Here is a 113,609-nt window from a genome sequence, read left to right on the forward strand (position 1 = left end):
TCGGACTCTTGATCGGTTTCGCGAATGGGCTCGGCTCCGGAACGATGATGACGCTCGGGGCCGACCTCGCGCCGCCTGGTCGCACCGGCGAGTTTCTCGGTCTCTGGCGACTGATCGGCGACGGCGGGCAAGCGGTCGCTCCGCTGGCTGTCGGCTTCGTCGCCGACGCGGTCGGTATCGCGCTCACGGCTGGACTCTGCTCGGTGCTCGGCGTGCTTTCCGCCGGCATACTGGTCGCCCTCGTGCCGGAAACGCGCCACCTCCGCCACATCGAGCAGCCGAAAGTCGCAGCAGCGACTTCGCCATCACGCCATCGCTAGCCGACTGCCCCGTTCAGCAGCGAGCAGCATGTCTGTGCACAGCGAAAGCCCGGGCGGTGTGCCCGGGCTCCTCCAGGAGCTGGCAGGCGCGGGAGCTGCGATCAGCTCACCGAGCTGGCCAGCGCCTTCGGCTGCTGCACCGGGATCCGCTTGACGCGCGCCTCCGTGGTCTTCGGCAAGGTCAGCGTCAAGATCCCGTGCTCGACCTGCGCCTGGGCAGCCTCCGCATCGACCGGGACCGGCAGCGTCAGCGTCTCGCTGAACTCACCGTACCCGATCTCGCGGCGGTACCAAGTCGCGTGCTTCGCCGTCTCCTCGTCGAGCACGTAGCCGTACCGGCCACGGATCGTCAGCGTGTTCTGTTCGATGCTCACCTCGAGATCCTCCGGCTTCGCACCCGGCACGGCCACCTTGACCACGAGCGCTTCACCGTTGTCGAAGAGGTCGATCGCCGGCCGCAAGGTGAACGCCCGCGCCAAGATCGGTCGCGCCGTGCGACCGAAGGCCTCGCCCATCAGGCGATCCATCTCGTTCCAGAGTCGCTCGAACTCCGCGATCGGGCTCCACCGCTCCATCATGGCTCGCCTCCTTTCGCGTGGCTCCGAGTCACCCTGGTAACCGGTCGCCTCAGCACAATTTCCATGGATATATATAGCCGGTTGCACGATTCGTGTCAAGAGTCACAATCCGTCTTGAGTGAGAGTTCCTGCTCTCGTTCGGTGCAAGTGTCTCACGCCGAGGGGTCGAGCAACACCGGACGCCCCGCGTCACCCTCCTCGACCAGCACGAGGACACGGCCATCAGGAAGGCATGCAACTACCTGTGCAGCGTCGACGAGCGAGCGCACGCGCCCGTTCCACCCGTACCAGGCCACGGTCTGCCCCAGGCGGACGACGACACCGCGTCCCGCGTGCCTCAGGCAGAGTCCTCTCGCCGGTTCTCCCTCAGCCAACACGAGCGGGGAACCTTCGGCGAGGTCGAGCGCCACGACTCGATCCCCCGTGTCAGCGCCTTCGACCCGCAACCGGTAGACGAGTGTGATGCCATCGCTCGCGACCTCGACGGGGACGATGGCACGTTCCGCTCCCCGCACCCGGTGCCGCGCCAGCTCGCGCGCTGCCGCACCGTCTACTCCGAACGACTGCACCAGGAGTTCCACCGGTCCCTCTGAGGCACGCATCACCGGGATCATGACGACGAGCCGAGTCGGACTCACCCAGACGAGTACCGAGCCATCCTGAGCCACAGCGCAATCTCTGGTCTTCCAGCTCGCTCGCCACTCCGGACTCACCCTGTCCACCCGCTCGAACCACAGCTCCACCACACCCCGCGCCCGATCACAGGTCAGCAGAGCCAGCGCGATGCCCGTCGGGGACGGTGCGACGGCCAGATAGCGACGCTCCGGGTCCAGCCCGAAGTCGAGCGGATCGAGGTCGATCCGTCCCAATCGTTCCGGGACACGCCGGCCGAGAACGCCCTCAGGATCGAGATAGAGGACGACACGAGTCGGTCCGTCGGCCGCCTCCCGCACCCTGGTACCCGCCCCCGCCGGAGGGCCGACGGTGATCAGTGCCTCACCGCTGGGAAGCCAGGCCAGTTCGCCCAGCCCCGAGGGAAGCGCGTGCGTGCGCCCCTCTACCAGGTCCCGTACGACGAACGCGTCTTCGGCCGGGTCCCGATGGACGAGTACACCCCCTTGCGGTGCCGGAAGGTACGGCTCGCCGCCTGCTCCGTACTCCCGCAGCACTGACTCCAGCGCACCGACCGGGGGGACTGAACGCGCGACTTCCGAGACGTGGCCGACGAATCGCCATCGTCCGCTCACTGCGAGGAGCGGCTCGAGCCTGCCCTCCGACGAACGGTAGAGCACCGTTGTTTCCGGCAGAGACGGTCCCCACCGGGCATCACCCATCAGCGGTGGACGGAACAGGTCTCTCCCGCGACCGACCAGCAGGAACTCCGGACGTCCCTCAGGCGTCCACTCGATAGCAAGCGGTTCCAGTTCGTGCGGGAGCGTCCACAGGACTCGCACACCGCTGCGCCCGACACGCCAGAGTACCGTCTGACCAGGCGCACGGGTGACGAGCACCGGGGCGTGCACCCGGTCGCAGAACAACTCGATCGCCCCAGTCCCGTGCCACAGCAAGACTTCTTCTTCTTCGAACGCGACGAGCCGGGCCTCTCCGGAGTCCGAATGCCAGAGGATCAGCCACTGACCGTCGTCAAGCATGCAGAGGCCGAGAAGCGTCTCGCCAGGAGTACCAGGGGGCATTGTCTGCGCGGACACCGCACCGTCCTCCGCTCCGCCGATGACCTGCACGGCCCGACCGGTCGGTCCCTCTTCGGTGACCACGATCGTGCCAGGCCACGGCACGAGTACGTGCTGCAGGGCGAAACGCCCGAGCGGGTACATCCCGCTCGTCAGTACGTCCACGGCTTCGATCGTGGCCAGCCATCTATCCCCTTCGCGCTCCTCGGCTGATCCCGGAGATTCAGCCCGAACGAAGAGAAACCGGCGCGCATCGAGCCAGCCGATCGGGTAGTCGATCGCCAGGTCGTCGCGAAAACGCGTCTGCACCTGTACGATCTCCGCCGATCGGAGATCCAGAACCTCGAGTCGCACCAGTGCGGGGGCCAGTCCCGGCCAGTTCCACGCCACACGCGCGAGCCGCTGCCGATCGGGAGAAAGAAACACTTCGGTTTGGGCCAAACCCGTTGCCGGCAACAGCTCGCGCCAACTGCCGGTGGTGACATCCTGTGCGGCGACGCTGCCGTCATCGGCTACCATGAGCACCCAGCTGGAACCCGGCGCTCCCGCGCTCGAAGCTCCTTTCTGCTGACCGTGCTCCGGGAGTCGTCCGACGGTCCCAAGCGCGGGAAGGCAGAGGAGGAACAGGAGCCAGGCAATCCGCCACCGCAGGCGGACTCGCGGGTCCGGGTGGTCGCTGCCGCTCCCGACCGTCTGCGCGATTTCCGCGCGCAGACGTACATCGTCCCGCTGCCAGGCTTCTCGCACACCCCGGCAGGTGGGACACGTGGCGACGTGCGCCTGCCAGCTCGTGTCCGGTTCGTCTCCGGCAAGAGCGACACGACCGATCGTGCACGGTTCGGGAAGGCCACGCACTCGCCGCGCAGCCAGGAGCGTTTCCCACGCAGTCACGGTCTCGACACCGAGGCATCGGGCGATGCCAGCGAGGGGATAGCCGTTGGCCGCCAGTCCGAGCGCGAGTCGCTCCGGAACCGACCCTGGCTGAACCTGTTTTCGTCGCGATGCGATGAGCGTGAGGAGGACGAGCATCCAGCCGAGCGGTGTCAGCGTGGCGAGCCGATGCGCCACACGCCGCACGAGCCAGGTCGGCACGCGTCGCCCGACGGCCCAGCGCACCAGTGCCACAGCGGTGCCGGTGTCCGTTCCAACACGGAACGGAGCGTTCGCCCCTCGCACGATGCCACGCGTATACTCGGCTGGGAGCGCCGGTTCTCCCGAACGTCTCGTCGGAGGATAGCAGGCCGATGGGTCTCCTCGCCACCTCGCTCCGTGGGCACGAACGGCAGGCCAATCTGCGGAACTTCGACTGGGCGCTCCTCGTGACGGCGCTCGTCCTCTGTGGCTTCGGTCTCGTCGCCATCTGGAGTGCTGATGGCGCTGGTCCGATCGGAGCGGGAAGCCCTGTCGTCCGTCAAGCGATCGCTATCTTGCTCGGTCTCGCACTCATGGCCGCACTGAGCTGGGTCGACCCCCGGTACATCAAGGCCCTCGCCTGGGCGATCTACAGCATCGCGTTGGCCGGCCTCGTCGCGGTCGACCTCATCGGCGTGACGATCGGGGGTGCGCGGCGCTGGATCGATCTCGGCCCCATCACCATCCAGCCCTCGGAACCGGCCAAGCTCGCCGTCCTGATCGCGCTCGCCGCGTTCGTCGCCGATCGGGGGCCCGACATGCGCCGCTGGGTGAATTTCGTCATCGCCGGGGTGATCGTTCTGGTACCGATGGCGCTGGTCTACCAGCAGCCCGATCTAGGTACGGCCGGCTGTTTTGCCGCGATCTGGCTTGCAGTCATGCTCGTCAGCCCCGTTCGTCGATTGCACCTGTTGGCCGTCATCGCTGCCAGTCCACTGGTCGCGTTGTTCGCCTGGCACTTCGTGCTGCATGACTACATGCGCGACCGCTTACTCATCTCCTACCAGCCAGAGCGTGACTACTTCGGCGAAGGATTCAACATCATTCAGGCGCAGATCGCGATCGGAACCGGCGGGCTCCTCGGCAACGGACTCGCCGGAAGCCTGCAGAGTCAACTCGGACTCTTGCGCGTCCGGCACACCGACTTCATCTTCGCGCACGCCATGGGTATGGTCGGCTTCGTCGGTGGCGTCGCGCTGATCGCCGCCTACCTGCTCGTGCTCTGGCGCACCAGCCGAGTCGCACTCCTCGTCAACGACCTCTTCGGCCGGTCACTGGCGACGGGCGTCACAGCGCTGCTGTTCTTCCAAGCGTTCGTCAACATGGGAATGAACGTCGGTCTCCTGCCAGTTACGGGAGTTCCGTTACCCTTCATCAGTCTCGGCGGGAGTGCCATCTGGACGCAGTTCGCCGCGCTGGGCCTCGTCCAGGCCCTGTTGACGCACCGGCGACGCACCGCCTTCGGCCGCCACTGACGGTACGGGCCAGTACCTCGCAACCGTGCGTCCCCGTAACGGAGCAGGAACGAGACCTGTTCCAGTGCATGCTATCCTTTCGAGAACGATGATGCAGCGGAAGCCACGATGCTGACGGCTCTATCCGAAACACTGCCCCAGACCTCCGCACCGCAACCACGCGACGCGCCGTGGGGACTGTATATCCACATCCCGTTCTGCCGGCGCATCTGTCCCTACTGCGACTTCAATGTGTACGCGCGCCAGGAGCCGTTGATCCCGGCGTACCTTGCCGCTCTGACGCGCGAGCTGGAGCTGATCGCCGCACGCTGGGGACGTGGGCCCCTGCAGACGATCTACCTCGGCGGGGGCACTCCTTCCCTGCTGGAACCCGGGCAGATCGCCGCCGTGCTCGAGGCGATCGCCCGGACGTTCGACGTCCTCCCCGGAGCGGAAGTCTCTCTGGAAGCCAACCCGGAAACGGTGGACCGGAACAAGCTGGCTGGCTACCGCTCGGCCGGAGTCAACCGGCTGAGTATCGGTGTACAGACACTGGCTCCGCACGGTCTCAAAGTGCTCGGGCGAGCGCACCGGCCCGAGATGCCGGAGCGAGCGTTCCGTGCCGCGCGGGACGCCGGGTTCGAGAACGTCAACCTGGATCTCATCTCTGGCTGGCCTGGCCAGACACGAGCGGACTGGCTGCACGATCTGTCGACGGTTCTCTCCTGGGAGCCGGAGCACCTCTCGCTCTACGCGCTCACGATCGAACCGGGCACACCGTACGAGCGCGGCGTCCAGCGCGGTGTGCTCCGACCGCTCGACGACGATGCGGTGGCCGAGTTGGCCGAACTGGCCATGGATCTGCTCGCCCAGCGTGGGTACGAGCACTATGAGGTCTCCAACTGGGCGCGGGAACGCTCCTTCCGCTCGCGCCACAATCAGATTTACTGGCGGAACGGCTGGTACATCGGCGCCGGAGCCGGTGCGCACGGCTACCTCGGGGGGATCCGCATGGTGAACGAGCGGCTACCGGCCCGGTACATCGAGCGGGTCCGTGCCGGTGACCTCCCGGTTCGGGAGGAAGAACCGATCGATCCGCGAACCGAAGCGATCGAGACCATGATTTTGGGCATCCGCCTCGTGACCGATGGCATTTCGGCTCGCTCCTTCCACGAGCGGCATGGCCGCGACCTCTGGGAACTCTACCGGGCACCGATCGAGGAACTCCAGGACCTAGGCCTGGTCGAATGGGATGGGGAACAGCTCCGCCTGACTCGTCGAGGCATCCTGGTCGCCAACGAGGTCGCAGTCCGCTTCCTCGAGCCGCTGTGGTAGACTCAGGTAATTAACATCGACCGCGCGAGCGGAGGCAGGCGGCGTGGAACGGGTGATCGCGGTCGCGAACCAAAAGGGTGGAGTCGGCAAGACCACGACCGCTGTGCAGCTCGCGGCTTTTCTCGCCCAACGCGGGCATCGGACGCTCTTGATCGACCTGGATCCCCAGGCCAACGCGACAAGCAGTCTTGGTGTCGACCGTGCACGGCTCGCGGTGAGCCTGTACGACGCGCTCCTCGAGCCCGACGAGAGCGAGGGCGCGGTGCTCACCGACGTACGCCCGGGACTGGACCTTTTCCCCTCATCGGGCGCGTTGGCTGGTGCGGAAGTGGAACTCGTTTCCGCACCCGAGCGCGAGTATCGACTGCGCACGGTCGTGGAGCGCCTGGCGTCTCGCTACGGGGTCGTCCTCATCGACTGTCCTCCCTCGCTGGGACTCCTGACCGTCAACGCGCTCGCTGCCGCGCGCTCCGTCCTGGTTCCGATCCAGTGCGAGTATCTTCCGCTCGAGGGGCTGGCCCAGCTGGTGACGACGCTCGACCTCGTCAAACGACGACTCAACCCACGGCTCGACGTCCTCGGCGTCGTCTTGACGATGTTCGACGCCCGGACGCGGCTGGCTGTCCAGGTCGTGCAGGAGATCCGCCGGGCATTCGGCACACGCACCTTCCGGACGATCATCCCGCGCGCCGTCCGGCTGGCCGAGGCACCGAGCCATGGGCAGACGATCTTCGAATACGACCCGACGTCGCGTGCTGCGCACGCCTATGCGGAACTCGGGAAGGAACTCTTGGAGCGGCTCGCTCTACCGGTCGAAGAAACACCGCTCGAAGCGTCGCAGAGCATACGCTGAACGAAACGAAAGGATGCGAGTCCTGGGGGGTGACAGACGATGACCATAACGTCCGATCCGATACCGACCACATCGACCGAGATCCCGACCCTCGAAGAGGTCGTCGCCGAGAAACTCGTCGGCATCGGGCTCACCTTCGACGATGTCCTGCTCGTCCCGGCCGAATCGGCTGTCCTACCGAAGGACGTCGATACGCGGACGCGGCTGACCCGACATATCGAGCTCAACATCCCGATCGTCTCCGCAGCGATGGACACCGTCACCGAAGCGCGCATGGCGATCGCGCTCGCCCGGGAGGGCGGAATCGGGATCATCCACCGCAATTTGTCGATCGAAGAACAGGTCGCGGAAGTCGACAAGGTGAAGCGTTCCGAATCGGGCATGATCGTGGAACCGGTCACCTTGCGCCCGACCGACAAGGTACGCGATGCGCTCGCCGTGATGGAGCGCTACCACATCTCCGGCGTGCCGATCACCGACGAGCAGGGACGACTGGTCGGCATCCTGACCAACCGTGACCTCCGTTTCGAGGACGACCTCGACCAGCCGGTCGCCAACCTGATGACGAAAGAGAACCTGATCACGGCACCGGTCGGGACGACGCTCGACGAGGCACGCGAGATCTTGCACAAGTACAAGATCGAGAAGCTTCCCGTGGTCGACGAGCACGGGATCCTCAAGGGCCTCATCACGGTCAAGGACATTCAGAAGCGAATCCAGTACCCGAACGCGACGAAAGATGCCCAGGGGCGGTTGCGGGTCGGCGCGGCGGTGGGCGTCGGGCCAGACGCGCTGGAGCGGGCCGCCGCGCTGGTCGAGGAGGGCGTGGATGTCCTGGTGGTCGACACCGCGCACGGGCATTCCCGCGCCGTGATCGAGATGGTGCGGGCGATCAAGTCCCGTTGGGACGTCGACGTCGTCGCGGGCAATATCGCGACCGGTGAAGCGGCGCGAGCCCTCATCGAGGCTGGCGCCGATGCCGTGAAAGTCGGTGTCGGCCCCGGCTCGATCTGTACGACGCGGGTCGTCGCAGGCGTTGGGGTACCGCAGATCACGGCGATCATGGACGTCGCGCGCGTCGCGCGTGCCTACGGCGTACCGGTGATCGCCGACGGCGGTATCCAGTACTCCGGCGATATCGCCAAAGCGATCGCTGCCGGTGCCGACTCGGTCATGCTCGGAAGCTTGCTCGCCGGCGTCGACGAAAGTCCGGGCGAAGTCATCCTCTACCAGGGCGAGCGGTTCAAGGAATACCGCGGTATGGGCTCGATCGGCGCCATGAAGGCGCGCTCCTACAGCAAGGATCGCTACTTCCAGCAGGACGTAGACAGCATCGCGAAACTGGTTCCCGAAGGTATCGAGGGCCGCGTCCCTTACAAGGGCCCCCTGGCGAATGTCGTCTACCAGCTCGTCGGTGGACTGCGGGCCGCGATGGGTTACTGCGGTGCCCGCACGATCCGCGAGCTGCAGGAAAAGGCGCGCTTCATCCAGATGACGAACGCCGGGTTGCGCGAATCGCACCCACACGACGTCATCATCACCAAGGAAGCCCCCAACTATCGCCTGACGCACTGAACGCGAAGCCAGCGACAAACATCGGGGAGACCGGCTCGGTGCCGGTCCCCCCGCTCGTTTCGTTCGGATGGCTCAACTGGCGTGGGTCGGGATCTCCGGATGTCGCTGGCCGTCCCAAGTGATTCCCCAGAAGTGCCAGCGGAACTCGCGCTCCAACTCCTTCAACGTCTCGGTGATCGCGACCGTATTCGGCCGCCCTCGCTCGTCGAACCACTGGCGGAGCGGCACCGGACCGGAGAAATTCGTCGCGTGCGTCGGGAACTCCGGGTGGAGTCGGCCATCCCACGACACACCACGCACGTGCCAGTTGAAGCCCTCCACCAGCGTCCGGAGCGTCCGAGCGACGACTTCGGCCTTCATCGTGCCGTCCGGGTTGAACCACGGGCTTTCGGTTGGGTTGGCGGAGATGACGAAACCCCAAGTCGTGGTGAGGCTCCGTCCGGCAGCATCACGCGCAGTCGCCGTGACCCCATAAGTACCTGGGGCGAGCGTGCGGGTTACGAAGACGAGCCAGTGTCGATCGTCATCGCGTGAAATCTCGGCTGGCAACAGCTGTCCGTTGAGCCGCAATTCGACACTCGCGAGCGGCTGGTCGGTGGAGACGACCTCGACCGAAATCATGACGGGATCGGTCGGTGGCAGAGTCGCGAAGTGCATCGGCGAGCGTGTCGCGAAACGCAGCGTGGAGGAGACGTCCGCGTGCGTCGGCATCTCGGGATGGTACGCACCGTCCCACGACATACCGAAGAAGTGCCAGCGGAACGCCTCGCTCAGGGCGCGAAGTGACGCCTCGATCTGCGTTCGACGCGGCGTACCGTCCGCGGCGAACCACCAGCCGTCGTTCGGATTCGCCGAAACGACGAACTGCCACTGGACAGTGAACGACCGGCCGAGTTCGTCGCTGGCTGTGGCACGGACGACGAAGAGACCTGGTTGCAGGGGTTGCTGGGCGCCCACGGTCTTGCGCGTTCGGTCGCCCGTCTCGCTGAGCGCAAGCTCGCGATCGTTCAACCACATCCGCACCGAACGCACCCCGCTCGGCGTCTCCGCAGTGACCGCGATGCGCACGTTCCCGGGCGGGAGCGTACTCCACGGGAGCGGAGTCAGGTCACGGAAGACGGGCCCTTCGGTGACGCCACCGCCTCGCGTCGCGATCACGCCGGTCGCCTCGAAGTTCCAGAACGCCGTCAAGGTGGTGGAACGAAAGAGCAGGGCATCGACCGCCCCGGACCAGCCAGCCCAGCCGGAACCGAGACAGCCGGCACCGATCCCGAGTCCACCCTGGCCGTTCTCGGGCACGGCCAGCCGGGCGCCAGGGAAAGCTCCCAGATAGCTCGCGAGCGGCCCCGGGTTGTCACGCAAGAGACCGCCGAGACCACGCTGCGACCACCACCGGCCGCGTGTCGCTTCCCACTCCTGCCAGACCAGTGGCGTGACCGACCCGTTCCGCTCCGGCTGGTAGATGAGCCGATCGTCAGCGACACCGTCATCGTTCAGGTCGACGTCGAGGAACACGTGTGGCGCGACAGCACCTCCCCGCGACACGAAGGTCCAGTAGCGCAGTTCCTGGAGGTTTTTCAGTGCCACGCCCGCGACCTCCGGCTGCACCAACTGCGACCAGATGCGCCCTTCGTTGACGCTGGCTACCGCGATCTGGAAGCTCCCGGTTCCGTGCGGTGGGACCGCCGGGCCAGCGACGAAGTTCTGCTCGGCGTAACCGCCGTCAGCGCCGCACGATTCGACGTAGCCGCGCCAGCCAGCCGTCTCCGGCTGTGCAGCGACGGGGAGCGACGGTACGACCAGTACCGCCAGCGACAGCAGAAGCCCGACGAAATGCCCGATGCGGCTGCACACGTGTCGCATGGACGCCCTTCCCTTCCCGTGCAGACCGGTGACCAGGCTGCACACCACCCTGACCGAAGAACTCTCCCGCTAGCCTAGCCGACTGCGGGTCCCGTGACAAGCGGCCGCGCGTTGTCGTTATCGCGATATTGTGATATGCTCATGTCGGTTGGCCGAACCGGCACGGAAGTGGAGGTGGGTGCCCATGCGGACGATCGAACGAATCTTGCGAATCCTGCGACAGCGCGAGACACCGGTCACCGACCCGACCTTCGCGACCTACTACAGCATGCTGGTCAGCGAAGTCGGCAGCGGTGCCCCGACAGTCGAGGAGGCCCGGCGCGACTTCGAATCGGTTCGCCGTGTCCTCGACCGCGCATTCATTGCCTGATGCCTTGCCACGGTGCCTCCCCTCGCCGATACTCAGAGCGGCCAGCGCAGAGGGGAGGCCAGCGTGGCGTATCTCGACCGCGAACGACTCGTCGAACTGCTTCTCCGCGATCTCGACCGCGAGGTCGAACGTCACCCCGAACTCCGCTCCTTCGCCGAGCGCGTCGCGGAAACGATCCTGGCAGCGCTCGCTGAGCACGAGCGGCGGCTCCACACGCTCGCGGCGGACTTCGGAGAGGAGGAGCGGGAGCGATGACCGGACACCAGCTTCCACCGCAGCCGATTCGCTTCGGCATCGGTACCGGGAATCGGCGTCCTTTCCAGGAACTCCTTCGCCAATGGCAGTGGATCGAGGAACTCGGCTTCGACACCGCGTGGGTGGTCGATCACTTCATGGCCGCCGACGATGAGGACACACCCTACTTCGAAGCGTGGTCCTTGATCGCTGCACTCGGCGTTCAGACCCGTCGCCTGCGCTTCGGCGTCCTGGTCAGCGGCAATACATACCGAAATCCCGGCCTCCTGGCGAAGATGGCGGTCACGATCGACCACGCGACGAACGGGCGGGTCGAGCTCGGGATCGGCGCTGGCTGGTGGGAACGCGAGCATCGGGCATACTCGTTCCCGTTCCCGAGTACGGCCGATCGCATCGCGATGCTCGAAGAAGCGATTCACGTTATCGACCAGCTCCAACGCGAGCGGCGAGTCACCTTCCACGGGCGCTTCTACCGCTTCGAGGACACGCCGTTCGAGCCGAAGCCGGTGCAAAAGCCACGCATCCCCTTGATCGTCGGTGCATTCAAGCCCCGGATGCTCCGGCTGGCCGCTCGCTACGCCGATATCTGGAACACGCGCGGTGAACCCGAGGAGGTCGGACCGCTCGCCGACTTCGTCCGGCGCGCAGCACGCGAGGCAGGCCGGGACCCGGCCACACTGCGCTGTTCCGTCTTCACCTGGCGCCCACCCTTCGAGAGCGTGGAGCAGTTCCGGCGTACCGCTCTCGCGTACCTGGAACACGGGTTCACCGATCTCGTCTTCCCGATACCACCCGAGTCGCACTGGTCGGTGCTGGAACGCTGTGCACGCGAGGTGATTCCGGAACTCCGGGAACAGGCAGCACGCGGCCGGTTCACGCCGACAGATAGAAATAGCGGGAGGTGAACAGCATGACCCTGGTTGCGGAGCGATGGGAACAGGCGATGACGCCTGAGGAGTACATCGCTTCGATGCAGCAGTACCGAGAGGAATTCGAGGCGAACATCGCGCGGACGCGCGTCATGCCAGGCGATTGGGCGGCCTTCGGCCAGGAGCCGCTCGCCATCCTCGTCATTACCGAGGACTGGTGCCCGGATTCCGTCCAGTTCGTGCCGATGGTCATCGCACTGGCCCAGCGCATCCCGACGATCGAGGTCCGCATCGTCCGCCGGAGCGAGCATCAGGATCTCGCTGGCCGGTACCGGCGCCCGGACGGTTCCCAGGCGATCCCGACCTTCGTCGTGCTCGATGCCGACCTGCAGGAACTCGGGTTTCTCATCGAGCGACCGGAACGCGCCCAGGAGGAATTGCAGGAAGCGCTCGCGCGCTTCGCCCGCGAACATACGGAACTCGAGGGCATCCAGCGCCCTTGGGCCGAAATGCCGCCGGACACGCGACTGGCCGTCAGAAATTTCCTGAAGGACTGGCGAGACCAGCAGTTCGATCGCTGGACACGCTACCTGTTCGAAGATCTCGCCGAGATCGCGAAATCGGCCCGGACGCGCGCATCCTGACGTCGGACGTAGCACGCCGGCGAGATCACGGAAAGGATACGACCGATGCACGAATCCGATCGACCCGGTATCCACCCGACTGTCTACCGGCAACCGGGCGGGAACGTGCCGACCGAAGCGACCGCTGTCCGCGATATGCACGTCGACCGTGTCGAGGGGCAGACGATCGTCGTCGAGGGAAGCCGGATCGCCCAGCTCACCGGGCAACGGGTCAGTCTCGAGCGCTCCACCGCACAGCGCGTCGAGGGAAGGAGCGTGCAAGCTGACCGGAGCGCGATCCGTCATCTCGAGGCCGAGCGAGCTGTTGCCCTCCGGAGCGCTGTGGCGCTGGCGCGTGTGCGGGAACTCCGGGCAGCGCGGGCACGGATCGGCTTGCTCCGCGCCGACCGCGTCGAGGTCGAGCACGGAACGGTTGGGATCGCGCTCGTCCGCGAACTCGCCGGTCCCACGTTCCTGCGCGTTTCACTCGGTTCTCTTCTGGCATTCGCTGGTGGAATCGTCACCGGTATCGCATTCTCATTCGTCGCACGATCGAAGCGGAGATGAGCGATGGCCAAGCTTCGAATCGCCCGCTTCTTGGCGAGCAGTGCACTGGGTATCGCAGCCGGTGCCGCTGTCGCCGCGCTCCTCTCCTCGGAGCGGCGCCGGGCACTGGAAGCTTCCGTGCGTGAGCGCTGGCAGCGTGCCCGCCGCGCAGCCGATGAGGAGTCGACGCGCACCGAACAAGAGCTCTGGGCACGTTTTCGCCAACTCGTCGGTCTTTCGTCGCAGGACGGCGTCCCGACCGACTTCACGCTGCCGCCGTCTCGCTGAGCACCGCGTACGCCCGGACAGGAACCGCTGAGCCGGAGCGGATCGGGATCGGCGCAGCGTGGAAGCGGAAGCGGCGACCGACCAGCCGATCGAGACCGGTCAAGTTCTCGACGATCGGGACACCAGCCCGAAGCAGGATGGTGTGGGCTGGACGTCGCCGGTCGGCGACATCATCGATGTTCCAGCTGTCGATCCCGACCAGCACGGCCCCACGCTCGGCGAGCAACGCCGCAGCCTCTGCGGTGAGGTACGGGTTGGCTGCGAGATATCTGTCGCTTCCCCAGAAACGGTCCCAACCGGTGCAGACCAGTACTGCCGATCCGCTCAGGTCGAGACCGGCGAACCGTTCCGGCCCGATCGCCAGCGCACCACGCGCGACACGCCAGCGCGCGTCGACGACGAGACCGGGAAGATCGGCCACCCGATCGAGCGGCAGCGTAGCGAGGTCGAGACCATCGGCATACCGGTGATACGGAGCGTCCAGGTACGTACCGGCATTGCCGACGAAGCAGTAGCGATGGATGACGAAGGTCGTACCCTCGGCGTACGCACGCGCCATTTCCTCGCGACTCCGGTACTCGACGATTTCCGGAGCTGGCAGACCAGGAAACAGTGGGATGGCCGGATCGAAGGGATGGCTGAGATCGACGATGGCCATGACACGCACCTCCTGCTCGTCTCCCTGTCAGTCGCGACACCGGCTCCTGCAGCCCAGCCGGCCAGTTCGACGCGCTCACTCTCGTCGCTGTCGGACTTCCGTTTCGGCGCCCGCGTGCTCTGCTCCACCCACCGTGGTGAGATAGCTGTGCCAGCACGCTACCCTGCACGCGGGGGACAAACGCCTTCTGTCGCGTCCTACAGGACATTCCTCGGTTCGCGTCAGCCGAGCATAGTCCCGCGGCCTCCTCGTCCTCGCCCTGGCAGCTTCTGTACTCTTCCTGGCTCGCGACATTGTGCTGCCGTTTCTGGCCATCTACTGTGCGTAGATCGTCAGACTCGGCAAGAGGTCCGCAGGAGCGGGCATTGCTCTCTCGTCGGTTCTCGGAGTCATGGCAACGATCGCCCTCGCCGGGACGATCGACCGTCCCGGTACCCGGCGCATCTTGCTGCTCGCGGCGCGTGCACGCGCATCGACGCATGGACCCCTCTGTCTTGGCCGAACGCCTCGCCGCTTCCTCACTGTGATGGCATGCTTCGGAATCGCCGTCAACCTCTACTCGTACGAGCGAGCGTCGGGCGCGGTAGCGACCCCGTTCCTCTCAGTTGCCCGCGTTGGCGACGTCTTCGCGTTACAGCGCGTAGTCAATGCGCTCGATGGGTTGGTCGCGCGTGGCGGCGACACGCCGACGCACCGCGTGGTGTTTGTCGGCAGCACAGGGACATCGTCAAGTCCATCGGCGTGGGAGGCGCTACGTGACTCGCGAGAACGCTGCTCGAAACTGGCGCAACGCTCCTCGCTCTGGGGCGGTACAGTCGTCGCGATGCTCGCGATGAGCCTGCTCGCGTGGCTGATCCTACCCAAGACACCCCCATATGTCGAGTCAGCCACGTTCGCTATCGGGACGGAGTACGCTGATGGCTAACCAGTACTCGAACGCTTCCCAGTGGCAGGGGCTGAGTGACACGGAGGCTGCCGAGCGTCTCCGACGATTCGGACTAAACGAACCGGAGGTGACGCAGCGGCCGCGAGCACTCGTGACTCTCGCACGCCTCTTCCTCGACCCTCTAACTATCGTTCTTTTGATCGCGAGCGGCATCACCGCGGTGCTCGGTGAGTATGTCGATGCCAGCCTGATCGTGACCATCGTCCTGGCCAGTACGACCGTCAACTTCCTCCAGTCGTACCGCTCGCAACAGGCACTCGAGCGCCTCCGCTCGCGCATCGTTCCCACCGCAACGGTCCTCCGCGATGGACGATGGCGGGAGATACCGCGACGCGAGCTCGTCCCTGGCGATATCGTCAAGATCACAGCCGGTGACCTCGTGCCAGCCGATGCTCGCTTGCTCGAGGCCGTCCACTTGATGGTCCAGCAAGCGGCACTCACCGGCGAGTCAGTGCCGGTCGAGAAGCAGGCCGCGCCAACAGCTCCAGTGGTAGCAGATCCGAACGCACCGCATATGGTCTTCCTCGGCTCGTCGGTCGTTTCCGGAGCAGGCATCGCCGAAGTCGTCTCGACCGGCCAGGCGACGTTGTTCGGGAATATTGTCAGCCGCTTGGCGGCGCCACCGCCGGAAACGGCTTTCCAGCGTGGTCTCCGGCAGTTCAGCCTCCTGATCACCCGCACTGTGACCTTCCTCGTGTTGTTCGTGCTCGCGGTCACGCTCGCCTTCGGCCGTCCCCCACTCGACTCGATCCTCTTCGCCGTTGCGCTCGCGGTCGGCCTCACCCCGGAGTTCCTCCCGATGATCGTCACGATCGCACTGGCTCAGGGCGCGCTCCGGATGGCCCGGCGGCGCGTTCTGGTCAAGTCGCTCCCGGCGATCGAGAACCTCGGCAGCGTCGACATCGTGTGTAGCGACAAGACCGGCACGCTCACGCTCGGCAGCATGCAACTCACGTACGCGCTGTCCGCCGACGGCACCGACTCGCCACGTCCGCTCCTGCTGGGGTGGGTCAACGCCCGGACCCAGTCGGGGCTCACCAGTCCGTTCGACCAGGCGCTCCTCGCAGTCGCACCTCCCGGCATACCGGAACTCAGCAAGCTCGACGAACTCCCGTTCGATTTCGAGCGCCGACGCGTCACAGTGGCAGTCCGGCTCGGCGAGGAAGTCCTCGCTGTGACCAAAGGGGCGCCAGAAGCGGTCCTCCCCATTTGCGTGAGCTACGAGGACACGAGCGGGATCCACCCGCTCGACGAGGCCGCACGGCAGCAAGCCCTCGCTCTGTTTCGTCAGCTGAGTGCTCAGGGGTACCGGGTTCTCGCTGTCGCTTGGCGTGCCTGGAGCCCGGAACAGTCGCTCGATCGAACCGCCGAGTGTGACTTCGTCTTCGCTGGGCTCCTCGCCTTCGCTGATCCGCCGCTACCGGAAGCGACCGAGACGATCCGGCAACTCGCTGAGGATGGTGTGCGGGTCAAGATCCTGACTGGCGACAATGAACTCGTCGCCGCCGCGGTCTGCCGCGCAGTCGGACTGCCCGCCCAGCGTATCGTCCTCGGGAGCGAACTCGAGCACCTCGATCCGCTGGCACTCGAGCGGATCGCCGAGGAAGCGGACGTCTTCGCCCGTGTCACGCCGGCACAGAAGCACCGGATCGTGCTGGCACTCAAGGCACGCGGTCACGCTGTCGCATTCCTCGGCGATGGCATCAACGATGCGCCCTCGCTGCACGCTGCCGACGTCGGTATCTCGGTCGCCAACGCAGTCGATATCGCTCGCGAGGCAGCTGACATCGTGCTCCTGGACCGGCGCTTATCGACGCTGCATGAGGGGATCCTGGAGGGCCGACGCGCCTTCGCCAACGTGATGACGTTCTTGCTCATGGAAACGAGTTCGAACTTCGGAAACGTCTTCAGCATGGCGGGTGCAGCTGTCTTGCTCCCCTTCCTGCCGATGCTGCCACACCAGATCCTGCTCAATAACTTTCTCTACGACCTCGCACAAGTTGCGATTCCACGCGACCGGGTCGATCCGGAACTCACCGCGTCGCCCCGGCGCTGGGACATCGGCTTCATCCGCCGCGCGATGCTCGTTCTCGGGCCCGTCAGCTCGCTCTTCGATTTCCTGACCTTCGGCGTGCTGCTCTTCCTCTTCCGGGCAACCGAGGTAGTCTTCCACACCGGTTGGTTCGTCGAGTCACTCGTGACGCAGTGCCTGGTCGTTTTCGTCATCCGAACGGCGCGGGCACCGTGGCGCTGGCTCCCGAGTCGATCGTTCGCACTGAACGTTCTGGCAGTGGTCGTCGTCGGTCTCTTGCTACCCTACAGCCCGCTCGCTCGACTGCTCGGGTTCGTGCCCCTACCACCGGCGTATCTTATCGTTCTCGCTGGCGCAGTCACCACGTACCTCGCGCTGGTCGAGGTCACCAAGCGTTGGCTCTACCGGCGCTACCAGGCGCCGCATCAGCGCGAGACGGTCCGGTGAGGGCGAGCGTAGTCGGTCGCATCGACCCAAGGCTGCCCCTCCGCGAAGCGAGTCAGCCGAAATGGTGAGAGGTCCTGTGCTGGTGTACCGTGCACGATCCACTCGGCCAGTGCTCGTCCGACAGCTGGGGCCGTCTTGAAGGAGGTGCCTGAATCGCCGAGCATGGCGAAGAGACCGGTGTAACCAGGAACTGGCCCGATCAGAGGACGGCCATCCGGACTCTGCATCACGACACCAGCCCAGCCCCCGCGAGCGATACCGTGCGCGAGCTCCGGGTACCGGCGAGCGATCGCTGCTCGTGCCGCCGGCACGAACGCGGCGTCCGCTGTCTCGGCATACTGGTCCGGATCAGCAGGAACGACTCCGGCTTCCAGTCCGACCAGCGTGCTTGTCTCCCCCTCTGGCCGATACCACATGCCAACACTCGTATCGATGCCGCAGCAGTGCCGGGGTGCGAGATCACTCGGCCAGCGGAAGATGGCGACCTGCACCCGCCGGGGCACCAGACCGTAGTTCAGACCGAGCGGCGCGAGTAGCTGATTCGCCCAGGGCCCCACTGCCAGGACAACGGCTCCAGTTGCAATATGCCCCCGTTCCGTTCGGACCCCGATGACCTGCTCCCGTTCGACCTCGATCGCCAGCACCCGCTCGCCGGTACGGATTTTCGCCCCCGCTTGCCGTACCCGGTGCAGCAGACCGAGCGTCGCCGCAACCGGGTCAGCATAACCACTCTCCGGCTCATAGGCGGCCACAGTCAGTCCTGCGACGTCGCGCCAGGGTTCGAGTTCAGCGACCTCCTGCGCGGTCACCAGCTCGACCGGTGCGCCGAGCGCCCGCTGCATCGCCACATTCGCCCGGAGCTTTTGCTCGTCTTCCGGAGCGACGACCTGGAGAAAGCCCGTACAGACGAACGGCGACGGCGTTCCGACCCGCACCTCCCACTCCTGGAAGAATCGAAGACTCTCGAGTGCCAAGCGCGTCTCGTGTGGGTTCGGGTAGTGCAGCCGGACGAGCGCGCCGGACTTCCCCGTCGCGCCACTCGCTGGCACGGCTCGCTCCAACACGAGGACGTCCGACAGACCGAACTGGGTGAGCCAATAGGCAGTACTCGCACCGACGATACCAGCCCCGATGACGATAGCCTCTGCTGACTCACGCATACAGTGCTCCCGTGTCAACGCGGATCGAACCAGAGGGTTACGGGAGCGTCAAGAGTGAGTGCGAACCACGCAGGACAGACGGTCAACCTTACGCCAAAGATTCTCCCATCGCGATGCTAGAATTGAACCGGTACAGCGTCGGATCGGCATTCCGGAGCGGTGGTACCAGTCGGATGGGGTGAGGGAACCGTGCCGAAGCAGCTGGGAATCGATTTGGGAACCGCGAACGTTCTCGTCTACGTGCGGGGTCGGGGTATCGTGATCAACGAGCCCTCGGTCGTCGCAATTTCTGCCAAGGACGGGCGGGTCAAGGCGGTCGGCATCGAAGCGCGCAACATGCTCGGACGCGAGCCGCGGGATACGATCGAAGTCGTTCGCCCGATGCGCAATGGCGTCATCGCCGATTACGTCGTGACCCAGGAGATGCTCCGCTACTTCATCAACAAAGCGGTCGGACGCTTTTCTTTGATCCGCCCGGAAGTGATGATCTCGGTTCCGGCTGGCGTCACGAACGTGGAACGCCGGGCGGTCCGCGACGCAGCGCTCAACGCTGGTGCGCGCCGGGCGTATCTGATCGCCGAGCCGCTCGCGGCGGCGATCGGTGCCCGCATCCCCATCGCTGATCCCAGTGGGAACATGGTGATCGACATCGGCGGTGGGACGACCGAAGTCGCCGTCATTTCGTTGAACGGCATCGTGGTCGCCAAATCGGTCCGGATCGGTGGCAATCACCTCGACGACGCGATCGCTGCCTACGTCAAACGCAAGCACAACCTGCGGATCGGCGAGCGGACGGCCGAGGAGATCAAGATCGCGATCGGGTCAGCCCTGCCGGTCGAAGAGGATCTGGTGATGGAAGTCCGGGGCCGTGACGAGGTAACCGGGCTTCCCCGGACGATCCAGCTGCACGCCAACGAGGTCGTGGAAGCGATCGCCGAACCGCTCGAGGCGATCCTGGCTACCGTGCGCGCTGTCCTCGAGGAGACACCACCGGAGCTGGCGTCCGACATCATCGACAAGGGCATGGTTCTGACCGGTGGGGGCGCACTCCTGCGCAATCTCGATCGCTTGCTCACCGAGGTGACCGGTGTCCCTTGTTTCGTCGCCGATGACCCGTTGAGTTGCGTGGCGATCGGTACGGGACTCGCACTCGAGTACTTCGACGTTCTCCGCGACAGCCTGGAAGAACTCTAAGTCAGGGCGTAGTACTCGGCTTCCTCGCCGCCACAGGCAATCACGGCGTGAATGTGGCGCACCGCCCAGCGCTGGCTGGTCCAGAGGAGACGTGCCACCGCTTCTTCCAGGTCACACCAGGCGAAATCATCGTGAGCCGGCGAGAGACGAACCGCCGCGCGTGACTCGACGAGCGCCGCGAAGGCCGGCGCGAGCACAATCGCGTCACTGGCGTGATCGTAGAACTGCGAGACATAATCGGCCGAGTACAGTCGCTGCGGCACCAGTCCGGTCTGCTCCAGGAGTTCGCGCACCGCGGCATCCACGGCTCGCTCCTCCGGTAAGATCCGGCCGTGGACGGCATGCCAGGTCCCGCCCAGTGGCCCATCGGCTCGACGACGCAAGAGGAGAAACTGGACATCGTACGATGGACGCTGCGGAAGCCGCCGGAACACGTACACATCCACCAGATCGCTCACGATCCGCGGCATTGCTTCCCGCTTCCTTCTCACGCACCCGTCGCCAGCCGGTCGTCCTCCTACGCATACCGCCAGCATAGCACCTGGTGAGATCGGGAGACAGGGCTTTTCGGTTCAGGCCTCGCGTGCAACCCCGAGTACTTGCCGATCCAGCCTGAGCGGCCTCTCCCACAGACTGCCGCGCGAGCCGGAACGCAGCGAGAATGCACCGGACGATTCGAGAACGATCGTGACCGTTCCGGCACAGCGGATGACGCATGGTCCGGTGCACAGCGCACCGGCACTGGCGCACACAGAGAACGCATGCTTCACTTGACCGTCGGTGACGACGGGAGGCATGGGTGGTGCACGAAACGCAGCCTGTCGATCTCCTCGACCGGTTCCTGGGTTGTCTCCTCGGCATGGCGATCGGCGACGCGCTGGGCATGCCGGTTGCCGGGCTCACGCCGGAAGAGATCACCGCTCGCTATGGTTGGCACGACCAGTTCGTCCCGCTTCTGGCGCCGGACGGGTCGGTTGAGGTTCCGGCTGGAACGTTCACCGACGAGACCGAACTCGCCCTCTGCCTCATCGAGAGTGCGATCGGTTCGGGTGGCTATCTCGACGTCGCGGCGACAGGTTACCGTTTCCTCCGGCTTCTCGAGGGGCCGGGAGCACCGTTCCTGGACGAGCCGTCACGCCGGGCGCTCGCCGATGCAGCTGAACACGGTGACTTCCAGCGCGGGGTGGCGGGCCCTGGCATGGCGACTGGGAGTGCCGCCGCCCGTGCCGCGCCGATCGGCCTCCTGCATGCGCTCTGCCGCTTCAATCCCGAACTCTTCGTCCGCGATGTCCTCCGCGCGACCGTGATCACGCATGCCGAACCTGAGGTCGTCAATGGAGCGCTCGCTGTAGCCTATGCAGTGCTCCTGCTCGTACAGGGCATGACACCGCCAGAGGTCCTCGTCGACGAGGTGGTGCGATTCATCGATGAAGATGCCGTCGCGCAGCGGTTGCGCCGGGTTGCCTCCTGTCCCTTGCCAGCGGGTGACCCGGCGGCTGCCGCGACACAGCTGGCGATGCTGGGTTCGTCAGCGGCGGTCGACGAAGTGGTCGCCAGCGCCTTCGCTGCCTTCGTCGCGGCACCGGACGACTTCCGGCAGGCCATCGCGATCGCCGTCAACGCGGGTGGCGCCAGCGATACCCGTGGAGCGATCGCCGGAGCCCTGGCCGGCACGCACCTCGGTGCGCGGGCACTTCCGTCAGCGCTCGTCGAAGCGCTCGATGGGCAACCGTACCTGGTGATGGCCGCGCGCGGACTCTTCCAGGCCGCCCAGCAACGGGCCGGCCGGTTCCTCTGCTTGCTGGTACGGTGAGCGAACGATGGCCGAACGGATCGCCGCCGTCGTCTTCGACCTCGACGGAGTGCTGGTCGATTCCGAGGCGCTCCAGCTCGCAGCCTGGCAATGCTACGTGGAACGGTGGGAGAAGAAGCTCCCGGCCACCCTTCTCCCCAGGTTGTTCGGCCGGCGTCTAGTCGATGCTGCCTCCATCATCGTCGAGGAACTCGGCCTGCCGGTCGCACCGGACGAGGCAGCTCGCGAACGCGATGCGCTGTTCCTAGCGAGCCTGCCCGGCAACGTGCGCCCGATGCCTGGTGCTCACGAGCTGATCACCGGGCTACGGGAGCGCGGCATGCGGCTCGGGCTGGCGACGAGTGGGCACCGCCGGTACGTCCAGCTCGTGCTGGTTGAGCTCGGGCTCGCCGATGCGTTCGCAGCGGTCGTGACCGGCGACGACGTCGCTCGGGGTAAACCGGCACCTGACTGTTACCGCCTCGCAGCTAGCCGACTGGGGGTATCCCCGGCCGCCTGCATCGCGATCGAGGACGCCCCGCTCGGAGTCGCCGCTGCGCGAGCAGCTGGACTCCGCTGTATCGCCGTCCCCAACGCGCACACCGCGCACCTCGACGGGTTCGCGGCAGCCGATACGGTGCTTCCGGGGCTGGACGCCGTGCTGCCCTGGCTGGAATCGAACGGCTGGATCGCCTGAATACGAGTCGTGCGGAACCCGAAGCACCAGCGCCCTCGGTACGGTCCTGAATGCGCACGCCAGCGGCCGAGCGGTAACGCGACGGCCGCACGCATGCTCGAGCTGGATGACGACCACACCAGTGTGTCTCACGGCAGTTGCGTCCCGTCCGATACTCTCACCAGTCCTCGAGTAGTGGGGAAGCCTGAGCGAAAGCCCCCGCGATATCGGCAGCCATCACGACTCGAGTCCAGCGAGGTCCAGGCCGTCAACGGTCCCACGTTCGATATCGAACCAGATAGCCGTACCGCACCACCCTCGATCCGGCTGTGCAGTCATGTCCAACCAGCACGGACAGAGAAGCGTGCAGTTGCAGACCTCGAGCATCTGTCCCGCACGTTGCCACGACATCACCGATACACCGTTCGCGAATCCGAGACGTCAGGAACCCCTCAGGAACGACCATAGCCGGATACGTTCGAACCGAACAGGTCATGGCATCGTCAATATGTGGCCAGAACGACTTCTTATCCGAATCAATCAACAATACCGTTGCGTAATGTACTGCCGCCTTACTTGTACAACCACTTGTAATAGATCTGTCTTTCCGAAGCAAATTTAGAGCATCTTCGACGGTCTCTGCTGATGACCGTCGCGTTTTGGGGAGTATCCGTTCGCGTGGATCGATGCGCTCTGCGTTCACGCTGCGGGATTCACCGGTTCGCCTCCTCGCCCGTATCTCGTATCGAGCATGCCGCAGTCACGCGCTCGACAGCGATGTCATGCGGACTAACGAGAGGCACCCGGCACGAATGGCGTGGAACGAGCGATGGCGCAAAGCAGTTGAGGGGCTCCTCTCCAGCGAGCAAGGACTCCGCCACCTGTTGTGGACACCGCACGGAACGATGTGAGAGGACGAGAGCGCTTCCGATCGCTACGGGTGAGCCCTGCGTCACCACTGATCACGCCGATTGCAGTGTGCACACGGCCAGCAGTCGCGCCCACTCGTGCACGATCCCGGCCGGAGTCCTCGCTCCCGCTCCGATCCGAGAAGCCCTCGGAGCCGGTTTCCCAAAGCACGCTCGACCCGATGAAGAACCCGATCCGGCAGCCGGGTCATCTGGCCATGGTCGCCGACCACACCCGATGCACTCGGAAAACGTTCAGTGCAGTCTCCGCCGTACATGGGGGTAAGGAAAGGGTCCCCGGGAGATCCTCCAGGGACCCCTCCGTCAGCGTGTCGGCAGAGCGTTACAGTGGCGCACCCTTCCCACCGCGGATCACGAGACCTCGGGAACCCGATGAAAGACGAGAAGTCTCAATTCCGTCATATCTTCGATCGCGTAGCGGAGCCCTTCCCGACTCAACCCTGAATCCTTCACACCACCGTACGGCATGTGATCGATGCGGAAAGTCGGAATGTCGTTGATGATAACGCCACCGACCTCGAGCACCTCGAAGGCACGCAAGGCATGCTCGAGGCTGCTCGTGAAGACGCCAGCCTGGAGCCCATAGACCGAGTCGTTGACCTCGGCCAGTGCCTGCTCGAAGTCGTCGAACGGGAAGAGCACGACCAGCGGTGCGAAGACCTCGCGACTGCACACCGGGTGCCACTTCGGTGCATCGACCAGCACGGTCGGCTGGAAGAACCGACCCTCCGCCTTCCCACCGATGAGCACCTTGGCCCCTTCGGCCACCGCCGATTCGACCCAGTCCTGCGTCCGGCGCGCCGCCTTGTCGTCGATCATCGGCCCCAGATCGGTCGTCTCGTCCAGCGGGTCACCCATCTTGATCTTCTTGACCTCGTCGACGAAGCGCTCGACGAACTCGTCCCAACGTGCCCGGTGGACGAAGACGCGCTGCACCGAGATGCAGACTTGTCCAGCGTAGGCGAACGCGCCGACGCGGATACGCGGGATGGCAACGTCCAGGTTCGCGGTTCGATCGACGATGACGCCAGCGTTTCCACCCAGCTCGAGCACTACCTTCTTCTTGCCAGCACGCGCTTTGAGATCCCAGCCGACATCCGGCGAGCCCGTGAAGGTCAGCAGCTTGAAGCGCTCGTCGGTCACGAGCCGATCCCCGACGACCCGGTCCATCGGCATGATGCTGACGGCACCCTTCGGCACTCCGGCTTCTTCGAGCAGTTCCGCGAAAGTCAGCATGGTCAATGGATCGCGGCTCGGTGGCTTCAGCACGATCGTGTTCCCGGAAGCGAGTGCCGGTGCGATCTTGTGCAATGCGAGATTGAGTGGGAAATTGAACGGAGAAATCCCCGCGATCGGGCCGATCGGGAACCGGCGAGTGATCCCGAAACGCCCCTGGCTGTAAGCCATGAGATCGAGCGGGATCACTTCCCCGCCGATCCGCTTGGCTTCCTCCGCCGCCGTCGTCAGCGTGAAGACGCCACGCTGCACCTCGACCCGCGCGTCGCGGATCGGCTTGCCGGCTTCCTGCGCGATCAGGCGAGCGAACTCTTCCTGCCGGCGGCGGAGCCCTTCAGCCAACCGGAGCAGGATCTCGGCCCGCTCGTAGCTCTGCAGCCGGCGCGTCACCTCGAAGGCCTGCTGGGCAGCAGTCACCGCATCCTCGAAGTCCTGCTCGGTCGCGGTAAAGGTGACGCCCACCAGCTCGTCGTTATAGGGATTGCGAATCTCCAGGCGATTCGGCGACGTCCGCCATTCACCACCGCAATAGAACGGATACTCTCGTGCCATGACTCGCTCCTCCCATGTCCCATGCCGCTCCGCTCGCCGCTTGCCGCATACCTGGAGCGGCCAGTGGAAAAGTGCTCACCGCTCATGCTCAGCACTGGTTCGCATCCGGGTCCTGCGGCAACGCCATCTTGACCGGATCCAGAATCTCGTCAGCCTCCTCCGGCGAGAGGACACCCTCCTCGATCACGACGTCACGCACGAACTTGCCGGTTTCCCAGGCCTTCTTGGCGATCTCAGCTGCCCGGAGATATCCGATCCGTGGCGTGAGGATCGTCGCCAGCGCGATGCTGCCATGCGCCAGCTCAGCCAGCCGCGCTTCGTTGGCCCGGATACCTTCGACGCAGCGAGTACGGAACACCTCGAGCGCGTTGGTCAGGATGTCGGTCGCCCAGAGCAGGTTGTAGATGATGAGCGGTGTCCAGACATTGAGGTCGAGCTGGCCGGAAAGCACGCCGAGCGACACGGCATGGTCGTAGCCGACCACCTGGAAGGCGACCATATTGACCATCTCGGCGATCGAGGGGTTGACCTTACCGGGCATGATCGAGGAGCCCGGCTGAACCGGTGGCAGGATGATTTCACCGAGCCCGGCTCGCGGACCCGATCCGAGCAACCGGATATCGCTCGAGATGCGGATCACTTCGAGCGCAGCGTTGCGGATCGCACCGGACAGGTGCGCAAAGTCGGCGTGGCTCTGCGTGATCTCGAACGTGTTCCGTGCCGGACGCAGCGAAAAACCGGTGATGCGGCTCAGTTCTTCCGCAACCTGAGCACGATAGCCTGGGAACGCATTGATGCCGGTACCGAGCGCTGTCGCCCCGAGATTGATCTCGGTCAATGCCAGACGAGCCTCCGCAACCCGATCAGCCGCACGCTTGAGCGCCGATCCATAGCCGGTGAACTCGTCGCCGAGCCGGATCGGCACCGCGTCCTGGAGATGCGTCCGCCCGGTCTTGGTCAGGTTCCCGAACTCCTGCGCCTTCTGACAGAACGCTTCACCCAGCTTGCGCAAGGCCTCGATCAGCTTCGGCGTCGCGCGCAGTAAGGCGATCCGTCCTGCTGTCGGGATGACGTCGTTCGACGACTGGCCGAGATTGACGTGGTCGTTGGGATGTACCGGCTTGTACTCGCCACGCCGCCCACCGAGGATCTCGTTGGCTCGGTTGGCGATCACCTCGTTCGTATTCATGTTGTGTGAGGTACCAGCCCCAGCCTGGTAGGGATCGACGACGAAGTGCTCGTGCCAGAGTCCCTCGATGATCTCCTGGGCTGCCTGCTCGATCGCCCGCGCCTGCTCATCGGTCAGTCGCCCGGCCCGGTGGTTGACCCGAGCTGCTGCCAGCTTCACCTGCGCTGTGGCGACGATGAAGTCCGGATGCGGCCGCAAGCCGCTGATCGGAAAGTTCCGGACGGCGCGAGCCGTCTGCGCGCCGTAGAGCGCATCGACCGGAACCTCGACCTCCCCGAGCGAGTCACGCTCGATCCGCACCGTCTCGACAGCCATCGCTCTCGCCTCCCGTCCCTACCGTTCCGACCCCAGCCCACCGTCTGCCTCCCACCAGCTCGGCCGCTGTGAGCCGATGGCGGCGAGTTCGGTCTTGACGTAGATGAGCCCCTCGCGATCGAGCACCGCTTGCTCGTATTCACCACTCATCGTGATGGCATCGACCGGGCAGACCTGTGCACAGAGACCACAGTACATGCAACGGCCCGCACGCAGGATGAACTCGCCGAGCTCCCGGTCACCCTCCTCGGAGGGCACGACGTGCATCTCCAGGCAGCTCGTCGGACAGATCCGCGCGCAGAGCCCACAGGCGACGCAGAGCGCTTCCCCTGTTTCCGGGTCCGAGCGCAAGGCCGGTAGTCCGCGGAACCGCGGCGCCTGCTCGCGTTTCTCTTCCGGATACTGGATAGTCACCGGACGCTGGAAGAAGTGACGGAGCGTGACCAGAAATCCGCGAATGTCCTGCAGGACCATCATGCGCCTCCTCGGGGCTCCAGGCTCAGGGCACGCGGAAGCGCAGCCGGCCAGCCAGCGGCGGCGCGTCGGGCCGCAGCCAGGCTTCGCTCAGCGCGATACCGCTCCCGAGCCAAACGGCCCAGCCACCACCAGGCACCTTCTGGCCGATGCGCAGGGTCTGCCGGACCGGCCCGGTCGACGGTGCCGCCGGCCAGGCGACCGGACCACGCTCCAGGCGCGGGAACGTCATGCCGCGATAGACCGGCACGGTCTGCACGATATCGTGGAAGACGTGTACGGCATGCCGAGCGTTCCAGTTGTAGCCCAAACGTCGCGCCAGTTCCTGAACGAGCTGCCAGCTCGGTCGTGCCTCCCCAGGCGGATCGACCGCGCGCCGGAGCCGCTGGACAGCCCGGTCAGCATTCGTCATCGTCCCGTCCTGTTCGAGGAACATCGCAGCCGGCAGCACGATGTGCGCGCGCTCGACGAGCGGGCTCGGAAAACTGTCCTCGACCACGAGCACATCGAGCCGCTCCAGCGCTGCAAGGAAGCGCTCGTCGTACGGCGGTGCGAACGCGTGGGAATTGGCGGCGACGTACAGCGCCCGCACCTCACCCCCTTCGATCGCTTCCACCAGTTCCTCGAACGACAGACCGGGAGTTTCGGGGAGCACCGTCGCCCCGACTCCGTTCCCCCCGGTCTCAGCCCAGGACCGAGCGAACTCCTCCCGGGCAGCAGCGTCGGTCACCGGTCGGTAGCCGGGGAGCCAGTCCGGGTGACAACCCATATCGAGTGCGCCTTGGGCATTCGCCGGCCCACGGAAGGCGACGACGCCAGCACCGGGCCGGCCGACGTTGCCAGTGAGGAGCGCGAGAGCGTTCGCCCACAGCGCCGCGGCGTAGACGTCACCGCTCGTCGCGTGGGCCAGCGTGTGCTGGATCTGGCTCGGCGGGTAGGGGGCTTCTCCCTCACCACGCCCACCGGTCGCATAGAGCACCGCTGCCCGCTCAAGCGCACCGAGACTGACTCCAGCTGCCTCGGCAGCCGCGGCTGGGTCGGCCGCGTCGAGCGCCGCCGAGAACGCCGGCAAGCCGTCGGCACCCTCGACCGGCCGGGCGAGCCCACGGTCACGGATGACCCGCGCCATGGCAGCCAGGACAAGCGCCTCGCTGCCGGGACGGATCCGCAGCCACACGTCGGCCCGGTGGAAGAGCGGGAACTCGTCCGGACTGATGACGATCAGCGTTGCCTCCCGATAGAGTTCGGCCCAGGCATGCCAATAACTCGCGACCGGTGCCTTCTCGCCGATGTTGGGGCCGACGACGAGGAGACACTCACCATCGGTGAAGACCTCCTGCACCGAGTTCGTACTCACCGGGAGGCCGAAACTCGCAGCGAGCGCTGCGTCGACCGCACGGTGTGCCGGCGTCGCCAGCCGCTCGACGTGCGGCGACTGCATCACCTGGCGCGCGAACCGCTGCAGGAGATAGAGATCCTCGTTGGTTCGCTCCGGCGAGACGAGCAGGGCGAAGGACGGCCCGCGGAAGACGCGCAACAGCTCCGCTGCCCGGTCGAGCGCTTCCGCGAGCGGGACCGGCACCAGCTCGTCTCCCTCCCGGACGAGTGCTGCCTCCAGGCGTGCCGGGTGCTGCACCTGCTCGTATCCCCACTTGCCGCGGACACAGGTGTACCCGTAGTTCACCCCGCGTTCCCAAAGGTGCGTGATACGCCGCACCAACCCCCGGTTGTGCTCGACGTTGAGCGTGCAACCGACATCGCAGAAGCCGCAGATCGTCTCGGTCGCATCCAGCTCCCAGGGATGGTGAGCGAATCGCCGGTCGGTCAACGCCCCGACCGGACAGACGGCGATGCACATACCGCAGGACGTACAGGTCGTCTGCTGGAGGTCGACATCCCAGGCGCTGCCGATCTCTCCTTCCAGCCCGCGTCGCAACACCTCGATCGCGGTTACGCCGATCAGCTCGTCGCACGCGCGGGTGCAGCGTGCGCAGAGAATGCAGCGCTCCCACTTGTAGTCGATGTACTGACTGAGGTGCTTGTAGGGTCGCGCCAACTTCGGCCGCCGGAAGGGATTGGTGTGGACGTTGTGATAGTACGTGTTGTCCTGCAAGTAGCACTCGCCTGACTTGTCGCACGTCGGGCAATCGAGCGCATGATCGATGAGATAGAGCTGCAGGACGAAGCGCCGCGCCTCTTCACATGCCGGCGATTTGGTCGCGATCTCCATGCCGTCGCGGACCTGAGCCGCGCAGGATTCGACGAGCCCGCCACGGCGGCCGAGGATTTCCACCGTGCAGAGGCGGCAGGAACCCCAGGGCCGGAGGAGCGGTTGATAGCAGAGATTGGGCACCTCGATACCGACCATCCGGCATGCCTCGAGGATCGTCATCCCCTCCGGCACGGTATACTGCTGTCCATCGATCGTGACGGTGACGAGGCGGGTTTCCGTGGTCGCCGTCATGCGACACGTCCCCTCTCGATGTCGGGAAATCGACTCGGATCCGGCCCGGTCACGGACCGAACCTGGCCTCATCTTACCACTCTCAGCCGATAGGACGGGGCATCGGAGACACCCGATCCGATGCTATACTCCCGGCCGGATGCAGGACGGAGGTGCCTGTGGAGCTCGAGACGGTCATCGGCCTGGAAGTGCACGCCCAGCTGTTGACCCGCTCGAAGATGTTCTGCGGTTGCTCAGCTGACTACGCTGGAGCACCACCCAACACGCACGTCTGCCCGGTGTGCCTGGGTCTGCCCGGCTCATTGCCGGTCATCAACCGGCGTGCAGTCGAGATGACCGTCATGACGGGACTGGCACTCGGTTGCCGCATCCCGCCCTTCAGCAAGTTCGACCGAAAGAACTACATGTATCCTGACTTGCCCAAGGGCTATCAGATTTCGCAGTACGACCTCCCGCTCTGCGTCGAGGGCGCGTTGGAGTTCCTGGTCGATGGCGAACGGCGCCGTGTGCGTATCCGACGCGTGCATCTCGAAGAGGACACCGCCCGACTCGTGCACCGTACTGTCGCTGGCGAGAGTTACAGTCTGATCGACATGAACCGCTCCGGAGTGCCGCTGATCGAGATCGTTACTGAACCCGATCTCCGCTCACCGGAGGAAGCGCGGCTCTTCCTGCAGGCACTGCGGCAAGTGCTCCGGTACCTTGGTGTCTCGACCGGCAACATGGAGGAAGGAGCATTCCGCTGCGACGCCAACATTTCCCAGCGCACCCGCGACGGTCAGCAACAGTGGCCGAAGACCGAAATCAAAAATCTGAACAGCTTCCGCTCGGTCGAGCGGGCGCTGGCCTACGAGGAACAGCGACAGCGTGCAGCGATCGAGCGCGGTGAGTCGCTCGTCCAGGAGACCCGCGGCTGGCTCGAGGATCAGGCGATCACGGTCACCCAGCGTGCCAAGGAGTACCCGGACGACTACCGGTACTTTCCTGAACCGGATCTCCCGCCGATCTTCTTGACCGAGGACGACCTCGCGCGTCTCCGTGCAGCGATGCCGGAACTTCCCTTGGCTCGCTGGGAACGCTTCCAGGAGGAATACGGGCTGGGGCCGCATGAGGCGGCGCTCCTCACCGAAGAGCGAGCCGTCGCCGACTACTTCGAGGCGTGCGTGGCTGGAGACCGCAGCCTCGCGCGCGAGGCGGCCAACTGGATCACGGGCGAGCTGTTCGCGCTGATGCGCGAGCGTGGCCGGAGCATCTCCGAGGTCGGAGTGCAACCACGCCAGCTGCGACAGCTCATCGAGCTGGTTCGGCGAGGAACCATCAGTACGCTCACCGCCAAGGAACTCCTCACGGCGGTCAGCGAGACGGGAACCGACCCGGAGGTGCTCGTCGCCGAGCGCGGGCTCGCCCAGGTAAGCGACGAGGCGCAGCTCCGCGAGATCGTCCAGCGCGTACTGGCCGAGAACCCGAAGGCGGTCGCTGACTATCGGAAAGGCAAGACAGCCGCTATCGGTTTTCTGCTCGGCCAGGTCAATCGCGCGCTCGGCGGTCGGGCAAATCCAGCGGTCGCACGCCGGCTCCTGGAGGAAGCACTCCAGCAACCGGTCGAGTGATCCCGCTCGCCCCTACGTGGTCGGCGGTGAGCGAGCTACTGCAAGCACTCGCGATCGGTCGAGTATGGCGAGACGAGTAGTACGACCGTGGGGGCGAAACATGGCGATCGCGGTTCCCGAGCAGAGTCTCTTCGCTATCGCTGTCGAGCAGTTCGACCAGGCGGCTGACCTCATCGGCCTGGAGGACGAGCTGCGGCAGATTTTGCGCACCTGCAAGCGCGAGTTGATCGTTCATTTCCCAGTGGAGATGGATGATGGTTCGATCAAGGTGTTCACCGGGTATCGGGTGCACCATAACGTTGCCGCCGGGCCAGCCAAAGGCGGAATCCGCTATCACCCGAACGTTACCCTGGACGAGGTCAAGGCGCTGGCGATGTGGATGACCTGGAAATGCGCCATCATGGGCTTGCCGTTCGGCGGTGCCAAGGGCGGTGTGTGTGTCGATCCGAAGACGCTCTCCCCAGGCGAACTGCAAAACCTCACCCGGCGTTACGCTACCGAGATCTCGATTCTCCTCGGGCCGGATCAGGATATCCCAGCACCGGACGTCAACACGAATCCGCAGGTGATGGCCTGGATCCTCGATACCTACAGCATGCACCGGAATGCAGGCGTCACCGTTCCAGCAGTCGTGACCGGCAAACCGCTCCTGCTCGGCGGCTCGGCCGGCCGCCTCGAGGCCACGGGGCGCGGCGTCGTCTATGCGATCGAAGAAGCAGCCAAGGCCTACGGCATCGACCTGACCCAAGCCCGGGTGGTCGTTCAGGGGTTCGGAAACGTCGGCTCCATCGCTGCGTCGCTCCTCGCCGAACTGGGCAGCCGCATCGTGGCCGTCTCCGATTCACGAGGCGGGATCTACAACCCGAACGGACTCGACATCCGGACGGTGCTCGATTTCAAGCAGCGAACCGGAACCGTAGTCGGGTTTCCAGAAGCAGAACCGGTCACGAACGAAGAACTTCTCGAGTTACCGTGCGACATCCTGATCCCAGCAGCACTCGAGGAGCAGATCACCGAGGCGAACGCAGGCCGTATCCGAGCGCGCCTGATCGCCGAGGCGGCGAACGGCCCGACGACCCCTGAGGCGGATCGGATTCTGGCGGACCGTGGTGTGATCGTGCTGCCCGACATTTACGCCAACGCCGGTGGCGTGACCGTCTCCTATTTCGAATGGGTGCAGGGGCTTCAGCACTTTTTCTGGAGCGAGGAGGAAGTGAACAATCGGCTCCGCGCGATTATGGTCCGTGCCTTTCAGGCGATCTATGCGACGGCCGAACGGTATCGTGTTCCCCTGCGTCTCGCCGCTCTCGCCCTCGCTGTCCAGCGGGTCGCCGAGATCACGCGTCTCCGCGGCATCTACCCGTGAGAGACTTCGCGCGTCGTCCGGCGAGCGATCCGGATCCCATACCCGGGCCACTCGCTCCGGTCACCGGCTCGTCGTTCGCGGGAGCGCACCGAATCCAGCGATCCGGAAGCGGGGCGATCTCCGGATCGCCCCGCCGTCAGCCGCTCGTCTCGCCATGACGACGCGCGAGCCAGCGCGCAGCCGCATCTTCCCAGCCGCTCACCCTGCCATCCTGAACGACCAGTACCGCCTCGTTGCCAGCGAGTTCCCCAGCCCCTTCCGTGAGGCGTTCTCCTGCGACCGCCGGGAGCACGCGTGGATGCACACGTCGCAAGATCGCAGCCCGTCGCAACGCCCGCTCCACGTCGTACCGATCGACCACGGAGGAGACTTCGATCGCGATCCAAACCTCGCCGAGCTCAGGCATGCTCCGGGGTACTCCGCGCACGAGGAGATCGATCGCGAACGCCTCTTCAGCTTCCCGCTCGGTCAAGAGCTCGACAAGCTGGTCGCTCACGTCTCCCGCTGTACCCGGGCGAACACGCCGGAGAAACCGACCGAAGATCGCACTGGCACGCTGGTGGTAGCGCAGTTCGAGCGTGATCCCAACGTACTCGTCCAGGCGACTCCGTACGAAACGAAGTTCCTGAGTCAGCTCCGCGATCTGGGCCTCCACCCGTTCCATCCGTTGGGTCAAGGCCGCGATCTGGGCCTCCACCCGTTCCATCCGCTGGGTCAAGGCCTCGATCTGGGCCTCCACCCGTTCCATCCGCTGGGTCAAGGCTTCGATCTGCGCCTCCACCCGTTCCATCCGCTGGGTCAAGGCTTCGATCTGCGCCTCCACCCGTTCCATGCGAACCGTCAGGTCATCGACCCGCTGCGTCAGCGCTGCGATCTGCGCCTCGACCCGCTCCATCCGGACAGTCAGGGCTTCGATCTGCGCCTCGACTCGCTCCATGCGCACCGTGAGGTCATCGATCCGTTGCGTCAACGCTTCGATCTGGGCTTCGACCCGTTCCATGCGGACCGTCAAAGCTTCGATCTGGGCTTCCACTCGCTCCATCCGGACGGTGAGTGCTTCGATCTGGGCCTCGACCCGATCCATCCGCTGGGTCAAGGCCTCGATCTGCGCCTCCACGCGGGTCGCCAGCGCGTCGATGCGCTGGCCAAGTCGCTCGATCTGTTCGTCGATCCTGCGCTGCCGCTCGGCAGCGGCCTGCCGCTCACCTTCCAGCGTCCCGATCAACCGCTCGAGCGCCTCCTGGATCCGGTGCACGGTCGGAGGAAGATGCAGAAACTCCTCGCCGAGCAGGACGTCGAGCAACTGGCGACGGAACGCCTCGTCCTCGCGGATCCGACGGATCAGTTCGTCCGAAAGTCGATCAGCAGCCACGACCGTGCCTCCGCTCTCCCTTCAACTCGGTCACGAGCGAGTGACGAACGAAATGTCGCCTGAGTCTAGCAGGCTAGACTACTCACGCACAAGACCAGCGATCGCTCGCCCGTGCCGGCTACCGCGGACTCTCGTGTACGACAGGCTCACGCGGTCGCCGGAGCGCACAGCAGCTCGCGCAACTCAGCTTCGCGCTGCTGCTTGGTCACGATGATCAACTCGTCACCAGGCTCGATGACGGTCTGACCGCTGGGGATAATGACCTCGCCGCGCCGCAGGATCGCGGTGATGATCGACTCGGGGGGCAACGGCAATTGCCAGATCGGCTGGTGGACGACTGGCGATTGCTCGGCAACTTTCGCCTCGACGATCGCCAGATCGGCATGCCGCAGAGCCAACAAGTGGACGAAGGGACGTTCCGGTATCTGCTGCTCGATCAAGCTGAGGATCACGTTCGTCTGGCTCACCGTCACGTCGATACCGAGTCGGCGGAAGAGCTCCTCGTTCTTCGGGTTATTGACGCGTGCGATCGTCCGACGCACCCCGAAGCGCTCGCGCGCCACCTGACAGATGACCAAATTGTCTTCATCGTCACCTGTCACCGCGATCACCACGTCAGCCCGCCCGGCTCCCGCTGCAGCTAGCGTCGCCACTTCTGCCCCGTCACCCTGCATCACGATCGCGCCGAAGCGGTCGCGATAGAGCTGTACCTTGACAGGGTTCTTTTCGATGAGGAAAACCTCGTATCCCTCGTTCACCAGTGTTTTCGTGAGATAGTAGCCGACTTTCCCGCCACCCACGACGATAATGTACATGGAACTCGCCTCCGTCGCGGCTGTTCGCCTCGCTCAGTGCGATTCTCCGCTCGCTACGTGGTTCCGCACCGCTTCTTCGATCATCTCCGACACTGTCCGGGTCGGACAGATGACCGTCAGCCCGAGATCGCGGTAGATTTCCGCGCGCTCCGGATCATAAATGCGGAGAATCACTTTCGGAACCTGGTAGATCACCTGAGCGATCTGTGCAGCCATGATGTTCGTATTATCACTGTCGGTCACTGCGATGAACACGTCCGCCTGCTGGATACCAGCATTGCGGAGTACATCCTCGTCGATACCGGTACCGAGCACGAGCTGGCCGCGGAATCCTAGCGGGAGTCGCCGGAACGCAATCTGCCGGAGATCGACGACCGAGACCTGATGTCCCTCGTCCGCAAAATCTGCTGCGAGCTTGGCTCCGACTCGGCCACAACCGACGATGATGATCTTCACGCTCGCGCCTCACCCTGATCGGCGACGCGGACAACGACCACGTCGCACGGTGCATTATCGAGGATATATGGTAACGTCTCTCCTTGCGTCAGCACGCCGAACGTCCAGCGGCTCCGCGTCGCCATGATGATGGCATCGGCAGCGCGCTCGATCGCTTCGTCGACGATCGCCGCTCCAGCGACCCGTGCCTGGAGCAGCTCGGTCATCACGCGCTTCCACTTCCCGCGGGCCACACGCTGGGCGTACTCCGCTGCGCGCTCGAGGATCTGCGATCCCTGTTCGATCTGTTCGGGCAATTCCACGTCCAAGGCGTACCGCTGCGGCACCTCGACGACATACACGAGAATCAGCGTCGTGTCGCTCCCCGCGCAGACGGCCGCTGCCAGATCGATCGCCCGCTCGTCGTCGGGCGACCCGCTCACCGGGACGATCACCCGGCGATAGACCCGCGCCACGTCTCCCCTCCTCGGCTCGCCGCTGGGCATCTCGTTCAGTATCCGAGCGCGAGGCGTTCGATGAGCAGCCGGGGGAGCCCTGCAGCCGCCATCTCGGCCTGCACCGCTTCGATATTGTACGGCACGCGCCGAAACGTCACCCGCTGTTGGTCGGTCTCCCAAATCGCGAACGCAGCTCGCGGATCACCGTCTCGCGGCTGTCCCACCGACCCTGGGTTGACGAGATACCGCCCCTCGCGCAGTTCGACGACCGTCCCGTCACCCGGCCGGATCGGTGATTCTCCCCGCTGCGCCCCCGCCTCGCTGAGTAGGAACGGCACGTGGGTATGCCCGAAGAAGCACAAGCGGGTACGCAACAGTGCGAAGCTCGCCAGCGCCTGTTCGGACGAGAGGACGTATTCCCAGATAGGAGCACGCAGGCTGCCGTGCACGAGCGTCACCTCTCCCAGCACGAACGTCTCCGGCACGCTCTCGAGATAGGCCCGGTGCTCCGGACCGAGTTGCAGCATCGTCCAGCGCAGTGCGTACCGCGCTACCGGATTGAAGCCGTCCAGCGGCAAGCGCCCGAGGCATGCCGCATCGTGATTGCCGAGCACACACGCAGGTCCTGCCAGGTCGCGAATCCGCTCGACGCATTCGCGCGGTCGTGGCCCGTACCCGACGATGTCGCCGAGACACCAGACACGGTCGACCGCCCCTGCAGCGGCGAGGACCGCTTCCAGCGCTGCGAGGTTGCCATGGACATCAGCGACGACGAGGACCCGCATCGCGCTTCCCACTCCAGCGTACCCGAGAACTCTCCGTCTGCCGAGCAGGCTCCAGCCACCGACCGCTCGCGCACTCGAGTGGTACCATGAGAGTTACCGGATCGGCCGGGGAAGGAGGGAGCGCGATGGTACAGGCAGGGAACGATTGGAAGCTCTGGGGCGCGCTCGCTGGCGCAGCGACCGCTGGATTGGTCGCCTGGTTCGTCAGCCGTCGTCGTCGCCGTCGCACCTTGCGCCAGCGCTTGGCCGAGGAACTCGACCTCGAAATACTCCGCGAATCGGTTCAGGAGCTGCGCGAGCGCTTGCCGGTCCACGACGGCGAGGTCGCTCGTTCCTTCTGGCGCCGCCGGGTACGGCCTGCTGTACAAGAAGCAGCACGCAGCCTTCCCAAACAGGCCCGCCGCGCGCAGGCTGTCCTCGAGGCGGAACGCACTGCCGTCGAAAAGTTGCAGCGTGAGGTGCTTCCGACTGCCGAACAAGCTGCTCGGCAGGCGATTCAGAAGGCCGAGCAGGCACTCCAGCGTGCCACGACGCAAGCGCGTGAGGTGCCGACCCGCCTCGCAGGGAAGCGACCGCGGCCGGCACGCCCGGGTATCCTCGCTCGCCTCGGCCAGGCCGCCCAGGAGACCGCCGCACTCAGCTTCTGGCTCGGTGCAGCCATCGCGCTGGTCTACTTCGGTATCCTCCGCCCCGAACAGCGCGAGCAACTCCGCCGCGGCGTGAGCTCGCTCGTCACACAGCTGCGTGAACTGTGGTCGGACTTTTCCTTCAGCGAAGAGCCGCTCGCCGAATTCACCGAGTAGAGACGCACCAGTCGAACTGCTCGTTCGAGGCGGTCGCTCCGGACAGGGACCGCCTCGATTTCGTTTCTTTCGCCCGAGACCGAACACGAACCCGTGGGAATCTGTACACTTCGATCAGGAGTTGGAGCATGGCCGACCAGACACGCGAGCACCTGGAGAACCGAGCCCGACACCCCCGGATCCCTGTTCCGCACGCCCGCCGTGGCGACCTCGTCGTCGATCTTCCGACCGAGATCCTGGCCCGATTTCTCCACGCCCTCGCCGATCCGACGCGCCTGCGCATTCTCGAGCACTTGAGTCGTGATGGGGAACTGCACGTCAGCGCGCTCGTCGAGCGGCTGGGCCAGCCGCAAGGGCGCGTTTCGGCCCATCTGACCTGCCTGCGCACCTGCGGGCTCGTCCGTGTCCGCCAGGACGGAAAGTACCGGTACTACGCGCTCGCTGATCAGCGGATCCCGGCGCTGCTCGCTCTGGCTCGCGACCTCGCCCGCCCGAACGCAGCAGCGATCGCATCCTGCGCCATCGGCACGCGCCACGATCCACCGGAGGAGACCGAACGATGAACGAGCGTTGCGCGTCGCTCCTCGCACCCTGCCGGATCGGGTGGCTCCTCGTAGCATGCGCCCTCACGCTCTACAGTATCGCCACCCACCAGTGGTCGCTCCTGCTCGCCATTCTCGCTCCCCTCAGCGGTCTCCTCCTCGGCTCCGTGATCAATGGCCGAACGAGTCGTTGCGACGTGCGACTGACGAGCGGAGGCACGAGGCCCGTCGATGAGTGAGCTCCAGGCCTGGATCGCTTCCTGGCTCTCGGTAGTCGCGAGCTGGCTTCCTTTCGGATACAGCTTCGGTGCCGGCATGCTCGCCGCTGTCAATCCGTGTGGGTTCGCTATGCTTCCGGCCTATCTCGCCCTCTTTCTCGGTAACAACGAGGAGTCGACGACATCGGGAACCGCGCGACGATTGATCCGGGCAGCTGTCGTCGGGACGACTGTCTCGCTCGGCTTTTCCACGCTCTTCGTTCTCGCCGGTGTCATGGTCTCGCTCGGTGGGACGTTCCTCTTCCCGGTGATGCCCTGGATCGGCACGGCGATCGGCATCCTGCTCATCGTGCTCGGGGCAGCGATGTTTTTCGGCAAGGTCGCCCGGCCAGTCCTCTTCGAGCAGCTTTCCGATCGGCTCACCCGACGCAGCGAGCGCTCCATTCCCGCCTTCTACCTCTTCGGTCTTGCCTATGGTCTCGCCTCGCTCAGTTGCACGCTTCCCGTTTTCATGATCGCGGCCGGAAGCGCGCTGGTCAGCGGTGACGTCGCACGGGGCATGCTGCAGCTCGGCAGCTACAGCTTGGGTATGGCTTCGGTCATCGTGACGCTGACCTTCGCACTCGCCTTCCTGCGATTCGGACTCGTGCGTGCTGTGCGCCGTGCTGTCCCCTACGTGCAGACAGCGGCAGCAGCGCTCCTCATCTTCGCAGGCCTCACCATCGTGCTGTACTGGTCAGCCTATCGCTGAGTTACCCTTCGGCTGAGGGAATCGGCACCGTATCAGGTGAGACGGACGCGACAACCGATGACAAGTGCACCCGGCCCCATCGCGCTGATCGGTTCCGGCGAGACAGCTCGTGCTGGTCGTCAAGCGTTCACCGCGCTCCTCGAATCGCTCCCGCGGCCAGTGCGCATCGCGATCTTGGAGACGCCGGCTGGATTCCAGCCGAACGCAGCGCTCGTTGCCCGCAAGATCGGCACCTTTCTGCGGGAACACCTTCCCGAGTTCCAGCCGGACGTTCGCTTCGTCCCGGCACGGCGCCGCGGAACGGTTTTCGACCCAGACGAGCCACTCGTCGTCGAACCAGTCGAGTGGGCGGACTGCGTCTTCGCTGGGCCAGGGAGTCCGACCTACATGGTCCGCCAGCTTGCCGGGACACGAACCTGGCAACGCCTCCTCGAGCGCTGGCAATCCGGCCTGCGCCTGGCATTCGCCAGTGCCGCTGCGATTGCGGTGAGTCGCTTCGCGCTGCCGGTCTACGAGCTCTACAAGGTCGGGGCCGACCTGCACTGGGTAGACGGGCTCGACCTCCTCGGTCCGCTCAGTTTCACGCTGGCGATCGTGCCCCACTGGAACAACCGCGAAGGTGGCCAAGAACTCGACACGAGTCGCTGCTTCATGGGCCAGGAGCGATTCGCGCAGCTCGTCCGCCTGCTTCCACCGGAGACGACCATTCTCGGTATCGACGAGCACACTGCCTGTCTCCTCGATTTCGCCGAAGGAGTGGCACGTGTTCTCGGCGCGGGCACAGTCACGATCGCCAAGCAGGAGCAGAGCTATTCCTTCCGGCACGGAGCGCAGTTTCCACTCGCACTCCTTCGCTCAATCGCGACGACTGATGGCCTCTGAGTGTTCCCACTCGCGCACTGACCGCCTTCTCTGATACGTTTCGGGCGCAGCGAGCCAGAAGAGCGCTCCCAGGCTTACGATCCCGATCGCGGTCATGATCAGTGTCGGCCTGATCCCGAGGAACTCCGCAGCCAGTCCGAGAAGCGTCGGACCGACGACATAGCCGAACTCCGAGAGCATGCGGTAGGCGCTCAGCGCGGCAGCAGTCATACCCGGCGGTGCGGCATCGGCAGCGTAAGCGGCCGGCGCACCACCACCGATACCGCTCGCCATCGCCCAGACGACACACGCAACCAGAAACCAGAAATAGGACGGAGCAAAGGCGAAGCCGATCAGCCCGAGTCCACTGAACAGTGTCGCCGGTGCGATCACGATCTTGCGCCCGAAGGTATCGACCAGCACGCCAGCTGGATACGCCATCACCAGCGACACGATGCTCACCGCTGCGAGCCCGAAGCCGATCTGCGACGGGCTCAGGCCGATCTCCCGTTCGGCTCGCAAGGGCACGAGCGTGAACAACGCTCCCGTCCGTGCGAAGAAGTTGCCGAACGTCACCATGCTGATCAGCACGAGCGGGCGGTGTCGCAAGACCCGGAGCAACTGCTGACCGAAGACGAACTCTCGCTCCCGCGCAGTGACCGCGTCGGCCGGCCGCGTCTCGGGCAAACGCCAGAGCGCGAGGAAGGCGACCAGGGTACCGACCCCGGCATAGACCCAAAACGGCGTGCCCAAACCGCCGTACTGTGCCAAAAGGCCACCAGGGATCGGCCCGAAGCCGACCCCGAACAGGAACACGGTCTGATACAGCGCCATAGTCCGACCACGCGTCGCTGGCTCGGTGATGTCTGCCAGCACGATTTGGCCAGCTGTCAACACCATCGAAGCACCGCTTCCCGACACGAAGCGGCCGAGGAGAAAGACACCGTAGGTCGGAGCCAGCGCACAGATCAGGTTGCCGAACGCTGTCAACATGCCGCCGAGGAACAACGACCAGCGCCGCCCGGAGCGATCGGCTAACCAGCCGGCTGGGGCTGACGAGGTGAAGCGCGCCAGTCCGTACACCGCGATCGCTAGTCCGACCAACGCCTCGGAGACCCCGAAGGCCTGCGCGTACAGCGGCACGACCGGCACGATGCTCCCGAAACCGAGCTGGTTGATGCCGACGATCGTAGAAATCCAGACGAGGACACGGTACTTTCGATACCAGGAAGCGATGTGCAGAAGCGGGAGGCGCGCCGTTCTGGCCCGACTCATCGACCTCCCCTTTCTCGCCAGCAGCCCGGTGTGCGAGCACGTACCACACGGCGAAGGAGGACGATATGGAGCACCGCGTCACAGTGACCCGCTGGGACAGCTCCCAGCCACCCACCGAGGCCGAACTCCTCGCGACACTGGCAGCCGAAGGGTTGACCGCGTACCGGTGGTCGAACGATCCTGGTGATCGCTACGCGGCACACGCGCACGCGTATCACAAGGTCCTGTACGTCGTCGAGGGCTCGATCACGTTCGAGCTGCATCCGGGCGGTCCGATCACGCTCTACCCTGGTGATCGTCTCGACCTTCCCGCTGGCACCGTGCACAGCGCCATCGTCGGCCCGGAAGGTGTGGTCTGCCTCGAAGGACACCGGCCGGTCTCAAGATGAGGCAGGCCGCATCCGACCCAGGTTGGCTGGAACGAGCAAGGCGAACGGGATGCCAGCCAGCGAGGCACCGACCGTGAGCCAAAACGCCCGTTCGATGCCGATGGCATCAGCGACGGCACCGAAGGCAAGCGCGATGATGCTCTGGGCAACGAAACTCGCTGCCAGCGTGAAGCCGGACAACGGCCCACGCGCCTCCGGTGCGATATCGTTGGCCAGCGCGAGCGTCACTGAACGGGGCGGTGTGGCGAAGACACCGATAATGACGAGCAACGGGAGCATCAGCCAGCTCCCGTTCTCGATCGCCAGGTACAGCGCCAGCAGGGGTGCTGTTCCGAGCGAGGACAAAAGCAGTGCTCCACGGCGACCGATCCAGTCGGAAAGCGAACCCCCGACCAGCCCACCGATGATCCCGCTCGCATAGAAGGCCGAGAGTGCCAACCCACCGTACCACTCGCTGCGACCACGTTCCAGGAGATATTCGACGAGAAAGAAGCTTGGTGGCGTAACAGCCGCCGTATTGGCAACGACCGAACCGAGCAGACCGAGGAACGGCCGACGACGCTCCCGCAACAAGGTGCGGATCCGCACGCTCCCAGCGTGCCGACGCGCGATCGCATCGCTCTCCTCCGTACGAAGAAAAAAGAACAGGCTGGCCGAGGCAGCGAGACCCACGACCATGACCAGCGGCATACCGTCGAGCGTCAGGTGCGCGATCACCGCCGTCAAGATCACCGGCGCGACGGTCCGTGCCAGCTCACCCCCGGCCATGAAGATCGCCATCGCTCGCCCCAGCCGCTGGCCCCCGAATTCTCCGACGAGCGCAACCGCCGGTGCATGGAAAGCCGCCGACGCCAGACCCGACACCAGGAGGAGCAAGAGGACCACCGCGAAGTGCGGTGCGATCCCGATCGAAGAGAGCGCAAGAGCAGCGACACCAGGCGAGAGCACGACGAACCACCGGCGGCTCGTCCGATCGGCGATATAGCCGAGTAGCGGCTGGACGATAGACGGGAGCTGCTGCGCAGGAACCATCGCGCTCGCCAGAAAGAGTGAGACACCGAGCTTGGCTTGGATCGCGGGCACGAGCACGCCGAGGAACGACGGGTACAAGTCGTGCGAAAAGTGCGCCCAGGCCATCAAGGCGACACCACGCGGATCCCAGAGCGACACGCGCTGAGTCGCCCGGGCCCGTGCAGCTGTCGCCCCTTCTGCCCTCATCGTGCTCCTCCCATTTTGCTCTACGGAAAGCCTGTCCACCAGCCGTCGGTCAACGACCGCGGCTCAGTATAGCCCTCGATCGCCTATCGGGGGTACCTTACGGAGCGACCAGCATCGCCAGCCGACCAGCACCTCTGGGGCAGGACTTGACAACTGGGCGATGATCACTTAGCCTGGATACAGATTTCCTGATGCGCCGCTGCAAATGGATGGGTAGCGAGGATGGCCACGCTCCTCGTCATTCCCAAGCTCGGCCTCACCATGACCGAGGGGAGAGTCGGTCGCTGGCTCAAACGGCCGGGGGAACCGGTTCAGGCGGGCGAGCCCGTCCTCGAGGTCGAGACGGAAAAGCTCACCGTCGAGGTCGAAGCCCCGGCTTCCGGTGTTCTCAGTCACATCCTCGCCGAGGAGGGAGCGACTTTGCCAGTCGCTGCCCCGGTCGCGGTGATCGCCGAGCCCGGCGAAGACGTCGACCTCGCGGGACTGCTCCCGACAGTGTCGGCCGTGAGCTCGGCAACGTCTCCGGAGAGTCCGACCGACCCGACCAGTCCAGTGCGCGAAACGCCCCCGACCGGGGAAGTACGCGCGACGCCAGCTGCCCGCAAACTCGCGCGTGACCACGGTATCGACCTCGCTCGGGTTCCCGGTACGGGACCAGGTGGCCGGATCACCGCCGAGGACGTCGAGCGGTATCTCGCTGCACGAGCCGAGCCGACTGGACCGAGCGGTGAGCCCATTCGCTTCCGGAGCGATGGCTACACGCTCGCCGGCGAGCTGTTCCTCCCCTCCGAAACGACCGGACGTGTTCCCGGCATCGTCCTCTGCGCTGGCATCCAAGGCATCAAGGAACTCGGGATGCCGCTGATCGCCCAGGCACTCGCTCAGGCGGGCTATGCGACGCTGATCTTCGATTACCGCGGCTTCGGTGCCAGCGAGGGGCCGCGCGGACGGCTGATCCCCTTCGAGCGCGTCCGCGACACGCGGGCAGCCTTGACGGTGCTGGAAACGCACCCGGCGGTCGATGCGCGTCGCCTAGCAGTGGCCGGCTTGAGTATGGGTGGTGCCCACGCGTTGTCGGTCGCCGCTCTCGACGAGCGTGTCCGTGCCTGTGTCGCCATCGCTCCGGTCACCAACGGCCGTCGCTGGCTCCGCAGTCTGCGCCCCGAATGGGAATGGCGTCTGTTCCTCGAAGAACTGGCCCGCGACCGGCGCGAGCGCGTCCGTCTGGACACACCGCAACGCGTTCCGCTTTCCCGCATCATGCCACCGGATCCGGAAACGCAGGTGACGCTCCGCGAACTCGCCAAGCGCTTCCCGGACCTCACCGTCGACCCCGACGTGACGCTCGATTCGGCCGAAGCGCTCCTCGAGTACGAACCGGAGCGCGAGGTCGAGCGGATCGCACCACGCCCGCTCTTGCTCGTCCATGGGCAGCAGGACGTGCTCGTCGCTCCCGACGAATCGCTCGCCGCCTTCGAACGCGCGCGTGAGCCGAAGCGACTCGCGCTGCTCGACGGCATGGGGCACTTCAACTGGCTCAACCCGGGCCATCCGGTGTTCACGCGCGTGCTCGCGGAAGTGACGGCCTGGCTAGGGAAGTGGCTCACTGCGGACACAGCCTGAGCGAACATCACGAGGGAGGTGCAGCATGGAGATCCCCCGCGAGAAGCTGCTCTGGATGTACGAGCGGATGGCGCTCATCCGCGCCTTCGAGGACCGCGTCGCGCAACTCTTCGCAGCGGGGAAACTGCCCGGCTTCGTCCACCTCTACGCTGGCGAGGAGGCGATCGCGGTCGGCGTCTGCGCACACCTGACTGACCGGGACTTCATCACCAGCACGCATCGCGGGCACGGGCACTGTATCGCCAAGGGTGTCGACGTGAAGTCGATGATGACCGAGCTTTATGGCAAGGCGACCGGTGTCTGCAAGGGCAAGGGTGGATCGATGCACATCGCCGACGTCGACAAAGGGATGCTCGGGGCGAACGGGATCGTCGGTGGTGGTCCCCCGATCGCGTGCGGCGCTGGCCTCACCGCCAGGACGCTCGGTACCGACCAGGTGGCCGTCTGCTTCTTCGGCGACGGTGCGGCCGAGCAGGGAACGACGCACGAGGCGATGAACCTCGCGGCGATCTGGAAACTTCCGGTCGTCTTCGTCTGCGAGAACAATTTGTACGCGGAATCCACGCCGTGGACCTATCACTGTGCAGCACCGGACATCGCGTCACGCGCTGCGGCCTACGACATGCCAGGCGTCCTCGTCGACGGCACTGACGTGTTCGCTGTCTACGAAGCGGCCGGCGAGGCGATCGCCCGAGCCCGGCGCGGTGAGGGACCGACGTTGCTCGAATGCCGTGCCTTCCGGTACTACGGCCATTTCCAGGGCGATGCGGTGACGTATCGAACACCCGACGAGGAGGTATCCTACCGCCAGCGTGACCCGATCCAGCGCTTCCGGCAAGCCGTCCTGAGCCAGGGACTGCTCGGCGAGGACGAGCTGGACGCGATCGATGCTGCCGTCAAGCGCGCGATCGAGGAGGCGGTGCAGTTCGCCGAGGCGAGCCCCTACCCGCCGCCGGAGGAGTGCTTGACCGACGTGTACGTCAGCTATCCAGTCGAGCAGCTCGCGTTCCGCCATTGATGAAAGGAGCGCTGCGATGGTCGTCGCGACTCGTGTTCTGAGCTACCGACAAGCGATCAACGAAGCACTGCGACTCGAGATGCGCCGTGATCCGACCGTCATCCTGATGGGCGAGGACGTCGCTGGTGGTGCGACGGTCGAGCATATCGAGCAGGAGGGAGCCTGGGGCGGACCCTTGGGCGTGACCAAGAGCCTCGTGAGCGAGTTCGGGCGCCAGCGCGTTCTGGATACCCCGATCAGCGAAGCAGGGTTCATCGGTGCAGCCGTCGGCGCCGCCGTGACCGGCCTCCGCCCGGTCGCCGAGCTCATGTTCGTCGACTTTTTCGGCGTCTGTATGGACCAGATCTTCAACCAGGGCGCCAAGCTGCGGTACATGTTCGGGGGCAAGGCGAAAGTCCCCATGGTCATCCGCACGATGATCGGGGCGGGTTTCGGTGCAGCCGGTCAGCATTCCGGGTGCCACTATTCGGTGTTCGCCCACATGCCCGGTTTGAAGGCGGTCGCTCCCGCAACGCCATACGACGCCAAAGGGCTCCTCATCGCTGCCATCCGCGACGATGATCCGGTCATGTTCTTCGAGCACAAGATGCTCTACGACGTGACCGGCGAGGTGCCCGAAGGTGACTACGTCGTCCCGCTCGGCAAGGCCGACATCAAGCGACAAGGGACCGACGTCACGATCGTCGCGATTTCCCGTATGGTGCACGTAGCGCTCCAGGCTGCCGAGCGTCTGGCCGCTGAGGGGATCGATGCCGAAGTCATCGATCTCCGCTCGCTCTCGCCGCTCGACGAGGACACGGTCTTGAGTTCGCTGGCCAAGACGAGACGTCTGGTGGTGGTCGACGAGGATAACCCCCGCTGTTCGGTTGCGGCGGACATCGCGGCTCTGGCTGTCGACAAGGGATTCGATTATCTCGACGCGCCGGTCAAGCTGGTCACGGCACCACATACGCCAGTACCGTTTAGCCCGCCGCTCGAGCAGTTCTACATCCCGAGCCCAGAGCGGGTCATCGCTGCAGTACGGGAGATCGTGTGACGGGACACGGGTCGGGAGCGAGCGTCGGCATCATCGCCAATCCAAACGCCGGGAAGGATGTCCGCCGGCTCGTCGCGCTCGCTTCCACGTTCGACAACCAGGAAAAAGTCCGCATCGTGCGCCGGGTCCTGAGCGGGCTGGTCACGACCGGGGTCGAGCGGGTGTGGTACCTGCGTGACAGCTTCGGCATCGTCGAGCGTGCTGCTGCTGGTCTGGCACTCCCGCTCGACCTTCGTCCGATACCGGTCCCGTGCGAATTCACCGCGAGCGATTCCGAACGAGCTGCCGCCTGGCTCGCCGAGCACGACGTCGCCTGTATCGTGACGCTGGGTGGCGACGGGACGAACCGGGTCGTCGCTCGCGGATGCGGAGCGCTCCCGCTGGTCCCGATCGCCACCGGAACCAACAACGTCTTCCCCTTTTTGGTCGACGGGACGATCGCTGGGCTCGTTGCTGGTCTGTTCGCGACCGGCCAGCTCAGCGACTGCCTGGAACGAGTGCCCCGCCTCGAGGTCTGGGTCGACGGGACGCTCGTGGATATCGCGCTGATCGATGTCGCCGTCTCCCGGGAACGCTTCATCGGCTCGCGGGCCATCTGGGACCCCACGACGATCGAGCTGATCGTCGTGGCACGACTCCTCCCTGGCGTCATCGGCCTCGCTGCCGTGCCAGCCGCACTCATCGGCCACACCGACGAGCAGCAAGGCGCTGTGGTCGAACTGGGTGCTGGTTCCCTTCGGGTGACCGCGCCGCTCGCTCCTGGACTGGTGCGAGACATCGCCGTCCGTTCGTGGCGAACGCTTCCCCTCGGCGCCTCGCTTCCGATCGACCGGTGCCCGTGCACGCTGGCGCTCGATGGTGAGCGGGAACTCCATGTCGAACAGGCAGCGGAAATCCTGGTGCGCCTCTCTCCCAATGGACCGTTCGTCCTCGATCCGCGTCGGGCTGTGCGAGCGGCTGCTCGTCGCGGCTGCTTCCTCAGCGAGCAGTGAGGTCGGCCGAAAGCTGCTCCTCGAGGAACGCGCGCAGCACGACAGCGCTGTTGCGTTCGGTGTCGCGGGCGCTGAAGAGCAGCGTCACCACGCCACGCCGAGCCGCCTCGAGGAGCGGCTGCCAGGCCGACGGATTGGCGAGAAGCTCAGCGCGATAGCGTTGCTGAAACTCCGGCCACTTGGCCGGGTCGTGCCCGTACCAGCGTCGTAGCGCATCGCTCGGGGCAACGTCACGCAGCCAGGCAGTGAGCTGCAGTGCGTCGCGTCGCACGCCGCGCGGCCAGAGCCGTTCGACGAGATACCGTTCACCGTCGCTCGGATCGGCCGGCTCGTAGACCCGCTTCACCCGTATCGGCATCGCTCTCACTCCTCGACCGGCAACTCGTCGAGCGGTCGTTCGCGCGCCCGCTCGGGAACACGTAGGTACTGCTCGATGCGCCGCACGAAGACGATCGTCACGACAGCGAGCAACGTCCCGATGATCGCGATGAGGTAGTAACCGGCACCAACCAGCATACCAATGGCCGCTGCGACCCAAATCCCTGCAGCCGTCGTGAGACCGAAGACGCGATCGCGGGCACGCAGGATCATGCCACCAACGAGAAATCCGACCCCGGTCACGATCGTCGAACCGATACGACTCGGATCGATGAAACCGCCCGCTCCGGGTCGCGAGTATTGCTCCATGAGGAGCATCGAGCAGACCATGAACAGCGCTGCGCCCTCCGCGACGAGCATGTGCGTCCGCAGACCAGCCGGTTTCGCACTCAATTCCCGCTCGAAGCCGAGCAGACCACCGAGCAAGAGCGCGATGACGAGTCGGACGGCCGCTTCGGTTTCGGTCAGCATGGCTGAACTCCCGCGACGAACCGGCACAGTGGGGGCAGCGGCGCAGCCCGTCGGCTCAGGTACGTGATCAGTCTAGCGGCCAGAAAAGACGGATGCCAAGCACGGTCTCCTCACCGAGATGGGGAGCGGACAGACAAGCGAGGCCCACGTGCTGGCAGCTCGCGCTGGTGCAGGCGGCACGTGCGCTGACGGTCTCACCCCCGGGTCAGCGTGCGGATCAATGCCCGCAAGCCAGCCACCCGCCCATAGGTGCGGATGATCGGTCGGGCGACCGTCTCCCCGACGAACTCGACCGTTCCTTTGGCACGCGTCATCGTCTCGGTCGCTGCGCCGAGCAACGGGATGAGGTGATCGCGGATCAGGAGCGCCAGCCAGATACCGATACCGACCAGCGCACCGAGGAGCAGGACGACCAATACCGTCGACAGCGCGAGGAAGATCAACGCGATATCACGCACCCGCTCCAGCGGCGACTGTTCCGGACCCCCGAGCAAGTAGAGGATGACGAAAAGGACAACGAAAATGATCAGTAATCCGCCCACGATGGCCCACAGCCAGCCACGTCGCATTCCCTACCCCTTCCCAGTCGAGCCGTCGGCGCCTCGCCGGCTCCGTCGTCGCGGCCGCCGTACCCGCGGTGGTTCGGCCGGCGTCGTGACGAGCCACACCAGTCCCAGTACGAAGAGCGCCCCGCTGCTCCCCTCGAGCACTGGCACAGTACCGACCCGGTAGACGGCAAGCCCGGTCAACGAACTCCCGACCAGACCACCCCAAAAGCCGAGTATGCCGCCGAGCCAGTACAGTGGAAGCTGCCAGAGCCGCCGGCCGAACAGAGCATGCCAGCCTAACCCCAGCATGCTACCGAGGAGTGATGCAAAGAGCAACCCTGCGGGTATCCCGTTCGCCACCGCCACCGTAACGCCACTTAGGACACCTGCACCCAGAACGCATAGACCGCCCGCGGCAGTTTATCGGGCCGCGGGTTCTTCGGGTGCTGGGGCCATTCGATCTCGACCCGAATGAAGTACGATCCCGCTGGCAGTTCCGGTACCGTCCAGCTGAAGCCGGATCCTTCCAGGGGCGGTTGGGCCTGTGCCACCGGATCGGTCTTGACGACGAACCCTTCGGGCGCGGCCGGATCGCCCGCGATCTTCTCGAAGTTTCCCTCCTGTGGATAGACTGCCAGCTTGACCGTCTGCGGCGGACGATCCTCGCTCAACGCGAAGCGCAGTGTCTCTCCGGATCGAACGGGTAGCGGTCGATCGCTGGGCGGCACGAGGCCTGGTGCAGACGTCTCCCCAGCGAAGCCCGAATCGAGCACCCAGAAGAACGGTCCCAGCGTCGCGGTCTGCTCACCAGCTGCGCCTCGCAGCACGAGGTTGGGCGGCTGCAGCACGATCGGCGCCGTGCCCGCTGTCGGCGTGCCCGTCACCGGCGGCGTACTCACTCCGGTCGGAGATGCCGCTGCGGTCGCCGTGGCGACGGGCTTCGCTGGCTCCGGTGTCGCGGTCGGCGCCTTCGAGCGGCAGGCCGCGAGCGCTATACCCCAAACGAGCAGGAACAGCAGGATCCCTCGTCGAACCATCCTCGGTGTCCCTTCCCGAACGAGCTCCCATGCTCGTCGACCGGCGCCGACTGTACCACAGCGTGCTCGAAGACGCGGGTGTCAGACTTCCCAAGCCGTGCGGTGTTCGAGATGGATGGAGAGCGGGACGAGAGCCCTGCTCTCTCGGCTGGCGAGCGTTATCGAGGAAGGGCGGTGACGATCGTGCGAGCGGCGCGCATCGGTTCCGTCGTTTCTCTGCTCGTCCTGCTGGCACTCGTCGTGACAGCTCTCCCTGCCTGTCGTGGCGGTGGATCCACCCCGACACCGACCTGGGCGGCCACGCCAGCCGCAGCACCACGTACGCCGACACCAGCCCAGACGCCGCGGGCGACACCGGCTGCCACACCGCCCCGGACACCGGCCGCGACGCCAGCACGCACGCCGACGAGTCCAGCCGGGACTCCAACGACACCAGCACGAACGCCGACCGCGGCACCGACACGGACACCGCAGGCGACCCCGAGCCCGAGTCGTACGTCAGCCGGCTCCCCGACCCCGTGATGGGCAGCTGACGCTCTGTTCTCGGTTCGGTCAGCACCGCTGGGTGGTGTCACATGGTGCCACTCAGCGGTGTTTACCATAGAGCGAGGGAGTGGAGTCGGCGACGTGCTCCAGACAGCGAGCCCGAGTGACAGCGAACTCCTCGAGGCCGCGCAGCACGGTGACGAGCAGGCATTCACGGCGCTGCACGAGCGCTATCGGGCATACGTGTACCGGATCGCGCTCCGCATCGTCGGTCACCGGGACGATGCCGAGGACATCTGCCAGGACGTCTTCCTTCGCCTCTACGAGCGCCCACCGATCCTGGAAGGGCCGAAAGCCTTACAGCTCTGGTTGGCCCGCGTGACGACGAACGCCGCGCTGAACGTCCTGCGCAGCCGTCGCCGTGCGCGCTTCCACTGGCTCCGCTGGTTCCGGCTGGACTGGCTCGACCGCTCGGCAGGCACAGATGGTGAAACGCACGTCGAGACCTCGCTGCTCGTCCGGAACGTTCTGGAGCGGTTGTCCGAGCGCGATCGCGCGTTGCTGGCGCTCCGGGCGAGCGGCATGAGCTACGAAGACATCGCAGCGACGCTCGGTCTTCGCCAGAGTTCCGTCGGTACGCTGCTCGCTCGTGCCGAGCGTCGCTTCCGCCAGCACTATGAGGCGCTCGTCCAGAAAACGGAGGAGGTGGCACAATGAACTGGCGTCGTCCAGGTTGCCCGTCGATCGGTACACTGCGTCGCTTCGTCGACGAACCGGATGACCGGGCGACGCGCGAGCATCTCGCGACGTGCTTGCGGTGCCGGGAGCGATTGGAGGAGCTCCGCTCCAACGCGCTGTTGGTCGCCCAAGTCTTCGCATCGCTCGAGGCTGATCGGCCAGCCGATGTTGTCGTTCCGCATCCTGCCCGAAAGGAACGGACCATGCCGCGTCTCCGAGTCGTTAGCTCGCTCCTCGCCGCGACGCTCGCTGTCGCGCTCGTCGTCTGGCTCGCACCGCTGGGTGCCTTAGCGGACCAGCTGGTCCAGCGCTTCCGTATTCAGCAGTTCGCCGCGATTACGATTCCGGCCGACACGATCCGTACTCTGAGCGAGCAGTTCGGTACCGTCCCGGAAAGCGATCGGGCAGCACTACACGAACGCCTCAGCCAGGCATTCCAGTTCAGCCCATCGAACCAGACCGAGGGTATACGTGAAGTCGGGTCGCTCGACGACGTCGCCGCCCATCTCGGGCGGACACCGCTGGTTCCGTCGGCTGTCCCCGAAGCGTTCGCTGCGGTCCAACCGCGCTATCTGGTCGGCGACGCGCGTCGTCAAGAAGTGACGATCGACGTCGCCCAGACTCAGCAGGCACTCAGCCAGCTCGGGCTGCAGTTCGCCAGCTTGCCCGATCCCTCGGTCACGCCGTCCGTGACGGTCGGTCTCACGGTACCGGCCAGCGCTGCCCAGGTCTGGCAAGTCGGTGACCAGCAGGCGCTGGTCGTCGCCGAGCTGGAGAGCCCGACGCTCGACCTCCCACCGGAGATCGACCCCGAACTCCTGCGCGAGGATCTCCTGATGCTCCCCGGCTTGCCGCCCGACGTCGTGGCACAAATCCGGGCCGTTCGCGACTGGCGCGAGACGCTCATCATTCCGCTCCCCGAGCACGCCACATCGCGCACTGTGTCCGTGCGTGGAACGAGCGGCCTGCTCATCGAGTCCCCGGACGGGACGGCGGTGCTCTGGCAAGAACGCGGCATCCTCCACGTCGTCGGCGGGAACCTGAGCGCAGACGAGACGCTCGCTGTCGCACGCTCGCTCCGCTAGCCTGACAGAAGCCGGTGCCCCGGAGTATGGAAGAGCGCGACGAGCAGATACCGGTGACACAGTGGGCCATCGAGACACGCGGTCTCCGGAAGGTCTACGGAGACCGCGTGGCGCTCGAGGACCTCACCATTACCGTCGGGTACGGCGAAGTCTTCGGCTTCCTCGGGCCCAATGGGGCCGGCAAGACGACCGCTGTCAAGATGCTCGTCGGACTGATCCGGCCGACGGCAGGTGACGGTCGGGTGCTCGGCTACCCACTCGGGGATCACCGGGCACGTCGTCAGATCGGCTATCTCCCAGAACTCTTCCGTTTCCACGACTGGCTGACCGGAGAGGAACTCCTCGACCTGCACGGGCAGCTGTACGGCTTGAGCCGGGCCGAGCGGCGTCGGCGCATTCCCGAAGTCCTCGAACTGGTCGGCCTCACCGAGGCTGCGCGGCGGCGTGTCCGCACGTATTCGAAGGGCATGCAGCAACGGATCGGGATCGCCCAGGCGCTCCTCGCGGCGCCTCGCCTCGTCATCCTCGACGAACCGACCTCGGCGCTCGACCCGCTCGGGCGTCGCGACGTCCGCGACCTGATCCGTCGCCTCCGGGCAGAAGGTGTGACCGTCTTTCTCAATTCCCATCTTTTGAGCGAAGTCGAGGCGGTCTGTGACCGTGTCGCCTTCGTCAACCACGGGCGCGTCATCGCGATCGGCCCACTAGAAGAACTCCTGCGCGGCGAGCTCGTCGTCGAGTTCCGCCTCGGTGCCTTGCCGGACGGTGCGCTCGCTTCGCTCGAGCGGATCGTTCAGGTGGAAGACGTCCGTTCCGGCGAGCGACCCGTTCTCGTCGCCCGGGCACCGGACGAAGCGGCCATCGCGCGTGCCGTCGACCTCCTGGTGGCAGCCGGTGTTCCGGTCTTCGGTGTCATCCCGGAGCGTCGCTCGCTGGAGGACCTGTTCGTCCGCCTGATCGAGGACAGGGGGCAGCCACCGGCATGAGCAAGGCGCTCGTCATCGCACGGTTGACCTTCCGAGAGGGATTGCGGAAGAAGCTGGTCCTCGGCGTCGTGCTCCTGAGTGTACTGTTCGCTGCCCTCTACGTCTGGGGCTTCCATCTCTTCGTTCAAGACTGGCGTGCGATGGAGGCACGGCGAGCAGCGAGTGGAACGAGAACCGTGTTTCCTTACGAAGTCTTCGCGAGTGCCATGGTACTGCTCGGACTCTGGACCGTGAACTTTCTCGCTGGCGTCATGACCATCTTCGCCTCGGTCGGCACGATCGCCAGCGAGATCGAGCAGGGAACGCTCCACGCCATCGTGTCCAAGCCGATCCGGCGCTGGGAGATCGTTCTCGGCAAATGGCTCGGCTATGCGACGATGCTCGCTGTGTACATCGGCGTGATGGTTGCCATCGTCGTCCTCGCTGCCCGCCTGATCGGCGACTACACGCCGCCGAATGTGCTGCGAGCGTATGGCCTCATCCTGCTCGTCGCGCTCATCCTGCTCAGTCTCACCCTGCTCGGCAGCACGCTCTTCTCGACAGTCGCCAATGGCGTGATCGTCTTCATGCTCTATGGGATGGCGATCACCGGTGGTCTCGTCGAGCAGATCGGCACCGCGCTCGACAACGACGTGCTCGTCCGCATCGGCGTGATCGTCTCCATTCTCGTCCCGAGCGACAGCATGTGGCGGCTGGCGAGCTACCTCGTCCAACCGCGGATCGCGGTCAACTTCATGGGTCCCACACCGTTCGGAACCACCGTCCCCCCGAGCGGGCTCGCAGTCTGGTACAGCATTGGCTATACCGTGGTCATGCTGTGCCTGGCCATGCTGCGGTTCCAGCGACGCGATCTTTAGCGCTGACGCAGTCCTGCCTCGGTACGCTATGATCGAGCGGTGAGTCGCGAGGACCGGAGGGAGGAACTGTGGACGTCGAGATCGTCACCCTGCCATGTGGCCCGCTGGAGACGAACCCCTACCTCCTCATCGCTGATCGTCGGGCGCTCTTGATCGATGCACCGCCCGATTCGTGTCTGCCTGTCCTAGACCAGCTCGAACACCGGAACGCACGACTCGAGCGGATCGTCATCACGCACACGCACTGGGATCATATCGTCGATGCCGCCAAGCTCCGGCGCGAGACTGGCGCGCCCATCGTGGCGCATCCCTTCGCAGTTCCCCGGCTCGAACAGCCCCGGCCCCTCCTCGGCGAGCTCCCGTTCGCCATCGAACCAGCCCCGCCGGACGAGCTGGTGCAGGACGGTGACACGCTCGACTTCACGCCGCTGCGCTTCCGCATCATTCACACGCCTGGCCACACACCGGAGCAGATCTCGCTATACGAACCGTCACGCGGCTGGCTCTTCGGCGGCGATACGCTGTTTCCTGGTGGGTACGGTCGAGTGGATCTCCCCGGCTCGAGCATGGACGAGACGATCCGGACACTCAGCCGCCTGCTGGAGCTCCCTGACGAGGTCGTTGTCTTTCCCGGCCATGGCCCGACGACCACCATCGGCCGCGAACGCCCCTGGATCGAGCAGCTGGTCGGTGCAGCGGACAGGTAGTTGCCGAGAAAGAGGACACCCTACCAGCATGCCGAGTATGTACGGGCGAGGAACTCCCTGTCCGCTCATACGATAACAGAGGGAACGATCATTGGAAGCAAGCCGGTTTCACGATGCCCAGCGCGGATGGTCGACGCTACGCCTCGCGCACGACCGTGAGCAGTCGCTCACCGTCCTCGAACGGGCCGATCGCCGCCAGCGCGAAGCGCTCGGGCCGGAACAGCTCCTGGGCGAGCGCCTGGATCTCCTCGCTGGTCACCGCCCGGATACGGGCGATCACCTCTTCCGGCGTCAGCACTTCGCCGAAGGCGAGTTCCTGACCGCCGATCCAGCCCGCGACCGCCCGGCTGTCTTCCAGCCCCATGACGATCCGCCCGACCCGCAGCTCTTTCGTCCGCTCCAGCTCGTCCACCGGTACCGGCTCGCGCACCAGCTTGTCCAGCTCTCCCCGTACGGCGCGCAACGCCCGCTCCGCCCGCTCGATGTCCGTCCCGGTATAGATCACCGCCTGGCCGACATCGGCGTACTCGCGCACGTAGCCATAGACCTCGTAGGCTAGCCCTTGCCGCTCGCGAATCTCCTTGAACAACCGCGAGCTCATACCGGAACTCAGCACCGCATCGAGCATGCCTTGCACGAACCGTCGCTCGTCCCGGTACGGGAGTGCCGGCAAGGCCACACAGAGGTGCGCCTGCTCGGTCGGCCGCGCCAGGATTCGGACGCCCGGTCGGGCATCGTCCAGACGCGCCGGATGCGGATCGGCTGGCCCACCCGGCGCCAGGTCCCCGAAGTACCGCTCGACGAACTCGACGACCTGCCCGTGCGTCAGGTCACCTGCCGCCGCCACGACCAACCGATCCGCCCGGTAATGCTGCGCGAGATAGGCGAGCAGCTCCTCCCGCGTGATCGCCTGCACGGTCTCCTCGGAGCCGATGATCGGTCGACCGATCGGATGGCCGGCCCACAGTGCCTGATCGACGAGATCGTGGACGTAGTCGTCCGGCGTATCGCGGATGCCGCGGATCTCCTCGACGATCACGTGCCGCTCTTTCTCCAATTCGGTGGGATCGAAGAGCGAATGCTGCAGCATGTCGGCGAGGACATCGAACGCCAGCTCCAGATGCTGGCTCGGCACCTTCACCCAGTAATCGGTGTGTTCCCGGCCCGTCGAGGCATTCATGATGCCACCCACCCCCTCGATCGCCTCGCTGATCAGGACCGGATCGGGCCGGCGCGCTGTTCCCTTGAAGAGCATGTGCTCGAGAAAATGGGAAATGCCGGCCATCTGGTCGCTCTCGTACCGCGATCCCACCCCTACGTACACGATGACCGTCGCCGAACGCACGTGTGCCATCCGGCTCGTGACGACGCGTATGCCGTTAGGAAGCTGTGTCTTCTCGTATTCCATACGCTCCACTCGTTCCCAGGAACGATCGGTGAATCCGTACGCACGAATCACTCGCGGACGGCTTTCAGCAGCAACCGCAGCGCCGCTTCGGCCGCCTGCTCGATGTTTTCCCAGCGTGTCCCCACGAACCGGTACTCTTCGACTGTCACCCCATGCGGGCCGGCACACGCAACGTAGACCAGCCCGACCGGTTTGCTCGGTGTCCCACCACTCGGCCCAGCGATGCCGGTCGTGGCAACGGCGTAGTCGCTACCGAAGCGCTCGCGCGCGCCGCGCGCCATGGCCTCGGCGCATTCGCGACTGACCGCGCCAACGGTACGGAGCACCTCGGCAGGAACACCCAGGAATGTCTCCTTGACACGATTGCTGTAGGCGATGACCCCGCCGAGGTAGTACGCGCTGCTCCCCGGTACGGTCGTCACCAGGTGCCCGATCAGCCCACCAGTGCACGACTCAGCTGTCGCCAGCGTGAGCTGACGCTGCGTCAAGATCTCGTAGACCTCGCGGGCAAGCGGGTGTTCCGGCACGATCGCCCCTCTCCGAACTGCGGTCAGGAAGTATACCGTCTCAACCGGACGGCTCGAGCGTCCACTCGTCCAGACGGTCAGCCAGGAGCGTTACCGGGATCGCTGCCGCGACGAGCGACGCCACGACGAGCAAGCTGCCGATGGCGAGGAAGGCACGATCGGCACCCAGCTGGTCGCCCAGCCAGCCACCGATGCCATTGGCGACGATCAGCGCCGTGAAGAGCAGGGTGGAACGGAGCGCGAAGACCCGTCCCATCAAGCTCGCCGGGGTGATCCGCTGGACGATCGTGACACTCGGCACCAGAAAGAGCAAATTCCCGAAGCCGGTGAGCCCGGTCAGCAGCACCGCGACCCAGAGCGGGGGCCCCACGCCCAGCCCAGCTAGCCCAGCCCCCATCAGGACCAGCCCCGACAGGACGAGCGTGCCGAGCCGCCGGGTGTTCAGTACCCCCGTGAGGAGCGCCCCGGCCACGCTCCCCACGCCGATCCCGAAGTTGAGCAGGCTGTAGGCGACTTCTCCTTGCGCGGACACGCCATAGGCATAACCGACCAGGAGCGGCATCGCCATACCGATCGCGATCGCTCCCAGGGCGACCAGCATCGTGTTCGTCCGCAGCAGCACATTCCGGAAAAGGTAGTTGACCCCGTCGACGAGCTCGCGCCAGACGAGCGCGGTCGATCGCTTCTCCACGTGCGGCTGTGGTGGCAAGCGGAGCGGCCAGAGAACGGCAGCCGAGAGAACGTACCCGAGCGCAGCGACCGCGAATGCGAAGACAAGCCCTCGGTCACTCCCGAGGAGCGCGACGAGCCCGCCGACGACCAAACCAGCCAGTGGATAGCCGCCGATATCTCCCAAACTCTCGGCGAGCGAGGAGAGCGAATTGGCCCTCGTCAACTGGCCCTGCGGCACCACCGCGGGGATCGCCGCCATCTTAGCTGGCCGATGCAGGATCGCGGCCGCATTGATCAGGAACAGCAGGACGTAGAGACTACCGATCCAGTACTCTCCCGCGATCGGCAGCAGCATCACCGGCACGACGCGCGCGAGATCGGAGGCGATCATCACGCGCCGCCGATCGACCCGATCGACGACGACACCAGCGAGCGGTCCGAGCACGAGATCGGGCAGCCCAGAAGCGAGAAACGCCAGCCCAGCGACCGTCATGGAGCCGGTCAGCTCGTACACCAGCGCAGCCAGCGCTACCCGGTGCACCCGGTCGCCGATCGTCGCGACGAGATCGGAAATCCAGAGCGCCGCGAACCGCCGGTTCCCAACCAGCAGCTCGAGCGGCTCCCGCCACTGCACCCCTTCCCTCCCCGAGACTGTTCGCCCGAGTCATACGGGGGAAGATCGCCCAGGAGTATAGCCGAAAATGCTGGAACGAATCGCCGTCAGCCCTCGCCGCTCGGCTGGACGCCTTTCGTCTGCAGCTGGCGGATATCCGCTTCGACTTCCGCAAGCTGCCTCTGGATCACTGGCAGGCGATCGCGCGCCCGCTGCCAGTCGCGGAACACCTCGTCCCGCTCCTGGCGGAGCCGATTCCGTTCCAGCAGGAGCTGCTGCCGTTGCCAGTCACGGGCTGTGCAGGTCGGACAACGGCCGCGCACGTCCCGCCAGCCGCCGCACTGTTCGCACGGGCGTGCCAGATCACCCAGGGTCAGCGGCGACCAGATCGGCTCCCGCCGCGCAGCCGACAATGCGTCAGCCGCGACCAGATCGAGGCTCGCTTCGAGCGTTTCCAACAGTGCAGCAGGTGCCGCCTGGTAACCGACCGCCCGCAGAATCTCGGTTGCATTCCCCTCCACGCGCCGGAGCCGCGCCGGCGCGAGCTGGTGTCCCCTTTCGGCCCAGTCCACTTCCTCGACCCAGCGCAGGGCAACGCCGGCGATGTCGAGTGTGACGGTCGCCGCGGTACGCTCCGGCTCGACGGTGACCGCGATCGGAACCGCCGGCAACGGCGGATCACCAGTTCGGGCCGGTGCACCAGCTCGCTGCGCTCGCTGGTGCTCCACGTCGGCGATCGCCGCATCGAGTTCACGGAGCCGCTCGGTCCAGCGGTTCTCCGGCTGGAGCGCGTGCTCGGATTGTGCCAAGTCGTACCGCAACTCCTCGCGACGCCGGAGCAAGCGAGCCAGGAGACGGCGCTCAGCCTCGCGGACGAACGGCCGACCCGGTTCTGGTGTCGCTCGCTCGGGTTCTGCGTCCCGTTTTTCGCGGTCCCGTCGCCACCAGCGCAGCATGTCACGCTCCCTGGGAAGCGACGCTCAGCGCGTCAGCAGCCGACCGCAGTCGCTCCAGCAGCGCGGCGAACGGCGAGGGGTGCTGGTAGAGTACCTGGTCGGGGACGATCACGCGCCAGGTCGCGCGCACCACGGGTGGCTCCCCAGCCAGTGCGACGACCTCGATCACGTCCGGCCGATCGCCGATCCGCGTCAGCAGCACCCGCTGTCCATCGGCACGCTGCCAACGGAGCGCCAGCTGCGGCGCACCGGCCTGCTGCTCCACGGTGAGCGTCAGTCCGGGTTCCGCCGCCCGCAATTGCTCAGCTGCTGTGGCCAGTTGCCGCCAGGCCAACGCACGCCGGTCACGCTCGTCGAGCCGCCAGGAGAGGCCGATCCGCTCCGAGACACGCCAGCGCAGCCAGCGACTGCGCCACAACCCGATACCGGCGAGGAGGAGTCCAGCGTGCGCGAGCCCGAGAACGCGTGGAGACATCCCGCCGGAGCTGTAGAGCTGCACCCAATCACCGTGAAGCCCAGTCGCGAAGTCGAGCAGTGGGTAGAACACGAGGCTGGTCGCGAGTACCAGTCCACCAGCTACCAACAGCAGTGCATTGACGGACCGCCGCAGCGGAGCGAACAGCCCGGCCACGACCGCTGCCAGGCCGAGTCCGACACTGACGAGGTTCCCGCTCAGCGTGATCCAGAACTGGGCTCGCGCGTCCGTGACGCCGGTATATTCGACCCAGCCGAGGAACAGGAGATACCCGAACCCGGTCACCTGCCCACCGGCCAGCCAGACTGCGACGGCATGACCGGCTTCGTGCAAGAGCACGCTGATCGGGACGAGCACGAAGAGCGCGAGCTCGACGAGCAGGCCGAGCTGACTAGCCTCGAGCGGCTCAGCGAAGAGACGCTTTCGTACCCGCCAGGCCCGCCCCAGCGCCCGGACCGATAGCAGCACCATCACGAGACTCATCAGCTGGAAGGCCGGGAAGGGAATCATCGACCGTTCCCGTTTCGCCGGGCCGATCGGCCCACACACCTTCAGTCTACTCGACGTGCCCTCGCCGCGAGACGGCAGGATGGTCCGCCACGACGAAGCGCCAAAGAAGGTGCTGGCCACGCGAAATCCCGATCCGCGGGGTGCTCACGACCCGTTCGGGAGTCCCGCCTGGCTGGAGCCAGACCGGCGGCCGGTCCAACGGGATACCGTTGTGCTCGAGACCGATCCCGAACGCGATGGCCAGCGCCCCCGGTCCGCTCGCCAGGCGCTCGTCCGGAAGCAGGCGCTGGCCCGGTCGCATCGCCTGCCGGCGCGCCCGCATCACCTCGAGACCGACGAGTGGTGCCGCTCCACGGAGCAGGACCGCTCCGGCTCTCCCTTCCGGCTCGGTAACGACATTGCAGCACGGATACACACCGTAGGCCCGGTACACGTAGGCATGACCCGGCGGCCCCCACATCGCCTGCACCGGACCGTTCCGGTAGCGTGCCGCATGCGAGGCCGGATCGTCCGGCCCACCGTATGCCTCGACCTCGACGAGCACACCCGCGACCAGCTCGCCATCGACGACACTGACCAGGATCATCCCGAGCAACGCCTGGGCCACGTCCAGCGTCGGCCGGTCGAACCAGGTCAGCGGGACAGCGAGAGAAGGATCGAACCGGCCACTGTTCGCTGCACGTTCAGGACTGCTTTGTCGCTCCGGAACCGGTACAGCACCCATGGCGAGTGACGTCACCTGCACCCGCGCACACCGCATCTCGAGCATTTCGCTGCCCGACCCCGATCGGACGCCCCGGCACGCAGACGGAGCAGACCATGCGCCACGCGCGGCAGCAGTCCGGCTCGCGGTCGGTCGCACGAGTCGTTCAGCCGAGTTCTTCCAGGCGCTGCTGGATCAGCTGCACGCGTTCTTCGATGTCCGCCAACTTCGTCCGCTGCCGTTCCACTACCTGAGTGGGCGCACGGCTCACGAACTGCTCGTTAGCGAGCAAGGCTCGTGTCCGGTCGAGTTCGGCCAGAAGCGCTTCCAACTCGCGCTGCAGCCGCTGCCGCTCCGCATCGATGTCCAGCATGCCCCGAAGCGGTAGATAGATCACCGCATCGTCGACGATCAGCGAGACGACCTGCTTGGGCGCCTCGAGGAGTTCGTCCACGTAGGTCAGGCCATCGCTCGCCACTCGCGCCAGGAAGCGGAAGATCCCCTCGCTGTCCAGGAAGGTCTGCCGGTGCGAGCCCGGGAACACGATCGCCTGGACCCAGCGGGCTGGTTCCACGCCCGCTTCCGCACGAGCATTGCGCACCGCTCGGATCGCCTCCATGAGGAACGCGAACTCGCGCTCTGCCTCCTCGTCGACGAGTGCGGTGTCGGGCTCCGGCCAGGGAGCGACCATGATGCTCTCGCCGGCGTGCGGCAGCCGCTGCCAGAGTTCTTCGGTCACGAAGGGCATGAAGGGGTGAAGCAGGCGCAACGCCCGTTCGAGCACGTAGGCCAGCGTCTGCCGGGCAGCCTGAGCCCGGTCGCCACCAGCGTTGATCGCCACTTTGCTCGCTTCGATGTACCAGTCGCAGAACTCCGACCAGAGGAACTCGTACAGCGCGTGTCCGGCCTCGTGGAACTGGTACCGCTCCATGAGGTCGGTGACCGATTCGGTCACCCGCTGGAGCCGACTGAGAATCCAGCGATCGGCCAGACTCACCGACTCGCGGCGCGGCGGCAGGACCGAGCCGTCCGGAGTACGTTCGACCTCACCGCCCGCGAGCGCCCGCAGCGTATAGCGCGTCGCGTTCCAGATCTTGTTGGCGAAGTTGCGGCTCGCTTCGACGCGATTGAGGCTGAGCTTCATGTCCGTCCCCGGGCCGGCCATGGTGACCAGGGTAAAGCGGAGCGCATCGGCGCCGTACTGCTGCGTCACCTCGGTCGGATCGATCACGTTCCCTTTCGTCTTGCTCATGCGCTGGCCACGCTCGTCTCGGACGGTTCCGTGGAGGTAGACCGTGTAGAACGGCACTTCACCCATGAACTCGAGCCCGAGGAAGACCATCCGGGCGACCCAGAAGAAGAGAATGTCGTAGCCCGTCTCCATCACCGAGCCGGGGTAGAAGTAGCGGAGATCTTCGGTATCGTCCGGCCAGCCGAGCGTACTGAAAGGCCAAAGCCCGCTCGAGAACCAGGTATCGAGCACGTCCGGATCCTGTTCGATCCGCGTGCTGCCGCAGTGCTCGCACCGCTCGACCGTTTCCTCAGCGGTCACCGTGAGTCGACCACAGTCCTGGCAATACCAGACCGGGATGCGATGCCCCCACCAGAGCTGTCGCGAGATGCACCAGTCGCGCACGTTCTCCAGCCAGTGGAGGTAGACCGCTCGGAACCGCTCCGGGATGAACTGGAGCGTCCCGTTGCGTGCTACCTCGATGGCCGGCTGGGCCAGCGGGGCCATCTTGACGAACCATTGCTTGCTGATCATCGGCTCGACGACCGTGCCGCAGCGCTGGCAGTGCCCGAGGCTGTAGCGGTGGGGCTCCGTCCGCACCAGGTACCCCTGGCGGTCCAGTTCCTCGACCACCCGCCGCCGTGCCTCCTGGATCGTGAGCCCAGCGAACGGTCCAGCGTTTTCGTTCAGCGTGCCGTCCGGGTTGAGGATGTTGACCGGCGGCAGGTCGTGCCGCTGCGCGATCTCGAAGTCGGTGAAGTCGTGTGCGGGCGTCACCTTGACCGCACCCGTCCCGAACGCGGGATCGACCGCCTCGTCCGCGACGATGCGGAGGCGCCGCCCGAGCAGCGGGAGGATCGCCGTCTTGCCGATCAGATGCCGGTAGCGTTCGTCCTCCGGATGGACCGCCACACCCGTATCGCCGAGCATCGTCTCCGGTCGCGTCGTCGCCACGACGACCGATTCGTCGCTCCCTTCGACCGGATAGCGGAGGAAGTAGAGCGTCCCTTCGAGCTCCTCGTGGTCCACCTCGAGGTCGGAGAGCGCCGTCATGCAGCGCGGGCACCAGTTGATGAGCCGCTCGCCGCGATAGATCAGCCCCTTGTCGTACAGCCGCTTGAAAGCGGTGCGGACCGCCCGCGAGGGGCCGGGATCCATCGTGAAGCGGAAGCGCGTCCAGTCGCAAGAGGCACCGAGAATGCGCAACTGCTCGCGGATCCGACCGCGGTAGCGGTTCATCCAGTCCCAGACGCGCTCGAGGAACTTCTCGCGCCCGAGATCGTGCCGGGTGAGCCCCTCCTTCAGGAGTTCGCGCTCGACGACCCACTGGCCAGCGATGCCTGCATGATCGGCCCCGGGGAGCCACAGCGTCGGATAGCCCTGCATCCGCCGCCAGCGGATCATCAGGTCCTCGATCGCGACGAACAGGGCGTGCCCCATGTGCAGCTCGCCAGTGACGTTCGGTGGCGGCATGATGATGACGAAGGGCTTCCGGCTCCAGTCGATGGTCGGGGTGAAGTAGCCCTGCTGCTCCCACCAGTCGTACCAGCGCGACTCGACCGCTCGTGGCTGATACGCCGGAGCGAGTTCGTCCGAATGCGCCACCTGCGTCATCGCATCCCACCTCCACGTCCAGGATCGCGGGGTCGAGAACCGAGCATCCACGTTGTCGTCACGGTGCACGAGCGGCCGGGGTCGATCGGCTGAACACCACGACCCGTCCAGCGGGACGGCCTCCCGGGCAAGCGTACCGGTCACTGCCGCGTACCGTCAACGCAGGGCCTTACCGCGCGGCCAGCTCCGTACCCCACGGCGATGACGGATCGCCGACGACACCCTTGCCACGCTCTGGCTACCGCCGCCGAGCAGCCTGACCAGCCAACGACACGAGAGCATCCCCGAACCCATGGGGACATCCTCGACCGAAGCGCGAGCGTCTTCAGACGGTTCCACGGCTGAGACTGCCACAGCCAGGAGAGCTCGCTCGTCTCTACCGCGCTCGCTCCCCGATCTGGTCGCGCGGGTCCTCCGACGCAGTCGTCTACACAGCCAGGCTCGTCCTCCTACGGCCTGCGCTTGCGACTCCCGGGGACCGGACAGCCCAGTTCCGGGCGATAGCAGTCGCTTCTCCAGGTCCGGCTCGCCCCACGCGCTAGCAGCCGACGCCGCGAGACGCGACGCTGGCTCTCATCCCTCCGATGATCGTACCCCGTTCTCCGGCTGCTCCGGGCGGCTCGCCTTCCGCTCGAGCCACCACGTCACGTGGATCGAAAAGATGAGAATGGCGATGGCGATGAGGCCGCGCAGCCAGACCGGGCTTCCCGCGAGGTCGGTGTCCCAGACCGGCCCCCGCCGGATCCCCTGCCAGAGGGCTACTCCGATGAGCCAGGTGACCAGGAGTTCGTAAGCCCAGTCGAGTACTCGGTACGAACGGAAGCGCCGGATGACCCAACGAACGTGGGCCACGATCAGGAGCGCGAGGCTACCGAAGTAGGCGACAGCTGAGAAGAGCGGATACCAGCTTTCCGAGAGCATGGGAGAATCCTCCTCCATCCAGGCTGAGCGCCTCGCTCACGGTCCCCACGGCGGCTCTTGCCAGCAACAGTCGCATCACCAGACGCACGACCGCCACAAGCAACTCGCATCGAGCCGGTATCGGAAGACTGCCACCTGACCCGGGGTGTCCCGTGCGGTCATGACGCCCCTGCCAACTCCAGTGGGTACAGACGAGCGTTTCAGAGGGCTAACCCACCAGCGCGGTGTAGTCATGCACGGATAGCCTAGGCCGAACGTGCTGTTTCGCTCCCGTGCAGAGGCGTCCTTCCACTGGCTCGTCCTCTCTGCCGTACCCGGCGTAGCAGGGCCCACACATGCATCAGCACGAGCACTCCGGCCACACTCGCTGCTGCCGGGCTGGCCCAGTACCGGTACCACCCACGATCCCACCAGAGCACGAGCCACAGTGGCGTGACGAGCACGATCGCTCCAGCGAGGACCTTCCGACGCCTGGTCAGCGGCTGTCTCGTTGCGAGGGAGGTGCCCGTGACCAGTTCCGTAAACGCTTCGCACACAACGAGCACGGCGATGGTGTACCAGCACCAGGTCGCGAGCAGGCTCCACGGCATAGATCCACCTCCTCAGGGCTTCCTCAGCCCGGCGGGACGAGGCAGCAGCACGTGCAACCCCACCCGCCCGGGCAGGATGCCCACAGGCAGACTGCACCGTAGGAGATGAGCACGCAGGCAAGACAGCGCCAGGAAGGGGGAATACAGACGGAGAGGCACGCTTGGCAGCAACTGACGAACGCTCGCCGATCGAACCGGCAACAGCAGCTGCATGGCACCTCATAGGACGGCACTCCTGCAAAACCTGTTCAGAGTGGTTCACCCGTACTAGCTGACCGTTCTCGCTGAACCGGATGAGACGCACGGGTTCCCCACGTCGATCAGGAAGGCCGCCGAGCGTCCACGATCGTCGCGCAGTGCCGGGATACCGACCTGCTCGGTCACTGTTGCGACGATCAGCCACAGCGTCCGCCCGTCGGCCAGCCGGTGCTCGGCTGCCTGCGCCTCGGCAAGCTCTGCCGCACCGAGCACCGCCGGAAGGTCCGGCCCCGGCCAGCAGCTCCTCGCGGAGCTTCTGCGTCGCGCCAGCAGCGACCACGGTCGTCTCGACCGGCTCGACGGCCCACCGGGGCCGCGCCTTCCCTGCTCCCTGCTCCTCTGCTGCCACTGGTCGCGTCATCCCTCGCCAACGAGCCGGGCCAGCACCGTGCTCGCTCCCGACCGTCGTCGCGGTGCGCGCCGCCACGTCCGGTCCTTCTCCGGTAGTCCGTCATCCCAAGTGTCGGCCCGCACGGGTGACCGAAACCAGTCCCTTTCGGTGGACAGTGCTGTCCACCGAGGGTGCACCCCGCTGTCCTCCACCCCCTCAGCGGGGCAGCAGCCCCTGCCGGCGCGCCGCCTCCACCACCGCCAGTCGTCCCCCCGTTACACCCAGCTTGGCCGCCAGCCGCCGCACCCGCCCCTTCACCGTCGCCGGAGCGATGCCCAGCCGTGCCCCGATCGCCCCATAGGTGAGGTGCCAGTCGGCCAGGAGCGGCAGGAGCTGCTGCTCCACCGGGCTCAGCCGCGGACGTCCCACCTGCTCCCGCCACAGCGCGGCCAGCTGGGCAGCCGCTGTCGGCCCGGCCACGAGCAGCGGGCTGTGGCTGAACACGGCGAGCAGGACGGGCACCGCCGCCCGGTCGAGATCGGCCCAGGTGAGGAGACCACGGAGCGGCAACCCGGCCGTGAGGAGCCTGTGGAGCAGGTGGGACTGGAGCGTGCGGGCGAGGAGCAGGCTCGGCTGCTGGGCGAGGAGCGCGAGGAGTGCTGGGTCCGGTGGCTCGGCGAGGTGATCGCTCCCGAGGACGAGGAGGTCGGGCTGGAAGCGGACGAGGAGCGCCAGCGCGGTGGCACGGTCGTGGGTGAGCTGGACGGCGGTCACGCCTGGGCAGGCGCGGAGCTGGCGTGCCAGGTCCTGCCAGCCGAGCGCCTCGTCCGCCAGGAGCAGGATGCGGGTCATCGCGGACGCCCCTTCCGGGCAGTCGGTCGGTTGCCGGAACCATACCATGCTCGCTGCCGTTCCGGCAAGCGAAACCGGAGCCATACGGTACCGCCGGCGCTACCGAGGTAGCGTGATGGGAACCCCAATGACCAGCGCGAGCGGGGTAGCACGCCGTCCGGAGGGTGCCCAGTCAGGCTATCTCGCCGGACGGCACTGCCCCTGACCTCGCCTGCTGCGAACCCTGGGAAGTCGATCAGCTGTAGCCCGATTCACGCGCAGGCAAGCTGATGCCGTCTCGCTCGGCAAGTCGGGGTCAGTCGGGACTCAGATCGGCGTGCAGGCTTCCTGACCGAGGAGTCGCACTACCCTGGCATGCACCCGGAAACGTGCAGCGCACGCCTCGCCAGCCGAACGTGACAGCGATGAGCGAGCCGAAAACGCCTTCTCAGCCCGTACTGGCTCGAGCGAGATGGTGCCCAGTGGGCGCTCGCCTGTTCACTCCTCCGGCTCGACGCGCACGCTCGGGAACCGCTGGGCCAGGCGCTCCTGCAGCTCGCTGAGGTACTGCGCCTCCGTCGCGAGCACGTGCTCGGTCATCTCGCGCAGCCGTCGCGTCAGGCGAGCCGAGAGGGCGAGCGCGCTGCTCGCGAGCTGCAGCGCCTCCTCCGGCGCGAGATCGCCTCGTCCAGCCTGCTCGAGGAGCTGCGCCATCCGCTCCTCGTACGTCGTCACCATCACACCGAAGCTGCGCAAAAGCACGCGCGTGGAATCGCCGGGGCGCTGCTCGGACATCTGGGCCTCCGATCGTCGTTCAGCCAGCTCGTACCGCATCCAGCGCTTCGCCGATTCGGAGTACCGCGTCGTCGATATCCTCGCGCGTCAGGACGAGCGGCGGCAAGATGCGCACGACCGTCGTTCCGGCCGGGAGCGCCAGGACACCGCGTTCTTGCAGGGCCTTCAGCACCGGCGTCGCTCGGGTCTTGAGGTCGAGGCCGAGCATGAGTCCGATGCCGCGCACTTCCCGGATCAGCGGGTGCCCGAGAGCCTCGAGTCGCTCGCGGAAATAGGCACCGAGTTCCCCGGCCATCGGGATCAGCCCGTCGTCTTCCAGTGTCTCCAGCGTCGCCAGACCGGCCGCGCAGGCGAGCGGGTTGCCCCCGAAGGTGCTGCCATGAACGCCGGTCGGCAAAGCGAGCGCGACGTCTTCCGTCATCAAGGTCGCGCCGATCGGGACACCGTTGGCCAATCCTTTGGCGACGCAGAGCAGGTCGGGAGAGACGCCCGCATGCTGGCAGGCGAACCAGGCCCCGGTTCGGAAGGCAGTCTGTACCTCGTCGAACACCAAGAGCGCTCCGCGCTCACGCGTGATCCGTCGTGCTGCCGCGAGGTATTCCGGCGGTGCCGGGTAGATACCGGCCTCGCCTTGCACCGGCTCGAGGATCACCGCAGCCGTCTCCGTATCGACCGCCGACTCGAGCGCCGCGACGTCTCCGTACGTGACGTGCACGACCTCCGGCAAGACCGCGAGGAACGGCTGCCGGTACTTCGGCTCGCCTGTCGCCGCCAGCGCCCCCAGCGTGCGTCCGTGGTACCCGCGCTTCGCCGCCACGACCTTGCGCCGGCCAGTGACCGCCCAGGCGAACTTCAGTGCAGCCTCGACCGCTTCCGCACCCGAATTGCTCAGGAACGCCCGCGCGAGTCCGTGCGGTGCGACCGCGAGCAGCTTCTCGAGAAACGCTGCCCGGACATCCGAGGCGAACGACTGGTGGCAACTCAGGAGCCGGCTCGCTTGCCCGACGATCGCTGCCGTGACGCGTGGGTGCGCGTGACCCAGGATATTCACGCCGTAGTTGCTCATCAGGTCGAGGTACCGCTGGCCGTCACTGTCGTAGAGCCAGACACCCTCCCCGCGCACCAGTGCGATGCCACGCTTGGCGTAGAGCGGCGGCTGCAGCGACTCGTCCAGCTGGAGGATGGCGGTCGTCGATCGCGCCGTCATGGCCGCACCTCGACAGGACTACCAGCGGTCAGGACGGTTCCCACCCCCGCCAGGGCACGCTGGATCGGCTGCGGAACGCGCGCATCGGCGAAGACGACGCGCCCGATCCCGGCCTGCACGGCCTTGCAGCCAGCCTCGACCTTCTTCTTCATGCGACCTTGCGCCGCCGTCATCGCTGCCTCGACGCTCGCCGGATCGCTCACGTCGACAGTCGCGATGAGCGACTCCGGATCGCGCACGTCGCGCAGGAGTCCAGGCGTATTGGAGAGGATGACCAGCGCCTCGGCCCGCAACGCCACAGCCAGCTGCATCGCCAGCTTGTCGCCGTCCACGTTGATCGCTTCGCCCTGGTGGCTCACCGCTGGCGGCGTGAGCACCGGCAGATAGCCATTGTCGAGGAGCAGTTCCAGCAGTCGTGTCTCGACCTGCTCGATGCTGCCGGCATAGTCGCCGCGGAGGACCTTCGGCTTCCCGTTCTCGATCGCGCGCAGCGTGTCCTTGCGCGGCCCGCTCGCGATCCGGCCGTCCATCGCGGTGAGGCCGACCGCGTTGACACCACGCTGCTGCAACCCCTCGACCAGCCGCTTGTTCACGAGACCAGCGTAGACCATCAGCATCAGGTCCATCGTCTCCCGGTCAGTGAAGCGGCTCACCTGGCCGGTCGACGAGGTCACGAGTCGCGGCTCGCGCCCGAGCCGGCGCGTCCATTCGTCGAGCATGGCGTTGGCACCGTGAATGAACACGATCCGGTGCTCCGGCCAGAGGGCCGCCAGATCGTCGAGCGTCAGCGCCGGATCGATGCCTGCACTCCCACCGAGCTTCACCACCAGCATCGCTGTCACGCCGCTCCCTTCGTCGCACCGTCGTGTGGTTTCTCCCAGACCGTCGTGTGACCGAGAAGAAATCGCCGCTCCTCCAAGAGACGCAAACCGGCCGCTTCGCCCAGTTCGCGCACACGCGCGTACCGCACGTAGTGCGGGTCACCGACGTGCTCGACGACCGCGAGCCGCCCGCCAGGCCGGAGCACAGCCGCGAGCTCGCGGAACGTCGCAGCGGGATCGTCGGTTTCGCCGAGCACGTGCACGAGCAGCGCGCGGTCGTAGGTCTCTGGCTCGAGTGCAGCCAGCGTCCCCCGCCCGAGCTCGGCCAGGAGCAGTCGGACGTTCGTCACCCCACGCTCGGCTACCCGCTGCCGAACATACTCGAGCATCCGCGGCTGGACATCGACCGCAGTGACCGAACCAGTCGGCCCGACGATTTCCGCGAGCGGGATGGTCAAGCGACCAGGGCCTGCTCCCGCATCGAGGAGGTGCATCCCTGGCTGCACCTCGAGGAGCTTCGCCAACTCTTCGGGCCGGGCGATCGCCCGCGCTCCGGGCAGCGTCAGGAACCAGGCGAACCGCGCCGAGAAGGGTCGCCGCCGGGCGAGGGCCCAACCGAGACCGATCCCGAGCGCGAAGATGCCGACAACCAACCACCGACGTCGCACGCTTCTGTCCTCACAGCGGGTGGAGTCCGGGGAACTCCAGACCGAGCGTCTCCGGAAAGCCCAACCGGATATTCATCGCCTGGACCGCCTGGCCGGCCGCACCCTTCATCAGGTTGTCGATCGCGGACATCACGACCACACGCTGGCGTCCACCCGGCAGTTCGTCCAGCTCCCAGCCGATGTCGCAGTAATTGGATCCGGCCAGGATCTTCGGCTCAGGATAACGGTGGAGACCGCTCGTCTCCTTGACCAGGCGGACGAACGGCTCCTGCCCGTAGGCAGAGCGGTATACCTGCCAGAGGTCACGGTCGGTGAGCAGCCGGTTCGGGAAGACGTGGGCGGTCGCCAGGATACCGCGGACTGCTTCGACGCTCGTGACCGAGAGGCCGAGCGACGGCGTCTTGCCGCACACCGTCAGTTCCTGGAGCACCTCGGCGGTGTGCCGGTGGCCGCCCGGCTTGAACGGCCGGATCACGCCGCTCCGCTCCGGGTGATGGCTGGCGGGCCCAGCTTCACCGCCAGCGCCCGACGAGCCCACCTTGCACTCGACCGTGACCGGCATGTCGAGGTCGACCAGCCCGGCCCGGAAGAGCGGCGCCAGACCCAGGATCACGGCAGTCGAGTTGCAGCCTGGCGAAGCGATGTAGCGCGCTGTCTTGATCTCCTCGCGATGGAGTTCCGGGAGGCCGTACACCGCCTGGCTCAAAAGCTCCGGCCTGGGATGCGACCAGCGATACCAGACTTCATAGGCCTGCGGATCGCGCAACCGGAAATCGGCCGAGAGATCGATCACGACCGGCGCGCGTTCCAGCAAGCGATCGACGATCGGTGCCGTCTCTCCGTGCGGCAAGCAAGCGAAGAGCACATCGACCGGTTCCAGCGCCTCCGGCGGGACGAACTTGAGCGTCGTCCGCTTGCGCAAGTTCGGGTGCACCGTGTGCACGAACTTGCCGGCGCGCGACCGCGAGGTGACCTGCTTGACTTCCACTTCCGGGTGGCTCAAGAGCAACCGCAAGAGTTCCCCACCGGTATAGCCGGAGCCGCCCAGGATCGAAACCGTGACCGTCATCCAGGTACCGCCTCTCCCTCCCAGTCGGATGACATCAGTGGCTCAGAACCATCACAGGCGACGCTCCCTGCGTCGCCCGTGCCAGCACGTACTCCGCGATCAGCCCAGCCACATCGACATGGGTTGTCCGCATCAGCCCCTTGAACTCGACTCCGCCGTTGACTTCCAGAACCTTCAGACCGTCAGCCGTCTCGACCAGGTCGACGCCCGCGATATCGAGTCCGATCGTCCGTACGGCGCGCAAGGCGGCGCTCTCGATTTCCGGTGTCACCGGGCACGGCTGCGAGACAGCACCGCGCGCCACATTGGTCACCCAGTGATCGGCCATCCGGTAGGATGCCGCGACCACCCGATCCCCTACTACGAAGACGCGGATATCCCGCCCCGGCTTCTCGACGTATTCCTGAAGATAGAAGACACCGTGGTGGAACGAGCCGAGCGTCCGCTTGTGCTGCAGGATCGCCCGCGCTGCAGCCGGCGAGTTGACGCGAGCGAGCAGCCGGCCCCACGAACCGGTGACCGGCTTGATCACCGCCGGGTATCCCAGCCGCTCCAGCGCAGCGAGTGCGCTCTCGACGTCGAACGCGACCATCGTGCGCAAGGTCGGCACGCCAGCTGCTGCGAGGAGACGCGTCGTGAGCACCTTGTCATCGGCGATCGCTGTCGCCTGACTCCGATTGATCGTCGGCACTCCGGCCGACTCGAATAGGTGCAAGGCGACCTGGCCACGGCTGTGCGCCATGCAGCGGTCCAGGACCAGGTCGATCTGTGGCCACGAGCCCTCGTCGGTGAGATCGAAGACGAGCTGCCGGTCATAGAGGCGGATCACTTCCGCGCCACGCTCGGCGAGCGCACGCAGCAAGAGCTTCTCTTCTTCCCGGACATGCGAGAGCAGAACCCCGATCCGTGCTGCGCTCACGACTCGTCCCCCCATCGCCCACCCACGATCTGATGCGCAACGCGCTCGATCGCACGTTGCAGAACCGCAATGCCACGCACGAATTCGTCGATCGCGATATGCTCGTTCGGTGTATGGTCCAGCCGCGAATCGCCCGGTCCATAGGCCACGATCGGGCAGCCCCAGGCTGGACCGACGATGTTCATGTCGGACGTGCCGGTCTTCACCTTGAGTTTCGGCTCGCCGCCGAGCTCGCGGATCGCCGACAGGAACGCCGAGACGAGCGGCGACCGCTTGTCGACCCGGAACCCCGCTGCATTCACGGTGGCCACGACCTCACCGGAGCCGGCCAGCCGCTGCGCCGCCGCGACCGCCTTCTCCGGCGCGAAGCCGGGCGGAAGGCGCAAGTTCGCGCGCAGCCAGGCCTGCTCGGTCAGTCCATCACCGCTCGTCACGATACTCAGGAGCGTCGGCGTGACTCGATCGAACTCCCGCGTTCGGCCAGCGCTCTGCTCCTCGCACCAGGCCACGAGCGCGTTCCAGAACGCGACAGCGTCTTCGGCTGCTGTAGTGCTGGGTCCGGCTGCATGTGCCGAGGGGCGCACGATCCGGTACTCGATCGCGACCGAGCCCTTGTAGCCGAGTACCACGCCGTCCCAACCGCTCGGCTCACCGATGATCACTGCATCGGGCCGCGGGTGATGCTCGACCAACCAGTTCGCTCCTCGCGAACTCATCACTTCCTCTTCGACCGCTCCGACGACCGTCAGGCGAAGGCCCGGAGGTAACTGCGCACGAGCTCCAGCGAGCACGAAGGCTGCCAGCGGGCCCTTCGCATCGACAGCACCACGGCCGTAGAGTAGTCCATCCACCTGCCGGACCGGAATACGACCCGGAACGGTATCGATGTGACCGAGCAACATCAACTCGCGGGGGCCGCTCCCGCGGACACCGATCGCGTTGCCCGCTTCGTCGGGGCCAGCCTCGTAACCGAGTTCTGCCATCCGGGTGCAGAGCCACTCGACGGCAGCAGCTTCTTGCCCCGACAGGCTCGGGATCCGGAGGAAGGCTTCGAGAAACGCAGCAGCCTCGACAGCGAGTTCCGTCGTCATGCCGTTCCCCCGCGTTCCGCTTGTTCCTCGTGCACCTGCTCGATCACGAACGCTGCGATCCGCTCGGCCACCGGAAGACCATGCTCAGCCAACTCGCGGAAATGGACGAGGTTCTCGGCCGAGACGACAATCGGCCCACGCTCAGTGTCGACCGCATCGACGGCATACACACCACTGCCGAGTCGGCTGACCAGGGCCATCGCCAGCGTCTGCCACCGGTCACGGTCTTCGAGCACGAGCGGTTGCTCGCCACCGCGCCCTCGGATGACTGCGAGCAGTTCCGTTCCGACGACAACCAGTCGTCGCAGTGCTTCCGGTTCAGCAACCGCCTTCTGGACGAGCACCGCCCGCTCGTCACCCAATACCCGACGGTGCTCGACGAGTGCCTCGGCGGCATCCGGGTCCTCGACATACGCGACCGGCATGGTCGGATCGACCACGAGGGACTTGAGATAGACCGGATAGCCGAGTGACGCGATCGCCCGCAACGTCGCTGCCTCGCCGAAGGCGACCACGGTCGGCGGAGTCGGTATACCCGCGACGATGAGGTGGCGCAAGAAGGCCAACCGGTCGGCCAAAAGACGCGTCGTCGCTGGGCGGTTCACCACCGTCCCACCGCGTGCCGCCAGGAGCGCCGCGAGAGCGGTCGACTCGCTCGTCGCACGCTCTCGATCGAGCGAGACCGACGGCAACGGCTCGGCGGTCTCCTGCAGTGGAATCGCGAGGTCGTTCGGATCGCACAGCTGCGCCTCCCAGCCGACGGCAGCGAACGCTTGCTGGAGCAACCGCTCTTCGACGCGAAGCCGCTCGGCCAGGAGGGCAACCGTCTTCATCGTCACTCACCCCAGTCCTCTTCTTCGGCCGGAGCGAGCCCGAGCTGCAACGGATCGACCGAGAGGACCTCGAGATCGGCTCCACACTCCGGACAGGAGACGATCTCCCCGACCTCGACATCCGTGAGACCGAGATCCGCACCACACTCCGGGCACATCGTTCGACACTCCCTCCACAACCTTGCGTTCCGCCACTCGTCCGAGAAAACAAAATCGGCGGTGAGCTGCTGGGCTCACCGCCGCTCCGGACTCTCCGTTGGCGCGTCAGGTCAATCGGACCATCCGCCCACGCTTCCGGTTGCGGCAGGAGCCCCCAGAGGCCTGGGGGCGGGGATAGGTGCGGGGATCACCGCGCAGCGCACGGCGAACGGCCGGAGCATCGGTTTCTCGGTTGGCAACCAGCTTCCTAACACCGTTCGCTGCCCCATCGTGATCCCGCTCCGCTCACCGCACCGGAGCGTCCACGTGCCACTCTACCACAGGTGCGCCTCGAAGGCAAGTCCGATCCACCTTGACCGCCGTTCCGTACCGCATCGAGAACGAGACTCGAGAGGTTCCGGGCATGCGGCCTTATCCGTTCGGGACCGACCTCTCCGAAGGTACCGGCTGACCTACTCTTCCTGAGCCGGCGACGCGAACTCGTGACCCGCTCGTGCTGGCTCGACACGGTCGAGCAGGGCGAGCGACAGCGTCTGCTCGACGCTCTCGACCCAGTGAATCGTCAGCCGACGTGTCACACCCGCCGGGAAGCGCGCCAGCTCGGCTCGGTTACCGATCGGCGCGACCAATCCACGCAGGCCAGCTCGCTGTGCGGCCAGCACCTTCTGCCGCAAGCCACCGACTGGGAGCACCCGTCCGCGCAAGGTGATCTCCCCGGTCAGCGCCAAATCGGCACGCACCGGCCGCTCGGTCACCGCGGACACCAGAGCCACCACGAGCGCGAGACCAGCCGACGGGCCGTCTTTGGGCAGTGCCCCTTCCGGCAGATGGACGTGGACGTCCAGTCGCTCGGCGAAGTCTCTCGCGAGTCCGAAACGTTGCGCGTGCGCTCGCACCCAGCTCAGCGCTGCCCGGGCCGACTCCTGCAGGATCTCGCCAGCCTGTCCGGTGACGAGGAGCTCGCCGCGCCCCGGCATGACCAAGACCTCGACCGGTACGAGCATCCCACCGAGCGGCGTCGCCCCGAGTCCGTAAGCCACGCCGATCTGCGGTTCCGGATGCGCCACCAGTTCGCGGTAGGGCGCTGGACCGAGGTATCGGCGCAAGACCGCCGGGGTCACCCGGCGACGCGCGAGCTGGCCGTTCGCCTGTCCGCACTCGATCGCCTCGCGGGCGACCTTCCGGCACAGCGCCGCCAGTTGTCGTTCGAGCTCCCGTACCCCCGCCTCGCGGGTATAGCCGGTGATGAGCTCGTACCAAGCGGCATCGGTCAAGTCGAGCATGCCTTCCGGAAGACCATGCAGAGCCAGCTGGCGGGGGAGCAAGTAGCGCCGACCGATCTCCCGCTTCTCCTCCTCGCTGTACCCCTCGATGACGATCGCTTCCAGCCGGTCACGCAAGGGGCGCGGCAACGGCTCGAGCGAGTTGGCCGTCGCGATGAAGAGCACCGACGAGAGGTCGACAGGAAGATCCAGATAGTGGTCGAGGAAGTACCGATTTTGCTCAGGATCGAGGACTTCGAGCAAGGCAGCAGCCGGATCGCCCCGGTAGTCCACCACCAGCTTGTCGATCTCGTCGAGCAGGATGACCGGATTGCGTGCTCCCGCCCGTCGCAACGCCTCGACGATGCGACCGGGATAGGCCCCGAGATACGTGCGCCGATGCCCACGGATCTCGGCCTCGTCACGGACGCCCCCGAGACTCACCGTGACGAAACGACGACCCAGCGCTTCGGCGATCGAGCGCGCGAGGCTCGTCTTCCCGACACCGGGCGGGCCGACGAAACAGAGCACCATCGTCCCGTGTGCGCGACCACCCGTGAGCGCCCGCACCGCCAGGTAGTCGAGCAGCCGTTCCTTCACCTGGTCGAGCCCGAAATGGTCGCGCTCGAGAATCGCCCGCGCCCGCTCGAGATCGAGTGTTTCCGGTGTTTCGACGGCCCACGGTACGCTGAGCACCGTCTCGATATAAGTGCGTGCGACTGTCGCTTCCGCGGTCATCCGCGGCATCCGGGACAGACGGTCGATCTCCTGCTCGATCCGCTCGCGCACGTGTGGCGGCGCCCCGCACTCGGCCAGACGGCGGCGCAGGAGCTCCGCTTCCTCGCGGGCGTCGCTCGGTTCGTCGGTGAACGGCACAGCTTCACTGGCGAGCCGTGACCCGCTCGAGCCGCCGTTGGTTACCGGCACAGGCTCGGGCGCGTTGTTCCGGCGTGCGAGTTCGCGCTCGATCAGCGCTGCCAGCTGCTCGAGCCGGTCGTGCGGATCGACGAGTTCCAGGAGACGCTGGCGGTAGGAGAGATCGCGGACGAGCTGCGTGGCGAGGAGATCGGCGAACCGGTCAGGATCGTCGGTCTCGTCGAGTGTCCGCCGGCAGTCGTCGTCCGGAACACCGAGGTACTGGGCGAGTTCCCCCAGACGCTGTCGCAGCCGCTCGACAACCTGATGCGTATCAGGCCTGACCTCGGCGATGAGCTGCTGAACGCGTGCTTGCGGGACAGAGGCGGAAAGATCGGCCGTCAAGAGACGAACCCGCCGGATCCCCTCGAGGCGAACCTGGAGACGGTGGCCAGCTTGCGCCGTCACCTCGGCGATTCGTGCCAGCGTGCCGATCTGGTGCGTCAGCGCTGTCGGAGCTCGACCATCAGCGTACACTACGACGATGAGCGCGGCCTGTTGTTGCCGGGCCAGCTCGATCGCCCGGCGAGCCTCAGTCCGACCGACCGCGATCGTGATCGCGTTGCCAGGAAGGAGCACGGCACTCTGGAGGACGAGCAGCGGGAAACGGGACGCATACAGATCAGCGCGGCTCGGACTCGCCATGCCCAGCCCTTCCCTCCCGTCTGTCCCACACCCCAGCTGGGCGTATGCCAGTCGGTCTCCCCTCTGGGCACCTGCCAGTGTGCCAACTCGACACGCCAGCGGCAACCTGCTCGCTCCGCGTTCGTGCCGAATGCCCCGATTGACGGAGCGGTCTCGGCGCTGCTACAGTTTGCAAGTGCGCATCGGCCGTCGGGTCGATGATTTGCCGTAGTACGAGTATGGACGCTCGGTGCGAGAGTGACGGAGGGTGGAGCGAACCGACCATGATCAAACTGCGTCTACGCCGAATGGGCAAGAAGAAGCAGCCACACTATCGTATCGTCGCGGCGGAAGCACGCTGGCCGCGGGACGGTCGATTCATCGAGGTGATCGGCTATTACAATCCGCGAACCGATCCGTACACGCTCGAAGTGAACGTCGAGCGCGCACGCTGGTGGCTCGAGCACGGCGCGCAACCGACCGATACGGTGCGGGCTCTTCTCGTGCGTGCCGGTGTTCTCCCGCCACGCCAAGCGGGGCAGGGCACCGTGCAGCAGGCACGACCCGAAGCCTCCACCGAGTCAGCCAATCAGGAATCGAATGCCTAGAGGGGGTTGACCGTGCAACGCCGCGACGCCCAGCGTCCGCGCAACCGCCCACCACGACGCGAGCAGCCGATCGTCGATCCGGAACTTGCCATGTCGCGCCTGGCGACCCTCGTTCGATACATCGCCGGCCAGCTCGTCGACGATCCGGATGCCATCCAGGTGCGCACCCGGCGTCGCGGCCGCACCGTCATCTTGCGCCTGTCCGTCCCGCACGACCAGCTCGGGAAGGTAATCGGTCGCGAGGGACGGATAGCGCGAGCGATCCGCACGATGCTCGCGATTTCGGCCGTGCGACAAGGTGTCCACGCGAGCCTCACGATCGATGACCAGGTCGAACCACAGTCACCAGCGGCGACCGGAACGACCTGATTTGCCCGAGCGCCTCTCGATCGGCCGGATCGTCGGTGCGCATGGTGTTCGGGGAACGGTCAAGCTCCGCATCTGGACGCACTTTCCCGAGCGGATACCCGAACTCGACCACGTCTACCTCGACGAGGAGCCGACACCGCGTCGCCTGCTTCGCGCCCAGCTCGTGGGCGACATGGCACTCCTCCAGATCGAGGGTATTTCGACACGCAACGACGCTGAGGCCTTGCGCGGTACGGTGGTGCGGATCGACCGGAGCCAGGCAGCTCCGCTCGGGGAGGACGAGTATTATCACTTCGAGATTCTCGGTCTCCGGGTCGTCGACGAGACAGGGAACGACCTCGGCACGGTCGTCGAGATCCTCGAAACGGGCGCGAACGACGTCTACGTCGTCCAGCAACCGGACGGCAGCGAACTTCTGCTTCCGGCTATCCGCTCGGTGATCCTCGAAGTCGACCTCGAGCGTCAGCGCCTGGTCGTTCGCCCACCGCAGTATTACGGTGAAGAGTGACCACGCCGCTCGCGCAAGACCTGCCAGACCTGCTCGACTGGAACGCCGCATGCCTGCAGCAGGACGAGCAGGTGGTACAGCAGGTCGGCCGCTTCGCGCGCGAGCGGCTCCGGCTCGCCATTCTTGGCCGCGACGATCACTTCGGCCGCTTCCTCGCCGATCTTGCGCGCGATCCGGTCGACCCCGGCAGCGAGCAGCGCACTCGTGTAGGAACCAGGCTGGGGATCGGCTGCCCGCGCCGCGATGACACGGGCGACTTCGTCGACGATCGCAGCGCTTTCTGGTGCCGCTTCGAGACGCGCCAGTGGTTCGGTATCGAAGCAGCTCGTCTTCCCGGTGTGGCAGGTCGGTCCATGCGGTCGCACACGAGCGAGCAGCGCATCACCATCGCAGTCGACACGCAACTCGACCAGTTCGAGGACGTGGCCGGACGTCTCGCCCTTCATCCAGAGTCGCTGGCGACTCCGACTCCAGAAATGGACGCGACCCGTCTCCAGGGTACGGCGTACCGCCTCGGCGTTCGCGTAGCCGACCATCCGCACCTGGCCGGTCGCTGCGTCCTGCACGATCACCGGAACGAGGCCATCGGCACCGAACCGGATGGCACTCAGCACACTTGCGACCGTCTCTTCGGCCATCACGTTTCCCATCAATCGGCTGGCGACAAGCTCGGTTCGGCAGTCGGCACGCCGCGCACGCTCCGGCCGATCGCGCGCGCCACTGCCGCGAGCTTGGGCATGACAGCTGCGAAGTTCTCCGGTGTGAGCGATTGTGCACCGTCGGAGAGTGCGTGGTCAGGGTTCGGATGCACCTCGACGATGATCCCATCGGCACCAGCGGCCACGGCCGCCAGCATCATCGGCGGGACGAGATACCAGCGCCCCGTCCCATGGCTCGGATCGACGATGATCGGGAGATGGCTCAGGTGCTTGACAGCTGGGACAGCGTTGAGATCGAGCGTATTGCGCGTGAACGTCTCGAAGGTGCGGATACCCCGCTCGCACAGGATGACCTGCTCGTTCCCTTGCGCGGCGATGTACTCAGCCGCGAGCAACCACTCTTCGATCTGCACCGACATACCACGCTTGAGCAAGACCGGCTTCTTGGCGCGACCGACCGCCTCCAGGAGCAGGTAGTTCTGGCAATTCCGGGCACCGATCTGGAGCACGTCCGCATATTCCGCAACCAGATCGACGTGCTCGGGGCTGAGTACTTCCGTCACGATCGGGAGTCCCGTTTCCTCGCGAGCCTTGGCCAGTAACTTGAGCCCCTGCTCGCCGAGCCCGCGGAATTCATAAGGGGACGTCCGGGGCTTGAAGGCACCACCGCGTAGCATACTGGCTCCGGCCGCCTTGACGGCCTGCGCCGTCTCGATGATCTGGCGTTCGTTCTCGACCGAGCAGGGCCCGGCGATGACGACCACCTCGTTCCCGCCGATCGTGACATCGCGGACCTGGATCACGGTATCGAGCGGATAGAACTCGCGGCTGACGAGCTTGTACCGCTTGCTGACACGGATCACCTCCTCGACACCGGGCAGGCGCTCCAGCGCCTCCTTGAGCGTATCGGGAAGCGGCGATCCCACGACACCGATCACCATCCGCTCTGCACCCGGTGCCAGCTTCGTCTGAAAACCGAACTCGGCGACCCGATCGATGACCGCTTGGATCTGCTCCTTCGTCGCCCCTGGCTGCATCACGACGATCATCGGTCCATCCCTCCCGCTCCTCGACGGTCTTCGCTGATCCACGTCGGTTCGTGGCCGAATTCTGGCCGCAACACTCGCGCCCCGCGCAGATAGACGTGCCGGATCTCGCGCGGCGATTTTTCCGTGTTGACGTGCATGAGGACCCGCACGACCCCTTGCGGTGCGCCGGGTACGTCCATCTCGTGGGCACAGAGAAGCGGCACGTGTACCCAACCGAGTTCCCGCGCAGCGACCGCCGGAAAGGCCGCATTGAGGTCGCGCGTCGTGGTGAAGATGATGCTGGCGATCTGGTCCGGTTCGATGTCATTCGCTTCCACGAGTGCGAGGAGCAACTCGCGGGTCGCGCTCACGATCGCTTCAGCGGTGTTCGCCTCCACGGTCGTCGCACCGCGGATACCACGGCACTGGAGCATCGTCGCCTACGACCCCTCCCCCACCGTCGCGGCGGTACCCGTTCGCAACCAGGCGATGAACGCTTCGGCTGCCGCTGCACGCTCGCCTGGATCGGCTGTCGCGATCCGATCCAGAAGCGCACTCCCGACCACGACCGCATCGACCAGCTCGCGTGCCTGGGCCACGTGTTCCGGTCGCGAGATGCCGAAACCGAGCGCAAGCGGCAAATCTGTCACAGCACGGACGCGTCCCAGGAATTCGGGAAGATCCTCCGGCAAGCGATCGCGCGCGCCAGTGACCCCCGTCAGGGAGACACAGTAGAGAAAGCCGCTCGCACGAACAGCAACTTCGCGAAGATGCCGCTCCGTACTGGTCGGCGCGACCATGAAGATCAGATCGCGCCCCGCTGCCCGACACAAGGCATGCAGTTCATCGCTCTCGATCGGTGGTAGGTCCGGCACGATCACACCGTCGACGCCGACTTCGACGCACGCACGCACGAACCGCTCCAGCCCATACTGGAGCAGTGGGTTGAAGTATCCCATGAAGACGAACGGTACGTCAACACCTGCTTCGCGCAGCCGCGCCGCGGTGTCCAGGCAATACCGGACCGTCACGCCGTTGTGGAGCGCGACGTGGCTCGCCCGCTGGATCGTTACACCGTCCGCCAACGGATCGGAGAACGGGATACCGAGTTCGATCGCACAGGCACCACCACGGACCAATGCCGGTACCAGCTCCAGCACACTCTCCCGCTCCGGGTACCCGATGGTGAGATAGGGAATGATCCCGAGTTCACCCCGTGCCCGCAGCGCGGCGAACGTCTCGGCGATCCGGCTCTCGTTCCTGGTCACAGCGTCACCCCCAGAGCGCTGGCTACGGTCTGTATGTCCTTGTCACCGCGGCCCGACAGGTTGACGACGATGATCTGGTCGCGTGGTCGCTCGCGCGCGAGCCGGACCGCCAGTGCGACAGCGTGCGCCGACTCCAGTGCCGGGATGATCCCTTCGGTCCGGCAGAGCAGCTGGAACGCCTCGAGCGCCTCGGCATCGGTGATCGGGTGATAGTGCGCGCGCCCAGCCGTCTTGAGGTAGGCGTGCTCGGGCCCAACGCCGGGATAGTCCAGTCCGGCTGCGATGCTGTGTGCCTCGATGATCTGCCCGTCCTCGTCCTGGAGCACGAACGACCGGGACCCGTGCAACACACCGACGCGGCCAGCTGTCAGACTCGCAGCATGACGGCCGGTCTCCAGCCCTTCACCGGCTGCCTCCGCGCCGTGCAGTTCCACCTGCTCGTCGTCGAGGAAGGCCGAGAAGATGCCGATCGCATTCGAACCACCGCCGACGCAAGCGACCACGGCGTCCGGAAGACGCCCGGTCATCTCCAGGACCTGCTGGCGTGTCTCACGGCCGATCACGGACTGGAAGTCGCGCACCATCATCGGATACGGGTGCATCCCAGCGACAGACCCGACGAGATAGTACGTCGTGCGCACGTTGGTCACCCAGTCGCGGATCGCTTCGTTCATCGCGTCCTTGAGCGTGCGGCTCCCCGAACGCACCGGCCGGACTTCCGCACCGAGGAGCTTCATGCGAAACACGTTGAGCGACTGACGCTGCACATCGAGTTCGCCCATGTAGACGACGCATTCCAACCCGAGCATCGCGCACACTGTCGCCGTCGCCACCCCGTGCTGGCCGGCGCCGGTCTCGGCGATGACGCGCGGCTTGCCCATCCGCTTGGCGAGTAACCCCTGACCGACCGCATTGTTGATCTTGTGCGCGCCGGTATGGGCCAGATCCTCGCGCTTGAGGAAAATCCGCGCCCCGCCGACCTTCTCGGTCAGGCTCGCTGCGTAGTACAGGGGTGTCGGTCGTCCGACGAAATCGCGGAGCAGTCGCTCGAACTCGGCCTGGAAAGCGGGGTCCCGGCGAGCGTCCTCGTAGGCTTCGATCAGCTCCTCGATCGCCGGAAGCAACGTGACCGGAGCGTAGATGCCGCCGAATTCTCCGAAACGCCCACGCTCGTCCGGGAGCTGCCGTGCGCGCTGCACCGATGTCGTCATCTCGTTCCTCCACTTTCCGTTCGTGCCGTCTCGAAAAGGCGCGCGAAAGCGGTACGCGCCGCTGCCACGAACGCGTGCATCCGGTCAGGGTCCTTTTTCCCGACAACTTCGATACCGCTCGAGACGTCCACTCCGAAGGGCCGTACCGCCGCGATCGCCTCGGCGACATTCTCCGCTCGCAGTCCACCGGCCAGGATCACGGGGAACTCGCGAGCGATTGCGGCAGCGACCGACCAGTCGAACGTCTCTCCTGTTCCCCCAGCCATTCGCGGATGGTAGGTATCGAGGACGACCGCGTACGGTGTCGGCTCACCAGCGAAATACGACGCGACCCGCTGCCGAACGGCCTCGACCGTCTCGCCAACTCGCACCCGGATGGCCTTGAGCACTGGCCAACCGAGTACGCGCACCACCTCAGGCGGCTCGCTCCCGTGCAGTTGCACCGCGTCGAGTTGCAGGAGCACGGCGACCTGCTGAATCTCCTCGACCGGTGCATCGACGAAGAGGCCGACGATCCGCGGCGGCTGCGACACTGCACGGACCACCCGACAAATGACCGCCGCTTCCTCGAGCGTGACACGTCGCGGGCTCGGTGCGAAGACCAGTCCGATGAAGTCGGCCCCCGCTTCGGCCGCAGCGAGAGCATCCTCCGGCGTGCGCATGCCGCAGAGTTTCACGATTCCCGGCATCGCTGTACCTCCACGCCGGCCAGCGCAGCGGTTGCTGCCCGGCGATCGCGCGCCGTGATGAGCGACTCCCCGACCAGGATGGCATCGATACCCGCCCGGGCGAGCCGTTCGACATCCTCGCGCGTGTGGATGCCGCTTTCAGCAACGACGATGCGATCGGCCGGAATACGCGGTGCCAGCCGCTCGCTGATGCCGAGATCGACGGTAAAGTTCCGGAGATCCCGGTTGTTGATCCCGATCACCCGCGCGCCGGCTCCCAGCGCGACCTCGAGCTCGGCTTCGTCGTGCACTTCGACCAGCGCCTCCAGTCCCAGCTCCCGCGTCGCAGCGAGGAGTTCAGTGAGTTGTGCTCGACTCAGCGCTGCGACGATCAGCAGCACCGCATCGGCCCCGAACGCACGCGCCTCCAGCACCTGATACGGATCGATGACGAAATCCTTCCGCAAGACCGGAACTCCCGAAGGTCGAGCCAGCGCGCCGACCGACTCCAAGTCGCGCAAATGCCCGTGAAAGAACGGCTCGTCCGTCAGGACTGAAATCGCCGCTGCCCCACCAGCCAGGTAGTCCGCCGCGACCGCCACCGCATCGGCATCCGGTGCGAAGAGGCCACGCGACGGTGACCCCCGCTTCACCTCGGCGATGAGCCGAACCTGTGTACCCCGCAACGCCGGCACGAGCGGGAGCGGTGGTGCCATCATTGCCGCACGCTGGAGGAGCTGCGCCTCCGGCACCCGAGCGCGCCGATCGACCAGGTCGCAACGCGTCCGATCGAGAATCCGGTCGAGGATCGTGCCCGTTCGCGTCACGAGACCACCTCCGCCGGAGCCAGCTGGTTACTGAGCTGGATCAATCGCTCGAGCGCCGCCAATGCTGCGCCACTGTCGATCGATCGCCGCGCCAGCTCCAGGCCCTCCGCCAGCGATTCGGCTGCGTCGGCGGCCACGAGCGCGGCAGCCGCATTGAGGAGCGTCACCTCGCGCGCCGGTCCAGGTCTCCCCTCCAGGACAGCGCGGACGATCCGGGCGTTCTCTTCAGCCGTGCCGCCGCGCAACGCTTCCGTCGGCACCCGCGACATCCCGAGGCTCTCCGGCTCCACGACGTGCCGATGGACTTCGACACCGCCGTTCCGCCGGATCTCGTACACTGTCGTCGGCGCAGCCAGGCTCACCTCGTCCAGTCCGTCGGCCGCATGGACGACCAGCGCATGATCGATCTCGAGCAATGCCAGCACGCGTGCCACCGTTTCCACCAGCTCCGGCATCGCGACCCCGATCAGCTGATGCCGGACGCGCGCGGGGTTCGCCAGCGGACCGAGCACATTGAAGACTGTGCGGAAACCGAGCTCGCGGCGGACCGGCGCTGCGTGTCGCAAAGCCGGATGGAAACGCTGGGCGAACATGAAGCCGATACCAGCCTCGCTGACGCAGCGCGCCACTGCCTCGGGCCCGAGATCGATGCGGACGCCCAGCGCTTCCAGCGTGTCGGCTGCACCGGCCCGGCTCGACATAGCCCGGTTCCCGTGCTTGGCGACCGGCACGCCGGCACCTGCCACGACGAAGGCAGCCGCCGTCGAGATATTGAACGTCCTCCCTCCGTCGCCACCGGTGCCGACGACGTCGACGGCCGGGCGCTCGGTCGTCAGCTGGACCGGGATCATGTGCGCGCGGAGGGCCTGGACGAACCCTGCGATCTCCGTCTCGCGCTCACCGCGGACACGCAACGCGGTGACTAGCGCGGCGATCTGTGCTGGTGTCGCCTCGCCGGTCATCACGGCGCTCATCGCTTGCGCGGCTTCCTCGACGTCGAGCACCCCACCCGACACGATCTTCTGAAGAGTCAGAGCGATCATCGCACACCTCCCCGCGCCGTCGCGTGCGTGCGCCGGTGCACTTCCACGCTGTGGAGAAAGTTCCGGAGGAGATCCTTCCCGACCGTCGTCAGGATCGACTCCGGATGGAACTGGACGCCTTCGACGAGCCCGGAACGGTCACGAATGCCCATGATGACACCGTCCTCGCTCCGGGCAGTGACGGTCAGCTCGTTCGGGAGCGTCGCCTCGTCGATGACGAGCGAGTGATAGCGCGTGGCTGTGAAGGGATTGGGAAGTCCGGTGAAAACCCCCTGCCCATCGTGCTGAATGCGGCTGGTCTTCCCGTGCATCAGGCGCGGAGCCCGGACAATGCGTGCACCATAGGCGGCGCCAATCGCCTGGTGCCCGAGGCAGACGCCGAGAATCGGAACCCGACCAGCGAAGCGCTCGATCGCCGGGACGGAGACTCCAGCCTCACCCGGCGTACACGGTCCGGGCGAGATCACGATGCCGTCCGGTTCCAGTGCCTCGATCTCCTCGACCGTCACCTGGTCGTTACGGCGTACGACCAGCTCAGCACCGAGTTCCGCGAGGTACTGCACGAGGTTGTACGTGAACGAATCGTAGTTGTCGATGACCAGGATCATACCGTGCTCCCCCGTTGTTCGCGTTCCATCTGCTCGGCATGCTCGATCGCCCGTATCAGCGCGCGCATCTTGTGGTGGCATTCCTGGTGCTCGCGTTCCGGCACACTATCCGCGACGATTCCAGCTCCCGCCTGGAGGAAAGCCTGTTGCCCCCGCATCACGATCGTCCGGAGCGTGATCGCCGTATCCAAGTTGCCACTGAAATCGACGTATCCGACCGCGCCAGCATATGGGCCGCGCTGCTCCTGCTCCAGTTCCGCGATGATCTCCATCGCACGAATCTTCGGTGCACCGCTCACCGTTCCGGCTGGGAAACAGCTGCGCAAGGCATCCAGTGCCGAAAGGTCGTCGCACAGGACGCCCGTCACTTCGCTCACCAGATGCATCACGTGGCTGAAACGCTCGACGGTCATCAAGCGCGGCACGTGCACCGTTCCGGGTGCCGCGACGCGGCCGATGTCGTTCCGCGCCAGGTCGACGAGCATGATGTGCTCGGCCCGCTCCTTCTCGTCGGTCGCGAGCTCCTCCGCGAGGGCCGCGTCTTCCTCCGGAGTCCGACCACGGCGCCGCGTCCCGGCGATGGGATGGGTCGAGAGGATCCGTCCATCGACCCGGACGAGCATCTCCGGCGACGCACCGATCAGTACATCGTCACCGAAGCGGAGGTAGTACATATACGGCGACGGGTTGATGCGTCGTAGTGCCCGGTAGATCGTGAACGGGTGCGCTCCCGTCTCTACCTCCTGCCGCTGGGAAAGCACGACCTGGATGATGTCGCCCGCGGCGATGTACTCCTTGGCGCGTTCGACCATTCCGACGTACGTCGCTCGGTCGAGGTGCGGCCGTACACGCTGCTCGACTGTCGCCGGATCCACCGGCCCGTTGCCGACCGGCACGACCGACTGCCGGCGCAACCGATCGACCAGCCGTTCGATCCGCTCGACTGCCTCGGCATACGCCCGCTCGAGCGGCATGCCGTCCGCCACATGCACGTGGCTCACGACAGCGATCGTCCGCTCGAGGTGATCGAAGACGAGCATCGAATCGACAAAGAGAAAGACCGCGTCCGGCAGACCCAGCGTATCCTGCGGTGCAGCCGGAACACGCGGTTCGAAGTAGCGGATCGTCTCGTAGCCGAGGTAGCCGACGGCTCCACCGAGGAAACGGGGCATATCGGGCAGATGCACCGTCCGATACCGCCCGAGCAGGTCCGCAAGGAAACGCAGGGGATCCTCGAACGCGACCCGCTGCTCCTGAGCAGGATGCCCGTAGTAATCCGCCCCCCCGAACGGTGCCAGAGCCGAGGCAGCGAGCGTCTCGCGTACCCCGGTACTCCGCAGTCGAGCGATCCCGTCATCCAGCTCGACCACCAGAAACGGATCAGTGCCGATGAACGAGTACCGGGCGAGCCGCTCGCCGCCTTCGACGCTCTCGAGGAGGAAGGCATACGGCCCCTGGGCGACTTTGAGGAACGCGGAAACGGGGGTTTCCAGATCGGCGTCGAGCTCACGATAGACGGGTATCACGGTCGCCTGCTGGGCGAGCGCTGCGACTTCCTCGAACGATGGCCGATAGCGCTGCGGCGAGGAGCGAATCAGCGTCGTTGTCGACATGGTCGGCCTCCGAACGTGCATTGCCCAACGAAAAACCTCCGTCCCGACAGGGACGGAGGTCTTGTTCTCCGCGGTGCCACCCTGGTTGGATGCCGCTCGCGCGAGCATCCCACCTCGACCGGTACGGGATCGCGCAATGCGCGATCCGATACCGAGCTCCGGATAACGGTGGAGCATCCGGCGCCGCCTACTTGCCGGCCGGCGTTCGGGGCGCGACTCCCGGATCCATTCCGCCCGACCGTGAGCACCGACCTCGCACCGACCGTCGGCTCGCTGAGCCCCGTGCCGAGCGTACTCGCTCCGTTCGTCGCCTTTACGGTATCGCGTTGTCTTACCCACGAAGTGTAGTAGCCGCGTACCTCTTTGTCAAGTGAGCCGACGGCGGAGCGGATGGCACCTCGTGACCTGCCTTGTGTCCGATCGACAGCATGTTGCACCGCGACCGTGCAACGAGCGAACGACTGCGTCAGCGATCAGGCTCGCTCAGGCGCACCCGCCCTGGCACCTTGCCGGCAGCGCAAAACGACAAGTCGCCCACGGCATAGAGTGCCGTGGGCGAGCAGCCGTGCATCCGTCGATCAGGGGACGATGCGCCGTGCCGTATAGTAGCGTGGCCCGTAATAGCCTCCCCACACGTCGCTGATGGTCACGCCGGTCGCGTAGTTCTCCGCGTGGATGAAACGCCCGTTACCGATGTAGATACCGACGTGCGAGAGACCCCACTTGTATGTGTTCTGGAAGAAGACGAGGTCACCCGGTTGCAGGTGGTCAGGATCGACATACACGCCGCTCACGGCCTGAGCCTCGAGACTACGCGGGAAGCCGCCGCCGATCACCTCGTTGACGACGAAATAGACGAACCCGGAGCAGTCGAAACCAGCCGGCGTCGTTCCACCCCAGACGTAGGGTCGCCCGAGATACTGCATCGCCGTCGCGACGATCTGCTCACCCACCGAGCTGGGTGGCGGGGGTGTCGCCGGCACCCCCTGCTGCCCCTCGTCGGCATTCGATTCGGCCGGAATCGCGTCGACCGATTCCGGAGCACGATCGCTCGGTGCCAGATAGCCACCGTGAGCCCAGCCCTGGATACCGCGGTAGTCGACCTGCCACCAGATGATGCCCTGGCTATCCGTCTGCGGTCCGCCGATCACTCGCATCACCGTTCCCTCGGGAGCCACGGTCGCGACCGGCTGGTCGTACCCCGCACCGTACCGGATGTTGAGCCCTTGTCCGTCGGTATTCACCACCTCGACGTTCCCACCGGCCTGGATCTGAGGCTTGTCGGCCACCTGACGTACCTCGACGACCAGCGGACTGCTCGCCGCACCGGAGCTGCTATCCACCACCACGAGATAGGCCCGCACCGCGAACCCATCGATACCGTCGTAGCGGAGCGGCACCCATTCGGTGCCGGAACCGTCAGCGACGACGGCGCCCGTGACCTCAGCCCGACCGCCTTCCGGCATGATAGCGAGAACGGCGCTGTCGAGGCTGGCCGCGGCACGCACACGCAGCCCGTGCCCGTCGGTGCCGGTCACTTGCACGGTATCACCCGCAGCCGGAACGGCTGGAGCCAGATAGTCGGCGATGACCCATCCTTCCACACCGTCAGCCTGCACCTTGTACCAGGAAGAGCCATCGGACGCGCCCTGCGGCCCTTCGACGACCCGAACGCGTGTACCGTCTGGCAGACCACCGACTCGCGAGGCGCCCAAACCCGGCGCCGACCGAACGTTGACGCCGTCACCGTTCGTTCCAGTCACCTGGCCGAGCACGCCAGGAGTGAGACCGTTCGCAGCTGATACTGGGGAAAAGATCGAGGCGACAGCGAGGATGACCAGACACGCCGAAACCAGTCGAGCTGGAAGTCGTGTCTTTCCCAATCGACTCCCCTTCCCTCGTTCGTCCCTGGCCACTGACCGGATCGCTGACCCGGTCACCCTCAGGAGCCAATCCCAGGCTCCTGCGTCCCCCGTTCGGACGGCGAGGAGGGCCGTCCGGTCGCCCGCAGGCTACCACGCTCGCACCTCGGTTGTCAAGATGGGCAATGGGACATTCGTGCGAGTTCGGCAAGCCGAAACGCTCGCCGAGGGAGGGACTGAGGTCAAGCCGGTGGAGCGGTTTGCCGTACCGGCACACCACGCTCGGCGAGATAGCGTTTCGCATCGGCGATGGAGTAGTGACCGTAGTGGAAGATCGAGGCCGCGAGCACTGCATGTGCGCCGCCGACCGTGAACGCCTGGTACAGGTGCTCGAGTGTACCGGCACCACCCGAGGCGATCACGGGAACAGGTACCGCGTCGACGACTGCCCGCAGGAGTTCGAGATCGTACCCGCTCTGCGTTCCATCGGTATCCATGCTGGTCAACAGGATCTCGCCCGCTCCGAGCTCGACACCACGGCGGGCCCATGCGACCGCATCGAGACCGGTCGGCTTGCGCCCACCGTGCGTGTAGACCTCCCAGACACCGTCCGCGCGTCGCCGTGCATCGATCGCGAGGACGACGCACTGATTCCCGAAACGCTGTGCGCACACCCGGATCAACTCAGGATTCTGTACTGCCGCGGTGTTCACGCTGACCTTATCAGCACCTGCCCGCAGCAGGCGGTACATATCGTCGGGAGTCCGTACGCCACCACCGACGGTCAGCGGGATGAACACTTCCTTGGCTGTCCGCCGCACCACCTCGACCATCGTGTCGCGCCCCTCGGCCGAGGCCGTGATGTCGAGAAACACGAGCTCGTCGGCCCCCTCCGCATCGTAGCGAGCAGCCAGTTCCACCGGATCACCGGCGTCACGGAGTTCCTGGAAGCGCACACCCTTCACGACCCGCCCAGCAGTGACGTCGAGACAAGGGATGATCCGTCGCTTCAGCATCAGTTCGCCGTACCGTCTCCTCGCTCAGCCTTCTGGCGTTGTTCCATGAACTGCTCGAGCTCTTGTTGTGCCTGCTCGAAGCGCAGGCGGACACGCTGCTCGATGAGGCGCCAGAGTTCAGCCCGCAGCTGCCGGTCGATTTCCCGGAGCTCCTCGAGTTTCACCTCGATGAGATCGATACGGTACCGCAACTCGCGATCGACGGCCTCGAGCTGCTCGAACTCCTGATTGACCCGCTCGGCCCGCTGATCTTCCACAGCCGCCAGGTCACGCAGGGCTTGATCGAACTGCTGGCGCAGCTCCTCGACCCGCTCGAGCAACAGGTCGTCCCGCTCGCTGGTATGGCTCCGCACCCGTTCCAGTTCGGCGGCGAGCCGTTGCGCGAGCTCATGCACCTGCTGGAACTGCGGAGGGATCGCAGCGAGGCCCTCCTGCACGCGCTCCAGTTCCTCCTCCAGCCGGGTATCGCGTGCGACACCCTCCTTGAGCTGTACCTGCATCGTCTCGATCACCTGCAACACCTCAGCGACACGCCGCCGGACATCCTGCTCGACGATACGGATGGCATCATGCAGACGCGTCACTTCCCGGCCGAGTCGCTCGACCTCTGTCGTGATGGCCTCCAGCCCCCCGCGGAGCGACTGGTCGGTGGCAGCGAGTCGCTCCACGTACGCAGCCAGATGCTCGATCAACACCCGCAGCTCGTCATAACGCCGGGTATCCTGTCCAGTATCCTCGCGCTGCCGCCGCACCGCCTCCAGGAGCTCGGCGACCTGTGCTTGCAAGGTGCGGATCGGCCGCATCAGCTCGTCGACCCGCACGGCGAGCTCGGTCAGCTGTTGCCGGAAACGAGCCTCTTCGAGCTGTCGCGCCTGCTGGGCCTGTTGCACCTCGTGCCGGTGCTGCTCGAGCGCATGCCGTTGCTCGGCCCAATCGGCTTCGGCCGCTTTCAGCTCCTCTTCCAGGCGCAACTGACGCGCCGCCAGCTCGCGCACGCGATGCCGGAGCTCGTCCAGCTGGCTCTGCATCGCTTGCTGACGGGCCTCTTCGCGTCGCCGCCGCTCCTCTTCACGCGCTTGCTGGATGAATTCCGGATCGGAACGACGATCCATCAACCAGCTCCTCCGACGACCCAGTCCGTTGCGCGTTGCGGGCACCACCGACCCTCGTACAGTGCCCGGCCGACGATCGCCGCCTCCACGCCCGAGATCCCCGCCAGTGCGACGAGGTCCTCGTACCGGCCCACGCCTCCTGACGCGATCACTGTCACACCACTTCGCGCGAGACGCGCCATGAGCTCCACGTTCGGACAGGTCATGGTTCCGTCTCGTGCAATATCGGTCGCGAGAATCCGCCGCACTCCAACGCTCGCCATCTGCTGCGCCACAGTTTCGGCACGGACCGGTGCCATCGTTTCCCAGCCGCGAGTGGCGACCCAACCGTCGCGCGAGTCGATCGCGACGACCAGCTGGTCGGCCCCGAAACGGTCGATCGCCTGGGCAACGAGTTCCGGCTGCTCCAGTGCCACGGTCCCGATCACGACGCGGGCAACACCGAGGGCGAGCAACCGCTCGATCGCTTCCAGCGACCGCACGCCTCCACCGGCCTGCACCGAAACACCCGGCACGGCGCGAACGATCGCGCTGACCAGCTCGAGCTGCACCGGCTGCCCGGTCCGCGCACCGTCGAGATCGACGACGTGGAGCCAGGGCGCCCCGAGATCCGCCCAGTGGCGCGCCATCGCGACCGGGTCGTCCGCGTAGACGGTCTCGCGCGCGAAATCACCCTGGAGGAGACGGACGCACCGCCCTGCTCGAATATCGACGGCTGGGATAACGATCACGCACTGGCCTCCACCGCCATGCCCTGCCGGGTGCGCTCGACGATCGCGACGAAGTTCGCGAGCAAACGCAGCCCCCATTGCCCGCTCTTTTCCGGATGGAACTGCGTGGCCATCACGTTCCCCCGGGCGAGAACACTGGCGAAGCGCACGCCGTAGTCGGTCTCGCCGAGAATCCACGCGTCGTCGCTCGGATCAGCGTAGAACGAGTGGACGAAGTAGAAATCCGTGCTATCCGGAATACCCGCGAAGAGCGGGTGCGGCCGACGCAGCAGAACCTCGTTCCAACCCATGTGCGGCACCGTGACGGACTCGGGCAAACGACGCACGACTCCGGGTACGACACCGAGACAACGGTGCTCGCCACCCTCGTAACTCACTTCGAGGAGCACCTGCAACCCCATGCAGATACCGAGGAACGGGATACCGTTCGCGATGATGGATCGCAAGCTCGAAACGAAACCGAGCTCGCTGAGATGCCGCATCGTGTCGGCAGCGGCACCGACGCCCGGCACGATGACGCCATCGGCCTCAGCGAGTGCTGCCGGATCCCGACTCACGAAGGCCGGAGCACCGACCCGCTCGAGCGCGTTGACCACGCTCGCTAAGTTCCCGGCTCCGTAGTCGACGACAACGATCTTCATCGTTCACCCTCTCGCTGGTGCTGGCGGCTAGGCTCCGCCATCCAGCACATCCAGCGTCGCGGCGACACTGGATGCCAGCGCGCTCAGATTGTAACCGCCCTCGAGGACGAGCACGAGCCGACCGTTGCACCATTCGTGTGCCCAGGCGAGCACGCGTCCTGCCATCGCTCCGAATCCCTGTTCCGTCACCGCCATCGCTGCGAGCGGATCGGCGTAGTGCGCATCGTAGCCAGCCGAGACGAGCAGGAGTTCCGGGCGGTACGTCCGCAGCCGTGGCTCGATCTGCTCATCGAACGCGCGGAGATACGCCGCATCGTCGCTCCGGGGCGGCAAGGGGATGTTCAGCGTGTAGCCGCGCCCTGGTCCCTCGCCGATCTCGTCGGCGCGCCCGGTACCCGGATAGAGCGGCCACTGGTGGATCGACACGAAGAAGACACGGTCGGTCCAGTAGAACGCTGCTTGCGTCCCATTGCCGTGGTGGACGTCCCAATCGACGATCGCGATCCGCTCGAGCCCATGATGCTGGAGCGCCCACGCCGCAGCGACGGCGATATTGTTGAACAGGCAGAACCCCATACCTCGATCGGGTTCGGCATGATGGCCCGGCGGCCGAACGAGCGCGAAGGCGCGAGGCACTTCACCCCGGAGCACGAGATCGACCGCGTGGACCGCCGCGCCGACAGCGAGTCGTGCCACCTCGAAGGAGCGAGGAGAAACGACAGTATCGGCATCCAACCAGCCACCACCACGGGCAGCGAAGGCACGCAGTTCCTCGATGTAGGCGCGGTCGTGCACGAGCGCGATCGTCTCCTCGTCGGCTGGATCGGGCTCGATCACCCGGCGATCGTCCAGCCGCCCTGTCCGTTCCAGATAGCGAAAGATCGCCTCCAGGCGTTCCGGGCGTTCGGGGTGATCACCGGTCTCGTGCTCGAGGAAGATCCGCGACGTTACCAGCGCGGTCAGGCTGTAGGTCGTCACGCTGCCCCCTCGTCGTTACCGGCAATGAGCCCGAGCATCGCCTGGTGGATCAGTCCGTTCGAAGCCACACACGTACCTTGCAAGAAGCTGTAGGGCTTGCCATCGTAGTCCGTGACTGTGCCACCAGCTTCCTCGACGAGCAGCACCCCAGCCGCCGTATCCCACGGGGAGAGCTCCTGCTCCCAAAATCCGTCGAAACGGCCAGCCGCGACGTAAGCGAGATTCAAGGCGGCGCTCCCGTCGCGCCGCACCGCACGCGCCGTCAGTGTGAAGCGTGCGAACGCGGCCAGCGCCTGGCGACGTCGCTCGAGATCGTAGGGGAATCCGGTTGCCAGCAGTGCGCTGCGCAGCTCTCGGTGCGTCGAGACACGGATCCGCTCGCCGTTGAGGAACGCGCCGGTACCGCGCTCAGCGAGGAAGAGCTCGTCGAGTAGCGGTTGGTAGATCACGCCGAGCTCCGGACGGCCGTTGCGCAGGAAAGCGATGGAGACGCAGAACATCGGGTAGCCGTGCGCGAAATTGGTCGTGCCGTCCAGGGGATCGATGACCCAGAGCGCAGGCGCCTCGAGCCCGTCGCGCCCGCTCCCCTCCTCGGTCAGGAAAGCATGATCGGGGAAAGCCGAGCGGATCGCCTCGACGATCAGTCGCTCGCTCGCGATGTCGATCTCGGTCACGAGATTCACCGCGCCTTTGTAGCGGATCTCGCGGACGCGCCCGACGTGTTCGCGGAGGAGTCGCCCTGCCGCCAGTGCGGCCGCGACCGCGACATTCCGGATCGTCGCCATCGCTACGCCTCTCGCAGGGATGCTGCCTGAAGCAGGGTGCGCGTCACCAGTGGGAGCTGGGCCTGTACGTCGAGATCCAGTCCAGCGCGGACGCCACGCTGAGCCAGGTAGTACGCAGCACCGGCGATCATCGCCGCGTTGTCGGTACAGAGGATCGGCGGCGGATAGCGGACCGGCACCGGGCTGATTTCGCTCAAGTACTGGCGCAGCGCGGCGTTGGCCGCCACACCGCCCGCCAAAAGGACCATCGTCGCACCGAACTCACGGGCAGCACGAGCTGTCTTCTCAGCCAACACCTCGACGACCGCAGCCTGGAATTCGGCTGCGAGATCCGCGATCGGGACGTTGGGTCCGTATTCGGGCGCCACGTACTCGGGAAACGGCTCCTGCTTGGCGACCCGTCGCTGCGGCCGGCGCTGATAGTGCTCGAGGATGCGCAGCAGCGCTGTCTTGAGCCCGCTGAAGCTGAAGTCGTAGCTGTCGCCGAGCCAGGCCCGGGGCAGCTGGAACCGTCCAGGACGCCCTTGGGCTGCCGCCCGCTGGATCGCCGGACCACCGGGAAAGCCGAGACCGAGGACACGCGCGGCCTTATCGAATGCCTCGCCCGCCGCGTCGTCGAGCGTTCGGCCGAGCAGTACGTAGTCCCCATGGCCGCGCATCAGGACGAGTTCGGTGTGCCCACCGGAGACGATCAGGCAGACGAGCGGAAAGGTCGGTTCCGGTACTTCCTCCTGCCCCGGCAAGGTGAGCCAGTTCGCGTAGATATGACCTTCCAGGTGATTCACCGGAATGAGCGGCTTGTTCCAGACGAAAGCGAGCGTCTTGGCGACGTTGATCCCGACGAGAAGCGAGCCAGCAAGGCCTGGACCTTCGGTGACGGCGATCGCGTCGATCGAGGACGGTCCCACCCCGGCTTCTTCCAGTGCCAGGTCGAGGACCGGCACGATCGCCGTCACGTGCCGGCGCGAGGCGAGCTCGGGTACCACACCACCGTACCGCTCGTGGAGGTCGACCTGCGAGCGGATGATGTTGGACAGCACGAATCGTCCGTCGCGGACGACTGCCGCTGCCGTTTCGTCGCAAGACGTCTCGATACCCAGGATGATCACGCCGCCTCCTCCAGGATCTCGATTCCTTCCGCCGCCAGCCGTGCCAGGAGCTGGTCCCGCAGCTGCAGCAGCTGCTGGCGGTAGGCCGGATCACGCAACGGCGGCGACGTCATGATGTACGCGTCCTCCAGGTTGTCGCTGTAATAGCGAGGGCGCACACCGCGCTGGGTGAACCCGTATTTCGTGTAGAGCCCCTGCGCCGCCGTGTTCGAGACGCGGACCTCGAGCGTCACGAACTCGGCACCGCGCCGGATCGCCTCGCTGATGAGCGTCAGGAAGAGCACTTCGCCGAGACCGAGCCGACGGTGCTCCGGTGCCACCGCGATCGTCGTGACGTGCGCCTCACCGTAGATCACCCACATCCCCGCGAACCCGACGATCGGATGGGGACTCGTCCGCGGGCGCACCGGGCGGAACAGTCGCGCGAGGGGACCGCCGGTAACGACAGGCTCCGGCTCGCTCTCCGCTCCACTCGCTTGCCAGCGCAAGACGATGTAGTAATTTCGGTCCGGTTCGCGCAACTCCCGGTAATACGCCGATTCCGGCCAGGGATTGGTGAAGCATCGTCGCTCGAGTCGCGAGACTTCGGGAACGTCGTCGCTCCGCATCGGCGCCAGTACATACTGCCGCACCTCGCTCTGCGGCTCGGCGCCCGATTGCCGGACCATTTCTTCCACGTCGTCACTCCTGACCGGACCGCGCGTCGTAGCTCTCCGGCAATTGTACCGAAGGAACCGTTGCCGACCCGCCCCCGTGAACGTAGATCGGTTCCAACGCAGCGACCGGGTCGCTTTCGCCAGCACGCCACCGCCGATAGGCGAGCTCGGCCACCCAGGCAGGACGCAACTCGCGCAAGGACGGAACCGGCAGGATGACCGACGGATGTCGCCGCACGATCTCCTCATGCTCCGGCGCCAGTGGACCGGCGAGCACCGTGCGGGCGATCAGGCCCATCGTCAGCTCGTCGAGACGTGCCGAGCGCAAGATCGATTCGCGCGTCCACTGTGCGCCGGCACGACGATAGTCTGCGTAGACGACCCGTCCACGTCCCGCCGGAACGAATGCCCGGATCGGAAAGCCGAGCGCGGTATGCGGGTAGGCGAGCGCATCGAGCGTCAACACGCCGAACAACGGAACATCCAGCGCGTAACACAGTGCCTTGGCGATACTCATTCCAACGCGCAGGCCATTGAAGCTCCCCGGACCGGTCGTGACAGCCACCGCACCGATTTCCTCGACACGTCGTCGGTTCGCTCTGAGAAGGTGCTGAATAGCCGGTAACACGGTCGCGGTGTGCTCGCGACCGGCATCGTAGGTGAACTCCCCGACGATCTGCCCGTCATACAGTGCGAGCGCGACTCGTTCGCCCCCTGTGTCAAGCGCTAGGAGCAGCCGGCCGTTTCGTGCCACCGGCCACCTCCTTCCGCAACGTTTCGACGATTTCGCGAGGACGCGCACCGAACGGGTAGAATGCGATCCGTCGCTTGGTCTCGGCAAGGGGTTCGAACCGGACGACCAGGTACTCGTCGACCCACTGCGCGGGTAACCGTTCCGACCACTCGATGACGACGATACCCGCTGGATCGCTCAGACAGTCCTCGAGCCCGAAAGTCGTGAGCTCGTGCTGCTCCTCCAGTCGGTAGAGATCGATGTGGTAGAGCCGCACCGGCGTACCATCGGCGAGCACACCGCGGTACTCCATCACCAGAATGAATGTCGGGCTCTGGACATACTCGCGCACCCCCAGCCCACGTGCCAAGCCTTGCACGAACGTTGTCTTGCCCGAGCCGAGCGGTCCTTGCAGAAAGAGGACATCGCCTCCCCGCAGGAGCCGCGCCAGCGTCGACGCGAACTGACGCGTCTGATCGGGACTATGACTGACGAGATCGAGCGCGGGCACGCGGCTCGTCATCGGCTCGTCCCTCCCTCGGTCACGACCGGTGGCCAGCGATGCCGCCAGGGGCGCAGACGCTCGAAGGCAGAGGCAGCGCGCAGGGTTCCGAGATCGTCGCGCCAGCGCCCGACGATCTGCAGCCCGACCGGCAGGCCGGTGCTGGTGAAGCCAGCTGGGACGCTGACCGCCGGCTGTCCGGTGAGGTTGAACGGATAGGTGAACGGTGTCCAGTTCAGGTACGTCGTCGGATACCCGTCGATCGAACCAGGGTGGTCCGCGCCAGCGGCAAATGCCGTCACCGGTGTCGTCGGGCTCAACACGAAGTCGTATGCCTCGATTTCTCGGCGGAGACGGTCAGCGTAGCGACTCCGCTCGGCCAGCGCCCATGCCACGTCGACTCCTCGCCAGCCGAACCCGCGTTCGATCACGGTGCACCGGCCAGGATCGAGCAACTCCCGGACCTGTTCGTAGTCGTCGCGGTGAACCGCCGCCATCGCGCTCGACCAGAGGATATCGAGGGCGGGATACGGGTCTTCGAGCGGCTCGGTCCGCTCGTCGATGACACAGCCGAGTTCCTCGAACGCCGCGGCTGCTCGTCGCGCGATCTCGGCGACTTCACGCTCGACCGGAACCTCACCGACGCGAGCCAGCCAGAGCAGCCGCTTGCCGCGGAAGTCGTCCTCCAGCCTGGCGAAATCCGCTCCCGTATCCGGCAAGGAGTTCCGATCGCGCGGATCCGGCCCGGCCATCACGGCCAGCATCAGCGCGGCATCAGCCACGGTCCGCGTCATCGGGCCGACATGCGCGAGGAGTTCGACTGCGCTCGGTGGGTAATAGGGCACCAGCCCGAACGAAGGTTTGAACCCGACGATTCCACAGAACGAGGCCGGAATCCGCACCGACCCCGCTCCATCTGTTCCCTGGGCCAGCGGGCCCATCCCAGCTGCGACCGCAGCAGCAGCACCGCCACTCGAACCACCTGCTGTCCGCTCGAGGTTCCACGGATTCCGCGTGGGCCCGATGAGCCGGTTCCCCGAGTCACCTTTCCACCCGAGTTCCGGTGTGTTCGTCTTGCCGATGATGACCGCTCCAGCGGCACGCAGGCGCTCGACGATCGGCGCATCTTCGGTCGCGATCCGGTCCTGCCAGAGCAGCGATCCGCTCGTCCAGCGCACACCGGCGACCGGTGTCACGTCCTTGATCGAGACCGGCACGCCGAGCAACGGGCGTCGATCACCGTGCGCGTAGGCGTACTCGGCCTCGAGCGCCTGTTGCCGCGCCTCCTCAGCCGTAACCGTGATGAAGGCATGAAGCAGCGAGTCGAGCCGTTCGATCTGCTCGAGTACCGCATCGACGACCTCGACCGGCGAAAGAGCTCGACGGCGATACTCGGCGAGGAGTTCGGTCGCCGAGAGGAAACACACTTCGAGGCCTCCGGAATCCATCGCTCGCTCCACTCCGCGTGTCGTCGTTTGACGGCATGCTACCACGCCTCACGTTGCCACACGATCAACTGGTACGGAAGTGGTCGTACCCGCGTGCTTCGGCAGGCCGGCAGCGGCCCGCTGCGTCGCGGAGCTGGATCACCGGCCCAGCTGGTCCGGCATCGACGATCTCGCCGATGACAGAAGGCGGCAGGAGGCCGGCCCGCCGGAACGCGCGGACAACTCGTTCGAAGATCGCTGGCGGCGCGGTGAAGAGCAGCTCGTAATCGTCACCACCACGCAGCGCGATCTCCTCCCAGTCCGGGAAGGCCCACTTCACAGCGTTGGGCACAGGCACGCGCAGGAGATCGACAACGGCCGAGACGCCACTGGCCTGACACAGCTTCTCGAGATCGCCCAGGAGCCCATCGCTGATGTCCATCGCTGCCCGGACACCGCACCGGCGGAGCAGCAACGCTTCGCGCACCCGCGGTTGCGGGCGGTGATAGCGCTCCTGCATGGTCGGGTTCCCGTCCAGCGTCTTCAATCCCCGTTCCAGAACCCGCAGGCCAGCCGCGGCGAGTCCCAGTGGCCCAGTCACACCGATGAGGTCACCAGGACGCGCCGCATCGCGCCGCAGTACGTGACGTCCGTCGAGCGGGCTTTCGCCGATCACGGTGACCGAGATCGCCACACCGAGGGGCGACCGCGTCGTATCACCGCCGATGATCGCGACGCCGAAACGGCGCGCGAGCGCCTGTGCGCCCCGGTAGAACTCGGCGATATCACGGTCGCGTTCGGTGCCGCGGACCGCGAGGTCAACGAGTGCGAGGCGGGGCAGTGCGCCCATCGCCGCGATGTCGCTCAGGTTGACGGCCAGAGCCTTGTGGCCCAGCGTCGCCCAGTCCGTCCACTCGAGCCGGAAGTGCACCCGCTCGATCAGCGTATCGGTCGTGACGACGAGCTCGTGTCCGGCCCGTGGTCGCCAGACCGCTGCGTCGTCTCCGATCCCAATATGGACACGCGGGTGCCGGTCTCCGACCAAGCGCGCGATCTGCTCGATCAGCGCTGCTTCACCCGCCTCACGGAGCGGGCGTCCACCGCTCGTCATCGATCTCTTCCTCCTCGCTGGTGCACTGCTCGACGCGCAACCATCCGATAGATCTCCGCGGTGTCTCGTGCTGTTCGCTCCCAGGTGAACGAATGTGCCCGGGACTGGCCGACCTGTGCCAGCATCGCTCGCCGGTACTCGTCGGCCGCCAGTTCCGCGATCGCTGCAGCGAGCGCTCCCGCATCGCTCGGGTCGACCAGCAGCGCAGCCCCACCAGCGACTTCCGGTAAGGACGACCGGTCGGACGTGATGACCGGCGTCCCACAAGCCATCGCCTCGAGCACCGGCAGCCCGAACCCCTCGTAGAGCGAGGGATAGACGAAGAGCGTGGCTGCACTGTACCAGTACCGCAGCTCTTCCGGTGGCGCATAACCGACGAACACGACACGCTGCTCGAGACCGAGTTCCCGCACCGCACGGTAGACCGGACTGTCCTTCCAGCCACGCGCGCCGACGACGTACAGCGGCCAGTCCACTTCGTCCGGTAAGTGCCTGATGGCTCGAAGCAGTGTCAGCAGGTTCTTGCGCGGCTGGATAGTCCCGACGAAGAGGAGAAACCGTTCGGGCAAGCCACGCTCGGCACGCCAGCGAGCGAGCTCGCTCTCCGGGACACGCGTCCAGTCGGCATCGATGCCGTTCGGAATGACGATGACCTTCTCGGGAGCGACACCGTAGGCCAGCACGACGTCGCGCCGGGTATGCTCCGAAACCGCGATCACGCACCGGGCACGCCGGACACTCATTCCTGTCATCAAGCGCAGATACCACCGCTTCGCAACTGGATAGTGCTCGGGAAAATGGAGAAAAGCGAGATCGTGCACGGTTACGATACCCGGTTTGGCCAGTGCCAGCGGGAGGACATTGACCGGGCCATGGACGACATCGCAGTCGAGCGTGACCCACGGGGCGATGAGCTGTTCCCAGGCGATGCGGACGACCGGACGTTCGGTTGGCCAGCGTGTGCAGCGCCAGTCGATACCGGAGAACGCACGGGAGACCGCCTGACCGACTGATCGTGGGAGGTACGCGAGCAGGTGCACGTCGGGAGCCGTACCCGGAATACAGGTCAAAAGCGCCTCGATGTAGCGACTGACCCCTGCCCGACGGTACCCCGATCGGTGACTCAACAACGATGCCAAGAGCCCGACACGCACGCACGACCTCCCGGCCGATTCTACTGATCATGGAGCCGAGCAGAGCAGAAGCGAGAAAACGCTCCTGCTATACTCGTCGAGATACGGGTTCACGAGCGGAGAACGCTCGGGCAGGAATCATGGCCGAGACGATTTCGCTACCAGAGAGCATCGAACAGTTTTCAGTCTTCTATCCCTTCCAGTTCGACCCCTTCCAACTCGAGGCGATGCTCGCCTTCCTGGAAGGACAGTCGGTCATGGTCGCCGCGCCGACCGGTACGGGCAAGACGGTCGTGGCCGAGTTCGGCGTGTACGAAACGTTCAGGCGCGGTGCCCGCGTCATGTACACGACACCGATCAAGGCGCTCAGCAACCAGAAGTTCCGTGACCTCCGCGCGATCTACGGTGACAACGTCGGTCTGCTCACCGGTGACGTCACCGAGAACCCCCGGGCATCGATCCTCGTCATGACGACCGAGGTGCTCCGCAACATGCTGCTCCAGACCCCCTGGGAACTGGACAGCGTCGAGTGCGTCATCTTCGATGAAATCCACTATCTGGCGGATCCGGATCGCGGGACGACCTGGGAGGAGTCGATCATCCTCTGCCCGCAACACATCCAGCTCATCTGCCTCTCGGCGACCGTTTCCAACGCACAGGAGATCGCGGACTGGATCAGCCGCACGCACCGACCGATCAAACTGATCGTCCACACCGAGCGTGCTGTTCCTCTGGCGCTCTGGTACTTCTACGACAAGAAGCTCCGGCTGGTCATCGACCATCACGGTCGCCAGGTCGCCGACTACTCCAACGTCGGTGGCGAGATCCGTGCCCTGCTCGCACGTGGTGGCCTTACGGCGGAACGGCGGCGCGAGGCGGAAGAAGCCGAACCGCCACCCTGGGAGATCGTCCAGGCGCTCGCCGCCGAGGACATGTTGCCGGCTATCTACTTCCTCTTCAATCGTCGTGACTGCGAGGACTACGCCACTCGCCTGGCGATGATGCGGGTCAATCTCGTCCGCGACCGGGCGACGCGCCAGCGGATCGCTCAGGTCATCGATTCGTTTCTCGCCGGGCTGCGCCCCGAAGACCGCGAGCTGAGCCAAGTCCAAACGATCGTGCAGCTGGCCAGCAAGGGGATCGGTTTTCATCACGCTGGGCTCCTGCCGGTGCTCAAGCAGCTCGTGGAAGTGCTCTTCAGTCAGGGACTCATGAAGGTCGTTTTCGCGACCGATACGCTCGCGCTCGGCGTCAACATGCCAGCGCGGACGGTCGTCATCGGGCGCATGACGAAGTGGGACGGTCGTCGCCGGCGCTTGCTGACGCCGAACGAGTTCCAGCAGATGGCCGGACGCGCTGGCCGCCGCGGGATGGACGAACGCGGCAACGTCGTCGTCCCCTATAGCCCCTGGATTTCCTTCAAGGAAGTCCTGGCGGTCGCGACCGGTGAGCTCGAGCCGGTCCGCTCGGCTTTCACGATCCGGTACAACACCGTGCTCAACCTGTGGGATCCGCCGCGTGGTGATCGCGTCCGCCAGCTCTTCCAGAAGAGTCTCGCCCAGTACCAGGCTGCCCAGCGAGTCCGGCTCCTGGAAGAGGAGATCCTCCAGATCGGCCACGAGATCGAAGCGATCCCGCGCGGCTGCCTCATCGGGCTCGACGGCGACGAGCTGCTCTACGACTACCGGAACATCGTCGCCCAGCTCAACCAGGCCAAGAGCCAGGAGCGGCATCTCGAGCAAGACCTCGCGGAACTCCAGGCGGATCTCGACGACCGCCCGTGGGCCGTTCCCTCCCGGCCTGTCCTCCGGCGACTGGTGCGCGAGATGGCGCCCGGTACACCGCTCCACACCCGCGAGCGCGGCTGGGTACTGTTCCTGAACCGCCTCCCGTACGGGGGAATCGCGCTCGTGCTGACCCGCGAGGGCTCAGCCGAACTGCTGACCGAGTACCGGCAGATCGACTACGTGCCGCACGATGTCGAGCCGGTCACGATACCGGAGACACTGGCGCGGCTGCCCGAACCGGTCAGCGATGTCCGCGGCATCGTGAGCGAGGAGGCGTTCGGAGCCATCTGGCACGAGGTCGACCAGCTCGGGCTACCCGATCTCGACGCCATGCTGGCCGAGTACCGTCGTCAGGTAGAAGCCCGAATGGCACCCGAACGGCGCCGCCTGGAGGAGCGACTCGCCGCGGTGCGCCAGGCCGTCCACGACCTCACGCAGCAGCGCTTCCGCCATCCCTGTCACGCCTGCCACCGGCGCAAGGAGCACCAGCGCAACCTGCAGCGGATCGCACGACTCGAGCAGGAACGGGCTGACCTGGAAGCACAGCTGGGGAGCGAGATCGCCGCCGAGGAACGACGCGTCCGCGAACTCCTGCGTGGCATCCGGAACGTCCTCGAATACTTCGGTTACCTGCACCGCGGCTATCCGACGAACAAAGCCGATACCCTTGCCGATGTGTTCGACACCAACGGGCTCATCATCTGCGAGATGCTCGACCGCGACTTCTTCAAGGGGCTCGATCCTGCAGACGTCGCCGAGGTCTTTTCCTGGTTCGCGTTCGACCGCGAGACACGCTTCGCCAACCACTTCACGCTCCCGACCAAGCTGGTATTGTTACGGCGTCGTCTGGAAAGCCTCGAGCAGGAAGTCTTCGAAATCGAGCGCCGCAACGGTCTCGCGCTCTCGACCGGCCACCACGAAGGCTTCTACGGCGCGATGCGCGCCTGGTGCAACGGCGCGACGATGGCGGAAATCACCCAGCTCATCGAGCTGAGCGAGGGTGATCTCGTGCTCACCTTCAACAAGACGCTCGACCTGATGCGGCAAGTCCGCGAGATGCTCGAGAAGCTCTACCCGGACCATCCACTGCGCTGGACGATCGCCAGCGCCGAGGCCTTGGCTCGCCGCGACATCATCGAGCAGTCGCTCATGATCGGGTTACTGCCGCCCGTCGGATCGTGAGCCGCTCGAGCACGGCCGCTAGTGACGGCACCGGTTCGGGATCGAGCTGGACATCGCGCTCGAAACGCTGGGCGAACGCGTCCAGCCAGCGCCGGGCGACTTCGCCGAGCTCGACCGGACGCCCGAGCTGCTGGGCGAGCGAGGTCACGCCGCGGTCAGCGATGCCGCAGGGCACGATCCAGCTGTACGGTTCCAGGTCGGTCGTCACGTTCAGCGCGATCCCATGGTACGTGACGCCATGGTGGATCGCGATACCGATCGCCGCGATCTTGTCGTTCCCGACCCACACCCCCGGATGCGCTGGGTCGAGCCAGCCCGCGAGCCCGTACGCCGCCAGGACATCGAGCACGGTCGCTTCCAGGCATTCGACGAACCGGCGCACCCGACGCTGCCCGTCGCCGAGCCGCAGGATGACATAGGCGACCAGCTGCCCTGGCCCGTGATAGGTCACGTCGCCGCCCCGGTCGGTCACGTAGTAGGGAACGCCGCGAGCCGCCAGTTCCGCGAGCGAGAGACGCAGGTTGTGCGTTCCCCCGCGGCGTCCCGTCGTGAACACCGGTTCGTGCTCGAGCAGTAGTACGGTGTCGGGAATCGTCCCGGCACGCCGTGCGGCAGCCAGCTGCCGCTGGAGTTCCCAGGTCTCGCGATACTCGACGCGCCCAAGCTGCAGGACGACGACCGGTTCGCTCGCCATGGCCACTCATCCCGCTCGTGCCCCGAGCCGTCGCAGGCGGTACCGTTCGTACTGCTCTTTCGCATGATACGACGAGCGCACCAGGGGGCCCGACTCCACGTAGACGTAGCCGAGCTCCTCCTCGCCGATCCGTCGGAGCGCCTCGAACTCCTCGAGCGTGTAGTAGCGATCGAGCGGATAGTGTCGCGGCGTGGGCGGCAGGTACTGGCCGATCGTCAGGATCTCGACCCCGACCGCGCGCAGGTCGCGCATCACCGCCAACACCTCGTCCCACGTTTCCCCCATACCGACGATGAGGCCGGACTTGAGGGCGATCGTCGGATCCATCGCGCGCACCTGGCGGAACAGCTCGAGGCTGCGGCCGTAGTCGTCCCACGGTTGAATCTGCCGGAAGAGCCGAGGCACCGTTTCCATGTTGTGTGCGATGACCTCTGGCTTGGCTTCGACCACGATGCGCAGGGCATCCCAGTTGCCCTGGAAGTCCGGGATGAGCACCTCGATGCCGCACGAAGGGATGCGGGTGCGGATCTCGCGGATAGTGGCCGCGAAAATGCTCGCGCCACCATCGGGCAGGTCGTCCCGGTTGACCGACGTGATCACCGCGAAGTCAAGACCGAGCCGCTCGACTGCGTCGGCTACGCGGCGCGGTTCGTCCAGGTCGACAGTACCGCTACGGCCCCAGCGGACATTGCAGAAGCGGCAGGCCCGGGTGCACCGGTCACCGAGGATCATGAAGGTCGCCGTCCGCTGGTTCCAGCATTCGTAGATGTTCGGGCACCGTGCCTCCTGGCAGACGGTATGGAGACCCTCCTGGAGGACGAGGCGACGCAGCTCGAGATAGTTCGGCCCGTGCTCGCGCCGGACGCGGAACCACTCCGGCTTCTTCTGGAGCAGAATCGGTTGCCGTGCGGTCGTCATGTCGCTCCTCCTTCCGCACGAGGCTGCAGCTCGCGTTCCATGAGCTGGTGCTCGATATGGGCCATGAAGAACGGACGTCCGATCGGACGAAAACCGAGCTTGCGGTAAAACTCCAGCGCATGCGTCTGGGCATTGAGCGTCGCGACGCGGGCACCTCGCTCCTGGCCCCAGCGCAGCAGATGCTCCATGATCGCGCGCCCTATCCCGCGGCCCCGGTACGGACGACGCACAGCGACCCAGGCGATCTGCGCCTCGTCACCCCACAGCGAGACACGGCCGGTACCGACCGCCTCGCCGTCGAGCCAGGCGAGGACGTTGAGACTCCGCGAATCCTCGGGATAGTCGCGCACCCAGGTCGTGAGGTGCTGCTCGCGATCGAAGACCTCGCTCCGGATCGCGTAAACGAGTTCGAGTTCCTCGCTCGTCCGCACCGGTTCGACGCGGATGCGCTCTCGGTCGACGGATCGCGCCTCCGGCTCGACGCTCGTCATGGCAGTTCCTCGCTCAGGAGGCGCCGGAATGCCTGCTCGACACGCTCCCGCTGTCTCGTGATCCACTCGCTGGCCTCGTCGAGTCGCTGGCGACTCACCCTGAGCGCGCTGGCGACATGCTGCGTCCCGGTTCCACCGGGATGCTCACGCGACCGAATGGCGTCCCACGCCGTACGCGGGAGGGCGATCGCGGCGAGCTGCGGGTGGAAGCGTTCCAGTTCGTCCCGGTCGAGATCCGCGAACGTCTTTCCGCTCGCGAGACAGTAGGCGACCATCCGCCCGACGACCTCGTGCGCCTCGCGGAACGGCACCCCAGCCCGGACGAGCGCATCCGCCACATCGGTCGCCAGCGTGAAGTTCGCCTCAGCTGCCAGCGCCATCCGCTCTCGATCGATGCGCATCGTCCTCAGCATCGGTGGCAACACACGCAGGAGCAGGCTCACGGTGTCGGCAGCGTCGAAGACGCCCTCCTTGTCTTCCTGCAGATCCTTGTTGTACGCGAGCGGAAGCCCCTTGACGACCGCGAGCAGACCGATGAGGTGCCCGAACACGCGTCCGCTCTTGCCGCGCAGGAGTTCGGCGACATCCGGATTCTTCTTCTGCGGCATGATCGAGGAACCAGTCGCGAACGCGTCGTCGAACTCGATGAAGCCGAACTCGCTGCTCGACCAGAGTACGAGCTCCTCCGCCAACCGCGACAGGTGAGCCATGAGGATCGCCAGAACCGCCAGGAACTCCAGGGCGAAGTCGCGGTCAGAAACCGCGTCGATGCTGTTCTCCAGAATCCCGTCCATCGCCAGGAGCGCAGCGACCAGTTCCCGATCGATCGGGTACGGCACGCCAGCGAGCGCACCGGAGCCGAGCGGCGACCGGTTGACGCGCCCATAGAGTTCCCGCAGCCGGGCGAGGTCGCGATCGAGCATCGTCACGTAGGCATGCAGGTGATGCGCGAGCAGCACTGGTTGTGCCCGCTGCAGGTGGGTATAACCCGGCATGACGACATCGTGGTGCGCCTCGGCCACGTCGAGCAGCGCCCGAGCCGTCTCGACGATCCCCGCCGCGATATCGAGGATGGTGTCGCGCAGCCAGAGCCGGAAGTCGAGGGCGACCTGGTCGTTGCGGCTGCGTGCCGTATGGAGCCGGCCAGCAGCCGGGCCGATCAGTTCGCGGAGCCGTCGCTCGACGCTGAGGTGGATGTCCTCGTCAGTAAGGCGAAAAGTGAACCGCTGCTCCTCGATCTCCCGCAAGATCGTTCGCAGGCCCTGGGCGATCGCTCGCGCGTCTTCCAGGGGAACGATCCCCTGCCGCGCCAGCATCGTGACGTGCGCGAGCGACCCGAGGATGTCGTGGTGGGCCAGACGCTGGTCGAACGGTAGCGACGCATTGAGCTGATCGACGAGTTCATGGGTCGGCTTCTGGAACCGTCCGCCCCAGAGCTTCGCGCTCGTACTCATTCCCCTGCCTCTCTCCCGACCGGAACCTCGCGGGAACGCTCCGCACCGAGACCATCGACCATGATCACTGGACGTCCGATCTCCGGTGCCGGAACGGTGTGCCCCTCGGCGACCAGAACCCGGTGGAGCGCGACCACCGCCGTCTCGAGCATCGCATCGTCCGGCTCGCGGGTCGTCAGGCGCTGGAGCGCCAGACTCGGCCACAGGAGCGCTCGTACTGGCCACAATCGATACCAGCGCGCCCCCAGCCGGATCACCTCGTAGGCCAGCGCAGCGATCACCGGGATCAAGGCGACCCGCGAGACGACCCGCCAGAGCAGAGACGGCCAGCCGAGAAAGGCGAAGACGATGACCGAGAGGGCGACGACGATGAGGAGGAAACCGGTGCCACACCGCGGGTGCAACACGCTGAACGGTCGTGCTCCCTCAACCGTGAGCGGCGCACCGCGCTCCCAGGCGTGGATCGTCTTGTGCTCGGCCCCGTGATAGCCGAAGACCCGCGCGATGTCCGGCGTGCGACCGATGAGCGCCAGATATCCGAGCAGTATGCCGAGCCGGAGTGTCCCCTCGACCAGGTGGATCGCCCAGCCGGTGCTCACCCACCGGGCCACGACGCTCGCCAGGCCGAGCGGAAGCAGGAAGAAGAGCCCGACCGAGAGCGCGAGCGAGAGCGCGACGGTGCCCCAGAGGAGACCGCGGAGCGAGCTCGCCGAGGGCGCTTCACCAGGTGCGTTCTGGAGCTCCGGATCGTAACGCATCGCCACATGAGCCGAAAAAACGAGCGCCCGCACGCCGAGGACAAGCGTTTCCCAGAGCGCGAACACACCACGGACGAACGGGATACCGCGGACGCGCACTGTCCAGCGCTCAGGGTCGAGCGGCTGCTCCCAGACGGCGATGCGCCCATCCGGCAAGCGCACCGCCGTCGCCAGATGGCGGACACCGCGCATCATCACGCCCTCGAGGACTGCCTGGCCACCGTAGATCGCGCGCTCGTCCGCCACTGTTTCGACTCCACGCTGCTCCGCTCGCTCACGCCGATTCTAGCACCCCGCCCGACAACCAGTCGGACTCCGGCGGCACACTGAACGACCGCTTCGCTTCCGGCACGGTGTCCCTGATTGCTGGACGCCTCGGGACATGCTAGGCTACCGGCTAGGCTGGGAACTCGCGGAGGAGGACAGGTACATGCGCGTCGAGCCGCTCATTTTCGAACTCTCGAAACCGGGTCGACGAGGGACCAGTGTGCCCGAACTCGATGTACCCGAAGCACCGTTGCCGGAAGCACACCTGCGGGACGACCTCCCGCTTCCCGAAGTCAGCGAGATCGATGTCGTCCGGCACTTCACGCGGCTTTCGCAGCTCAACCATGCGGTCGATATCGATTTCTACCCGCTCGGCTCCTGCACGATGAAGTACAACCCGAAGATCAACGAGGTCGTGGCTCGCTTGCCCGGTTTCGCCCACCTGCACCCCTTGCAGGATCCACGAACCGTACAAGGGATCATGCAGGTCATGTACGAGTTGCAGCAGTTTCTCGCCGAGATCGCTGGGTTCGACGCCGTCTCGCTGCAACCCGCTGCCGGAGCCCACGGCGAACTCACCGGCATCCTGATCGCACGGGCCTACTTCGACGCGCGTGGTGAGCACCAGCGCCGCACCGTGATCATCCCCGACTCGGCCCACGGCACGAACCCGGCAACGGCCGCGATGGCCGGCTTCCGTGTCGTCGAGGTCAAGTCCGACGCTCGCGGCAATGTCGATATCGACCAGCTGCGACAGCTCGTCGGTCCGGATACCGCAGCCATCATGATCACCAACCCCAATACGCTCGGGTTATGGGACGAGAACATCACGGAGATCGTCGACCTGATCCACAGCGTCGGCGGGCTGGTCTACAACGATGGCGCCAACTTCAACGCGTTGCTCGGGATCGCTCGCCCCGGCGACTTCGGTGTCGACATCATGCACTTCAACCTGCACAAGACGTTCTCGACACCGCATGGGGGCGGTGGGCCAGGCAGTGGCCCGGTCGGTGTCAAAGCGCACCTGGCCGATTTCCTGCCCGGTCCGGTCGTCGTCCGGCGGCCTGGTGAGGATCCCGAATACACCTGGCACTGGCCGGAGCGATCGATCGGCAAGATTCATTCGTTCCACGGCAACGTCGGCATGCACATCCGCGCCTGGGCCTATATCCGCATGCACGGGGCGGAAGGGCTCCGTCGCGTGAGCGAGGATGCCGTCCTCGCTGCCAACTACCTCTTGGCTCGCCTGCGCGACGTCTACGAGGTGCCGTACGAACGCACCTGCATGCACGAGTTCGTGCTCTCGGCCGTCCGCCAAAAGCGGCACGGCGTGCGTGCGATGGATATCGCGAAGCGGCTCCTCGATTTCGGACTCCATCCACCCACCGTCGCCTTCCCGCTCATCGTGCCCGAGGCGCTCATGATCGAGCCGACCGAGACGGAAAGCCTGGAAACGCTCGACCGTTTCGTCGCGGCGATGCGGCAGATCGCGGAAGAGGTCGAACGCGACCCGGAGTTCGTGCGCCAGGCACCGCACACCACGTTCTACAAGCGACTGGACGACGTGCGGGCGAACCGCGAGCTCGACCTGCGCTGGCAGCCCGAGCGCGCGACAGCAGCAGCGACGTGACGCTCGCTCAGCTATACTGGCGGCGTCGGCTCACAGGGAAGGAGAGAGCTCATGGACAAGAAGACGCTGATCGACGGTCTGAACCGCGATCTGGCAGGCGAATTCCAGGCGATCATCATGTACATCCACTACGCGGCTGCAGCGACTGGTGTCGACCGGATCGAGCTGGCCGAGTTCTTCGAGAAGGAGATTCAGGACGAGCTGCGTCACGCGCTGTTCCTCGCCAACAAGATCACCGCGCTCGGCGGTGTCCCGGTGGACGAGCCACTGCCGGTTCCGAAAGCCAGCTCGAACCGCGAGATGATCGAGCGCGTCCTCGAGGCCGAGGAGCGGACGATCCAGAACTACGTCGAGCGGATGAAGCAGGCCGAGGAGTTCGGCGACTACGGCCTGGCGAACGACCTCCAGGAGATCATCTCCGACGAGACTCGTCACAAGGAAGAGTGCGAAAAGCTGCTCCGCGGCGTCGCCTGAGCCGCGGTGCGATCAGCTCGACTGGCCCGCCTCGGTGAGGCCGAAAGCCCGCCGAGCGCGGGCCAAGGCGTCGTTCAGCTTCTGGTGCTCGACCGCCAACGTGAGGTCGCCGCGCGTCCGTTCCAATACCCCGCGGACCATATCGGTCGTCCGGCGCAGGCCGTTCGTTACCGCGTCCGGATAGTCGACCTGCACGAGCACCCCGTAGATTTCGTCCATGACGGCCAGGATCGCCTCTGCGCGCTCGAGGTCGCCAGTGCGAATGACATCGAGGATGTGACGACGCAGCTCACCGCACGCTTCGCCGAGCGCGTTGAGATAGACGGCATCCTCCACCTGGAGCGTCTCCGGTCCCGGTAGTGGTCGCCCTGCTACCAGGGCGAGCGTCAAGCTGGCTTCGGCGAACTCCTTGTGCGCGTCCTGCACGTAACCGGACCAGTAGATCGAAGGGTAGTCCGCGAGGTGCGCAGTGAGGGCATCCTTGATCCGGCGCGCTTCTTCCAGCAGCGCCTCCGCTTCCGAGAACTGGCCGCGGTGAACCGCGCGCACCGCGTTGGCGCTCAGCCGGGTGATCTGGCGCGTCTCGGCGAGCGCCCGCTCACGGGCAGTGTTGAGCAGATCGAGGCGGGACAACACGCGTTCGGTGATGCGTGTGATTTCGTTCGATTGCATGCAACACTCCCTTCACGTTGCTCGCGGCGCTCGCGCGACGTTGCTGCTGCCCAGAGGTGCACTGAGACGATCGAGTAGTCGCGGTACTGGCACTCCGACGCTCGGTGCCTGACCGCGTCGCCGTGTTCCTTGCTGTTAGCTTATCGCGTGCGCTGAGCGATTCCCTCGCAGCCTCTCGCTGGCCCCCTCACGAAACCGAGATAATCGGATGCACAGGGGACGAAGACGCTCATCGTGGCTCTGGCTCGGTAGCCGTTCAGCAGATGCTCGAGGAGGAGGATTGACAGCTGTCCGAAGACCGTGTTACCGTGTGACTGTACCCGGGTTGAGTATCGGGAAAGGAGAGCTGATGACTTCGATCGCTCAGCTCGACGAGATGACGCGGACGGACCTCCTCGAGCGCTTGCGACGCATCGAAGGGCAAGCCCGTGGTATCGCGCGCATGATCGAGGAAGGCCGGGAATGCGTCGATGTCGTGCAGCAACTCGTGGCGATGCGCGCGGCGACCGATAGTCTGTGCGCCGAACTCGTGCAAGCGATGCTCGAGCGCTGCTTTCTCGATGGGACACCACCAGCACCGCAGCAACTCGCCCGGGTGCTGAAGGCAGTGATGCGGGGCGGACGATGAGAAGGGGGAACCGGTGGCGCGGTACGGCTTCGTCATCGACCAGCGCAAGTGCATCGGGTGTCATGCGTGTACCGTCGCCTGTAAGTCCGAGAACCTCGTTCCCCTCGGGGTCTACCGGACGTGGGTGAAGTATGTCGAAAAGGGAACGTTTCCGCACACACGCCGCTCTTTCACCGTCCTTCGGTGCAACCACTGCGATGACGCTCCATGCGTCACTATCTGCCCGACCAAGGCACTGTTTCGCCGCCCGGACGGCATCGTCGACTTCGATCCCCAGCGCTGTATCGGCTGCAAGTCGTGCATGCAAGCCTGCCCGTACGACGCCATCTACATCGATCCCCTCACGAACACGGCCGCCAAGTGCAACTACTGCAGTCACCGGGTCGACCAGGGCCTGTTACCAGCGTGTGTCGTCGTCTGTCCCGAGAAGGCAATCATCGCAGGCGACCTCGACGATCCGACCAGCGAGATCCATCAGCTGGTCGCTCGCGAGCCGGTAACCGTGCGCAAGCCGGAGCAGGGAACACGGCCCAAGCTCTTCTACCTCGGGGCCGATGAGGCGAACTTGACACCCGAAGTCCAAACGCGTCCCACGAGCTACCTCTGGGCCGAGGTGAGGCCCGATGACCGGCCACCGGAGGCGGTTCGCTCCGCGGAGTATCTCCCCGGGCCGGCGGACGCTCGGGTCGTCTACGACGTCTGGCATCCCAAGCCCTGGGGCTGGAAGGTGGCCAGTTACCTCTGGACGAAGTCGATCGCGAGCGGTGCGCTCGGTCTCGGTGGGCCGTTCCTCGCTGCCGGGCTGTTGCACGACCAGCTCGCGCTGTCGCTCGGAGCGCCCGTGATCGCGATGGTCTTCCTCGCCCTGACCGCACTCCTGCTGATCTGGGACCTCAAGCGACCGGAGCGGTTCTGGTATCTCCTCCTCAAGCCCAATCCCCGCAGCTGGCTCGTCTGGGGTGGGTACATCTTGCTGGTCGCTGGTGCCCTGGCATTCGCCTGGGCGGTGGCGTCGCTGTTCGGATGGACAGGAGCCCAGCGCGCGCTCGCCTGGCTCGCTTTGCCGGGTGGGATCGCGGCAGCGGGATATACAGCGTTCTTGTTCGGCCAAGCAGAGGGCCGGGACTTCTGGCAGAGCCCGCTCTTGTTCCCAGCCCTCCTGGCCCAGGCTGCCGTTGCGGGAGGCGCGGTACTGCTGCTTCTGACGAATATCGCCGGCAGCCCGTACGAGCAACAACGCTGGTTGGCTCTCGCGACACTCGCTGGCTTGCTGACCTTGGCGGTACTCGTCGCCAGCGAACTCCTGCTGCCGCACCCCAACCTGCACGTCGCCAAGGCGGCGCACCTGTTGACGCACGGCCCGTACCGGGTGGAGCTGCTCGGTCTCGGCGTGAGTGTCGGCGTCCTCGTCCCGACGCTCGCGCTCGCACTGGGGTGGGCAGCTGGTGATCTGACGGTCTGGGGAACGATCGCGGCGGTGGCAGCGCTCGTCGGTCTCTGGAGTTACGAGCGAATCTGGGTCGCAGCCGGTCAGGACGTGCCATTGAGCTAGGGAGGCAGCTATGCTCAGTGAACCGAGCGTGACCGGGACGACGCGGGCAGGCGAACAGCGGGCGGTGCGCGAACCGTTCGTTGCCGAGCGCACGAGCGGGCTGGCGAGCTATCCGCCACCGGAGCGGTGGGACGACTGGGAAGAACGGGGGCCGGACGGCCGCGTGCGGCGCTACTTTCTGATCCCGACCGTCTGCTTCAACTGCGAAGCTGCCTGCGGCCTCCTCGCCTACGTCGACAAGGAAACGCTGGACATCCGCAAGCTGGAGGGACACCCCTTCCACCCCGGAAGCCGCGGACGCAACTGCGCCAAGGGCCCGGCGACCATCAATCAAGTGAAGGATCCCGACCGCATCCTCTACCCGCTCCGTCGCGTGGGACCGCGTGGCTCCGGCCAGTGGCAACGGGTCAGCTGGGACGAGGTTCTGGACGATATCG

General features: G+C 65.9%; 117 protein-coding genes (2 of these 117 cut by a window edge). 43 read left to right on the top strand and 74 right to left on the bottom strand.

Features of this window, described 5'->3' with window-relative positions; genetic code table 11:
• A protein-coding gene (locus tag OO015_RS03990) for an MFS transporter (RefSeq protein WP_265939936.1) crosses the window boundary here: on the top strand, positions 1–320 show its end. 907 nt of this gene lie to the left of the window's left edge; 320 of the gene's 1,227 nt are visible here — the last part of the coding sequence; the start codon falls outside the window, past its left edge; it ends in the stop codon at positions 318–320.
• Positions 321–421: 101 nt separating this feature from the next.
• Here OO015_RS03990 and OO015_RS03995 read toward each other — a convergent pair whose 3' ends face one another.
• On the bottom strand, positions 422–898 hold the full coding sequence (locus OO015_RS03995) for an Hsp20/alpha crystallin family protein (RefSeq protein ID WP_265939937.1): 477 nt from the start codon (positions 896–898) through the stop codon (positions 422–424).
• 152 nt (positions 899–1,050) lie between these two features.
• Entirely contained in the window at positions 1,051–3,765 is a 2,715-nt protein-coding gene (locus OO015_RS04000) for a hypothetical protein (protein WP_265939938.1), read from the bottom strand.
• A 68-nt stretch (positions 3,766–3,833) separates the two neighbouring features.
• Here OO015_RS04000 and rodA point away from each other — a divergent pair, with 68 nt between their 5' ends.
• The 4 genes from rodA to guaB all read left to right on the top strand — a co-directional run bounded on the left by rodA (position 3,834) and on the right by guaB (position 8,718).
• A complete protein-coding gene (gene rodA / locus OO015_RS04005) occupies positions 3,834–4,976 on the top strand; it encodes a rod shape-determining protein RodA (protein WP_265939939.1) in 1,143 nt (380 codons plus the stop codon).
• Positions 4,977–5,084: 108 nt separating this feature from the next.
• Entirely contained in the window at positions 5,085–6,290 is a 1,206-nt protein-coding gene (gene hemW, locus OO015_RS04010) for a radical SAM family heme chaperone HemW (protein ID WP_265939940.1), read from the top strand.
• Between the two features lie 43 nt (positions 6,291–6,333).
• Positions 6,334–7,143 carry a ParA family protein gene (locus tag OO015_RS04015; protein ID WP_265939941.1) on the top strand — a complete coding sequence of 270 codons (810 nt, stop codon included), beginning with the start codon at positions 6,334–6,336 and terminating at the stop codon, positions 7,141–7,143.
• A 39-nt stretch (positions 7,144–7,182) separates the two neighbouring features.
• Positions 7,183–8,718, top strand: coding sequence for an IMP dehydrogenase (gene guaB, locus OO015_RS04020; protein ID WP_265939942.1), 1,536 nt, complete (start codon positions 7,183–7,185; stop codon positions 8,716–8,718).
• 72 nt (positions 8,719–8,790) lie between these two features.
• Here guaB and OO015_RS04025 read toward each other — a convergent pair whose 3' ends face one another.
• Complete coding sequence (locus tag OO015_RS04025) at positions 8,791–10,581, bottom strand: hypothetical protein (protein WP_265939943.1); 1,791 nt, start codon at positions 10,579–10,581, stop codon at positions 8,791–8,793.
• 184 nt (positions 10,582–10,765) lie between these two features.
• On the opposite strand from OO015_RS04025, the gene OO015_RS04030 reads away from it, so the two are divergent.
• The 6 genes from OO015_RS04030 (at position 10,766) to OO015_RS04055 (ending at position 13,532) form a co-directional block, all read left to right on the top strand.
• On the top strand, positions 10,766–10,951 hold the full coding sequence (locus OO015_RS04030; RefSeq protein ID WP_265939944.1) for a hypothetical protein: 186 nt from the start codon (positions 10,766–10,768) through the stop codon (positions 10,949–10,951).
• A 63-nt stretch (positions 10,952–11,014) separates the two neighbouring features.
• Positions 11,015–11,206 carry a hypothetical protein gene (locus tag OO015_RS04035; protein ID WP_265939945.1) on the top strand — a complete coding sequence of 64 codons (192 nt, stop codon included), beginning with the start codon at positions 11,015–11,017 and terminating at the stop codon, positions 11,204–11,206.
• Complete coding sequence (locus OO015_RS04040; RefSeq protein ID WP_265939946.1) at positions 11,203–12,111, top strand: LLM class flavin-dependent oxidoreductase; 909 nt, start codon at positions 11,203–11,205, stop codon at positions 12,109–12,111. Before OO015_RS04035 ends, OO015_RS04040 begins: the two co-directional genes overlap by 4 nt.
• Before the next feature lie 5 nt (positions 12,112–12,116).
• Positions 12,117–12,719 (top strand): thioredoxin family protein, encoded by a 603-nt coding sequence (locus OO015_RS04045; protein ID WP_265939947.1) that lies wholly within the window; start codon positions 12,117–12,119, stop codon positions 12,717–12,719.
• A gap of 45 nt (positions 12,720–12,764) precedes the next feature.
• Positions 12,765–13,265, top strand: coding sequence for a hypothetical protein (locus tag OO015_RS04050; RefSeq protein ID WP_265939948.1), 501 nt, complete (start codon positions 12,765–12,767; stop codon positions 13,263–13,265).
• Between the two features lie 3 nt (positions 13,266–13,268).
• Positions 13,269–13,532 carry a hypothetical protein gene (locus OO015_RS04055; protein ID WP_265939949.1) on the top strand — a complete coding sequence of 88 codons (264 nt, stop codon included), beginning with the start codon at positions 13,269–13,271 and terminating at the stop codon, positions 13,530–13,532.
• Here OO015_RS04055 and OO015_RS04060 read toward each other — a convergent pair.
• Entirely contained in the window at positions 13,510–14,190 is a 681-nt protein-coding gene (locus OO015_RS04060; protein WP_265939950.1) for a cyclase family protein, read from the bottom strand. The genes OO015_RS04055 and OO015_RS04060 overlap by 23 nt on opposite strands.
• A 391-nt stretch (positions 14,191–14,581) precedes the next feature.
• Between OO015_RS04060 and OO015_RS04065 the strand changes: the two genes are divergently transcribed.
• A complete protein-coding gene (locus tag OO015_RS04065) occupies positions 14,582–15,115 on the top strand; it encodes a hypothetical protein (RefSeq protein WP_265939951.1) in 534 nt (177 codons plus the stop codon).
• Positions 15,108–17,615 (top strand): magnesium-translocating P-type ATPase, encoded by a 2,508-nt coding sequence (gene mgtA, locus OO015_RS04070; protein ID WP_265939952.1) that lies wholly within the window; start codon positions 15,108–15,110, stop codon positions 17,613–17,615. The genes OO015_RS04065 and mgtA overlap by 8 nt, the downstream gene beginning before the upstream one ends.
• On the opposite strand, the gene OO015_RS04075 is transcribed toward mgtA, so the two are convergent.
• Positions 17,594–18,775 carry an NAD(P)/FAD-dependent oxidoreductase gene (locus OO015_RS04075; protein ID WP_265939953.1) on the bottom strand — a complete coding sequence of 394 codons (1,182 nt, stop codon included), beginning with the start codon at positions 18,773–18,775 and terminating at the stop codon, positions 17,594–17,596. The two genes, mgtA and OO015_RS04075, sit on opposite strands and share 22 nt — an antisense overlap.
• A 189-nt stretch (positions 18,776–18,964) precedes the next feature.
• Between OO015_RS04075 and OO015_RS04080 the strand changes: the two genes are divergently transcribed.
• On the top strand, positions 18,965–19,969 hold the full coding sequence (locus OO015_RS04080; RefSeq protein WP_265939954.1) for a rod shape-determining protein: 1,005 nt from the start codon (positions 18,965–18,967) through the stop codon (positions 19,967–19,969).
• Here the strand turns inward: OO015_RS04080 and OO015_RS04085 are convergent.
• Entirely contained in the window at positions 19,966–20,439 is a 474-nt protein-coding gene (locus tag OO015_RS04085) for an NUDIX hydrolase (RefSeq protein ID WP_265939955.1), read from the bottom strand. The genes OO015_RS04080 and OO015_RS04085 overlap by 4 nt on opposite strands.
• Before the next feature lie 329 nt (positions 20,440–20,768).
• Between OO015_RS04085 and OO015_RS04090 the strand changes: the two genes are divergently transcribed.
• Both OO015_RS04090 and OO015_RS04095 read left to right on the top strand, forming a co-directional pair.
• Positions 20,769–21,782 carry an ADP-ribosylglycohydrolase family protein gene (locus OO015_RS04090; protein WP_265939956.1) on the top strand — a complete coding sequence of 338 codons (1,014 nt, stop codon included), beginning with the start codon at positions 20,769–20,771 and terminating at the stop codon, positions 21,780–21,782.
• A gap of 7 nt (positions 21,783–21,789) precedes the next feature.
• Positions 21,790–22,458 (top strand): HAD family hydrolase, encoded by a 669-nt coding sequence (locus tag OO015_RS04095; RefSeq protein WP_265939957.1) that lies wholly within the window; start codon positions 21,790–21,792, stop codon positions 22,456–22,458.
• Between the two features lie 216 nt (positions 22,459–22,674).
• Here OO015_RS04095 and OO015_RS14165 read toward each other — a convergent pair whose 3' ends face one another.
• From OO015_RS14165 to OO015_RS04115, 5 genes are all read right to left on the bottom strand, one after another.
• Positions 22,675–22,848, bottom strand: coding sequence for a DUF1326 domain-containing protein (locus OO015_RS14165; protein ID WP_416236566.1), 174 nt, complete (start codon positions 22,846–22,848; stop codon positions 22,675–22,677).
• Positions 22,849–23,717: 869 nt separating this feature from the next.
• Complete coding sequence (locus OO015_RS04100) at positions 23,718–25,154, bottom strand: aldehyde dehydrogenase family protein (RefSeq protein WP_265939958.1); 1,437 nt, start codon at positions 25,152–25,154, stop codon at positions 23,718–23,720.
• Positions 25,155–25,242: 88 nt separating this feature from the next.
• Complete coding sequence (locus tag OO015_RS04105; RefSeq protein WP_265939959.1) at positions 25,243–26,658, bottom strand: aspartate ammonia-lyase; 1,416 nt, start codon at positions 26,656–26,658, stop codon at positions 25,243–25,245.
• An 18-nt stretch (positions 26,659–26,676) separates the two neighbouring features.
• Positions 26,677–27,135 (bottom strand): NuoI/complex I 23 kDa subunit family protein, encoded by a 459-nt coding sequence (locus tag OO015_RS04110; RefSeq protein ID WP_265939960.1) that lies wholly within the window; start codon positions 27,133–27,135, stop codon positions 26,677–26,679.
• 22 nt (positions 27,136–27,157) lie between these two features.
• Complete coding sequence (locus OO015_RS04115) at positions 27,158–29,596, bottom strand: molybdopterin-dependent oxidoreductase (protein ID WP_265939961.1); 2,439 nt, start codon at positions 29,594–29,596, stop codon at positions 27,158–27,160.
• 158 nt (positions 29,597–29,754) lie between these two features.
• Between OO015_RS04115 and gatB the strand changes: the two genes are divergently transcribed.
• Positions 29,755–31,206: an Asp-tRNA(Asn)/Glu-tRNA(Gln) amidotransferase subunit GatB gene (gene gatB, locus OO015_RS04120; protein WP_265939962.1), complete on the top strand. Its 1,452-nt coding sequence runs from the start codon at positions 29,755–29,757 to the stop codon at positions 31,204–31,206.
• Positions 31,207–31,306: 100 nt separating this feature from the next.
• The gene (locus tag OO015_RS04125; RefSeq protein ID WP_265939963.1) at positions 31,307–32,572 is read left to right on the top strand and encodes a Glu/Leu/Phe/Val family dehydrogenase; all 1,266 of its coding nucleotides are present in this window, start codon (positions 31,307–31,309) and stop codon (positions 32,570–32,572) included.
• Between the two features lie 136 nt (positions 32,573–32,708).
• Here OO015_RS04125 and OO015_RS04130 read toward each other — a convergent pair whose 3' ends face one another.
• From OO015_RS04130 to OO015_RS04150, 5 genes are all read right to left on the bottom strand, one after another.
• A complete protein-coding gene (locus OO015_RS04130; RefSeq protein ID WP_265939964.1) occupies positions 32,709–33,944 on the bottom strand; it encodes an AAA family ATPase in 1,236 nt (411 codons plus the stop codon).
• 146 nt (positions 33,945–34,090) lie between these two features.
• Complete coding sequence (locus tag OO015_RS04135) at positions 34,091–34,759, bottom strand: potassium channel family protein (RefSeq protein WP_265939965.1); 669 nt, start codon at positions 34,757–34,759, stop codon at positions 34,091–34,093.
• A gap of 33 nt (positions 34,760–34,792) precedes the next feature.
• Entirely contained in the window at positions 34,793–35,215 is a 423-nt protein-coding gene (locus OO015_RS04140) for an NAD-binding protein (RefSeq protein WP_265939966.1), read from the bottom strand.
• Positions 35,212–35,670: a universal stress protein gene (locus tag OO015_RS04145; protein WP_265939967.1), complete on the bottom strand. Its 459-nt coding sequence runs from the start codon at positions 35,668–35,670 to the stop codon at positions 35,212–35,214. The genes OO015_RS04140 and OO015_RS04145 overlap by 4 nt, the downstream gene beginning before the upstream one ends.
• Positions 35,671–35,705: 35 nt before the next feature.
• On the bottom strand, positions 35,706–36,437 hold the full coding sequence (locus tag OO015_RS04150) for a metallophosphoesterase family protein (RefSeq protein ID WP_265939968.1): 732 nt from the start codon (positions 36,435–36,437) through the stop codon (positions 35,706–35,708).
• A 125-nt stretch (positions 36,438–36,562) separates the two neighbouring features.
• On the opposite strand from OO015_RS04150, the gene OO015_RS04155 reads away from it, so the two are divergent.
• The 5 genes from OO015_RS04155 to OO015_RS04175 all read left to right on the top strand — a co-directional run bounded on the left by OO015_RS04155 (position 36,563) and on the right by OO015_RS04175 (position 39,633).
• Positions 36,563–37,240: a hypothetical protein gene (locus tag OO015_RS04155; protein WP_265939969.1), complete on the top strand. Its 678-nt coding sequence runs from the start codon at positions 36,563–36,565 to the stop codon at positions 37,238–37,240.
• 128 nt (positions 37,241–37,368) lie between these two features.
• The gene (locus tag OO015_RS04160; RefSeq protein WP_265939970.1) at positions 37,369–37,803 is read left to right on the top strand and encodes an ArsR/SmtB family transcription factor; all 435 of its coding nucleotides are present in this window, start codon (positions 37,369–37,371) and stop codon (positions 37,801–37,803) included.
• The gene (locus tag OO015_RS04165; protein ID WP_265939971.1) at positions 37,800–38,021 is read left to right on the top strand and encodes a hypothetical protein; all 222 of its coding nucleotides are present in this window, start codon (positions 37,800–37,802) and stop codon (positions 38,019–38,021) included. The genes OO015_RS04160 and OO015_RS04165 overlap by 4 nt, the downstream gene beginning before the upstream one ends.
• The gene (locus OO015_RS04170; protein WP_265939972.1) at positions 38,014–38,751 is read left to right on the top strand and encodes a cytochrome c biogenesis CcdA family protein; all 738 of its coding nucleotides are present in this window, start codon (positions 38,014–38,016) and stop codon (positions 38,749–38,751) included. Before OO015_RS04165 ends, OO015_RS04170 begins: the two co-directional genes overlap by 8 nt.
• A gap of 57 nt (positions 38,752–38,808) precedes the next feature.
• Entirely contained in the window at positions 38,809–39,633 is an 825-nt protein-coding gene (locus OO015_RS04175) for a Type 1 glutamine amidotransferase-like domain-containing protein (protein WP_265939973.1), read from the top strand.
• Here OO015_RS04175 and OO015_RS04180 read toward each other — a convergent pair.
• Positions 39,607–40,887, bottom strand: a complete 1,281-nt coding sequence (locus OO015_RS04180; RefSeq protein WP_265939974.1) for an MFS transporter — start codon at positions 40,885–40,887, stop codon at positions 39,607–39,609. The genes OO015_RS04175 and OO015_RS04180 overlap by 27 nt on opposite strands.
• A 65-nt stretch (positions 40,888–40,952) precedes the next feature.
• On the opposite strand from OO015_RS04180, the gene OO015_RS04185 reads away from it, so the two are divergent.
• Complete coding sequence (locus OO015_RS04185; protein ID WP_265939975.1) at positions 40,953–41,276, top strand: cupin domain-containing protein; 324 nt, start codon at positions 40,953–40,955, stop codon at positions 41,274–41,276.
• Here the strand turns inward: OO015_RS04185 and OO015_RS04190 are convergent.
• The gene (locus tag OO015_RS04190; protein WP_265939976.1) at positions 41,268–42,494 is read right to left on the bottom strand and encodes an MFS transporter; all 1,227 of its coding nucleotides are present in this window, start codon (positions 42,492–42,494) and stop codon (positions 41,268–41,270) included. The two genes, OO015_RS04185 and OO015_RS04190, sit on opposite strands and share 9 nt — an antisense overlap.
• A gap of 222 nt (positions 42,495–42,716) precedes the next feature.
• Between OO015_RS04190 and OO015_RS04195 the strand changes: the two genes are divergently transcribed.
• Genes OO015_RS04195 through OO015_RS04210 form a run of 4 tightly spaced genes read left to right on the top strand, consistent with a single transcriptional unit; the run spans position 42,717 to position 47,163 of the window.
• Positions 42,717–44,117, top strand: coding sequence for an alpha/beta fold hydrolase (locus OO015_RS04195; RefSeq protein WP_265939977.1), 1,401 nt, complete (start codon positions 42,717–42,719; stop codon positions 44,115–44,117).
• A gap of 25 nt (positions 44,118–44,142) precedes the next feature.
• Positions 44,143–45,135, top strand: coding sequence for a thiamine pyrophosphate-dependent dehydrogenase E1 component subunit alpha (locus OO015_RS04200; RefSeq protein ID WP_265939978.1), 993 nt, complete (start codon positions 44,143–44,145; stop codon positions 45,133–45,135).
• A gap of 16 nt (positions 45,136–45,151) precedes the next feature.
• Positions 45,152–46,171 carry an alpha-ketoacid dehydrogenase subunit beta gene (locus OO015_RS04205; protein WP_265939979.1) on the top strand — a complete coding sequence of 340 codons (1,020 nt, stop codon included), beginning with the start codon at positions 45,152–45,154 and terminating at the stop codon, positions 46,169–46,171.
• Positions 46,168–47,163, top strand: coding sequence for an NAD(+)/NADH kinase (locus OO015_RS04210; RefSeq protein ID WP_265939980.1), 996 nt, complete (start codon positions 46,168–46,170; stop codon positions 47,161–47,163). Before OO015_RS04205 ends, OO015_RS04210 begins: the two co-directional genes overlap by 4 nt.
• Here OO015_RS04210 and OO015_RS04215 read toward each other — a convergent pair.
• From OO015_RS04215 to OO015_RS04235, 5 genes are all read right to left on the bottom strand, one after another.
• A complete protein-coding gene (locus OO015_RS04215; protein WP_265939981.1) occupies positions 47,150–47,521 on the bottom strand; it encodes a DUF488 domain-containing protein in 372 nt (123 codons plus the stop codon). The genes OO015_RS04210 and OO015_RS04215 overlap by 14 nt on opposite strands.
• Before the next feature lie 5 nt (positions 47,522–47,526).
• Entirely contained in the window at positions 47,527–48,012 is a 486-nt protein-coding gene (locus tag OO015_RS04220) for an MgtC/SapB family protein (protein ID WP_265939982.1), read from the bottom strand.
• 194 nt (positions 48,013–48,206) lie between these two features.
• Positions 48,207–48,581 (bottom strand): hypothetical protein, encoded by a 375-nt coding sequence (locus OO015_RS04225; protein WP_265939983.1) that lies wholly within the window; start codon positions 48,579–48,581, stop codon positions 48,207–48,209.
• A gap of 3 nt (positions 48,582–48,584) precedes the next feature.
• Entirely contained in the window at positions 48,585–48,926 is a 342-nt protein-coding gene (locus OO015_RS04230) for a hypothetical protein (RefSeq protein WP_265939984.1), read from the bottom strand.
• A gap of 11 nt (positions 48,927–48,937) precedes the next feature.
• On the bottom strand, positions 48,938–49,597 hold the full coding sequence (locus tag OO015_RS04235; protein ID WP_265939985.1) for a hypothetical protein: 660 nt from the start codon (positions 49,595–49,597) through the stop codon (positions 48,938–48,940).
• Positions 49,598–49,771: 174 nt separating this feature from the next.
• On the opposite strand from OO015_RS04235, the gene OO015_RS04240 reads away from it, so the two are divergent.
• The 6 genes from OO015_RS04240 to OO015_RS04265 all read left to right on the top strand — a co-directional run bounded on the left by OO015_RS04240 (position 49,772) and on the right by OO015_RS04265 (position 54,456).
• Positions 49,772–50,119 carry a hypothetical protein gene (locus OO015_RS04240; protein WP_265939986.1) on the top strand — a complete coding sequence of 116 codons (348 nt, stop codon included), beginning with the start codon at positions 49,772–49,774 and terminating at the stop codon, positions 50,117–50,119.
• A gap of 105 nt (positions 50,120–50,224) precedes the next feature.
• A complete protein-coding gene (locus OO015_RS04245) occupies positions 50,225–50,800 on the top strand; it encodes a sigma-70 family RNA polymerase sigma factor (protein WP_265939987.1) in 576 nt (191 codons plus the stop codon).
• Positions 50,797–51,906, top strand: coding sequence for a hypothetical protein (locus OO015_RS04250; protein WP_265939988.1), 1,110 nt, complete (start codon positions 50,797–50,799; stop codon positions 51,904–51,906). Before OO015_RS04245 ends, OO015_RS04250 begins: the two co-directional genes overlap by 4 nt.
• Positions 51,907–51,932: 26 nt before the next feature.
• Positions 51,933–52,892 carry an ABC transporter ATP-binding protein gene (locus OO015_RS04255; RefSeq protein ID WP_265939989.1) on the top strand — a complete coding sequence of 320 codons (960 nt, stop codon included), beginning with the start codon at positions 51,933–51,935 and terminating at the stop codon, positions 52,890–52,892.
• Positions 52,889–53,749 carry an ABC transporter permease subunit gene (locus tag OO015_RS04260; RefSeq protein WP_265939990.1) on the top strand — a complete coding sequence of 287 codons (861 nt, stop codon included), beginning with the start codon at positions 52,889–52,891 and terminating at the stop codon, positions 53,747–53,749. The genes OO015_RS04255 and OO015_RS04260 overlap by 4 nt, the downstream gene beginning before the upstream one ends.
• A gap of 68 nt (positions 53,750–53,817) precedes the next feature.
• Positions 53,818–54,456, top strand: coding sequence for an MBL fold metallo-hydrolase (locus OO015_RS04265; protein ID WP_265939991.1), 639 nt, complete (start codon positions 53,818–53,820; stop codon positions 54,454–54,456).
• A gap of 136 nt (positions 54,457–54,592) precedes the next feature.
• Here OO015_RS04265 and OO015_RS04270 read toward each other — a convergent pair whose 3' ends face one another.
• From OO015_RS04270 to lon, 21 genes are all read right to left on the bottom strand, one after another.
• Positions 54,593–55,864, bottom strand: coding sequence for a M16 family metallopeptidase (locus OO015_RS04270; protein ID WP_265939992.1), 1,272 nt, complete (start codon positions 55,862–55,864; stop codon positions 54,593–54,595).
• A gap of 47 nt (positions 55,865–55,911) precedes the next feature.
• Positions 55,912–56,391 (bottom strand): CinA family protein, encoded by a 480-nt coding sequence (locus tag OO015_RS04275; RefSeq protein ID WP_265939993.1) that lies wholly within the window; start codon positions 56,389–56,391, stop codon positions 55,912–55,914.
• Positions 56,392–56,431: 40 nt separating this feature from the next.
• The gene (locus OO015_RS04280; protein ID WP_265939994.1) at positions 56,432–57,697 is read right to left on the bottom strand and encodes an MFS transporter; all 1,266 of its coding nucleotides are present in this window, start codon (positions 57,695–57,697) and stop codon (positions 56,432–56,434) included.
• A gap of 86 nt (positions 57,698–57,783) precedes the next feature.
• Positions 57,784–58,632 carry a hypothetical protein gene (locus OO015_RS04285; RefSeq protein ID WP_265939995.1) on the bottom strand — a complete coding sequence of 283 codons (849 nt, stop codon included), beginning with the start codon at positions 58,630–58,632 and terminating at the stop codon, positions 57,784–57,786.
• Between the two features lies 1 nt (position 58,633).
• A complete protein-coding gene (locus tag OO015_RS04290) occupies positions 58,634–59,617 on the bottom strand; it encodes a hypothetical protein (protein WP_265939996.1) in 984 nt (327 codons plus the stop codon).
• Positions 59,618–59,663: 46 nt separating this feature from the next.
• Positions 59,664–60,362 (bottom strand): DNA-3-methyladenine glycosylase, encoded by a 699-nt coding sequence (locus OO015_RS04295; protein WP_265939997.1) that lies wholly within the window; start codon positions 60,360–60,362, stop codon positions 59,664–59,666.
• 124 nt (positions 60,363–60,486) lie between these two features.
• Positions 60,487–63,165 (bottom strand): valine--tRNA ligase, encoded by a 2,679-nt coding sequence (locus OO015_RS04300; RefSeq protein WP_265939998.1) that lies wholly within the window; start codon positions 63,163–63,165, stop codon positions 60,487–60,489.
• Positions 63,166–63,738: 573 nt separating this feature from the next.
• Positions 63,739–64,086: a hypothetical protein gene (locus tag OO015_RS04305; RefSeq protein ID WP_265939999.1), complete on the bottom strand. Its 348-nt coding sequence runs from the start codon at positions 64,084–64,086 to the stop codon at positions 63,739–63,741.
• Positions 64,087–64,331: 245 nt separating this feature from the next.
• Entirely contained in the window at positions 64,332–64,676 is a 345-nt protein-coding gene (locus tag OO015_RS04310; RefSeq protein ID WP_265940000.1) for a hypothetical protein, read from the bottom strand.
• Between the two features lie 267 nt (positions 64,677–64,943).
• A complete protein-coding gene (locus OO015_RS04315) occupies positions 64,944–65,147 on the bottom strand; it encodes a hypothetical protein (protein ID WP_265940001.1) in 204 nt (67 codons plus the stop codon).
• A gap of 334 nt (positions 65,148–65,481) precedes the next feature.
• Positions 65,482–66,117: a helix-turn-helix transcriptional regulator gene (locus tag OO015_RS04320; RefSeq protein WP_265940002.1), complete on the bottom strand. Its 636-nt coding sequence runs from the start codon at positions 66,115–66,117 to the stop codon at positions 65,482–65,484.
• Between the two features lie 477 nt (positions 66,118–66,594).
• Positions 66,595–66,891, bottom strand: a complete 297-nt coding sequence (locus OO015_RS04325; RefSeq protein WP_265940003.1) for a hypothetical protein — start codon at positions 66,889–66,891, stop codon at positions 66,595–66,597.
• 19 nt (positions 66,892–66,910) lie between these two features.
• Positions 66,911–68,098 carry an aspartate aminotransferase family protein gene (locus OO015_RS04330; RefSeq protein WP_265940004.1) on the bottom strand — a complete coding sequence of 396 codons (1,188 nt, stop codon included), beginning with the start codon at positions 68,096–68,098 and terminating at the stop codon, positions 66,911–66,913.
• Entirely contained in the window at positions 68,095–68,931 is an 837-nt protein-coding gene (locus tag OO015_RS04335) for a [LysW]-aminoadipate kinase (RefSeq protein WP_265941015.1), read from the bottom strand. Before OO015_RS04335 ends, OO015_RS04330 begins: the two co-directional genes overlap by 4 nt.
• A gap of 5 nt (positions 68,932–68,936) precedes the next feature.
• Entirely contained in the window at positions 68,937–69,587 is a 651-nt protein-coding gene (locus OO015_RS04340; RefSeq protein WP_265940005.1) for a class I SAM-dependent methyltransferase, read from the bottom strand.
• Positions 69,588–69,597: 10 nt separating this feature from the next.
• Positions 69,598–70,656: an N-acetyl-gamma-glutamyl-phosphate reductase gene (gene argC, locus OO015_RS04345; protein WP_265940006.1), complete on the bottom strand. Its 1,059-nt coding sequence runs from the start codon at positions 70,654–70,656 to the stop codon at positions 69,598–69,600.
• 34 nt (positions 70,657–70,690) lie between these two features.
• Entirely contained in the window at positions 70,691–71,575 is an 885-nt protein-coding gene (lysX, locus tag OO015_RS04350) for a lysine biosynthesis protein LysX (protein WP_265940007.1), read from the bottom strand.
• Entirely contained in the window at positions 71,572–72,666 is a 1,095-nt protein-coding gene (locus OO015_RS04355) for a [LysW]-lysine hydrolase (RefSeq protein ID WP_265940008.1), read from the bottom strand. Before OO015_RS04355 ends, lysX begins: the two co-directional genes overlap by 4 nt.
• Entirely contained in the window at positions 72,663–73,499 is an 837-nt protein-coding gene (locus OO015_RS04360; RefSeq protein ID WP_416236588.1) for an ATP-grasp domain-containing protein, read from the bottom strand. The genes OO015_RS04355 and OO015_RS04360 overlap by 4 nt, the downstream gene beginning before the upstream one ends.
• Before the next feature lie 2 nt (positions 73,500–73,501).
• Entirely contained in the window at positions 73,502–73,657 is a 156-nt protein-coding gene (gene lysW, locus OO015_RS04365; RefSeq protein WP_265940010.1) for a lysine biosynthesis protein LysW, read from the bottom strand.
• A gap of 453 nt (positions 73,658–74,110) precedes the next feature.
• Complete coding sequence (gene lon, locus OO015_RS04370; RefSeq protein WP_265940011.1) at positions 74,111–76,480, bottom strand: endopeptidase La; 2,370 nt, start codon at positions 76,478–76,480, stop codon at positions 74,111–74,113.
• A gap of 263 nt (positions 76,481–76,743) precedes the next feature.
• On the opposite strand from lon, the gene rpsP reads away from it, so the two are divergent.
• The 3 genes from rpsP to rimM are packed head-to-tail and all read left to right on the top strand — an operon-like array spanning position 76,744 to position 77,944.
• On the top strand, positions 76,744–77,067 hold the full coding sequence (gene rpsP, locus OO015_RS04375) for a 30S ribosomal protein S16 (protein WP_265940012.1): 324 nt from the start codon (positions 76,744–76,746) through the stop codon (positions 77,065–77,067).
• Between the two features lie 12 nt (positions 77,068–77,079).
• The gene (locus OO015_RS04380) at positions 77,080–77,436 is read left to right on the top strand and encodes a KH domain-containing protein (RefSeq protein ID WP_265940013.1); all 357 of its coding nucleotides are present in this window, start codon (positions 77,080–77,082) and stop codon (positions 77,434–77,436) included.
• Positions 77,390–77,944: a ribosome maturation factor RimM gene (gene rimM / locus OO015_RS04385; RefSeq protein ID WP_265940014.1), complete on the top strand. Its 555-nt coding sequence runs from the start codon at positions 77,390–77,392 to the stop codon at positions 77,942–77,944. The genes OO015_RS04380 and rimM overlap by 47 nt, the downstream gene beginning before the upstream one ends.
• Here rimM and hisIE read toward each other — a convergent pair.
• The 24 genes from hisIE to OO015_RS04505 all read right to left on the bottom strand — a co-directional run bounded on the left by hisIE (position 77,929) and on the right by OO015_RS04505 (position 100,686).
• Complete coding sequence (gene hisIE, locus OO015_RS04390) at positions 77,929–78,582, bottom strand: bifunctional phosphoribosyl-AMP cyclohydrolase/phosphoribosyl-ATP diphosphatase HisIE (RefSeq protein WP_265940015.1); 654 nt, start codon at positions 78,580–78,582, stop codon at positions 77,929–77,931. The two genes, rimM and hisIE, sit on opposite strands and share 16 nt — an antisense overlap.
• An 11-nt stretch (positions 78,583–78,593) precedes the next feature.
• The gene (aroF, locus tag OO015_RS04395; RefSeq protein WP_265940016.1) at positions 78,594–79,652 is read right to left on the bottom strand and encodes a 3-deoxy-7-phosphoheptulonate synthase; all 1,059 of its coding nucleotides are present in this window, start codon (positions 79,650–79,652) and stop codon (positions 78,594–78,596) included.
• Positions 79,649–80,065, bottom strand: coding sequence for a chorismate mutase (gene aroH / locus OO015_RS04400; RefSeq protein ID WP_265940017.1), 417 nt, complete (start codon positions 80,063–80,065; stop codon positions 79,649–79,651). Before aroH ends, aroF begins: the two co-directional genes overlap by 4 nt.
• 6 nt (positions 80,066–80,071) lie before the next feature.
• On the bottom strand, positions 80,072–80,899 hold the full coding sequence (trpA, locus tag OO015_RS04405) for a tryptophan synthase subunit alpha (RefSeq protein ID WP_265940018.1): 828 nt from the start codon (positions 80,897–80,899) through the stop codon (positions 80,072–80,074).
• On the bottom strand, positions 80,896–82,110 hold the full coding sequence (gene trpB / locus OO015_RS04410) for a tryptophan synthase subunit beta (protein WP_265940019.1): 1,215 nt from the start codon (positions 82,108–82,110) through the stop codon (positions 80,896–80,898). The genes trpA and trpB overlap by 4 nt, the downstream gene beginning before the upstream one ends.
• Complete coding sequence (locus OO015_RS04415; protein WP_265940020.1) at positions 82,107–82,799, bottom strand: phosphoribosylanthranilate isomerase; 693 nt, start codon at positions 82,797–82,799, stop codon at positions 82,107–82,109. The genes trpB and OO015_RS04415 overlap by 4 nt, the downstream gene beginning before the upstream one ends.
• Positions 82,784–83,605, bottom strand: a complete 822-nt coding sequence (trpC, locus tag OO015_RS04420) for an indole-3-glycerol phosphate synthase TrpC (protein ID WP_265940021.1) — start codon at positions 83,603–83,605, stop codon at positions 82,784–82,786. The genes OO015_RS04415 and trpC overlap by 16 nt, the downstream gene beginning before the upstream one ends.
• A complete protein-coding gene (gene trpD / locus OO015_RS04425; protein WP_265940022.1) occupies positions 83,602–84,648 on the bottom strand; it encodes an anthranilate phosphoribosyltransferase in 1,047 nt (348 codons plus the stop codon). Before trpD ends, trpC begins: the two co-directional genes overlap by 4 nt.
• Positions 84,645–85,256: an anthranilate synthase component II gene (locus OO015_RS04430; RefSeq protein WP_265940023.1), complete on the bottom strand. Its 612-nt coding sequence runs from the start codon at positions 85,254–85,256 to the stop codon at positions 84,645–84,647. The genes trpD and OO015_RS04430 overlap by 4 nt, the downstream gene beginning before the upstream one ends.
• The gene (gene trpE, locus OO015_RS04435; protein ID WP_265940024.1) at positions 85,253–86,869 is read right to left on the bottom strand and encodes an anthranilate synthase component I; all 1,617 of its coding nucleotides are present in this window, start codon (positions 86,867–86,869) and stop codon (positions 85,253–85,255) included. Before trpE ends, OO015_RS04430 begins: the two co-directional genes overlap by 4 nt.
• A gap of 578 nt (positions 86,870–87,447) precedes the next feature.
• Positions 87,448–88,752 (bottom strand): C40 family peptidase, encoded by a 1,305-nt coding sequence (locus OO015_RS04440; protein WP_265940025.1) that lies wholly within the window; start codon positions 88,750–88,752, stop codon positions 87,448–87,450.
• Positions 88,753–88,973: 221 nt separating this feature from the next.
• Positions 88,974–89,747, bottom strand: a complete 774-nt coding sequence (gene hisF / locus OO015_RS04445) for an imidazole glycerol phosphate synthase subunit HisF (RefSeq protein WP_265940026.1) — start codon at positions 89,745–89,747, stop codon at positions 88,974–88,976.
• Entirely contained in the window at positions 89,747–90,859 is a 1,113-nt protein-coding gene (locus OO015_RS04450; protein WP_265940027.1) for a hypothetical protein, read from the bottom strand. The genes hisF and OO015_RS04450 overlap by 1 nt, the downstream gene beginning before the upstream one ends.
• The gene (gene hisA, locus OO015_RS04455) at positions 90,859–91,590 is read right to left on the bottom strand and encodes a 1-(5-phosphoribosyl)-5-[(5-phosphoribosylamino)methylideneamino]imidazole-4-carboxamide isomerase (RefSeq protein WP_265940028.1); all 732 of its coding nucleotides are present in this window, start codon (positions 91,588–91,590) and stop codon (positions 90,859–90,861) included. The genes OO015_RS04450 and hisA overlap by 1 nt, the downstream gene beginning before the upstream one ends.
• Complete coding sequence (gene hisH / locus OO015_RS04460; protein WP_265940029.1) at positions 91,587–92,231, bottom strand: imidazole glycerol phosphate synthase subunit HisH; 645 nt, start codon at positions 92,229–92,231, stop codon at positions 91,587–91,589. Before hisH ends, hisA begins: the two co-directional genes overlap by 4 nt.
• Before the next feature lie 27 nt (positions 92,232–92,258).
• Entirely contained in the window at positions 92,259–93,209 is a 951-nt protein-coding gene (locus OO015_RS04465; RefSeq protein ID WP_265940030.1) for a histone deacetylase, read from the bottom strand.
• The gene (locus OO015_RS04470) at positions 93,206–93,994 is read right to left on the bottom strand and encodes an inositol monophosphatase family protein (protein ID WP_265940031.1); all 789 of its coding nucleotides are present in this window, start codon (positions 93,992–93,994) and stop codon (positions 93,206–93,208) included. Before OO015_RS04470 ends, OO015_RS04465 begins: the two co-directional genes overlap by 4 nt.
• 2 nt (positions 93,995–93,996) lie before the next feature.
• Positions 93,997–95,103 carry a tRNA (adenosine(37)-N6)-threonylcarbamoyltransferase complex transferase subunit TsaD gene (gene tsaD, locus OO015_RS04475; RefSeq protein WP_265940032.1) on the bottom strand — a complete coding sequence of 369 codons (1,107 nt, stop codon included), beginning with the start codon at positions 95,101–95,103 and terminating at the stop codon, positions 93,997–93,999.
• On the bottom strand, positions 95,100–95,771 hold the full coding sequence (rimI, locus tag OO015_RS04480; protein ID WP_265941016.1) for a ribosomal protein S18-alanine N-acetyltransferase: 672 nt from the start codon (positions 95,769–95,771) through the stop codon (positions 95,100–95,102). The genes tsaD and rimI overlap by 4 nt, the downstream gene beginning before the upstream one ends.
• A 13-nt stretch (positions 95,772–95,784) precedes the next feature.
• Entirely contained in the window at positions 95,785–96,513 is a 729-nt protein-coding gene (gene tsaB, locus OO015_RS04485) for a tRNA (adenosine(37)-N6)-threonylcarbamoyltransferase complex dimerization subunit type 1 TsaB (protein WP_265940033.1), read from the bottom strand.
• Positions 96,479–97,015, bottom strand: coding sequence for a tRNA (adenosine(37)-N6)-threonylcarbamoyltransferase complex ATPase subunit type 1 TsaE (gene tsaE, locus OO015_RS04490; protein ID WP_265940034.1), 537 nt, complete (start codon positions 97,013–97,015; stop codon positions 96,479–96,481). The genes tsaB and tsaE overlap by 35 nt, the downstream gene beginning before the upstream one ends.
• Complete coding sequence (locus OO015_RS04495; RefSeq protein WP_265940035.1) at positions 97,012–98,442, bottom strand: amidase; 1,431 nt, start codon at positions 98,440–98,442, stop codon at positions 97,012–97,014. The genes tsaE and OO015_RS04495 overlap by 4 nt, the downstream gene beginning before the upstream one ends.
• 64 nt (positions 98,443–98,506) lie before the next feature.
• On the bottom strand, positions 98,507–99,532 hold the full coding sequence (thiL, locus tag OO015_RS04500) for a thiamine-phosphate kinase (RefSeq protein ID WP_265940036.1): 1,026 nt from the start codon (positions 99,530–99,532) through the stop codon (positions 98,507–98,509).
• Positions 99,529–100,686: a glycosyltransferase family 4 protein gene (locus OO015_RS04505; protein WP_265940037.1), complete on the bottom strand. Its 1,158-nt coding sequence runs from the start codon at positions 100,684–100,686 to the stop codon at positions 99,529–99,531. The genes thiL and OO015_RS04505 overlap by 4 nt, the downstream gene beginning before the upstream one ends.
• A gap of 119 nt (positions 100,687–100,805) precedes the next feature.
• Between OO015_RS04505 and OO015_RS04510 the strand changes: the two genes are divergently transcribed.
• On the top strand, positions 100,806–103,634 hold the full coding sequence (locus OO015_RS04510) for a DEAD/DEAH box helicase (RefSeq protein ID WP_265940038.1): 2,829 nt from the start codon (positions 100,806–100,808) through the stop codon (positions 103,632–103,634).
• Here OO015_RS04510 and lipB read toward each other — a convergent pair.
• From lipB to OO015_RS04535, 5 genes are read right to left on the bottom strand one after another with little or no spacing between them, the layout of a single operon-like run.
• Entirely contained in the window at positions 103,600–104,328 is a 729-nt protein-coding gene (lipB, locus tag OO015_RS04515) for a lipoyl(octanoyl) transferase LipB (RefSeq protein ID WP_265940039.1), read from the bottom strand. The genes OO015_RS04510 and lipB overlap by 35 nt on opposite strands.
• 6 nt (positions 104,329–104,334) lie before the next feature.
• Complete coding sequence (lipA, locus tag OO015_RS04520) at positions 104,335–105,246, bottom strand: lipoyl synthase (RefSeq protein WP_265940040.1); 912 nt, start codon at positions 105,244–105,246, stop codon at positions 104,335–104,337.
• Positions 105,243–105,737, bottom strand: a complete 495-nt coding sequence (locus tag OO015_RS04525; RefSeq protein ID WP_265940041.1) for a GNAT family N-acetyltransferase — start codon at positions 105,735–105,737, stop codon at positions 105,243–105,245. The genes lipA and OO015_RS04525 overlap by 4 nt, the downstream gene beginning before the upstream one ends.
• Positions 105,734–107,191 (bottom strand): argininosuccinate lyase, encoded by a 1,458-nt coding sequence (gene argH / locus OO015_RS04530; protein ID WP_265940042.1) that lies wholly within the window; start codon positions 107,189–107,191, stop codon positions 105,734–105,736. Before argH ends, OO015_RS04525 begins: the two co-directional genes overlap by 4 nt.
• The gene (locus tag OO015_RS04535) at positions 107,188–108,195 is read right to left on the bottom strand and encodes a DUF1385 domain-containing protein (RefSeq protein WP_265940043.1); all 1,008 of its coding nucleotides are present in this window, start codon (positions 108,193–108,195) and stop codon (positions 107,188–107,190) included. Before OO015_RS04535 ends, argH begins: the two co-directional genes overlap by 4 nt.
• A gap of 184 nt (positions 108,196–108,379) precedes the next feature.
• Here OO015_RS04535 and gcvPB point away from each other — a divergent pair, with 184 nt between their 5' ends.
• Positions 108,380–109,846 (top strand): aminomethyl-transferring glycine dehydrogenase subunit GcvPB, encoded by a 1,467-nt coding sequence (gcvPB, locus tag OO015_RS04540; RefSeq protein WP_265940044.1) that lies wholly within the window; start codon positions 108,380–108,382, stop codon positions 109,844–109,846.
• 51 nt (positions 109,847–109,897) lie between these two features.
• Positions 109,898–110,320, top strand: a complete 423-nt coding sequence (locus OO015_RS04545) for a ferritin-like domain-containing protein (protein WP_265940045.1) — start codon at positions 109,898–109,900, stop codon at positions 110,318–110,320.
• A gap of 12 nt (positions 110,321–110,332) precedes the next feature.
• On the opposite strand, the gene OO015_RS04550 is transcribed toward OO015_RS04545, so the two are convergent.
• Complete coding sequence (locus OO015_RS04550) at positions 110,333–110,992, bottom strand: haloacid dehalogenase (protein ID WP_265940046.1); 660 nt, start codon at positions 110,990–110,992, stop codon at positions 110,333–110,335.
• A 349-nt stretch (positions 110,993–111,341) separates the two neighbouring features.
• Between OO015_RS04550 and OO015_RS04555 the strand changes: the two genes are divergently transcribed.
• The 3 genes in view from OO015_RS04555 to OO015_RS04565 are tightly spaced (at most 13 nt apart) and all read left to right on the top strand, a layout consistent with a single transcriptional unit that may run on beyond the window.
• Positions 111,342–111,620 carry a metal-sensitive transcriptional regulator gene (locus OO015_RS04555; RefSeq protein WP_265940047.1) on the top strand — a complete coding sequence of 93 codons (279 nt, stop codon included), beginning with the start codon at positions 111,342–111,344 and terminating at the stop codon, positions 111,618–111,620.
• 13 nt (positions 111,621–111,633) lie between these two features.
• The gene (locus OO015_RS04560) at positions 111,634–113,172 is read left to right on the top strand and encodes a 4Fe-4S dicluster domain-containing protein (protein ID WP_265940048.1); all 1,539 of its coding nucleotides are present in this window, start codon (positions 111,634–111,636) and stop codon (positions 113,170–113,172) included.
• Positions 113,173–113,182: 10 nt separating this feature from the next.
• A protein-coding gene (locus tag OO015_RS04565) for a molybdopterin-dependent oxidoreductase (RefSeq protein ID WP_265940049.1) crosses the window boundary here: on the top strand, positions 113,183–113,609 show its 5' portion. The gene runs 2,501 nt beyond the window's last position; the window shows 427 of its 2,928 coding nt (coding positions 1–427); it begins with the start codon at positions 113,183–113,185; its stop codon lies off the right edge, out of view.

This window comes from Thermomicrobium sp. 4228-Ro (assembly GCF_026241205.1).
Classification (GTDB): Bacteria; Chloroflexota; Chloroflexia; order Thermomicrobiales; family Thermomicrobiaceae; genus Thermomicrobium.

Excerpts from the sequence above, each read along its gene's own strand:
- OO015_RS03995 (WP_265939937.1), bottom strand. The coding sequence starts at position 898 with ATGATGGAGCGGTGGAGCCCGATCGCGGAGTTCGAGCGACTCTGGAAC.
- rodA (WP_265939939.1), top strand. The coding sequence starts at position 3,834 with ATGGGTCTCCTCGCCACCTCGCTCCGTGGGCACGAACGGCAGGCCAAT.
- hemW (WP_265939940.1), top strand. The coding sequence starts at position 5,085 with ATGCTGACGGCTCTATCCGAAACACTGCCCCAGACCTCCGCACCGCAA.
- guaB (WP_265939942.1), top strand. The coding sequence starts at position 7,183 with ATGACCATAACGTCCGATCCGATACCGACCACATCGACCGAGATCCCG.
- OO015_RS04025 (WP_265939943.1), bottom strand. The coding sequence starts at position 10,581 with ATGCGACACGTGTGCAGCCGCATCGGGCATTTCGTCGGGCTTCTGCTG.
- OO015_RS04030 (WP_265939944.1), top strand. The coding sequence starts at position 10,766 with ATGCGGACGATCGAACGAATCTTGCGAATCCTGCGACAGCGCGAGACA.
- OO015_RS04040 (WP_265939946.1), top strand. The coding sequence starts at position 11,203 with ATGACCGGACACCAGCTTCCACCGCAGCCGATTCGCTTCGGCATCGGT.
- OO015_RS04045 (WP_265939947.1), top strand. The coding sequence starts at position 12,117 with ATGACCCTGGTTGCGGAGCGATGGGAACAGGCGATGACGCCTGAGGAG.
- OO015_RS04050 (WP_265939948.1), top strand. The coding sequence starts at position 12,765 with ATGCACGAATCCGATCGACCCGGTATCCACCCGACTGTCTACCGGCAA.
- OO015_RS04055 (WP_265939949.1), top strand. The coding sequence starts at position 13,269 with ATGGCCAAGCTTCGAATCGCCCGCTTCTTGGCGAGCAGTGCACTGGGT.
- OO015_RS04060 (WP_265939950.1), bottom strand. The coding sequence starts at position 14,190 with ATGGCCATCGTCGATCTCAGCCATCCCTTCGATCCGGCCATCCCACTG.
- OO015_RS04065 (WP_265939951.1), top strand. The coding sequence starts at position 14,582 with ATGGCAACGATCGCCCTCGCCGGGACGATCGACCGTCCCGGTACCCGG.
- mgtA (WP_265939952.1), top strand. The coding sequence starts at position 15,108 with ATGGCTAACCAGTACTCGAACGCTTCCCAGTGGCAGGGGCTGAGTGAC.
- OO015_RS04075 (WP_265939953.1), bottom strand. The coding sequence starts at position 18,775 with ATGCGTGAGTCAGCAGAGGCTATCGTCATCGGGGCTGGTATCGTCGGT.
- OO015_RS04085 (WP_265939955.1), bottom strand. The coding sequence starts at position 20,439 with ATGCCGCGGATCGTGAGCGATCTGGTGGATGTGTACGTGTTCCGGCGG.
- OO015_RS04095 (WP_265939957.1), top strand. The coding sequence starts at position 21,790 with ATGGCCGAACGGATCGCCGCCGTCGTCTTCGACCTCGACGGAGTGCTG.
- OO015_RS14165 (WP_416236566.1), bottom strand. The coding sequence starts at position 22,848 with ATGTCGTGGCAACGTGCGGGACAGATGCTCGAGGTCTGCAACTGCACG.
- OO015_RS04100 (WP_265939958.1), bottom strand. The coding sequence starts at position 25,154 with ATGGCACGAGAGTATCCGTTCTATTGCGGTGGTGAATGGCGGACGTCG.
- OO015_RS04105 (WP_265939959.1), bottom strand. The coding sequence starts at position 26,658 with ATGGCTGTCGAGACGGTGCGGATCGAGCGTGACTCGCTCGGGGAGGTC.
- OO015_RS04110 (WP_265939960.1), bottom strand. The coding sequence starts at position 27,135 with ATGATGGTCCTGCAGGACATTCGCGGATTTCTGGTCACGCTCCGTCAC.
- OO015_RS04115 (WP_265939961.1), bottom strand. The coding sequence starts at position 29,596 with ATGACGGCGACCACGGAAACCCGCCTCGTCACCGTCACGATCGATGGA.
- OO015_RS04125 (WP_265939963.1), top strand. The coding sequence starts at position 31,307 with ATGGCGATCGCGGTTCCCGAGCAGAGTCTCTTCGCTATCGCTGTCGAG.
- OO015_RS04135 (WP_265939965.1), bottom strand. The coding sequence starts at position 34,759 with ATGTACATTATCGTCGTGGGTGGCGGGAAAGTCGGCTACTATCTCACG.
- OO015_RS04150 (WP_265939968.1), bottom strand. The coding sequence starts at position 36,437 with ATGCGGGTCCTCGTCGTCGCTGATGTCCATGGCAACCTCGCAGCGCTG.
- OO015_RS04155 (WP_265939969.1), top strand. The coding sequence starts at position 36,563 with ATGGTACAGGCAGGGAACGATTGGAAGCTCTGGGGCGCGCTCGCTGGC.
- OO015_RS04160 (WP_265939970.1), top strand. The coding sequence starts at position 37,369 with ATGGCCGACCAGACACGCGAGCACCTGGAGAACCGAGCCCGACACCCC.
- OO015_RS04165 (WP_265939971.1), top strand. The coding sequence starts at position 37,800 with ATGAACGAGCGTTGCGCGTCGCTCCTCGCACCCTGCCGGATCGGGTGG.
- OO015_RS04170 (WP_265939972.1), top strand. The coding sequence starts at position 38,014 with ATGAGTGAGCTCCAGGCCTGGATCGCTTCCTGGCTCTCGGTAGTCGCG.
- OO015_RS04175 (WP_265939973.1), top strand. The coding sequence starts at position 38,809 with ATGACAAGTGCACCCGGCCCCATCGCGCTGATCGGTTCCGGCGAGACA.
- OO015_RS04180 (WP_265939974.1), bottom strand. The coding sequence starts at position 40,887 with ATGAGTCGGGCCAGAACGGCGCGCCTCCCGCTTCTGCACATCGCTTCC.
- OO015_RS04185 (WP_265939975.1), top strand. The coding sequence starts at position 40,953 with ATGGAGCACCGCGTCACAGTGACCCGCTGGGACAGCTCCCAGCCACCC.
- OO015_RS04190 (WP_265939976.1), bottom strand. The coding sequence starts at position 42,494 with ATGAGGGCAGAAGGGGCGACAGCTGCACGGGCCCGGGCGACTCAGCGC.
- OO015_RS04195 (WP_265939977.1), top strand. The coding sequence starts at position 42,717 with ATGGCCACGCTCCTCGTCATTCCCAAGCTCGGCCTCACCATGACCGAG.
- OO015_RS04200 (WP_265939978.1), top strand. The coding sequence starts at position 44,143 with ATGGAGATCCCCCGCGAGAAGCTGCTCTGGATGTACGAGCGGATGGCG.
- OO015_RS04205 (WP_265939979.1), top strand. The coding sequence starts at position 45,152 with ATGGTCGTCGCGACTCGTGTTCTGAGCTACCGACAAGCGATCAACGAA.
- OO015_RS04215 (WP_265939981.1), bottom strand. The coding sequence starts at position 47,521 with ATGCCGATACGGGTGAAGCGGGTCTACGAGCCGGCCGATCCGAGCGAC.
- OO015_RS04220 (WP_265939982.1), bottom strand. The coding sequence starts at position 48,012 with ATGCTGACCGAAACCGAAGCGGCCGTCCGACTCGTCATCGCGCTCTTG.
- OO015_RS04225 (WP_265939983.1), bottom strand. The coding sequence starts at position 48,581 with ATGCGACGTGGCTGGCTGTGGGCCATCGTGGGCGGATTACTGATCATT.
- OO015_RS04235 (WP_265939985.1), bottom strand. The coding sequence starts at position 49,597 with ATGGTTCGACGAGGGATCCTGCTGTTCCTGCTCGTTTGGGGTATAGCG.
- OO015_RS04250 (WP_265939988.1), top strand. The coding sequence starts at position 50,797 with ATGAACTGGCGTCGTCCAGGTTGCCCGTCGATCGGTACACTGCGTCGC.
- OO015_RS04255 (WP_265939989.1), top strand. The coding sequence starts at position 51,933 with ATGGAAGAGCGCGACGAGCAGATACCGGTGACACAGTGGGCCATCGAG.
- OO015_RS04260 (WP_265939990.1), top strand. The coding sequence starts at position 52,889 with ATGAGCAAGGCGCTCGTCATCGCACGGTTGACCTTCCGAGAGGGATTG.
- OO015_RS04270 (WP_265939992.1), bottom strand. The coding sequence starts at position 55,864 with ATGGAATACGAGAAGACACAGCTTCCTAACGGCATACGCGTCGTCACG.
- OO015_RS04285 (WP_265939995.1), bottom strand. The coding sequence starts at position 58,632 with ATGCTGCGCTGGTGGCGACGGGACCGCGAAAAACGGGACGCAGAACCC.
- OO015_RS04290 (WP_265939996.1), bottom strand. The coding sequence starts at position 59,617 with ATGATTCCCTTCCCGGCCTTCCAGCTGATGAGTCTCGTGATGGTGCTG.
- OO015_RS04300 (WP_265939998.1), bottom strand. The coding sequence starts at position 63,165 with ATGACGCAGGTGGCGCATTCGGACGAACTCGCTCCGGCGTATCAGCCA.
- OO015_RS04305 (WP_265939999.1), bottom strand. The coding sequence starts at position 64,086 with ATGCTCTCGGAAAGCTGGTATCCGCTCTTCTCAGCTGTCGCCTACTTC.
- OO015_RS04310 (WP_265940000.1), bottom strand. The coding sequence starts at position 64,676 with ATGCCGTGGAGCCTGCTCGCGACCTGGTGCTGGTACACCATCGCCGTG.
- OO015_RS04320 (WP_265940002.1), bottom strand. The coding sequence starts at position 66,117 with ATGACCCGCATCCTGCTCCTGGCGGACGAGGCGCTCGGCTGGCAGGAC.
- OO015_RS04325 (WP_265940003.1), bottom strand. The coding sequence starts at position 66,891 with ATGTCCGAGCAGCGCCCCGGCGATTCCACGCGCGTGCTTTTGCGCAGC.
- OO015_RS04330 (WP_265940004.1), bottom strand. The coding sequence starts at position 68,098 with ATGACGGCGCGATCGACGACCGCCATCCTCCAGCTGGACGAGTCGCTG.
- OO015_RS04335 (WP_265941015.1), bottom strand. The coding sequence starts at position 68,931 with ATGCTGGTGGTGAAGCTCGGTGGGAGTGCAGGCATCGATCCGGCGCTG.
- argC (WP_265940006.1), bottom strand. The coding sequence starts at position 70,656 with ATGACGGTCACGGTTTCGATCCTGGGCGGCTCCGGCTATACCGGTGGG.
- OO015_RS04355 (WP_265940008.1), bottom strand. The coding sequence starts at position 72,666 with ATGACGACGGAACTCGCTGTCGAGGCTGCTGCGTTTCTCGAAGCCTTC.
- OO015_RS04360 (WP_416236588.1), bottom strand. The coding sequence starts at position 73,499 with ATGAAGACGGTTGCCCTCCTGGCCGAGCGGCTTCGCGTCGAAGAGCGG.
- lysW (WP_265940010.1), bottom strand. The coding sequence starts at position 73,657 with ATGTGCCCGGAGTGTGGTGCGGATCTCGGTCTCACGGATGTCGAGGTC.
- lon (WP_265940011.1), bottom strand. The coding sequence starts at position 76,480 with ATGGCGAGTCCGAGCCGCGCTGATCTGTATGCGTCCCGTTTCCCGCTG.
- rpsP (WP_265940012.1), top strand. The coding sequence starts at position 76,744 with ATGATCAAACTGCGTCTACGCCGAATGGGCAAGAAGAAGCAGCCACAC.
- rimM (WP_265940014.1), top strand. The coding sequence starts at position 77,390 with ATGACCAGGTCGAACCACAGTCACCAGCGGCGACCGGAACGACCTGAT.
- hisIE (WP_265940015.1), bottom strand. The coding sequence starts at position 78,582 with ATGGCCGAAGAGACGGTCGCAAGTGTGCTGAGTGCCATCCGGTTCGGT.
- aroF (WP_265940016.1), bottom strand. The coding sequence starts at position 79,652 with ATGATCGTCGTGATGCAGCCAGGGGCGACGAAGGAGCAGATCCAAGCG.
- aroH (WP_265940017.1), bottom strand. The coding sequence starts at position 80,065 with ATGCTCCAGTGCCGTGGTATCCGCGGTGCGACGACCGTGGAGGCGAAC.
- trpB (WP_265940019.1), bottom strand. The coding sequence starts at position 82,110 with ATGACGACATCGGTGCAGCGCGCACGGCAGCTCCCGGACGAGCGTGGG.
- OO015_RS04415 (WP_265940020.1), bottom strand. The coding sequence starts at position 82,799 with ATGCCGGGAATCGTGAAACTCTGCGGCATGCGCACGCCGGAGGATGCT.
- trpD (WP_265940022.1), bottom strand. The coding sequence starts at position 84,648 with ATGATCGCTCTGACTCTTCAGAAGATCGTGTCGGGTGGGGTGCTCGAC.
- OO015_RS04430 (WP_265940023.1), bottom strand. The coding sequence starts at position 85,256 with ATGATCCTGGTCATCGACAACTACGATTCGTTCACGTACAACCTCGTG.
- trpE (WP_265940024.1), bottom strand. The coding sequence starts at position 86,869 with ATGTCGACAACGACGCTGATTCGCTCCTCGCCGCAGCGCTATCGGCCA.
- hisF (WP_265940026.1), bottom strand. The coding sequence starts at position 89,747 with ATGCTGAAGCGACGGATCATCCCTTGTCTCGACGTCACTGCTGGGCGG.
- OO015_RS04450 (WP_265940027.1), bottom strand. The coding sequence starts at position 90,859 with ATGGATCGTCGTTCCGATCCGGAATTCATCCAGCAAGCGCGTGAAGAG.
- hisH (WP_265940029.1), bottom strand. The coding sequence starts at position 92,231 with ATGAAGATCGTTGTCGTCGACTACGGAGCCGGGAACTTAGCGAGCGTG.
- OO015_RS04470 (WP_265940031.1), bottom strand. The coding sequence starts at position 93,994 with ATGGCGACGATCCGGAATGTCGCGGTCGCGGCCGCACTGGCGGCAGGG.
- rimI (WP_265941016.1), bottom strand. The coding sequence starts at position 95,771 with ATGGTCCGGCAATCGGGCGCCGAGCCGCAGAGCGAGGTGCGGCAGTAT.
- tsaE (WP_265940034.1), bottom strand. The coding sequence starts at position 97,015 with ATGACGAGCCGCGTGCCCGCGCTCGATCTCGTCAGTCATAGTCCCGAT.
- OO015_RS04495 (WP_265940035.1), bottom strand. The coding sequence starts at position 98,442 with ATGGATTCCGGAGGCCTCGAAGTGTGTTTCCTCTCGGCGACCGAACTC.
- thiL (WP_265940036.1), bottom strand. The coding sequence starts at position 99,532 with ATGACGAGCGGTGGACGCCCGCTCCGTGAGGCGGGTGAAGCAGCGCTG.
- OO015_RS04510 (WP_265940038.1), top strand. The coding sequence starts at position 100,806 with ATGGCCGAGACGATTTCGCTACCAGAGAGCATCGAACAGTTTTCAGTC.
- lipB (WP_265940039.1), bottom strand. The coding sequence starts at position 104,328 with ATGGCGAGCGAACCGGTCGTCGTCCTGCAGCTTGGGCGCGTCGAGTAT.
- lipA (WP_265940040.1), bottom strand. The coding sequence starts at position 105,246 with ATGACGACCGCACGGCAACCGATTCTGCTCCAGAAGAAGCCGGAGTGG.
- OO015_RS04525 (WP_265940041.1), bottom strand. The coding sequence starts at position 105,737 with ATGACGAGCGTCGAGCCGGAGGCGCGATCCGTCGACCGAGAGCGCATC.
- argH (WP_265940042.1), bottom strand. The coding sequence starts at position 107,191 with ATGAGTACGAGCGCGAAGCTCTGGGGCGGACGGTTCCAGAAGCCGACC.
- gcvPB (WP_265940044.1), top strand. The coding sequence starts at position 108,380 with ATGCGCGTCGAGCCGCTCATTTTCGAACTCTCGAAACCGGGTCGACGA.
- OO015_RS04545 (WP_265940045.1), top strand. The coding sequence starts at position 109,898 with ATGGACAAGAAGACGCTGATCGACGGTCTGAACCGCGATCTGGCAGGC.
- OO015_RS04550 (WP_265940046.1), bottom strand. The coding sequence starts at position 110,992 with ATGCAATCGAACGAAATCACACGCATCACCGAACGCGTGTTGTCCCGC.
- OO015_RS04555 (WP_265940047.1), top strand. The coding sequence starts at position 111,342 with ATGACTTCGATCGCTCAGCTCGACGAGATGACGCGGACGGACCTCCTC.